Source organism: Helcococcus bovis (assembly GCF_046035835.1).
Taxonomy (GTDB): Bacteria; Bacillota; Clostridia; order Tissierellales; family Peptoniphilaceae; genus Helcococcus; species Helcococcus bovis.
The window spans coordinates 1-91,953 of sequence record NZ_JBFNGB010000005.1; the positions used below are offsets into that span (position 1 = coordinate 1).

General features: G+C 28.2%; 68 protein-coding genes and 1 pseudogene. 49 read left to right on the forward strand and 20 right to left on the reverse strand.

Annotated features, from left to right (window positions below; all coding sequences use genetic code 11):
- Window positions 1-199: LPXTG cell wall anchor domain-containing protein (locus tag ABGF48_RS02380; RefSeq protein WP_408104758.1), on the forward strand; the 199-nt coding region annotated here is incomplete at its 5' end.
- Window positions 200-362: 163 nt separating this feature from the next.
- On the opposite strand, the pseudogene ABGF48_RS02385 reads toward ABGF48_RS02380, so the two are convergent.
- The 3 genes and pseudogenes from ABGF48_RS02385 to ABGF48_RS02395 all read right to left on the reverse strand — a co-directional run.
- Window positions 363-482, reverse strand: a pseudogene (locus tag ABGF48_RS02385) (hypothetical protein); the annotation flags it as partial.
- A gap of 157 nt (window positions 483-639) precedes the next feature.
- Window positions 640-1,578, reverse strand: coding sequence for a glycosyltransferase family 2 protein (locus ABGF48_RS02390; protein ID WP_408104759.1), 939 nt, complete (start codon window positions 1,576-1,578; stop codon window positions 640-642).
- Between the two features lie 9 nt (window positions 1,579-1,587).
- Window positions 1,588-3,144, reverse strand: a complete 1,557-nt coding sequence (locus ABGF48_RS02395) for a glucosyltransferase domain-containing protein (RefSeq protein ID WP_408104760.1) — start codon at window positions 3,142-3,144, stop codon at window positions 1,588-1,590.
- A 171-nt stretch (window positions 3,145-3,315) separates the two neighbouring features.
- Here ABGF48_RS02395 and ABGF48_RS02400 point away from each other — a divergent pair, with 171 nt between their 5' ends.
- The 7 genes from ABGF48_RS02400 (at window position 3,316) to ABGF48_RS02430 (ending at window position 12,308) form a co-directional block, all read left to right on the forward strand.
- Window positions 3,316-4,203, forward strand: a complete 888-nt coding sequence (locus ABGF48_RS02400) for a DnaJ C-terminal domain-containing protein (protein WP_408104761.1) — start codon at window positions 3,316-3,318, stop codon at window positions 4,201-4,203.
- 1 nt (window position 4,204) lies between these two features.
- Window positions 4,205-6,769 carry an ATP-dependent chaperone ClpB gene (gene clpB / locus ABGF48_RS02405; protein ID WP_408104762.1) on the forward strand — a complete coding sequence of 855 codons (2,565 nt, stop codon included), beginning with the start codon at window positions 4,205-4,207 and terminating at the stop codon, window positions 6,767-6,769.
- Between the two features lie 298 nt (window positions 6,770-7,067).
- Window positions 7,068-7,640, forward strand: coding sequence for an IS256 family transposase (locus ABGF48_RS02410; protein ID WP_408104763.1), 573 nt, complete (start codon window positions 7,068-7,070; stop codon window positions 7,638-7,640).
- 436 nt (window positions 7,641-8,076) lie between these two features.
- Window positions 8,077-9,018: an NAD(P)/FAD-dependent oxidoreductase gene (locus ABGF48_RS02415; RefSeq protein ID WP_408104764.1), complete on the forward strand. Its 942-nt coding sequence runs from the start codon at window positions 8,077-8,079 to the stop codon at window positions 9,016-9,018.
- A 19-nt stretch (window positions 9,019-9,037) separates the two neighbouring features.
- A complete protein-coding gene (locus ABGF48_RS02420) occupies window positions 9,038-9,349 on the forward strand; it encodes a thioredoxin family protein (protein WP_408104765.1) in 312 nt (103 codons plus the stop codon).
- On the forward strand, window positions 9,349-11,229 hold the full coding sequence (locus tag ABGF48_RS02425; protein ID WP_408104766.1) for an aryl-sulfate sulfotransferase: 1,881 nt from the start codon (window positions 9,349-9,351) through the stop codon (window positions 11,227-11,229). Before ABGF48_RS02420 ends, ABGF48_RS02425 begins: the two co-directional genes overlap by 1 nt.
- 74 nt (window positions 11,230-11,303) lie before the next feature.
- On the forward strand, window positions 11,304-12,308 hold the full coding sequence (locus ABGF48_RS02430) for a YeiH family protein (RefSeq protein WP_408104767.1): 1,005 nt from the start codon (window positions 11,304-11,306) through the stop codon (window positions 12,306-12,308).
- A gap of 487 nt (window positions 12,309-12,795) precedes the next feature.
- Here the strand turns inward: ABGF48_RS02430 and ABGF48_RS02435 are convergent, their stop codons facing one another.
- On the reverse strand, window positions 12,796-13,809 hold the full coding sequence (locus ABGF48_RS02435; RefSeq protein ID WP_408104768.1) for a YdcF family protein: 1,014 nt from the start codon (window positions 13,807-13,809) through the stop codon (window positions 12,796-12,798).
- A gap of 170 nt (window positions 13,810-13,979) precedes the next feature.
- Here ABGF48_RS02435 and ABGF48_RS02440 point away from each other — a divergent pair, with 170 nt between their 5' ends.
- From ABGF48_RS02440 to ABGF48_RS02495, 12 genes are all read left to right on the forward strand, one after another.
- Window positions 13,980-14,696, forward strand: a complete 717-nt coding sequence (locus ABGF48_RS02440; RefSeq protein ID WP_408104769.1) for a cytochrome c biogenesis CcdA family protein — start codon at window positions 13,980-13,982, stop codon at window positions 14,694-14,696.
- 30 nt (window positions 14,697-14,726) lie between these two features.
- Window positions 14,727-15,353 (forward strand): redoxin family protein, encoded by a 627-nt coding sequence (locus ABGF48_RS02445; RefSeq protein ID WP_408104770.1) that lies wholly within the window; start codon window positions 14,727-14,729, stop codon window positions 15,351-15,353.
- Between the two features lie 15 nt (window positions 15,354-15,368).
- On the forward strand, window positions 15,369-16,508 hold the full coding sequence (gene msrAB, locus ABGF48_RS02450) for a bifunctional peptide-methionine (S)-S-oxide reductase MsrA/peptide-methionine (R)-S-oxide reductase MsrB (RefSeq protein WP_408104771.1): 1,140 nt from the start codon (window positions 15,369-15,371) through the stop codon (window positions 16,506-16,508).
- Window positions 16,509-16,514: 6 nt separating this feature from the next.
- On the forward strand, window positions 16,515-17,279 hold the full coding sequence (locus ABGF48_RS02455) for a response regulator transcription factor (RefSeq protein WP_408104772.1): 765 nt from the start codon (window positions 16,515-16,517) through the stop codon (window positions 17,277-17,279).
- On the forward strand, window positions 17,263-18,936 hold the full coding sequence (locus ABGF48_RS02460) for a sensor histidine kinase (RefSeq protein ID WP_408104773.1): 1,674 nt from the start codon (window positions 17,263-17,265) through the stop codon (window positions 18,934-18,936). The genes ABGF48_RS02455 and ABGF48_RS02460 overlap by 17 nt, the downstream gene beginning before the upstream one ends.
- Before the next feature lie 1,001 nt (window positions 18,937-19,937).
- A complete protein-coding gene (gene pulA / locus ABGF48_RS02465; RefSeq protein ID WP_408104774.1) occupies window positions 19,938-25,895 on the forward strand; it encodes a type I pullulanase in 5,958 nt (1,985 codons plus the stop codon).
- A gap of 305 nt (window positions 25,896-26,200) precedes the next feature.
- Entirely contained in the window at window positions 26,201-27,703 is a 1,503-nt protein-coding gene (locus ABGF48_RS02470; protein ID WP_408104775.1) for a C69 family dipeptidase, read from the forward strand.
- The gene (locus ABGF48_RS02475; RefSeq protein ID WP_408104776.1) at window positions 27,696-28,553 is read left to right on the forward strand and encodes a MurR/RpiR family transcriptional regulator; all 858 of its coding nucleotides are present in this window, start codon (window positions 27,696-27,698) and stop codon (window positions 28,551-28,553) included. Before ABGF48_RS02470 ends, ABGF48_RS02475 begins: the two co-directional genes overlap by 8 nt.
- Window positions 28,554-28,683: 130 nt before the next feature.
- Window positions 28,684-29,745: a DUF871 domain-containing protein gene (locus ABGF48_RS02480; RefSeq protein ID WP_408104777.1), complete on the forward strand. Its 1,062-nt coding sequence runs from the start codon at window positions 28,684-28,686 to the stop codon at window positions 29,743-29,745.
- Window positions 29,746-29,757: 12 nt separating this feature from the next.
- Window positions 29,758-30,666 (forward strand): N-acetylmuramic acid 6-phosphate etherase, encoded by a 909-nt coding sequence (murQ, locus tag ABGF48_RS02485; protein ID WP_408104778.1) that lies wholly within the window; start codon window positions 29,758-29,760, stop codon window positions 30,664-30,666.
- Window positions 30,659-32,083 (forward strand): PTS transporter subunit EIIC, encoded by a 1,425-nt coding sequence (locus tag ABGF48_RS02490; protein WP_408104779.1) that lies wholly within the window; start codon window positions 30,659-30,661, stop codon window positions 32,081-32,083. Before murQ ends, ABGF48_RS02490 begins: the two co-directional genes overlap by 8 nt.
- A gap of 510 nt (window positions 32,084-32,593) precedes the next feature.
- On the forward strand, window positions 32,594-33,370 hold the full coding sequence (locus ABGF48_RS02495) for a hypothetical protein (RefSeq protein WP_408104780.1): 777 nt from the start codon (window positions 32,594-32,596) through the stop codon (window positions 33,368-33,370).
- A 162-nt stretch (window positions 33,371-33,532) separates the two neighbouring features.
- Here ABGF48_RS02495 and ABGF48_RS02500 read toward each other — a convergent pair whose 3' ends face one another.
- The gene (locus ABGF48_RS02500) at window positions 33,533-34,534 is read right to left on the reverse strand and encodes a D-2-hydroxyacid dehydrogenase (protein ID WP_408104781.1); all 1,002 of its coding nucleotides are present in this window, start codon (window positions 34,532-34,534) and stop codon (window positions 33,533-33,535) included.
- 9 nt (window positions 34,535-34,543) lie between these two features.
- Window positions 34,544-35,599, reverse strand: a complete 1,056-nt coding sequence (locus ABGF48_RS02505; protein ID WP_408104782.1) for a PTS transporter subunit IIC — start codon at window positions 35,597-35,599, stop codon at window positions 34,544-34,546.
- Between the two features lie 384 nt (window positions 35,600-35,983).
- Between ABGF48_RS02505 and ABGF48_RS02510 the strand changes: the two genes are divergently transcribed.
- Both ABGF48_RS02510 and ABGF48_RS02515 read left to right on the forward strand, forming a co-directional pair.
- A complete protein-coding gene (locus ABGF48_RS02510; RefSeq protein ID WP_408104783.1) occupies window positions 35,984-39,052 on the forward strand; it encodes an endo-beta-N-acetylglucosaminidase in 3,069 nt (1,022 codons plus the stop codon).
- A gap of 795 nt (window positions 39,053-39,847) precedes the next feature.
- The gene (locus ABGF48_RS02515) at window positions 39,848-43,819 is read left to right on the forward strand and encodes an EndoS/ChiA family endoglycosidase (protein ID WP_408104784.1); all 3,972 of its coding nucleotides are present in this window, start codon (window positions 39,848-39,850) and stop codon (window positions 43,817-43,819) included.
- Between the two features lie 81 nt (window positions 43,820-43,900).
- On the opposite strand, the gene ABGF48_RS02520 is transcribed toward ABGF48_RS02515, so the two are convergent.
- Together ABGF48_RS02520 and ABGF48_RS02525 are read right to left on the reverse strand one after the other, a co-directional pair.
- Window positions 43,901-45,397, reverse strand: coding sequence for a helix-turn-helix domain-containing protein (locus ABGF48_RS02520; protein WP_408104785.1), 1,497 nt, complete (start codon window positions 45,395-45,397; stop codon window positions 43,901-43,903).
- Between the two features lie 500 nt (window positions 45,398-45,897).
- Complete coding sequence (locus tag ABGF48_RS02525; RefSeq protein ID WP_408104786.1) at window positions 45,898-46,098, reverse strand: hypothetical protein; 201 nt, start codon at window positions 46,096-46,098, stop codon at window positions 45,898-45,900.
- Window positions 46,099-46,521: 423 nt separating this feature from the next.
- On the opposite strand from ABGF48_RS02525, the gene ABGF48_RS02530 reads away from it, so the two are divergent.
- The 3 genes from ABGF48_RS02530 (at window position 46,522) to ABGF48_RS02540 (ending at window position 56,343) form a co-directional block, all read left to right on the forward strand.
- Entirely contained in the window at window positions 46,522-52,653 is a 6,132-nt protein-coding gene (locus tag ABGF48_RS02530; protein WP_408104787.1) for a SpaA isopeptide-forming pilin-related protein, read from the forward strand.
- A gap of 164 nt (window positions 52,654-52,817) precedes the next feature.
- Window positions 52,818-55,007, forward strand: a complete 2,190-nt coding sequence (locus ABGF48_RS02535; RefSeq protein WP_408104788.1) for a pilin N-terminal domain-containing protein — start codon at window positions 52,818-52,820, stop codon at window positions 55,005-55,007.
- Between the two features lie 118 nt (window positions 55,008-55,125).
- The gene (locus tag ABGF48_RS02540) at window positions 55,126-56,343 is read left to right on the forward strand and encodes a SpaA isopeptide-forming pilin-related protein (protein WP_408104789.1); all 1,218 of its coding nucleotides are present in this window, start codon (window positions 55,126-55,128) and stop codon (window positions 56,341-56,343) included.
- 39 nt (window positions 56,344-56,382) lie between these two features.
- Here the strand turns inward: ABGF48_RS02540 and ABGF48_RS02545 are convergent, their stop codons facing one another.
- The 5 genes from ABGF48_RS02545 to ABGF48_RS02565 form a co-directional block, all read right to left on the reverse strand.
- Window positions 56,383-57,174: a hypothetical protein gene (locus ABGF48_RS02545; RefSeq protein WP_408104790.1), complete on the reverse strand. Its 792-nt coding sequence runs from the start codon at window positions 57,172-57,174 to the stop codon at window positions 56,383-56,385.
- 747 nt (window positions 57,175-57,921) lie between these two features.
- Window positions 57,922-58,353, reverse strand: coding sequence for a M protein trans-acting positive regulator PRD domain-containing protein (locus ABGF48_RS02550; RefSeq protein WP_408104791.1), 432 nt, complete (start codon window positions 58,351-58,353; stop codon window positions 57,922-57,924).
- Window positions 58,354-58,605, reverse strand: coding sequence for a hypothetical protein (locus ABGF48_RS02555; RefSeq protein WP_408104792.1), 252 nt, complete (start codon window positions 58,603-58,605; stop codon window positions 58,354-58,356). It abuts the gene before it with no gap.
- Window positions 58,606-58,641: 36 nt separating this feature from the next.
- On the reverse strand, window positions 58,642-58,836 hold the full coding sequence (locus ABGF48_RS02560; protein ID WP_408104793.1) for a helix-turn-helix domain-containing protein: 195 nt from the start codon (window positions 58,834-58,836) through the stop codon (window positions 58,642-58,644).
- A 17-nt stretch (window positions 58,837-58,853) separates the two neighbouring features.
- Window positions 58,854-59,015, reverse strand: coding sequence for a hypothetical protein (locus ABGF48_RS02565; protein WP_408104794.1), 162 nt, complete (start codon window positions 59,013-59,015; stop codon window positions 58,854-58,856).
- 189 nt (window positions 59,016-59,204) lie between these two features.
- On the opposite strand from ABGF48_RS02565, the gene ABGF48_RS02570 reads away from it, so the two are divergent.
- The 5 genes from ABGF48_RS02570 to ABGF48_RS02590 all read left to right on the forward strand — a co-directional run bounded on the left by ABGF48_RS02570 (window position 59,205) and on the right by ABGF48_RS02590 (window position 63,450).
- Complete coding sequence (locus ABGF48_RS02570; RefSeq protein WP_408104824.1) at window positions 59,205-60,083, forward strand: class C sortase; 879 nt, start codon at window positions 59,205-59,207, stop codon at window positions 60,081-60,083.
- A complete protein-coding gene (locus ABGF48_RS02575) occupies window positions 60,067-60,924 on the forward strand; it encodes a class C sortase (RefSeq protein ID WP_408104795.1) in 858 nt (285 codons plus the stop codon). The genes ABGF48_RS02570 and ABGF48_RS02575 overlap by 17 nt, the downstream gene beginning before the upstream one ends.
- A gap of 71 nt (window positions 60,925-60,995) precedes the next feature.
- On the forward strand, window positions 60,996-62,495 hold the full coding sequence (locus ABGF48_RS02580; protein WP_408104796.1) for a PTS transporter subunit EIIC: 1,500 nt from the start codon (window positions 60,996-60,998) through the stop codon (window positions 62,493-62,495).
- Window positions 62,496-62,506: 11 nt separating this feature from the next.
- On the forward strand, window positions 62,507-63,172 hold the full coding sequence (locus ABGF48_RS02585; protein WP_408104797.1) for an N-acetylmannosamine-6-phosphate 2-epimerase: 666 nt from the start codon (window positions 62,507-62,509) through the stop codon (window positions 63,170-63,172).
- Window positions 63,172-63,450: a DUF1294 domain-containing protein gene (locus ABGF48_RS02590; protein ID WP_408104798.1), complete on the forward strand. Its 279-nt coding sequence runs from the start codon at window positions 63,172-63,174 to the stop codon at window positions 63,448-63,450. Before ABGF48_RS02585 ends, ABGF48_RS02590 begins: the two co-directional genes overlap by 1 nt.
- A 63-nt stretch (window positions 63,451-63,513) precedes the next feature.
- Here ABGF48_RS02590 and ABGF48_RS02595 read toward each other — a convergent pair whose 3' ends face one another.
- Window positions 63,514-64,791, reverse strand: coding sequence for a ClC family H(+)/Cl(-) exchange transporter (locus tag ABGF48_RS02595; RefSeq protein WP_408104799.1), 1,278 nt, complete (start codon window positions 64,789-64,791; stop codon window positions 63,514-63,516).
- 90 nt (window positions 64,792-64,881) lie between these two features.
- Between ABGF48_RS02595 and ABGF48_RS02600 the strand changes: the two genes are divergently transcribed.
- Window positions 64,882-65,469, forward strand: a complete 588-nt coding sequence (locus ABGF48_RS02600) for an HD domain-containing protein (RefSeq protein ID WP_408104800.1) — start codon at window positions 64,882-64,884, stop codon at window positions 65,467-65,469.
- An 81-nt stretch (window positions 65,470-65,550) separates the two neighbouring features.
- On the opposite strand, the gene ABGF48_RS02605 is transcribed toward ABGF48_RS02600, so the two are convergent.
- The 4 genes from ABGF48_RS02605 to ABGF48_RS02620 form a co-directional block, all read right to left on the reverse strand.
- Window positions 65,551-69,477: a polysaccharide lyase 8 family protein gene (locus ABGF48_RS02605; RefSeq protein ID WP_408104801.1), complete on the reverse strand. Its 3,927-nt coding sequence runs from the start codon at window positions 69,475-69,477 to the stop codon at window positions 65,551-65,553.
- Between the two features lie 629 nt (window positions 69,478-70,106).
- Window positions 70,107-70,586 (reverse strand): Mbeg1-like protein, encoded by a 480-nt coding sequence (locus ABGF48_RS02610; protein ID WP_408104825.1) that lies wholly within the window; start codon window positions 70,584-70,586, stop codon window positions 70,107-70,109.
- 105 nt (window positions 70,587-70,691) lie between these two features.
- Complete coding sequence (locus ABGF48_RS02615) at window positions 70,692-71,330, reverse strand: RpiB/LacA/LacB family sugar-phosphate isomerase (RefSeq protein ID WP_408104802.1); 639 nt, start codon at window positions 71,328-71,330, stop codon at window positions 70,692-70,694.
- 18 nt (window positions 71,331-71,348) lie between these two features.
- Entirely contained in the window at window positions 71,349-72,140 is a 792-nt protein-coding gene (locus tag ABGF48_RS02620; protein WP_408104803.1) for a gluconate 5-dehydrogenase, read from the reverse strand.
- Window positions 72,141-72,441: 301 nt separating this feature from the next.
- On the opposite strand from ABGF48_RS02620, the gene ABGF48_RS02625 reads away from it, so the two are divergent.
- The 8 genes from ABGF48_RS02625 (at window position 72,442) to ABGF48_RS02660 (ending at window position 79,968) form a co-directional block, all read left to right on the forward strand.
- Window positions 72,442-72,873, forward strand: a complete 432-nt coding sequence (locus ABGF48_RS02625; protein ID WP_408104804.1) for a PTS sugar transporter subunit IIA — start codon at window positions 72,442-72,444, stop codon at window positions 72,871-72,873.
- An 8-nt stretch (window positions 72,874-72,881) separates the two neighbouring features.
- Window positions 72,882-74,072, forward strand: a complete 1,191-nt coding sequence (locus ABGF48_RS02630; RefSeq protein ID WP_408104805.1) for a glycoside hydrolase family 88 protein — start codon at window positions 72,882-72,884, stop codon at window positions 74,070-74,072.
- A gap of 8 nt (window positions 74,073-74,080) precedes the next feature.
- Complete coding sequence (locus ABGF48_RS02635) at window positions 74,081-74,572, forward strand: PTS sugar transporter subunit IIB (protein WP_408104806.1); 492 nt, start codon at window positions 74,081-74,083, stop codon at window positions 74,570-74,572.
- Between the two features lie 9 nt (window positions 74,573-74,581).
- Window positions 74,582-75,367, forward strand: a complete 786-nt coding sequence (locus tag ABGF48_RS02640) for a PTS mannose/fructose/sorbose/N-acetylgalactosamine transporter subunit IIC (protein ID WP_408104807.1) — start codon at window positions 74,582-74,584, stop codon at window positions 75,365-75,367.
- A complete protein-coding gene (locus tag ABGF48_RS02645) occupies window positions 75,354-76,169 on the forward strand; it encodes a PTS system mannose/fructose/sorbose family transporter subunit IID (RefSeq protein WP_408104808.1) in 816 nt (271 codons plus the stop codon). Before ABGF48_RS02640 ends, ABGF48_RS02645 begins: the two co-directional genes overlap by 14 nt.
- Before the next feature lie 79 nt (window positions 76,170-76,248).
- On the forward strand, window positions 76,249-78,114 hold the full coding sequence (locus ABGF48_RS02650) for an alginate lyase family protein (protein ID WP_408104809.1): 1,866 nt from the start codon (window positions 76,249-76,251) through the stop codon (window positions 78,112-78,114).
- A 14-nt stretch (window positions 78,115-78,128) separates the two neighbouring features.
- The gene (locus ABGF48_RS02655; protein WP_408104810.1) at window positions 78,129-79,139 is read left to right on the forward strand and encodes a LacI family DNA-binding transcriptional regulator; all 1,011 of its coding nucleotides are present in this window, start codon (window positions 78,129-78,131) and stop codon (window positions 79,137-79,139) included.
- A 13-nt stretch (window positions 79,140-79,152) separates the two neighbouring features.
- Window positions 79,153-79,968 (forward strand): hypothetical protein, encoded by an 816-nt coding sequence (locus ABGF48_RS02660; RefSeq protein WP_408104811.1) that lies wholly within the window; start codon window positions 79,153-79,155, stop codon window positions 79,966-79,968.
- A 596-nt stretch (window positions 79,969-80,564) separates the two neighbouring features.
- Here the strand turns inward: ABGF48_RS02660 and ABGF48_RS02665 are convergent.
- Window positions 80,565-81,200, reverse strand: a complete 636-nt coding sequence (locus ABGF48_RS02665) for a bifunctional 4-hydroxy-2-oxoglutarate aldolase/2-dehydro-3-deoxy-phosphogluconate aldolase (protein WP_408104812.1) — start codon at window positions 81,198-81,200, stop codon at window positions 80,565-80,567.
- A gap of 136 nt (window positions 81,201-81,336) precedes the next feature.
- Between ABGF48_RS02665 and ABGF48_RS02670 the strand changes: the two genes are divergently transcribed.
- The 4 genes from ABGF48_RS02670 (at window position 81,337) to ABGF48_RS02685 (ending at window position 86,905) form a co-directional block, all read left to right on the forward strand.
- A complete protein-coding gene (locus tag ABGF48_RS02670) occupies window positions 81,337-82,329 on the forward strand; it encodes a sugar kinase (RefSeq protein WP_408104813.1) in 993 nt (330 codons plus the stop codon).
- Window positions 82,330-82,415: 86 nt separating this feature from the next.
- Window positions 82,416-82,691, forward strand: a complete 276-nt coding sequence (locus tag ABGF48_RS02675; RefSeq protein ID WP_408104814.1) for a hypothetical protein — start codon at window positions 82,416-82,418, stop codon at window positions 82,689-82,691.
- A gap of 139 nt (window positions 82,692-82,830) precedes the next feature.
- On the forward strand, window positions 82,831-86,055 hold the full coding sequence (locus tag ABGF48_RS02680) for an SIR2 family protein (RefSeq protein ID WP_408104815.1): 3,225 nt from the start codon (window positions 82,831-82,833) through the stop codon (window positions 86,053-86,055).
- A gap of 13 nt (window positions 86,056-86,068) precedes the next feature.
- Window positions 86,069-86,905, forward strand: a complete 837-nt coding sequence (locus tag ABGF48_RS02685) for a tRNA 2-thiocytidine biosynthesis TtcA family protein (protein WP_408104816.1) — start codon at window positions 86,069-86,071, stop codon at window positions 86,903-86,905.
- A 127-nt stretch (window positions 86,906-87,032) separates the two neighbouring features.
- Here ABGF48_RS02685 and ABGF48_RS02690 read toward each other — a convergent pair whose 3' ends face one another.
- On the reverse strand, window positions 87,033-87,467 hold the full coding sequence (locus tag ABGF48_RS02690) for a Dps family protein (RefSeq protein WP_408104817.1): 435 nt from the start codon (window positions 87,465-87,467) through the stop codon (window positions 87,033-87,035).
- Window positions 87,468-87,583: 116 nt separating this feature from the next.
- Between ABGF48_RS02690 and ABGF48_RS02695 the strand changes: the two genes are divergently transcribed.
- The 6 genes from ABGF48_RS02695 to ABGF48_RS02720 all read left to right on the forward strand — a co-directional run bounded on the left by ABGF48_RS02695 (window position 87,584) and on the right by ABGF48_RS02720 (window position 91,812).
- Window positions 87,584-88,024, forward strand: a complete 441-nt coding sequence (locus ABGF48_RS02695; protein WP_408104818.1) for a hypothetical protein — start codon at window positions 87,584-87,586, stop codon at window positions 88,022-88,024.
- An 8-nt stretch (window positions 88,025-88,032) separates the two neighbouring features.
- Window positions 88,033-88,335 (forward strand): hypothetical protein, encoded by a 303-nt coding sequence (locus ABGF48_RS02700; RefSeq protein ID WP_408104819.1) that lies wholly within the window; start codon window positions 88,033-88,035, stop codon window positions 88,333-88,335.
- A gap of 269 nt (window positions 88,336-88,604) precedes the next feature.
- The gene (locus tag ABGF48_RS02705; RefSeq protein ID WP_408104820.1) at window positions 88,605-89,414 is read left to right on the forward strand and encodes a hypothetical protein; all 810 of its coding nucleotides are present in this window, start codon (window positions 88,605-88,607) and stop codon (window positions 89,412-89,414) included.
- Between the two features lie 207 nt (window positions 89,415-89,621).
- A complete protein-coding gene (locus ABGF48_RS02710) occupies window positions 89,622-90,428 on the forward strand; it encodes a Cof-type HAD-IIB family hydrolase (protein WP_408104821.1) in 807 nt (268 codons plus the stop codon).
- Between the two features lie 8 nt (window positions 90,429-90,436).
- Window positions 90,437-91,243 carry a Cof-type HAD-IIB family hydrolase gene (locus tag ABGF48_RS02715; RefSeq protein WP_408104822.1) on the forward strand — a complete coding sequence of 269 codons (807 nt, stop codon included), beginning with the start codon at window positions 90,437-90,439 and terminating at the stop codon, window positions 91,241-91,243.
- Window positions 91,244-91,251: 8 nt separating this feature from the next.
- Complete coding sequence (locus ABGF48_RS02720; protein ID WP_408104823.1) at window positions 91,252-91,812, forward strand: hypothetical protein; 561 nt, start codon at window positions 91,252-91,254, stop codon at window positions 91,810-91,812.
- Window positions 91,813-91,953 lie beyond the last annotated feature (141 nt).

A 91,953-nucleotide genomic window follows, 5' to 3' on the forward strand; every position in this document is an offset into this window, starting at 1 on the left:
AAACTCTATTCCTGGAATGAAACTTGTACCAGCTTATAAGAATAAAGTTAATAAATCAATTACAAATGAATTGAATAACAATTCTCAAAATAAATCAGTTAATCCGAATACTGGTGATGCTGGAATATATTCTACTTTAGCAATATTATTCACGGCTGGTGCACTACTTTTAGTATTAAGAAGAAGAAAAATTAAATAGATTTAATTATTTTCTATTTAATAAATAAATAGGACAATTATAAGATGTATTTACACATTTTATAACGGTTCTTTGCCAAATACCCATAGGGCACAAGTAGTGTTGGTAAAGAATTAAAATAATATATTGAGAGAATTAGAGAGTAAAATTTCTAATTCTCTTTTTAATTTCTTAACACCTTTTTAAATTTTCTAGTAATTAATATTCTGTTTCTAAAGTGAAAGAATGATTTGTATCCAAAAGCTACGCTTTCAAGTGATTTAATAAAATTGTTAATTCCTTCTGAAATCCATTAGAATACCTGTTTTTTTATTTTAAAATAAAAAGCAGTGAAGGTGAAATTTATCCACCAACACTATTTATTGTAGAGCCATAAAAAATTGCATAGCCATCTCCGCAACTCCTTTAGGAGTGAGAAATCATGGCGTAAGCAAATTTTTTTATTTATTATTTTTTAGAATATTTTTAATAATATAATGTGGTCTTTTCTTTACTTCTATATATGTTTTAGCAAGATATTCCCCAAGTATACCAATGCAAATAAGTTGAATACCTGATAAAAGTAGTATCAAACTCACTATTGAAGCATAACCTTCGACATTTATACCTATAAATAATTTTTGTATTATGATCCAAAACATATAAATTAAAGATATAAAAGAAGTTATCATTCCTAAAAAAGTGGCAAATTTTAGAGGAGCTGTACTATAGCCTACAAACCCCTCAATTGCATATTTTGTAAGACTCTTGAATGACCACGTAGTTTTACCAAATTTTCTTTCTTCAACTTCATAAGGAATGTAATGAGCATTAAATCCAACCCATGAAAATATTCCTTTAGAAAATCTGTGATATTCATCTAAATCTATTATTGATTCGGCAACATTTCTCCTAAATGTTCTAAAATCAGAAGCGTTTTTCTCAAATTTTGTATCACTTATCTTATTAATCAAGGAATAAAATAAGCTCTTAAATCCGGTTAAAATTTTTCCTTCTTTTCTCTTTTTTTGATATGCAGAAACTAAATCTAAATCTTCATTATTTTCTAAAATCTCAACCATTTCATTAACATATTTAGGATGTTGTTGCATATCCGCATCAATTAGAGAAATATAATCTCCGGATGCATTTTTTAATCCTGCTAAAATTGCAGATTCTTTACCAAAATTCCTAGAAAAATTTATTGCGATAATTTCATCATTAGGATTATTTGTTACTAATGAAGTAATTTCATCAAAAGTTTTATCTTTGCTTCCATCATTTATATAAATAAATTCATATTTAAAATTAGGATTTAATTTATTTTTGCATAGTTCAAAAAATGGATGTATATTTTTTTCCTCATTAAAACAAGGAATAACTAAAGTAATTTTTTTCATAATTTTCTCCTAATCTAAGTTTTTAAATTTAATATAAATAGTGTCATTAATCATCTGAATAGAATCCTTTGCTGGATAATTAGGTAAAGCATTCATCATATCTTTTAGATGTTTATTTTCTTCATTAATTTCATCATAATCTTTTATAGGATTTTGGAAACCTAAAAATCGTACAGGATAATAAATAAATGAGTAAAGCCTTGTTAGATGATTTGCAATTATAAATGGTTCAACATCTCTAGTATCAATTTTTTCAGTAAACCAAGTTCTTGAGTCTGGATTGCCCCAAAATACTATTTGAGTTTTTTCGGTATATCCATCAACTGCTTCAATTCGTGAAATTATCCTATTTCCATATGCGTTTGAATTTTCGTTTGTAAGACCTACCTTAAAATATGTTTTATTTGTTACATATATATTGTTATAAACTGATAAGAATGACGTTAAAGTCAATACTGCAACAGCGTAGTAAACTAATTGTGGTATCTTGTGAGAAATTTTAAATTCATCACTAATCTTTAATACATAATCAATCAACACCAATGGTAGTATAAACACAACTGTATATCCGTAAAGCATTCTTAACATTACACCTGCCTGCCATGACATTATATAAATTACATTAATTGCAATAGGAAATACTAAAATTAAAAATGTAAGTAATCCCCATTTTTCTTTGCTTATTTTTGAAGTTTTTGCGATATATACAAATAAATAAATCGTTAGTAAGAATGCAAAAACAAACAAATATGGCATGAATACAAAATGATAATTAAATTCTTTTCCAATAAAGAAATTAAACATTCCTTTATATGCACTAAATATAATAGTATGAATTTTATTAATAGGTAAAGACCCCATTGTATCTAAACCTTTGTAATCTACAAGTAAATGTCCAAAAATTCCTCTTGAAATTATCAAATACATAGCTAAAGCTACAATAAAGCTAATAGCTGTTTTGCAAAGCAAAATAATCATTTCCTTAAAATTATCTTTTTTTGTAAATAATTCAATAATTATATACAAAATAATTAAACCGGCAGCATATCCTAAATAAGTTTGGTATATTCCAAGTGAAAGTGTAAGTAATATACTTGAAAATATAAATCCTTTTTCATATTTTACAAGTAGAAATGCTGCTAATCCTGCAAGCATTGCTCCAAACTGATAAGCATCTTGGCTATTCATGAATGGCATTAATGAGCCAAGTGTAGGGAATGTAACTAATATTCCTGAAATTAAAATTGTATTAATTTTAGAATTTATATTAAACATTGAAACAACAAGGCAGGACATAATAGCTGTATAAAAAATTGTTAAAAATCCATTCAACCATGGCATACTAAATTCACTACTTATTGCAGCAGGAAATTGTAAAAACCAACGTCCAGAAGTCGTTCTATCCATATTATCTACTAATTGAACTATATCGTCTAAATTTACCCATTTATTTGTCATCATATATATATGACATATTAGTCCAATTATTATAGTAGAAGTAAAAGCTATTTTTACATTTTTTGATAATCCGTTATAATAATTTTTTATTTTTTCGTGTATAAACATAGTTACTCCTTATTGCTTTATACATATAATTATATAGAATTTTACTTTAATTTTCTATTACATATTATTTTTATTGTAATTATTTATGGATTTGGGTATAATATAATTAAAGTCAAAGATAGTCAAATATTATTTAGACCTTAAAAAAGTTACAGAGATGAAGGAGAATAGATGAAGTATAGAGATTATTATGAAGTTTTGGGCGTTTCAAAGAGTGCTACTCCTCAAGAGATTAAAAAAGCATATAGAAAATTAGCGAAAAAATACCATCCAGATTTAAATGGGGGTAGTGAAGAAGCAGCTGAAAAGTTAAAAGAAGTAAATGAAGCTTACGATGTGCTTTCAGATGAAAATAAAAAACAAAAATATGATCAATTTGGATCGGCATATCAAGACGGAATGAACTTCGATCCATCACAATACGGATATACATACACTAGTGGATCAGGAGGATTCTCAGATTTCTTTGAAACTATTTTTGGAGGGGGAGGATTTTCCGGAGCAAAAAATTTCGGAGGAGGATTTTCAGCATCCGATCTATTTAGTGGATTTGGAGGAAGAGGAAAGCAACATAGAAACAGATATGATTTAGAACAGTATATATCACTTGAAGATGCATATAAAGGTGGACAAAGAGAAGTCTACGCATCCTTAGGAGGAGAAAATAAAAAGATAGAGATTAAATGGCCAGCAGGCATTACAAACGGAAAGAAGATAAAAGTTAAGGGAGATAAGTTTGGTATAGATGGCGATATTTATGTAAAAATAAATATTGATTCAGAAGATGAATTAGAAGGAATAGATATTATAAAAAATGTTGAAATCTATCCTTGGGAAGCATACTTTGGTACAAAAAAGACTGTAGAAACATTAGAAGGAAAAATCAAAGTTAAGATTCCTGCAACCATTCAAACTGACAAAAAGATAAAAATAGCTAAAAAAGGATTTAAGGATATGAAATCAAATATAGGTGACTTGTATTTGAGGATAAAAATTGTAAATCCAACAAATTTAGATAAAGAAAAAGAAGAAATATATAGACAATTAATGGAGGAATAATATGGATATGAACAAATTTTCAAAAAAGACATTAGAATACATTGAAAAATCACAAAATATGGCAATTAAAAATTCAAATCCAGAACTTAATGAAAAACATTTAGTTTTTTCTATGTTCTTTGATTCGGATAGCTTGATTTATAGATTAGTAAATTTAATGACTGAAAAAAGTGATAAAATACGAAATGAATTAAAAGTATTAGTTGACAAAATGCCTCAACAATCAGGAGGAAGTCTAAGTGCAAGCACAGTGTACCAAAGAGTTTTGTTGAAGGCAGAAGATGAAGCTAGTGAATTAAAAGATAGCTATATTGGATTAGAACATATATTTTTAGCATTATTAAAAGAAAAAAATAATGAAGTTGTAGATTTGTTAAACAACTATGGGATTAACTATAAAACATTTAAGGCTAAATTGGAAGAATTTAAGAAAGATAAGCAAAATACAGCAGGACAACCAGAAGAAAGTAGCCTTTCAAAATACACAATTGATTTGACACAAAGTGCTAGAGAGGGGAAAATTGACCCAATAATTGGACGTGATGAAGAGATAAGATCGGCAATAAGAATATTATCAAGAAGAACAAAAAATAATCCTGTTTTAATAGGTGAACCTGGTGTAGGTAAGACAGCAGTTGTAGAAGGAATCGCTCAAAGAATTACAAACAATGACGTGCCTGAAAATCTGAAAAATGTAAAATTACTAACTCTTGATTTGGCAGCTTTAATTGCTGGCGCAAAATACAGAGGTGAATTTGAAGAAAGATTGAAAGAAGTTATAAATGAAGTTGAAAATTCAGATGGAGAAATCATTTTATTTATAGATGAAATTCATATGATAGTTGGAGCTGGTAAAACTGATGGAGCAATGGATGCAGGAAACATAATGAAGCCAGCATTATCAAGAGGTTTGATAAAAGTAATAGGTGCTACAACATTAAATGAATATAGACAATATATTGAAAAAGATGGCGCTTTGGAAAGAAGATTCCAAAAGGTTTTAGTTGATCAACCTTCTGTTGAAGACACAATCTCAATTTTAAGAGGTATCAAAGAAAAATATGAAATTCATCATGGATTAAGAATTTCAGATTCTGCAGTAATTTCAGCAGCTGTTCTTTCAGATAGATACATTACAGATAGATTTTTACCTGATAAGGCAATTGATTTGATGGATGAAGCTGCAGCAATGGTAAAGACTGAAATAGATTCGATGCCTCAAGATATTGATGATTTGAGAAGAGAAATTCTACAATTGCAAATAGAGATAACTGCTCTAAAGAGAGAAACAGATGAATTATCAAAAGAAAGATTAGAATCTTTAGAAAAAGAATTGGCAGAAAAAGATTCTTTATATAATGAAAAATTTGCTAAATGGCAAGATTCTAAAAAAGTATTAGAAAAAGTAAATACTGTTAAGACAGAAATTGATAAGATTAAAATTGAAATTGATGAAGCAGAAAGAAATTATGATTTTGATAAATTATCAAGATTAAAATATGGAAAATTACCAGAATTGCAAAAAGAATTAGAGGAAGCTCAAGAAAAATCTAAAAATGAATCAGAGTTAAAAGAAGAAGTAACTGATGAAGAAATTGCCGAAGTAGTTTCAAAATGGACCGGCGTACCAGTTACTAAACTTGTGGAATCTGAAAGAGATAAATTACTTCATTTAGATGATGACCTTCACTTAAGGGTAATAGGGCAAGATGAAGCAGTTACATCCGTTTCAGAATCAATCATTCGTGCTAGATCAGGGCTAAAAGATGAAAATAAGCCAATAGGGTCATTTATATTCTTAGGACCAACAGGTGTAGGTAAGACAGAACTTGCAAAAGCACTTACTCAATTAATGTTTGATGATGAAAGAAATATCGTAAGAATAGATATGTCAGAATATATGGAAAAATATTCAGTATCAAGATTAATTGGTGCTGCGCCTGGATATGTTGGATATGAAGAAGGTGGACAACTTACAGAAGCCGTAAGAAGAAAACCATACTCTGTAGTTTTATTTGATGAAATTGAAAAAGCACATCCAGATGTATTTAATATTTTACTTCAAGTACTTGATGACGGTAGACTTACAGATAACCAAGGCCGTACAGTAAACTTCAAAAATACAATTATAATAATGACTTCAAACATCGGATCACAATACCTACTAGAAGGAATTGACGAAAATGGAGAAATTAAGCAAGATGCGAAGGATAAGGTAACAAATGAACTAAGACATAATTTCAGACCTGAATTTTTAAACAGAGTTGATGAAATAGTTATGTTTAAGCCTTTATTAAAAGAAGAAATTTCAAAAATTATCGATTTAGAATTAACAAAAATCACAAATAGACTTGCTCATAGAAAGATTACAATTCAAATGCAAGATTCTGCAAAAGAATTTATTATAGAAAATGCATACTCTGCAATTTATGGTGCAAGACCAATTAAGAGATTTTTACAAAAAAATATTGAAACGGAAATTGGTAAAAAGTTAATTTCTGGAGAAATAACAGATAAGCAAGAGATAAGTATCAGTGCAGATGAAAATGTATTAAATATAAAATAAAATTCTCATTGACGCCACTAGTCCTTGCTCCGTGAAATGCCCATAAAGTTGTAAATAAAAATTCAACTCTATGGGCATTTCACCTAAAGGAGCAGCGGAGGGGGCTACATGGGAATTTTATATTATATTTAATTAGTGTTTAATATTAAGAATATATTATCAGAAGTAATTTTCCAAAAATAAAAATATATTTTAATAGTAATAATAGAATTATCTATAAAATTGAGACTGTAATAAATTTTGTGTATGAAAATCTTTCTGATTAAGGTAATATAAACTTAATCATGAGGATTTTTTTATGGGAAGAAAAAAACCAGAAACAGCAAAAAGTAGATTAGAAAAACAATTAATAGAGTCATACGATATAAAAACTGCTCAAGATATACAAGCAGCATTAAAAGACTTGCTAGGAGAAACAATAGAAAGCATGTTAAAAGAAGAACTTGATGAGCATTTGGATTATAAATATGGACAAACACCAATTTCAATAAATATAAGAAATGGAAGTAGTAAAAAAACAGTTAAATCCAGCATTGGAGAACTAGAAATAAATATACCAAGAGATAGAGATGCAAGTTTTGAGCCACAAATATTGAAAAAATACGATAAAGATATTTCAAATATTGAAGTACAAATAATATCAATGTATTCTAAAGGTATGACAACAAGAGATATTTCATCACACATTAAAGATATATATGGTTTTGGAGTATCAGCAGGACTTGTAAGCAGCATTACAAATAAAATATTACCAACTATTGATGAGTGGCAAAATAGACCTTTAGATAAGTTTTATCTTTTTGTATTCATAGATGCAATACACTATTATGTAAGAGAAAATGGTCTAATAGCAAAAAAGCTGTATACATAGCTTTAGGATATAACATAAATGGTTTTAAGGAAATATCATGGATATGTAAAAATTTGGAAGAATAACTGGGCTTAACTCTCAACATATTTTAAATATCCAGAATATATAAGAAGATTAATATAATATCTCAATTATCTATTTATTTTGAAGGTAGAATTTAATTTTCTTTGTTGAAGAATAAAAAAAACCAAATGCAAAGTCAAGGGTTTACTTCGCCAAAAATTCGCCCTTTACTGTGTTTTTGGTTTTGTATACCTAAAATTAGTAAAATTAAATTTGATAAATTTAAAATTTTATGTAACAATCAAATTGAGAAATAAAATATTTGATCAGAATTAATTTTTCAAAAATATCAATATATCTTAATCAGTAATAGACTGATACACAAAATAATTTACATAACCTAAACACAAAATATCTTTAAGGAGGAGGATATATGAAAAAATATGATTTAGTAATCGTTGGTGCAGGACCGGCAGGTATGACTGCAGCAATATATGGGGTTAGGGCAAACCTTTCAGTTTTGCTATTAGATAAATTAGCTCCAGGTGGACAAATAATTAATACCAATGAAATTGAAAATTATCCGGGTGTGGGTAAGTTGGGCGGAGCAGACCTTGCTATGCAAATGTTTGAACATTGTATGGAACTAGGGGTTGAATTTGATTATAAGACAGTAAATAAGATTGAGCTTTTAGAAAATAATAACAAACTTATCTATACAGAAGAAGATGAGGAAGTTATTGAAGCTTTAACTGTAATAGTTGCTACAGGTACAAGATCTAGGACTTTAAATATAAAGGGTGAAGAAGAGTACAAGGGTAGCTCAATATCATGGTGTGCAATTTGTGATGGAGCAAAATACAGAGATAAAGATGTAGTAATCATCGGCGGCGGTAACTCAGCAGTTGATGAGGGTACATACCTTGCAGGCATAACAAACTCTTTAACTATTGTCACAGATTTTGAATTAACAGCAGATCCGGTTTCTTGTGATTATATAAAATCTTTAGATAATGTAAAAGTTTATACAAATAAAAAAGTTACAGAATTTATTGGTGACGGTGAAAAGTTAAGTGGCGTGAAATTTGTCGATAAAGAGGATGAAAGCAAGGAAACAATCATTGAAACAGATGGAGTTTTTGAATATATAGGAGCTATCCCATCAACTGAATTTATCAGATCTTTAGGCATTACTGAAGACCATGGATACATTGAAGCGGATGAAAGAATGAAGACTTCTGTTCCCGGACTTTACGGTGCCGGAGACTGTATTAGTAAACACTTAAGACAGGTAGTAACAGCTACAGCAGATGGTGCTATAGCAGCCCAAGAAGCATCTGCATATATAAAAGATTTAAAACGTAATGAAAATTAATAAAATATAGGAGGAGAAAATGTTAAAAGAAGTAGAAAGAGCAAGTTTTGAGCAAGATGTAAAAAATGGACCGGTATTATTGGACTTTTATTCAAAGACATGTGGCCCATGTAAGATGCTATCATTTATGTTAAATGATATGGAAAAAGAATATGGGGAAAAAGTTTCTATTATAAAAATAGACTTTGAAGAAAATAAAGACTTAGTTGAAGAATATAAGGTAGAAGGATACCCTACACTAATCATGCTTAAAGACGGGGAAGAAGTTTCAAGAAAAGCCGGCTTACAACAAAAACCGGTATTAAAATCAATGATTGAGGAGGTTTTATAATGGCTGTAAAGTATACATATAAAGAGCATTTAATCACAAGACAAGCTAAATCTGAAAAGAAAATGTTAAAAGAATTTAGAGAAGGTACGTACACACTTGAAAAACCTCTAATCAAGTATAACCCTTACCTACTTAATACACTTTCAGCAGTTATTCTTTTTAGAACAGAAGAAGCAACAGCTATCACAGTCAGAGTTAAGGGGAAAACAGAAAAAGCAGACTTTTATCATACATTCCCGGTAAGTAAAGAACACATTTTACCTATTGTTGGTTTGTATTCAGATTATGAAAATAAGATTGAGCTTTACCCTTATCAAAAACCAAATCAAAAGGTAACACATACTATTAAAACACCTCCTGTAAAGGGTGCTGAACTGGTAGAAAGAGTTGAAACTACACCAGAATATATGCAAGATAATGTTATGATGCTAGCTCCTGCTGTATCAGATCTTGCTATAGCTGTTGACTATGCCGGTGATGTTAGATTAGACTTTTCAGAAGCCTTAGTATGGGATATTAAACGTCTACCAAACGGAAACTTCTTAATGGGTTCTGAAAGATTAATGAAGATGCCATATTTTGTATCTGGTATCTACGAACTATCAGCAGTTGGTAAAATTTATAAAGAATATCGTATACCTCATGGTTACCACCATGACCAATATACTTTACCAAATGGAGATATTATCGCCCTTAACTGTGATATTCCAAATGGTACAGTTGAAGATATGGCTGTAGTGATTGATAGGGAAACAGGACACGTTAAAAAATCATATAACTTTAAGAATTTCATTAAACCGGGATCACAAAAATCAGGTTCTTGGTCTGATGAAGACTGGTTCCACTGTAATGCTGTTTGGTATGATGAACATTCAAATTCTCTAACATTCTCTGGTCGTCACATAAATGCTATGGTTAATATTGATTTTGAAACAGGCGACTTAAATTGGATAATTTCTGATCCAGAAGGCTGGCCTGAAGAATATCAAAAATACATGTTTAAACCGGTTGGTCAAGGTGACTTTGAATGGCAATATGAGCAACACGCTAACTTAATTACTCCTCTAGGGGATGTGATGTGCTTCGACAATCACCACTACGGTTCACAAGTAAAAGAAAATTATCTAGCTCCAAATGATTCATATTCAAGAGGAGTTAAATATGCCATCGATACAGAAAAGATGGAAATAAAACAATTGTGGCAATATGGTAAAGAAAGAGGAAAAGAATTCTTCTCACCATATATATGTAATGTAAAATATTACAATGAAGGATACTATCTAACACATTCAGGTGGTATTGCATATGATAGAGATGGCAATGCTTCTGCAGAATTAGGACCATTTGCGAGAATTGACGATCCTGAAGTTAAATTAAAGTCTATAACTGTTGAAACAGTTGGAGACAAGAAAGAATTTGAATTAGAAGTTAACTCTAACTACTATAGAGCTAATAAAAATACTCTATATGCTAAGGAAAGTGGACAAAATAACCTAGCCCTAGGTCAAGGTCAATTGCTTGGTACTCTTGGTGTGACACCAACTATGGATGTAGAAATACCTACAGAAGATGCTGGTGTAGAATTGGATGATTGGCATGATGCTCACATTACTGATGAAGTAGATATGCTTACCTTCCAAGCTAAATTTGAACCGGGTACTATGGTTCTATTAGTACTTGAAAATGAAGAGGAGTCTAGACAATACTTCATCTCTACTTCAAAAGGAAAGAGAGGGGCTATGTGTACAGGTACCTTCCTTCCGGATGATGATAGGGAAACAAGAACAGTTGTTACAAAAGATGGTTTAGACGGAGAATATCAAGTAAAATTGATTATTAATGACAAAAAATATGACTTAGGTGTAAAAGTAAGAGCATAATTGTTATAATTATAATTTAGGGCTGTCAAAGTCTAGACAGCCCTAAACTATTGTAAATTATTTAGGAGAATTAAATGGAAAATAAAGTAGTTAAAAAAATCTTAACATGGCTTTTTTTAATTGTATCTATGTTATTAGCGATACAAATAGGTAAATGGATACCCTTGTTAGGTTCTGCAATTTCAGCGATTTTTATAGGATTTGCAGTTAGACATACCAGCCTATTTGATATGCTTGATAATGGGGTTACAAAGTTTGCGACAAAATATATGTTAAAGGCGGGGATAGTTTTACTTGGATTTACACTTTCCTTGAAAATTATCGGACAAGTAGGTACAGAAGTATTGATAGTATTGGCCGGAGAAATTATAGTTTCAATATTGATAGGTATTATAGCAGGCAAATTATTAGGAGTAGGTAATAAACTATCATTATTATTAGGGATAGGTACTTCAATATGTGGAGGGTCAGCTATAGTGGCATCATCTCCTGTTATTGAAGCGGAAGATGATGAAGTAGCCGTATCTATAACAACTATGTTTATTTACTCAGTAGTTGCATTATTTTTACTACCAGTTATTGGTAGAGCTTTGGGTTATAATGATAACTTATATGGAATTTTAGCAGGAGCTGCAGTAAATGATACAGCATCAGTAGTAGCAACTGCCCAAGCTTGGTCAGACGAAGCTTTAAAAATTGGTACTGTTGTAAAATTAGTTAGAACACTCTTCATAGTTCCTGTAACAGTAGGGGTTATAGCATATAAAGTAAAAAATACTCCATCATCAAAAGAAAATGGGGGTATAGATTTTAAGAAAATAGTATCACTAGTACCACTATTCGTTGTATTATTTGTACTTGCAGTTGTTTTTGCGACCTTTGTAGATATTTCTCAACCTACAATCAAATTAATCAAAACTACTAGTTCTTATCTTATGACACTAGCCTTAGTTACAATCGGTTTAGGTGTACACATAAAAGATATAAAAAATGCAGGTATCAAACCAGTAATCCTTGGTGGTCTATGTTGGTTTGGAGTGCTTGCTGCAACAATCGGACTAATGTTAGTGTTATATTAGAAATAAAAAAGGATAAGTAAATTAAACGGACGAGGGAAAAAGATATAAAAGTTGATGTAAAATCAAATTTTTATATCATATTAAAGTTCCTCGTTTTTTACTTTTAAATGGCTTATGATATGAATATAAACGCATATATATGCATTCCGCTTGAAACTGATGCATAAAAATGAGATTTAAAGACTTGGAATCAGCTTTAAAAATTTCAATCCACTATAAATAAAAGGTAAAAAACCAGGAAAACAGCAAATAATCTGAAAATAAAAAAACCAACATGATAAGTATAATATTAAAATAATATTAATCTTAATAAATAAAAAAATAAAATTTCTTGAAAATCAAAAAAATCTGCTGAAATAAACACACAGGGTTAAGAATGAGGATACCCTTATTATATAAGGCGATATTTTAGATTATATTCTAAAAAATTTCGTATCCATTTTCTCAATTTTCTATAATTCGTGGTAATTGGCATTTTTAAATTTTTTCATTTTAATAAATAATTTATAAAGATATAAACTAAAGTTATCATTGCAACACTCACAAAATGAATATTTTTATACATTACTAAAAATGCAATGATTTCTCTAATAAATGCGTTAATTGTGAAATAAAGTTTTGTTTTTGCACCATATCCAATGCATTTAATTTTTTCTTGTTTAGCTATTATCAAAGCTCTAAACAAGTGATAGTAATTTGTTACAACCGCAATTTTTGGATTTTCCTTCATTAATTCTTTTGAAAAAATTAGATTTTCTCTAGTTGTAGTAGATTTATCTTCAACTATAATATCTTTTTCGGAAATTCCCAGATTTAAAGCGTATTGCTTCATTGCTTCACCTTCAGCAATATTTTCATCTTCTCCTTGTCCACCAGACATTATAATTTTTGAATTAGGGTTTTTCTTGAAAATTTTTATTCCTTTATTTATTCTACTTGCTAGAAGAGGAGTAACTTTGTCATTGATTAATCCCGATCCCAAAACAATTATATAATCCAAATTTTTTCTTTTTACATTAGCAAAATTCAAAAATCCAGATATGGTGTAAGAAATTGCAATCAGTGAAATGTATGAAAAATACATGTTTGATAAGATTATTAAATGCTTAAATATAGCAGGAATATTAAACTTATAAATTAAAATATTGCCAACAGTTGAGATTAGTAAAATGTATAATCCAAGGCTTAAAGAAAGTAGATTATTTAGAGAAAAACCTTCTTTTTGTAATATTTTTATTCCATTATAAATTAGAGCAATAACTAGAAATATTGGGATTAATAATACAAAAAGTGAAAATAATCCTATTAAAGTAAAGACAAATATTCTTACTGGTGAATTAAAAAGTAAATCATATTTTTCTAAGCCAAGTAATACCGTTATTCCTGAAGAAATAAGGAAAATAGAAAATATTATTCCGGAAATGATATTCCTTCTTTCTTTAAATACTGTGATTACCAAAATCAAAAATATAAATAGTGTAATAGCTAATGAAAACTCCATAAATTCCTCCTCCCTCGAATTTAATTTATAACTAAAATTTTATAATTTATTAAACATACAGTCAAATTTAATTTCTAATGATATTCAAGTTTTTAAAAATTATTTTCTATTATCTTATTACGATAATCAACGTATAATTAAACCATAAAGAAAAGATTTAAGGAGAAATTATGATACAAAATGAATTATTAATAAGTTCGGTGTTTATTGCTGGATTTTTATCATTTTTCGCACCATGTACATTTCCGTTGATACCAGTATATGTAGGGTTTATGACGGATAAGGCGGGAGAATACAAAAAATTAAAAATAGGAAATCTTGAGATAAATAAAGGGGCGATTATCAAGACGATGGCATTTGTATTTGGACTTTCAACTAGCTTTGTTATTTTAGGATTTGGAGCAGGAATAATTGGAAAAGTGCTAAACAATAGATGGGTGCTGACAGTTGCGGGATTATTAGTATTCTTACTAGGGATTCATCAAATGGATTTAATTCACTTTGAAAAAATGAGTAAAATCAAAGGAATTAGATTTAAGAATAATAAGAAAAAAGCTTTAGGAACATACTTAATGGGGATATCATTCAGTTTAGGGTGGACACCATGCGTTGGTCCGATTTTAGCTGCAGTTTTAGTAACATCTGCAAGTAGCGGACAACAATTTTACGGAGCATTTTTAATGTTGATTTATTCAATAGGTTTGATGATTCCATTCTTAATAATGGCAATTGCGTCAAGTGCATTGATGAATAAATTCAAATTTTTTGAAAAACACTTACTTACAATTAAGAGAATTGGTGGATTTTTAGTAGCATTAATGGGAATTGTACTAATGAGCAACCAATTATCAAATTTAACAGCATTTTTTAACAATTTATTTAACTAATAAAAATATATAAAAAGAAAGAGGGAAAATATGAAGAAAAGATTATTATCTGGATTAATGGCATTATTACTAGTTTTAACAGCTTGTTCAACAGGAGCAAAAGAAAAGAAGGACATGATGGATTCAGAAGAAACTAAAAAAATGGAAGATAAAATGGATCACGTGAAATCTGATAAAAAGGATGATATGAAATCAGACAAAGTGAAGGATGATATGAATGGCAAGATGATGAATCAAGGTGAAATGGCTACAGATTTTAATTTGCCAGATATTGATGGGAAAATGTACAAATTAAGTGATCAAAAAGGTAAAAAGGTTTATGTTAAGTTTTGGGCTTCATGGTGTCCAATATGTTTAGCAGGATTATCAGAATTAGATGAAATGTCTAAAAATACAAAAGATTATGAGATAGTAACAGTTGTATCACCAGGACATATTGGTGAAAAGAATAAAGATGATTTTATAAAATGGTTTAAGAGCCTAAATTATAAAAATATAAAAGTGTTATTAGATGAATCTGGTAAATTTATTGAAGATTATGGTATTAGATCAACTCCTACAAATGTAATAGTTGGTTCAGATGGGGTTTTAATCAAAGTTGTACCGGGTCAATTAAACAAAGAATCATTAAATAAGGTGTTTGCAGAGGTTAAATAATATAAAGAGGTTAATATGAAAAAGGTATTTTTATCAGTTATTTTATCTATAACTTTTATTATTACAGCATGTACAAATAAAGTAAATACGCCAAATAATGATATGAAAAATAAGGATGAAACAAGTAAAAAAATAGATGAAATTATAAGTGAAGGACAGAAAAAATCTGCCAATGAAAATCCTAATGATAAAATAGATTATTCAAAATCAAAGTTGAAAACAATTTATCTTGCAGGTGGTTGTTTCTGGGGGTTAGAAGCATATATGGAAAAAGTTTATGGTGTAGCAAATGCAGTTAGTGGATATGCTAATGGAAAGACCGAAAATCCAACATATGAAGATATTTCATACAAAAAGACAGGACATGCAGAGACAGTTAAGGTTGATTATGATCCGGAAAGAATTTCATTAGAAAAAATATTAGATTATTATCTATTAGTTGTAGATCCTACAAGTTTGAATAAACAAGGAAATGACAGAGGTACACAATACAGATCAGGTGTTTATTTTACAGATGACAATGAAAAAAAAGTAATTGAAGAAAGATTGAAAAAAGAACAAGAGAAGTACAAAGATAAGATAGTTGTAGAAGTTGGAAAATTAGAAAATTTTTATAAAGCAGAAGAATACCATCAAGATTACTTAAAGAAAAATCCTAAAGGATATTGCCATATAGATATTTCAAAAGCGAATGAAGTGATTATAGATAAATCAAAATATCCAAAGCCTTCAGATGAAGATTTGAAAAAGAAATTGACGGATATACAATATAAAGTAACACAAAAAAATGATACAGAACATGCATTCTCAAATGAATATTGGGATAATAAGGAAAAGGGGATATATGTTGATGTTGCAACAGGAGAACCATTATTTAGTTCAAATGATAAATTTGATTCTGGTTGTGGATGGCCATCATTCTCAAAACCAATATCAAAAGAAGTAGTTACTTATCATAAAGATTTAAGTTATAATATGGAGAGAACGGAAGTTAGAAGTAGAGCGGGAGATTCACATTTAGGACATGTATTTGAAGATGGTCCAAAGGAATTGGGTGGTTTGAGATTTTGTATAAATAGTGCATCAATTAGATTTGTTCCTTTACAAGATATGGAAAAAGAGGGATATGGATATTTAACACATATTATAAAGTAGGTAAAAATGTATAAATTATTAATTGCAGATGATGAATCAATCATTAGAAAAGGTATAAAAAAATTAGTTAATTATGAAAATCTAAATATTACTGAAGTTTTAGAAGCAGAAGATGGAAAAGAAGCCATAGAATTAGCTAAAACTCAAAGTCCAAATATTATTTTGATGGATATAAATATGCCTGAAATAGATGGATTAACAGCGGCAAAATTAATAAAAGAAAATAATCCAAATGTCTATATTGTAATTATTACAGGATATGATTATTTTGAATATACACAAACTGCAATAAGAGCTAAAGTTGACGATTATATATTGAAACCTGTATCCAAAAATGATATAGAGTATATTTTGAAAAATGCTATAGATAAAATTGATTATTTAATAAAAGAAAAATCTATTAAAAATATAATTCAAAATGAAAATGTAGAAATAGATGAGAAAAATAACTTGATTAAAGAATATTTAGAAAAAAATATATATAATATAGATTTATCCTTAAGTAAAATGGCGGAAGATGTAGGATATAACAGGAATTACTTAAGTGTACTGTTTAAGCAAATATATGGATTAAATTTTCAAGATTATATTAATAAAGTAAAAATGGAAAAAGCTAAGATTTTACTTCTTTCAACTGAAATGAAAAATTATGAAATAGCTGAAAATATAGGAATAGAAGATGTAAACTATTTTGTAACAAAATTTAAGAAATATTATAATATAACACCTAAACAATTTAAGCAAGGATTGAAAGATGAAAAAAATTCTTAAAAAATTTAGTGCGAAAATTAGCATCTATTTTTTTATAATTTCAATATTAATAGTAATAATTTTATCTTATAGAAATTACACCTATTCTGTAAATATATTAAAATACAATAAATTACAACAAACTGAGCAACAACTGAAAAATGCTAGCGTATACATTTCCTCATATCTTGAAAAAATAAAAGGAATTTCAAGTTTGTTGGCAATGACACCGGAAATAGAAAATATAAATAATTCAAGTAAAAATTCTATAAAAAATATAATTGATTTGACAGAAAAAAATGATTCCTTGATAAAGCGAATATCTGTAATTTCAAAGAATGGAAATTTGATTTCAACTACTCCTATAGATTTTGAATTATCTGATAATATGAATAATTTAGAATGGTACCAAAATCTTCAAGAATCAAATAATATGGCTGTGGTAACTACTGAAAATCATAAGGGATTTTCCATGAATAAAACAGAAAGAGTAATTTCAATTAGTCATGAAATTGTGAAAAATAAGGAAATTCAGGGATTTGTAGTTATAGACCTATCGTATAAATTTATTGAAGATTATGTATCATCAATAAACTTTGGAGAAAAAGGTTATGCATTTATAACATCTTCTGAAGAAAAATTATTATTTGATTCAAAACAGATGAATACAAATTCACTTGTAGAAAAAGATAAATATTTACAAATAATCAATAATAGAATGAAGTCGTTAGATAAAGGATTTATTGCTTCTAATATTTATATACCTAATACTGATTGGTTATTAGTAGGAGTTGCTTCAACAGAGCAAATAGATCAACTTCAAAACAAACTAATTGGAAATACAGTAACTTGGTCAGTTATAATTTTAATTTCAACTATTGCCTTATCGATATTAATTTCTAAGTGGATAAGCAAACCACTTACAAATTTAGTGGATGAAATGAAAAAAGTTGATGAAAAATTTTCTAAGATAAAAATTGAAAACTCAGATTCAATAGAAATTCATACATTAAAAACAGAATACAATCTATTATTGGACAGGATTAAAATTCTAACAAAAAATATAGAAGAAAAGGAAAATTCAAAGAGAATATATGAATTAAAAGCTTTGCAAAGTCAGATAAATCCACATTTTATTTACAATACCCTAGATACTATTTTATGGCTAATAGAGTTTGAAGAAAATGAAAAAGCTATAGAAGTTACCAAATCACTAGGGATGATTTTGAGAAGTACATTGAGTATAAATCAGGATTTTATATCATTATTCAAAGAATTGGAACACGTTAAAAATTACATGGATATTCAAAAAATTCGTTACGATGATAAATTTGAATATATCTTTGATATAGATAAACACACCCTTGAAATATTGGTGCCAAAATTAATCCTACAGCCTATTGTAGAAAATGCGATATATCATGGAATTAAACCTAAAAAAACAAAATCATTCATCAAGATTTCCTCCAATATAGATGATGAAGATTTAATAATTAAGGTAGAAAATAATGGAGTAGATTTAGAATTTGATAATCAAAATAGGATAAAAACAAAGCTAGGTGGAATAGGAATGAGTAATGTCGAACAAAGGATCAAAATTCTTTGTGGTGAACAATATGGAATTAAAATGTATAGAGAAGATGATATTATTGTAGTTGAATATCGACTTAGCATATAGAACAAAGAGGCTGTTGCAAAATAAATTAGTTATTTGCAACAGTCTCTTAAATTTATATTTTCAATTCATATTTATGTTTTATTAATAAGAATTGGTGTGATTACATTTCTTTTTCATTTCTTTTTATGGTTTTCACTTTTAGAATGGTGTAAAATTTATTACTCAACCAATTCCATTGTAAGTTTAGTTCTTTTGAATGGTATAAAAGCTCTTATTAAAATCCATTCTTTTTTTATTAGTGTTAAATTGAATGGTATAAATCTTATTTTCTTATCAATTCCTTTTTCTATTATTTAGTTTGGAATGGTACTATCATTTTTTTCTAATCTATTCTTTTTTTATTAGTGTTAAATTGAATGGTATAAATCTTATTTTCTTATCAATTCCTTTTTCTATTATTTAGTTTGGAATGGTACTATCATCTTTTTCTAATCTATTCTTTTTTTATTAGTGTTAAATTGAATGGTATAAATCTTATTTTCTTATCAATTCCTTTTTCTATTATTTAGTTTGGAATGGTACTATCATCTTTTTCTAATCCATTCTTTTTTTATTATTATTAAATTGAATGGTATATCTAAAATTCCAATGTAAAAAACTATTACAAAATAATATTTTTAATTATTTTGCAACATTCCCTTTTTTGATTATTTAGTCAAATTAGCTTTTGGTATAAAAAGTCATGTAAAATGAAGGAGTTTTTACCTGTAAATGAGTAATAGTTTATATATACATGATAAGGAAGGAAAATTTTACCTGTAAAGCACACTTTTTATTAATTTACATGAATGGCGTATATAATAAATTTAACAATTATGAAAAAGAATAGCTGTATTTTCTTTTGTTACATTTTGTTAACAATATAAAAAACATAAAAAGTAAATTAAATTTGTAATCTATCGAATAGTATTAATTTACACATAATAACCGTTTTCATGAAAAGTTTTGACAAAATTAAAATATAACATATAATATATACAAGAAATAAAATGGAGGAAACTATGAAAACGGAAACAAAGACTATTTTTAGAAAAACAATAGCCATATTGTTAGCTTTTATGATTTCACTTTCTGGAGTGAACGTTCAAGGTTTTATGACTAAAACCGTTGAAGCACAAGAACAATATATTGATTTTGGGTTTACAAAATCTGGAGAAAAAGAAGATTTTGGGGCTAAGGCTAAAGTAAATTCAAATAAAACTGTAGATTTTGTATTTGATTTTGAACATTGGAAAGATGGATTTCAAAATCAAGCAAAAATAAGAGGTGTTAATGGGGATTGGGATAATGGCAAAGATTTATTAGTAAATAAATCAAAAAATGAATATACAATATCATTATCATTTGAAGAGGTTAAAAGTTTGAAGGATGGTGGATTTAAAATCTTTTTGCCAGATATTGCTCAATGGAGGCCTCAAACTTCAGGTAATGCCAAAATTCCACAATCTGTATTTGATGAAATGGCAAAAATAGAACAGGAAAATACGGAAAATCAATCAGGGGAAACAACACCATCAGAACCGGGAAATACAACTCCTGACAAACCCCAACCACCAATAGAAGATACTACACCTCGAGAAAAACAAGGATACAAATATACAATTCATTTCAAAAAAGAAGATGAAGAAAAAAATCCTTGGAATGAAATTCATGTTTGGGGAAATAATTTAGAAGGAAAGAGATATTATTTTGGAGAACCTGACGCTGAAGGATATAAAACTGTAGATATAGAAAATCTACCAGTTTCTGAATTAAAGCTTATAACAAAACCATTCTTAGGAGAAGATTGGAAAGATCAAGAATCAGATAGAGTTATAAATATTCCTACAGATAAAAAAGAAGTAGAAGTTTGGATTTTACAAGGAAATAATAAAGTATATTATCAAAAACCAAATTTCAATGTTGGAGCGGATTCAAAAGTAAAGTTAAATGCAAGTTTGCATCAAAATGATGTAAAAGCTGGAGATAGTGCTTTATTAAAATTAAATATTAAAAAAGATGATAATGTAGAGATAACTCAATTGTATGTTATTCCTAAAGGATTAGAAATAGGGAAAATAGACATTAGCAAAAACTTACAAGAACAATCTATAGAAATTCCACTTAATGCAATCGGTGTGAAAGATTTGGATGTTTATGCTGTTGATAAAGAAGGGAATATCTATAAAGAAACAGTTAAATTAAATATTTTACCTTCTGATAACAAGACAGCGTGGGATGAAGAAATCATCTATTTCATGGTAACAGATAGATTTTTTGATGGAAACAAATCAAATAGTAAGCTTAATGGTGAAGAAAGCTATGATTTAAATCACCTAGAAGCATATCATGGTGGAGATTTTAAGGGAATTACAGAAAAGGTAGAATACCTAAAGAATTTAGGAGTATCAACAGTTTGGATTACGCCAATAGTTGATAATATTAATGATAATTTAAGAAAAGATAAAAATGATAAACAGTACGGATATCATGGATATTGGGCATATGATTTTACAAAATTGGATCCAACATTAGGGACAGAAGCTGAATTTAAAGAAATGATTGATACATTACACAAAAATGGAATCAAAGTTATGGTGGATATTGTATTGAATCATGCAGGATATGGTGCGGAAAAAAATACTGATTTTAAAGGAATGTTTAGAGAAACTGAGACTGAGGGAGATATTACAACAAAATTATCAGGTTTACCAGATTTCAAGACAGAAGATCCTGATGTAAGTAAAAAACTTGTTGAATGGCAAACAAATTGGATTAAAAATTATGAGATTGACTATTTCAGAATTGATACTGTAAAACATGTTGAACACGAAACATGGAAGGAATTAAAAAATTCTGTAGTAAAAGTAAAACCTGGATTTAAGATGATAGGTGAATTTTACGATGGTAAATTTGATTTTGACGGTGGATATTTAGGAAAAGGTCAAATGGACTCAATCCTAGATTTTGAATTCAAACATATAGCTGATAATTTTGTACATGGAAAATTATTAGATGCTGAAAGAAGATTAGAAGATAGAAATAATTCTCTATCAACTGTCAAAACATTAGGACAATTCTTATCATCTCATGACGAAGATGGTTTCCTTGCAACTAAGGTAAATGGAAATGTAGATTTATTGAAAGTTGCTGCATCACTTCAAATGACAGCAAAAGGGCAACCGGTTATTTATTATGGTGAAGAAATAGGTCTTTCTGGTAAAAATGCAAAAAATATGGATAATGGAGAATATGGTGAAAATAGAAAATCATTTGATTGGGATAAAATCAACAATAATCCATTATTAGAACATTATAAGAAAATAACAAATATTAGAAAGGATCACTCTGCAGTATTTGCAAGAGGTGATAGAAAGAATGTAATTTCTAATGATAAATATTCTGTATTTACAAGAAAATATGATAATAAGACAGCTATAGTTGGATTAAACATTACAGATCAAGAACAAAAAGTTAATTTAACTCTTGAAGGAGTTAGTTCAATAAAAGATTTGTATTCTGAAAAAGAATATGCTGTAAATAATGGAAAAGTAACAGTTACTATTCCTGCAAATAAAGATGGTGGTACAGCAATATTCTTACTAGATCAAAATATTACACCTAAAGCTGAAACAACAAAAGTAGTATTCCATTTTGATAACTATAATAAGGAAAAATGGAGCTTATGGGTTTGGGCTAATGGTGCAAATGGTAAGGAATATTCATTTGATGGTACAGATAATTTTGGACAAACAGTAACCATTGACTTGGGAACTCAAACAGATCAAATTGGATACATTGTGAAATCCCCAAATACATGGGATAGAAAAAATGTAGATGCAAATAGATATGTGAAAATAGACAAGGAAACTACACATGTTTGGATAAGAGATGAAGATCCTCAAACATATTTAGAAGAACCGAAAAATATTGCAGAAGAAAGTCCTGTAATTCAATCATTTACAATTGATAGATACAGAGAGATAAATCTAAGATTAAACAAATATGTAAACTTTGAGGATGTTAAACAAGATTACGAATTAAAATTTGGCAATGAAGATATTAAATCTAAAGTTGAAAAAATTGAATCTGTTGATCAAAAAGGCGATAATACTAGAAAAATAAAAATTATTTTGAAAGAAGATATCAATTTAGATGAAATTATTTCAAAAGGAAAAGATGTTTCAATTGTATTGAAAGTTAAAGATATTGACCAAGTTAAAGAAGAAGAATTAACTGCAAAAGCAACAATCGGAAGAATTGTTTCAGAAAAACAATTTGATGAAAAATATGCTACTGATGAAGAGTTAGGTGCAATATATTCAGAAGGTTTAACAGAATTTAAGGTATGGGCACCAACTGCTAAGAAAGTTGAGCTTGTAACATATCATAAAGATGGAGCTTCTAAAGTATATGATATGACAAGAAATGAAAAAGGTGTATATAGTCATAAACTTGAAGGAAATCAACTTGGATTGGAATATATGTACAAAGTTTATCTATCAGATTCTGAAGGTGTTGAAGTTGTTGACCCGTATGCAAAATCTGTAACTGTAAATGGTGAAAGGGGCGTAGTTGTAAATCCTACACCAAGTGAAGTTTCAAGACCTGTAAATGAAGCAAACATGAAAAATCCAATTATTTACGAATTACATGTAAGAGACTTCTCCATTGCAGAAAATTCAGGAATGACAAACAAAGGAAAATTTCTAGCATTAACTGAAAAAGGAACTAAAGCAGATAATGGACAAATAACAGGATTAGATTACTTGAAATCATTAGGAGTAACACATATTCAATTGTTGCCAATTTATGATTTTAGTAGCCGTTCAGTTGATGAAAATAACATTAAAGCTAAATACAACTGGGGATATGATCCACAAAACTATAATGCCGTTGAAGGATCATATTCAACAGATCCAAAAGATCCATTTAACAGAATTGAAGAATTACAAAAAACTGTAGATACACTTCATGAAAATGGACTTGGTGTAATAATGGACGTTGTTTACAATCACGTATTTGACACACAAGAACAATCATTTAATAAGATAGTTCCGGGATACTATTTCAGAATGAAAGAAGATGGTACATTCCATTCAGGGACAGGAGTAGGTAATGAAACTGCTTCTGAAAGAAAGATGATGCGTAAATTCATGGTTGATTCTACAAAACACTGGGTTAAAACATTCAAACTAGATGGATTGAGATTTGACCTTATGGGAACACATGATTATGAAACAATGAACGCTGTGTATAATGCAGTCAAAGAAATTAATCCAAATATATTCATCCTTGGTGAAGGTTGGAATATGGATATGGGTATACCTAAAGAACAAAGGGCAAGTCAAATAAATGCAGATAAAATGCCTAATATTGCGTTCTTTAGTGATGATATGAGAAATGCATTGAAAGGTGGAAGTGATGATGCTTCTACAGGATTCATTTCAGGCGCTCCAGATAAAGAAGAAGCTATAATTAAAAATATTAAAGGCGGACAAGGTCTAGATAAGCCATATCAATCTGCAAGACAAGTTGTTCAGTATGTAGCAGCTCATGATAATTTGACTTTATGGGATAAATTGCAAAAATCCAGATCTGATGATAATGTTGAAACAAGAGTTAAGAGACAAAATCTTGCAAATGCTATTACAATGTTCTCATTTGGTACACCATTTGTACATGCTGGGCAAGAATTTGGACGTACAAAAGGCGGAAACCACAATTCCTACAATTCACCAGATGAAGTAAATCAATTTGACTGGAATAGGGTAAAAGATTTTTCAAATATGACTGATTACTTTAGAGAACTAGTAAAAATCAGAAAGAATAATGAAATCTTTAATAAAAAAGATTTTAATGAAATAAATAAATTCTTTGAAATAAAACATCAAAAATACGGTGAAGTGGGATATAAGCTAGAACGTGGAGATTCTGATTTATACATTGGACACAATGTTTCAGATAAAGTTGTTCCATTTGAGGTTGAAACAGGAAGATATAGAGTGCTTGTGATGAATAATCAAGCTAAAGCTGAAGGATTGAGAGAAATAGACATTAAGGATTCTATCAAATTGAGTCCATTGTCAACAATTGTACTACAAAAAATTCCTACTAAGGAAAAAACATTTACAATTCACTTTGACAATCCAAAAGCTAAGGAAGAAGGGTACAAAGTACATTTCTTTACAAACAATGATCAAGGAATTACTTTAGAATTTGATGGAGTTGATGAAAATAAGTATTCGACAGCAACTTACAAAACTTCTGATTTAGTAACAAGAGCTGGATTTATCATCTATAAAGGTGATAAACCTATGGATGATAATAAAGTAGGAACGAAAAATGACAGAATTTTAATTGCTGAAAATGGATCAATTGCAGAATTAGATGCTTGGGTAAAAGATAAGGATGAAATAACATACTACAATTTACCAGCTTATCTAATTGAAGATAATGCAATTAAGAAAGAAAATAATCCAACTCCAGACGATGAACAACTAGGAGAAATACCTACTCCAAATAGAGATGGGGAAATAGGAGAAAGACCTGATCCAAATGAAAATGGAGAAGCAGGTAAAACACCGAACAAACAAAAAACAGCTGTCTTAACTTTTGATTTATCAGGTGGCAATTACAACGGAAGGACTGGTGGAATAATTGTTAAAGCTAAAGTTGGCGATACAATAAATCTTCCAGAAGCACCAACAAAAGAAGGTTTTGTATTCGATTATTGGAAAGGATCTAAATATGAAGCAGGAGCAAAATATTTAGTTGAAGGACCACATAAATTTACTGCAATTTGGAAAAAAGTTGAAGAAAAACCAATCAATGCAGGTACGATAACAAAATCAAATAATGGTCAAAACTCTACACAAAATGGAAATCCAGAAACAGGAGATTTTGGAGTATCAAAATTTGCTATAATGATAGTGATATCAATGGGTGTGATTTTGGTTGTTAGAAAGAAAAGAATATAATAAAAAGGCTGTAAGATAACTTTTAACCGCCTTCAAAAAGTTGGACTTAAAATCAACTTTTTGGAGGTGGTTCATTTTTGAGATTATTTTACAGCATTTTATTATGTATAATTTTTTAAATTTTCAACGTAAATCAAATTATCTAAATATTTACATATCCCAAAATAAGTTTTAGAATAATAAATATAGGTGAAATATGATATACACAAACCACAAATCGTAGTTTCAAGTCCTGAATATGAAAAAAAAGCTGTATTTAAGGTAAAAGTAAATTGTTTGTAAAATAAAAATAGAAGGAGGCAAACATGGCATGTACAACAATTTTAGTAGGTAAGAATGCATCGTACGATGGGTCTACATTAGTGGCAAGAAATGAAGATTCGGGCGCAGGCTCATATGACAATAAGAATTTTATAGTAGTAACTCCCGAAGAGCAACCAAGAAAATATACAGCGGTAATTTCAAAGGTTGAGATTGAATTACCAGATAATCCGATGAGATACACAGCTATGCCAAATGCAAATCCAAAGGAAGGAATTTGGGGCGCTTATGGTGTAAATGAAAAAAATATTTCAATGACTGCAACAGAAACGATTACGTCAAATGAGAGAGTTCTTGGTGCAGATCCTATGGTTGAATACATTCCTCAAATTGGTGAAAAGGGAGATGCTTATTATCAAGAAGAAAAATTTGGCGGAATAGGTGAAGAGGACATTGTAACACTTGTGCTTCCATACATTCATACTGCAAGAGAAGGAGTTAAGAGATTAGGCGAGTTTCTAAAAACTTATGGAACTTATGAAAAAAATGCCATTGCATTTCAAGATGAAAATGAAATTTGGTGGCTTGAAACAATTGGTGGACATCACTGGATTGCGAAAAAAGTTCCTGACGACAGCTATGTAGTTATGCCAAATCAACTAGGAATTGACTCATTTGACTTGGACGATGCATTTGGAAATCAGGAAGAATGCATTTGTTCAGAAGACCTTAGAGAATTTATTTCTGAAAATCATTTGAATTTATCATTTGATGGAAAATTAAATCCTAGAGATGCATTTGGTTCGCATTCTGACATGGACCATACTTACAATACACCTAGAGCATGGGTAATTCAAAGATTTTTCAATAAATTGTCATTTAAATGGGATGGTGAAAATGCTGACTTTAAGCCTGATTCAAACAATATCCCATGGGCACAAAAAGCGGACAGAAAAATTACTATAGAAGACATCAAATATGTGTTATCACATCATTTCCAAGAAACACCATATGACCCTTATGGAAAATCAGAAGATAAAGCACTTAAAGGAAAATACAGACCAATAGGAATTAACAGAAATAATGTTATGGGATTGGTGCAAATTAGACCATATATGCCAAAATCATTCCAAGTAATTGAATGGATGTCACTTGGCTCAAATGTATTTAATGCAGTTGTTCCATTTTATGCAAACATCACAAAAACTCCAGCATATCTTTCAAATGGAACGGACAAAGTTTCAACAGATAACTTCTACTGGACAAATAGATTAATTGCAGCACTTTGTGATAATAACTTTAGTGACACAGCTGCATACATTGAAAATTATCAATTAGATATCCAATCTAAAGGACATGAAATGATAATAAAATATGATAAAATGGCTCAAAATCTTAATTCGGAAGAAGAAATTCAAAACTTGCTAGAATCAGCAAATCAAGAAATGGCAGATTACTTGAAAACCAAGACAGATGCGCTTTTGAGCAATGTTTTATATGTTGCAAGTAACAATATGAAAAATGCATTTTCGAGATCAGATGCATAAGATGAAAAAAGTAATTTATAGATTAGAGAGTTATTATACAAGTCAGGCGACAGATGTTGAAAAACCTGTGATTAAATATATTTTGGATAATATTAGAGAAACTACTGAAATGGATATTCATACTTTAGCGAAAAGGGGATATTGTAGTCCTGCAACTATAGTAAGGATATCTAAGAAAATTGGATTTAGGGGATTTAAGGAGTTAAAGATTGCTCTTTTGAATGATATTAATTTTAATGATGAACTTGTGAGAAGTAATCTTTCAAATTTAAAAAATTCTGATGAAGAATCTATTGTTAGAGAAATTTTTAATGAGAATATTAGATCATTGAATAACACTTATAATTTGATAGATTATGATCAGATTTCTAAAATTGTAAAATTAATAGATGAAAGTAAGGTTATTAGACTATTTGGTTTGGGAGCTAGTTTTTTGGTTGCTAAGGATTTTCAACAAAAATTGGAAAGGATAAATAAATTAACTGTACTTTATGAAGATACTCATTTGCAAATGATTAATTCTATGAATACATCTAAAAATGAAGTAGCGATTGTTATTTCTTATTCAGGCCAAACTCATGAAATTTTAGAGATGGCAAGAAATATTAAACTTAATAATGGGATATTGATTTCGATTACAAAATATTCAAATAATAAGTTATTCAGTATGTCAGATTATAGCTTAAATGTTCCAAATATAGAGAAAAATCTGAGAGCTGCAGCAAGTTCTAGTAGAATTTCACAATTGATAATTATAGACATTTTATACAACACTTATTTGGAGATGTACAAAGATGAATTTTTGAAAAGAATAATAAAAACTAATGAGATGTTAGGTAAGGATGAATGATAAAAGGATCAACCATAGTTGGTCTTTTTTATTTTCTAAATTTGAAACTTTATTTCATAATATATTTTGTATATTGTAAATGATTTCGATTTCATATATGATGTAATTAAAGATAGAAAAAGGAGGTAGAATGCTAGGAATATCAATATATTTATCGGAAAATATTGAAGAAATAAAAAAATATATAGATAGATCAGGAAAATATGGAGTAAAGAATATTTTCACGTCAATGCATATAACTGAAGAAAATAGTCAAGAATTTATGAACAAAATTCAAGAAGTTTCTAAATATGCAAATGAAAGAAATATGAGCTTAATGATTGATATTTCAACAAATACTCTTTCAAAATTTAATCTAACTTTTTCAGAAATGATTGAGTTTTATAAAAATATTGGAATCAAAAAACTTAGAATTGATTTTGGTTTTTCGGAAAAGGAAATATATGAAATCAGTAAATATTTTAAAATTATCTTAAATGCAAGCACAATTGATGAAAAATATTGCAATTCACTTGAAAAATTAGGATTGAATCTTAATAAAATCACGGTTTGTCACAATTTTTATCCTAGAATTGAAACTGGTATTTCAGAGGAATTTTTATTAGAAAAAAATAAATTATTTAAGAAAAAAGGATTTAAGGTACAGGCATTCATACCTGGAGATGAAAAGTTAAGAGGACCGATGTTTGAAGGACTTCCAACACTTGAGGACCACAGGAATATTCCTACTTTTTTAGCATACATCGAATTAATGGAAAATTATTTGGTAGATGAAGTTTTGATTGGAGATGTGAGTGCAAAAGAGGAAACTTTTGAGAGAATTTTTGATTACTATAAAAATAAGAGGATTGCATTGAAGTTGGATAATGTCAACATTCCTACTGAAGAGATTGAAAAACATTTTTGGAAAGAACATAAAAACAGAAAAGATTTTTCAAAATATGTCGTGAGAAGTACATCTTCGAGAGTGGAAATAAATACTGAAATTGATCCGTTTAATATGATTGAAAGAAAGGCTGGTTCGATAACGATAGATAATAAACTTTACGGTAGATATAATGGAGAAATCCAAATAACAATGGTTAATTTAAAACAAGATGATAGGGTGAATGTTTTAGGAAAAATAAAATCTGAGGAAGTAGCCCTTTTGAAATACATTAAAGATGATGTGAAATTTGTATTAAAAAAATAGAAAGGGGGAGCATTGATAGATTTAAGTAAGATTAAAACTGAAAAAGAAAATCCTAATTCTGTCAACTTTAGCGAGATGAGTATAGAAGAATCTGTAAAACTTATGAATACAGAAGATATAAATGCAGTAAAATGCATAGAATCTCAATATAGTGAAATTGCTAAGTTGATTGAAAAAACTGGAGAAGCCTTAAAGCAAGGTGGGAGAATAATCTACATGGGTGCAGGCACAAGTGGAAGACTTGGTGTTTTGGATGCAGTAGAATGTCCTCCAACATTTGGAGTTGACTATGAAACTGTTGTCGGTTTAATTGCAGGTGGTGAGAATGCATTTGTAAAAGCTAAAGAGGGTGCCGAAGACAATCCAACATTTGGGGAAGAAGATTTGAAAAAAATCAACTTGAGCCCAAAAGATGTAGTTATTGGAATTGCAGCAAGTGGAAGGACTCCGTATGTAATTGGTGGATTAAAATACGCAAATGAAATAGGAGCGATCACAGGATCCATAGCATGCACAGATGGTAGTGAAATAGGAAAAATAAGCCGATTTCCGATAGAGGTAATCCCTGGACCAGAAGTTTTGACTGGTTCAACCAGATTAAAGGCAGGTACAGCAACAAAGCTAATTCTTAACATGATTAGCACAATAAGTATGAAAATGGTAGGAAAAGTTTACAAAAATTACATGGTTGATTTGAAATTATCAAATAAAAAGCTACAGGTAAGAGGTGTAAATATTGTTAGGGCAGTTACAGGAGTTGGCGAAGAAATTGCAACTGAGAAATTAATCGAAGCTAATGGGCATGTAAAATTGGCGATTGTAATGATTATTCTAAATATCGGAAAAGAAGAAGCGGAACAAATATTAGAAAATGCTAAAGGTAACATTCAAAATATAAAAAGAGGAGAAAAGTATGAATAATTTAGATTTAGCAAAAAGTATTGTCAAATCACTTGGTGGAAAAGATAATATAAATAAGAGTTTTAATTGTATGACAAGGATGAGATCCGAAATCAAGGATACATCAAAAGTTAATGAAGAAGAATTGAAAAATATTGACGGTGTTTTGGGATTAGTTAAAGAGGGTAACAGCTATCAAGTAGTTTTAGGACCTGGAAAGGCTAAAAAAGTTACAGATGAAGCAATCAACTATTTTGGTTTATCAAGAGATAGTAAAGACACAGATTGGGAAGAAAACAAGAAAAATATCAAAGCTGGACAAAAGAATAGTGCTGTAAAAGGTACATTGAAATTAATAGCTGATATATTTATACCAATGATACCAGCTATCATCGCTGCTGGATTATTCTTTGGTTTTGCAAGTTTGATGGAACAATTTGTAAAACAAGGAGTTTTAGTAAATTCTCAAACTGTCAATACAATTGTATTAGTATTGAAACTATTCAGTGGTTCATTTTTAGGATATTTTGCTATTTATACAGGTATAAGATCTGCTGAAGTATTTGGAGCAACACCTGCACTTGGTGGGATGATTGGGGCTATAAGTATTGGTGCAAATATCAATGAAATTTCAAAAATATTTGGACTATTCAATGAAAAAGTTCCTCTAGAATCAATCCTATTTACAGGAAAAGGTGGGATTATTGGCGTAATCTTTGGCGTATGGTTATTATCAAAGGTTGAAAAATCAATTAGAAAAGCTGTTTCAGATGTTTTAGATCTAATCGTTACACCATTTGTATCAATTACAGTTACAGGTTTAATATTTGTATTTGCAATAATGCCAGTAGCAGGATTTATAAGTGATGGGTTGGTTGCAGCACTTTCAGTAATTATCAATTCTAATATTGCTGTAGTTAGAATCTTAAGTGGATTTATTTTATCAGCAGTATTCTTACCAATGGTACTACTTGGATTACACCATGGTTTAATTCCTATTTATGCAGTTCAATTACAACAAATGGGAGGAGTTTCATTATTCCCAGTATTAGCAATGGCAGGTGCAGGACAAGTTGGTGCTGCAATAGCAATTTACACAACAGCTAAAAAAGTTGGAAATCAAAAATTAGTTAAAATCATAAATGGTGCATTACCAGCAGGATTCTTAGGAGTTGGAGAACCTCTAATTTACGGTGTAACTTTACCAATGTTCAAACCATTTATTACAGCTGGACTTGGAGCAGGATTTGGTGGAGCATTTGTAATGTTGATGAATGTTACAGCATCAGCATGGGGACCAAGTGGATTAGTAGCATTGCCATTGATGCAAGGGTACATGGGTATACTTTACTACTTCATAGGATTAGTGATTTCATATATCATGGGATTTATCATCACGAAATTAGTAATTAAAGATAAAGATGTGTTGAATGTTTAATATAAATATTGAAAAGAAGCTGAAATAGCTTCTTTTTTTGTGGGGGAAATTACTTAAAAATATAGATAAATTCCATTCAAATTTTGATTTATAAATAATGAATGGGAATATAAATCAAGATAAAACCATTCAAATTTTAAATTATAAATAAAGAATGGGTGTAAAAATTGACATCAAACCATTCAAATTTTTATTTATAAAAAAAGAATTGGTAAAATTAAATTATTTTTAAATGAATAAAAATTTTTTAGAAAAAAAATATCAATTCTATTTTAAATAAATTAATAAAGAATGGGAAAAAATTTAATTTAAGCACCATTCAAATTCAAAAAAGACTAAAAAGATATGGAATTTATCAAATTTTAATTCCATTCAAATTTTGATTTATAAAAAAAAGAATTGTTATTTGATATTTTGAAAGTTATATTCATAAAGGTTTATTAAATTTTTGAAACAATAATGACAGTTTAGAATTTAAATTTTGTGAGATAATAGATATAGGAGGAATATATGAAATTTAAAAACATGTTAAAAAAAGAAATATTAAAATATGAAAAAATTAGAGACAAACTTAAATATGATAAATTTGAAGATTTGGAAGGTTCGTTAATTATATGTAATAAGGATTATTATCATAAAATTAAAAATAAATCTACAAATGAATTTGAACAAAAATACATTAAAAAGTCAGAAATCAAACTCGCTCAAAGTCTAGCCCAAAAATCATATAATAAAAAAGTTAGAAATATGGTTAAGAAAATTCTTCCATTGATGAAAAAAATGTATAAATACTTTGATGGATATTTGATAGATGATATTTATGATAATTATTCTGATGATAGGAAAAATTTGATTATTCCGGTGTTTGAAACTAAAGGACAATATTTGGAAAGATGGAAAAATACACCATATCAGGAAAAAGGATTTGATTCAAGAAGTAATGAAATTTATACATATAAAGGTAAGAGGGTTAGATCTAAAACTGAAAAAATTTTAGCTGATAAATTTGAAAGTTTAGATATTGCATATAAGTATGAATGTCCACTGAATCTAGGTGGAAGGGTAATTTATCCGGATTTTACATTTTTAGATCCGTATACATGTGAGGAAATTTATTGGGAACATTTTGGGATTATGGATAATCCTGAATATGTTGAAAGTGCCATAAAAAAGATCGAGGCATATAGTGTTAATGGATTTAAATTAATTTGTACATTTGAAACTGCGAATAGAGCTCCAAGTAATCAATATGTCGATTGGTTGATTAATAAATATTTGCTTGATTAAAAATTTATCTAATTAAAAATTCCAACCTATGTGCAAATTTTAATAAATTGATTTAGCTCAATTTATAGACCACACAAAAGGATGGAATTATAATTTTTTATTTAATTATGAAAATTTAGCATATAACCAAATTAATGGTATAATTTTAAATTTCTAAAAATATTAATATTCAACTAAACAAGCATCATTTCCTGATTCTACAACATTCTTTGCAGAATTTAATGCACCTTGTACTAAGTTTTCAACTGCGGTTTCTGAGAAGTAAGCTGTGTGAGGTGTGAATATTACATCATCTCTCTTGATTAATTCTTTCAGTACTTCATCATCAATATCGCCTTCTTTTGAAAAATCTTTTGTGATGAATTTTGATTCATTTTCATAAACATCTAATCCAGCACCTAAAAGCTTTCCGCTATCTAAAGCTCTTAATACAGCTTTAGTATCAACAAGATTTCCTCTACCTGCATTTAAGATAATTGCTCGATCCGGCATTTTTGCGATTAATTCATCATTGATTACATGAGTATATTCTGGTAGTCCAGGTAAGTGCAAGCTTAAAATGTCTGATTGAGAAGCTAATTCTTCGATTGAATCAACATAAGTTAAAACTTCTTTTGCTGCATCATTTGGATATAGGTCATAACCGATAACTTTTGCACCTAAACCTTTGAATAATCTAGCAGCTTGAGTACCGATTCTTCCTGTACCGATTATACCAACTGTTAATGTTCTTATTTCTCTACAAATTAAATCTGAATCCCATGTAAAATTGAATTTTTCAACATTTCTTCTGATTTTTGCTGTATTTCTTGAAATTTGTAAAGCGGCACAAACAGTGTGTTCTGCGATTGCATTTGGAGAATAAGAAGGAACGTTTGTTAATTTGATTCCTAATTCTTTCAACAATGCTTTGTTGTACATATCAAAACCAGCAGATCTAGTTGAAAGAACTTTAACACCTTGTTCTTTAGCAAATTTGTAAACTTCATCATCAATTGCTTTAATTTGAGAAATTAAAATTGCATCTTTTCCGATTAGCATGTCTTTTGTTTCTAAAGATAAGTCTTTTTCAGTAACTTCCAAATTAATTTCTGGATTTTGAGCTTTCCATTCTTCAACTGCTTTTTTTTCTACATCTTTTAAGTTAAAAAATACTAAATTCATACATTCCTCCTATTTATTTGCTTCGTAAATGAATATGTCTCTGCTGTATAATTTTAATACCTTTGTACAAATGATTTCTATTACATATGCTGAAACAAATGTAATTACAAAATAAGATACAAAAATTATTAATGCGTTAACTGCTGCTGATCCAGCTTGCATTAGTGAATATGCGTTGATTGGTCCTACAAGTCCTGAAAAACCAAAACCAGCAGAAGCTGTTGTTCCTTGAATGTTAAATACATATGTTACGATACCGGCAACAATAGCATTTAAGATTAGTGGAATATTCATGATAGGGTGTTTCAACCAGTTAGGCATGTACATTTTCATTGAGCCTAAAAATACTGAGAATGGTATACCAATTTTATTTACATACATTGCACCAACGATTAATGTCATTGCAGCAGATGCGATACCCATGTTTGCAGCACCGGAAGCTAATCCTTGTAAACCAACAGCGTAAGCAATAGCAACTGTTGAAATTGGTGAAACGATAATTATTGCAAATGATATGGAAAGTAAAATACTCATTAATAATGGTTGCAATTCAGTAAAGTTTTTGATAATTGCACCAATACCTGTTGTTATTTGTTTTACATAAGGTAATAATAGAGTTCCTATTGTACCTGCTACTAAAACTACAATTAATGGAGCGATAATCATTGTTAAACTTCCTAATTTACCTCTGATTAAGCTCATTACATAAACTGCTATTGAAGCTGTAACCATTGTATTGATAAGATCACCAATACCCACTGCTACTAATGCACCTTCTTTAACATTTATAATACTTGAACCAATCATTGCAGACATACCTAATAATGCTGTTTCGATTGGATTCATTTTAAATTGAAATGCTATAAATACACCAACCAATGTAGGTGTAGCTGCTTGAGAAATTAATAAAATTGTATGTATCATCTTAAAAATTGGATGAGATGGAGCTAAAGCCTTAAAAATTTCTCCTAAAATAGCATTTGGGATAAGTCCAACAACGATACCCATTGCTGTACCATTTAAGATTTTCATTAGAAAACCTTTAAGTTCGATTTTGTTTTCCATAATTTCCTCCTTTGGATAATCTAAAAGAACATTATATAATCAAATTTAGTGTATTTCAAGAAAATATGATTTTGTTCTGCATTTTTTATTAGTTTCCTAATCAAAATACAAATTTTAGAAAAGTAGGGATGAATTGCTAAATTTAGTTCTAAATTTAGCCGCAGCAAAAGTTTATTGTTCAATAAAGCTGGGAATGCAATGAGTAATGATAATTATTTATAACATAAAAACGGTTGCATAATCGATGAAAATGCGATTCATATAAAAAATATTATTAAATTGTAATAATATTAAAAAATTAAAAGATAATTTGATTGAATTAATAAATTCTAAGTGCTATAATCATACTTGATAACGATATCATAAAAGTGTATGGAGGGGAAAATGCATAAGACAAGAATAAGAACAAATTTAAGAATATTTTGTTTAATTATTGGGGTAATAATGTTTATGGCTGGTAATGTGGTTAAAGCGAAAGAATTTGAAAGACCAACAGCTGGACATTATTTTCCAAATGATATAGTAGATTGGAGTTTAGAAAAATATCCAGATCAAAAGAATAATATTTCTACTGTGCCATTGGCAAAAAGAGCTATATTAGAAGGGGAAGGTACTGATGCAAAAAATAGCGATGGTAAAGTTATGGCATTAATGATAGCTAATAAGAACACATCAGGATCACCAGCTCAAGGAGGAAATGATTATAGATACAGCTATGCTTTTACACACTGGCAATATATAGATACGGCGGTATATTGGGGAGGATCATCCGGAGAAGGGATAATAGTGCCTCCATCAGCAGATTTTACAGATGCTGCACATAGAAATGGTGTTAAAGTTATAGGTACAATATTCTTCCCGCCTGAAGCATATGGTGGAAAATTCGAATGGATAGATGAATTTTTACAAAAAGATAAAGAAGGTAACTATATTTTAGTTGATAAATTAATTAAAATGGCTGATACATTAGGATTTGATGGATGGTTTATAAACGCTGAAACATCAGGAACATGGGATACTCCAAATCAACTACAAGACTTTATGAAAATATATAATGAAAAAACAGATAAAACATTGGTCTGGTATGATTCTATGATACAAAGAGGGTACGTTTCGTGGCAAGGTCAACTTAATGAATTCAATGAGCAATTTTTAAGAAAAGATGGTAAAGATATTTCAGATGAATTTTTTGTAGACTTTAGATGGCAATCTTCATATTTAGATAGTTCGTATGATCAAGCTAAAAAAATAGGGTTTGATCCATCGAATATTTTTTATGGAGTAAATGTTCAAGGTGAAGAAAACTTTAATATGAATATACGTGATGCATATAGTGATATTGTTAAATACATGCAAGAAGGTAACAGTAAAGGATCTACATCTTTAGGATTATATGTTCCAGATGCAGCAATGAGAATAAATTCTGGTAAAGAAGGAATGGATTTCTGGGAAAGTACATGGAAAGATGAACAATTATTGTGGATTAACAGAACTGGTAAACTAGGAGAAAATACTGGAAATGGATGGTCTGGAGTATCAAATTATTATAAAGAAAAAACTCCAATAACTTCACTTCCTTTTACATCAAGCTTTAACCAAGGAGCGGGTGATAATTTCTATATAGATGGAAAACTAGCAAAAAAAGGTGAGTTTATAAATCGCTCAACACAAGATATTATGCCAACATTTAGATGGTTATATGAAAATTATGGTGGAAATAATTTAGTGCCAAGTTTTGATTTAGAAACAGTTTACTATGGTGGATCGTCATTAAAACTTTCTGGTACATTTGAAAAAGATGGAACAACGGAAAATCTGCTATTTGGATCAAAGATTACAATTGGAGAAAATATGAAAGCTTCAATTGTAAAAAAAGGAAATGCTAAAGTTGACTTAGTATTTGTTGAAGAAAATGGAAATAAGATTGTAGTTGAAGGTAAAGAAAATAAAGATGAATGGGATACAGTTGAATATGATTTATCAAAATATAACGATAAGCAAATCAAAAAAATTGGGGTAAAAGTTACAACAACAGATCCAAGTGTTGAAAAAATTAATATAGGAAAAATTAGTATTGGTGAAACTAAAGAAAATATTTCTATAACAAAGTTTGATGTACAACAAAAAGAAGTTAGATCAGGATTTATTGCTAAGATAAATTTTAACATTGAATCAAGTGATGAAAACGGTCAGAAAACAAATGTATATATTGAATCACAAACTGGAGAAAAAATACTTGTTGGTACAACAAATAATAATACTCTTTTTGTAGATAATGTTTATAGACCAGAAGGAGATAAAAGTGTTGTAAAATTTGTTGCGATACCAGTAGATTCTAATAATAAAGAAATAGTAGATGGATCTAAGATGTTAGAATTTGATTTTGGGAATTTAGAAAAACCTACATCAGATTTTATATCAGATAAATCATTTGTAAAAGTAGGAGAAGAAGTTAAATTTACAAGCAAATCTTCACTATCAACATCTTCTGTAGAATGGTACATTCCAGGAGCAAAACAAGAAAAATCAACAGATAAAGAATTTACAACAACATTTGAAAAGTCAGGAAAATACACGGTTCAATTAACGGCGAAAAATAAAGCTGGTGAAAATGTAGTAAAAAAAGAAAATTTTGTAGTCGTATATAAAGATGAATATAAAATTGAAAATGTTGCATTAATGGAAAATAAAAAAGTAGAGGTTTCTGGAGAATGTAATTTATCAGAAGCGGGAGATTTGGCTTTTGATGATAATATAATGACAAAATGGTGTGATAATGGACATGATCATCCTTGGTTAAAACTTACGCTTCCTGAAAAAGTTACAATTACAGGATTTGAATTATATAATGCGTCAGAAGGTGGAGAAGATGTCGCATTCAATACTAGAAATTATACAATTGAAGTTAGTGAAAATGGAGAAGATTGGGAAAAGGTAGTAGATGTAAAAAATAATAAATCAGGGATATCATCTAGTGCGGTTTTAACCTCAGGTAAATATATAAGATTAAATATTGAAACTGGGGAACAATCTGGACGAGTAGCAAGAATATACGAATTTAAGATTTTAGGATTTAAAGGTGATATAAAAGGTATTGAAGAATATAAACCAGAAGAAACTCTACCACAAGAAGATACAAAATTAAAAGATGCTAAAGTTGATGGGCAAAAAGTAATGTTCAAGTCAGCTTCATTCTCTCCATTCGTATTTGTTAAAGGGGATAAAGTTGTAGAATTGTCATCAGATGATAAACAAAAAGATGAGAATACTCAAAATGGCTCTAAAGGAAATAATTCTCAAGAGCAAGGATCTAAAGGATTAATGCAAAATAATTCACAAAATACAAACCCTATAACTGGAGACTCGGGTATATTACTATTCGTAATATTAGGGGGAGCAGCAGTATTACTTTTTGCAGCAATCTTAATATTTAGAAAATCTAATAAAAAATAGCATCTAAATTAGTTAAACAGGGCTGTTGCAAAATCAAATATAGCCATTAAATTACAAAAATTTAATAAAAATATAAAACTAAGGGGTTGTTGCGAAAATAATTAGTTATTTGTAACAGCCTCTGTTTTTTTTTTATAATATTATAATTATTAAAATTTGATTTATATAGAGAGGGTTATCTCAATTTTTAACTAATAAATTTTGCGTGTACTATTTTTCGCTAAAAAATTATCTCAATTTTTAGAAATTAAATTTTGATGTTATTTTTTAGAACTAATTTTCATCTCATTTTTTATAATTTTCAATTTGGTGGTACTTTTTATGAATAAATTTTGATGATTTTAAGCAATTCTATCATCTCATTTTTTTGAATCTGATATTTGAGATAATTTTAATATTAATTTTTATCATCTCATTTTATTAAATCTAATTTATGCGATAATTTTGATACTAATTTTTATTATCTCATTTTACTCAATCTGATTTTTGAGATAATTTTCTTATTAAAATTACTATCTATAATCTGAACTCAAAAATGACATTTTGCAACAATACCATCTATTTTAAAATTATATTTATATAAAATGTGATAAACACTAAATAAAACCGTTTTCACAATAGTTAAAATATAATTCTTTTATTATATGAATATCAATATAATCTATGAACCTGCGTTCTAAAAGCGACTAAAAATTTACATGAAATTAAAAAAGCAACCAATTGTATGAAATTGTTTGCAATAAAAATATTTAAATTATATTATACATGTGAAATATATTATAAATTGGAGGAGTTATGAAAAAAATTTCAAAAAGAGTAATAAGTTTTGTATTAGCGTTTGTAATGGTGCTAGGGCTATTGCCAATAAGTAAGACATCAGTTGCAAAGGCTGAGGGAGAAGAAAATAAAACGGCTCAAAAACAACCAAGTAATGAGTTACATCCTTTACTAAAGGATAAATTGCCATTATTTGCTGGTTACTACAGAACTTGGCATGATGTTACTTCTGAAGGTAAAGATAAAAGTGGAAATAAAGTATCTAATGAAGGTAAAATAATTATGTCACAAATTCCAAAAGAAGTAGGCTTAGTTTTTGTTTTTGATGATTGGCAACATGAAAAGAGTGATTTTTATAGAGCTCTTAAAGAAGATTATGTACCTGCTATGCACAAAAAAGGACAATTAGTTGTTAGAACTATAGGAACAGAATACTTGTTTGGAAAGAATGGTCCTTCTAGAGAAAATCAAGATGAATATTTTAATAAGGGTGAAGACGGATATAAAAAATTAGCTGAAAAAATAGTTAAAGAATATGTTTTAGATTATGGATTAGATGGATTAGACCTTGACGTTGAAAAACACAATTATTCATATGTTGCTGATAAGACTTATGGTTCAGCAAAAGGTATGAATTTAACTCAAGAAGAAATATTAAATAGAATTCATGGTGTTTATAAATATATAATTAAAGAATTAAAAGCTCATGACAAATTAGTTATTTACGATACAACTATTGGACCAGAATGGCCAGTATTTAAGGAAAATGCTAAAGATATTGATTTAGTGTTAGTTCAAAGGTATGGTTTTGTTGGAGAAGTTGGAGGTTGGGATTTTGCCGCAAAAAAACGAGACAATACATTAGAAGAATTGTTTGAAAATTTTGGAAAATATATTACACCTAATAAAATGATGATAGGTGCATCATTTTATGAAGAAGGATCTTGGTCTGATAATAGATGGTACGATGTTCCACAAATTAATGGAATGGTTGAAAATGATAAATATAAGGATGTGCAAGGAAATTTATTAACATCTAGAATAGGTAGATATATTAATAAACAATATCCTGGTGGGGTTAAAGCTGGTGTTTTTGCATATGCAATTGAAAGAGATGGAGTAAAACATCCAACGAAAGATAGTGTTATTACTAGTCAAGGACAAAAAATAACACTTCCAACAGAATCTGATGTAAAATTACCTTCTGAATTTAACTGGTCTAAAGAGTTATATAATGCTCAAAAAAATCATCCATATTATCAAAAATTCACAGTAGCTGATTTTGGAGACGATGAAGCGTTATTTAATGAAATTGTAGAAAAAGTTGGTCCATTTAAGGGGGACTTACAACTATTTAATAAAGATTTAGAGTTAACTAGTTCAAAAATAGAAAAATTGACTGGGCTAAAACAGTTAGAAAAAGTAAATAAAATAACATTAAATGGACTAACTTCTTTGAAAGAAGTTAATAAATCTGATTTACCAGAACATATAAAAGGTGATGATAAATTAGAAATTAAAGGATTAACAAATCTTGAAAAATTAGATTTATCTGAATTTGATTTGGAAATTTTACCATTTAGTGCAGATGAATCAAAAACTTGGAGTAAATTAAAATATTTTGATATTTCAAATAATAATATTGATTTTACTCCAGGAACTAAAAATAGAGATGTCTTAAATTCATTGAACTATGCCTCATTAAATGAAGAAAATTTTAAAATTAATCTACAAAGACCAAAATCATATGCTCAAGAAAGTTTTGGGGAAACGATTGTAAAGAAAAATCTTAAAGAAAAATATGATTTAAGAGAAAAATTAACAGGTTGGATAACAAAATCAGGATATTTAGTATTAGATGAATCGGGATTTGAGGAATTTAAATCATATAAATTTAAACATCCTAAATCAGAAAAAAATATTCAATTTGTTGATGAAAAGTTTAATTTTGAAAATTTTAAATCAAGTGTAAATTACAACGAATATAGTGTGGAAGTATATGATCATGCTCAAACTAAAGTTGAAAAAATTGAAGAAAATCATATTAGTTCAGATAAAGATGAAACATTTACAATTAATTATATAAATCAAGAAGGGAAAAAAATATATACATTTAATGTGGTTTATGGGAACGGATTAGAAACATTAACATTAATAAAACCAGATAATAATAAAATTTATTCTGATAATTATAGGAATCATGAGGTTAATGTAAGAGCTTTTGATGATAAAGTTTCAACTGATAATGATTTTGTAGCTAATAAACCTAGTGAAAAATATCCTGTTTATTTAGCTTTTGAATTAGAAGATGGAGTATCTTTATCTTCTTGGACACTAATACAACAATCTACACATAACATTTTAGGAAAAGATTCAAATGTTATAGCTGAACTTCAATATTTAGCTGATGATTCATTTAATTTAAATGACAAAGATACATTGGAACAAAAATATGATAAAATATATAAAATACCTAAAGAAAAATGGATAACAGTAAGTACGGTTGATGATCCAAATAAAGATAAGTTTATAGGTAATTTTAAATCTCAAACTCATAAATATTGGAGAGTTAATATAACGGATGTAGTGGGTAAAGAAAGTTATATTTATTCTAGAATTTCCGAAATTAAATTATTCGGTACAAAACTAGATAAATCTTCATTACAAAAAGCTATTGATGATGCAAATACGTATATAAATGATGTAAAAGTAAAAGAACAATATTCACAAGAATCTATTAAAAAATTAACAGAAGCAAGAGATAAAGCGGAAGAATTATTGAATGGTTCAGGATTAACAAAAGAAAAATTAGATGAAAAATTAGAGGATTTAAATGCAGCTATTTTAGAAGTAGCATCATCTAACCTTGAAGCTAAAGTAGTAGAAGAAAAAGATTTAGAAGATCTTTATACTAAAGCTCTTGAAGAATTCAATAAAAAAGAAGCCGAGGAAAAGAAAATAAAAGAAGAAGCAGAAGCTGAAGAGAAAAAAATTAAAGCTGAAAAAGAAGCGGAAGAAAAAAGATTTAAAGAAGAAAGAGAAGCTTTAGATAAAAAAGTTAAAGAACTAGAAGCTGAAAAACAAGCACAAGACCAAAAAGTTAAAGAGCTAGAAGCTGAAAAAGAAGCTAATGCTAAAGCAATCTCAGATTTAAAATCTGAAATTGAAAAATTAAAAGCAGAAGCTAAAAAAGTTAAAGAAGAATTGGCTGCTAAAGAAAAAGAAGCCGAAGAAAAATCTAAAGAATTAGAAGCACAAATTCAAAAATTAGCTAAAGAAAAACAAGATGCAGAAAAAGCTAAACAAGATGCAGAAGAAACATTAAATGGAAAACTCAAAGAGTTAGAAGAAAAACTAAAAGATAATTCAAATAAAAAATCAGTTGTAATTCCATGGGTTTCATTAACACCTGCTATAAAAACTGAATTAAATTCAGAAGCTAAAAAGTATACTTTAGGAGTAGAAGACATCAACAAGAAACTAGAAGAAGTTTCAAAAGACTTATTTGATTTATTATCTGAAGAATACAAAGGTGGATTTGAAACTGAAATTAAAGAAATTAACTTTGTAAACAATGATGGACAAAGGGTAACTAAATTCGATTCACCAATCGATGTATCTTTAGAATTAAAATCATTAAAATTAGCAGATAAAGATACATTAAGAGTATTCCACATTGGGGAAAATGGTGTTGACGAAGTTAAAGATGTTAAAGTTGATGGGCAAAAAGTAATGTTCAAGTCAGCTACATTCTCACCATTCGTATTTGTTAAAGGCGAGAAAATAGCTGAAGTAGGAAATACAGGAAGTGCAATAGGTACACCTGCACAAGGGTCACAACAAAATACAGATACTCAAGTACAAAGTACAGGTACAACAAATCCGGAAACAGGAGATAGCGGCATCATGACATATGCAATTATGGCTGTTGTAGCGGTAGTTGCATTAGGCGGAATGGTTGTTGTTAAGAAAAGAACTAAAAATAATTAATTTTTAGAAAATAAGATATTTAGAGAATTAGATAGCAAAATTTCTAATTCTCTATTTTTATGTTTATGTGAAATTAAAAATTTATACATCAAATCCTTTACTGTCTAAGATTTCTGCTATCATTTTTGTTAATTCTAAATAATTTTTGGCAGAAGGGATTTCCTGTATGTAAATCCACTTTTTATTTTGCTTATTTTTTGGTATGAAGTCTGCGATTATAAAGTCATATTTTTGGTTGTATATGCTGTCATTTTGCAGAACGTTATTTTCTAATAAAGTTGTATCTAAAAAATATGAAAAGAATAAATCTAGTTGATTTTTTATATTGTATGCATGCAGTGAATTGAACCTACTGATAATCAAAGCGTTTAATTTTGTTGATTTACTATGGAGTTGAGGGATTAGGCTATCCCAAGTTGATAGTAAAATGTAGGTTAAATGTTCGACTTCATTTTCATTGATTATACCCTTAAATGTAGTTAGATAATTTCTTAAATAAATTTGAACATCATTTACAAGGTATGGATAAAGGCTTGAAAATTTGTCGATGTACATTTTGTAGCGATTATATAAAATACAGTTAGATTTTATATTGCTGTTATACATTACAGCGCTATTGTGAACTCGTATAATCAATTTTTCGATATTATTTATTTTAAGATTGTATTTATTTTTTATAGAATATATATCGGAAAATCCTCTGTGAAGAGATATTGATATTGCTTTATTATAATTTGCTTTATCGGTAAACTCTTCAAAAGTATGGACGAAATTTACGTTTACATTTTTGTAAAATACCTCAATAATATTTTCTTCAGTAAAATCTAATTCAAAAAGGTTGAATGCGCTTCTTAAAATATTTGATTTTAGTAATTTTGTTGTTGAAGAATTATTTATCTTGTCTATATTTAAATAAGGAAGTAGTGAAAAATGTTTATTTGCTCTATATATATTAACGGCACAATTCCATGCCATAACTTCAAGATAACTATATTCATATTTGGAATTAAACACGTTAAAATATTCGATAATAGACTTTGTTATTAAATGACGATTTAAGGTTTCAAATGGCCATTCATTAAATGGATATTTTTCTTTGAAAAATTGTATAAAAAATGATCTTATATTATCTTCCATTCCGCTAAAAGTTAAAGATTTTTTATCAATTTTAAAATTATATTTATTTATTGATGAAATGTTAAATTTATTAATCATCCTATAAATAGTAGATGGACTTGTAAAAAGTGCTGAAGCTAAATCATCTACTGAATTAAAATTGTTGAAAAATATGGACTCGACCATGTTTAATATAGCTGAGTTATTAATTATGTTTCTAAAAAATGACTCTATACTTGAATTATTAATGTAATGTATGCTCATGGTAGAGCTGCTAGTCGTCTTGATTCTAAGTATATCGGAATAATTTGCATTTAAATATTCTATATCGGATTTCAAAACTGATTCTTTAACATTTAATATATCACGTAGTTTAGCTATGCTTATCGTGTCCTGGTTGGCATGTAAAAAGTTGATTATATCAATATGTCTGCAAGTTTTTTTGTTGAATAATCTAATCATAAAATCTCCTTGTTCAAAAAAGTAGTGTTACACATAAAAAAATGATTACAAGAGAGGAAATTTCGTATTAGAATATTATTAGGAGTATGTAAAATAGAAATTTCACCTCTTGTACAAAATGATTATATACTATTAAATTAAAAATTTAAATAGTAAAAATGTGATTATTTAGACTTTTTAAAGAGATTAATCAAAAATTTAGTTTTAAAATGAAAAAAATGATGAAAAAATGTATGCAGTTCTACTAGAAATAACAAAAAAATATTTTCTAGAAAAAATAAATTTTAATATAATAAAAAAGGATATGTTGCAAAGTGCAACAAACCCTATATTTTACAGTGGTTGTCTATTTTGAATATAAAAATTAGAAAGTTTATAGAATTGTTTCAATATAACTTGAAAATCTTGATAGAAATTATTTCCGTTTAATTAAATCCATTTTTTTGAACAATTTTTTGGTTTTTGAAAATTTACTACTATTAGATCGTAACCAGAAATTTCTATTTCATCAAAATCAAGTATGTCTCATTCATATACATATGTTTCCATAAATTTATACAATTTATGTCAATTTTTAGTTTTTGGTCATTAATTTTTAATTTATCCAGTAAAAACTTTTTATCTGCCAAATTGGCATTATAACTAAGATATTCTAATATTTTAATTTGACGTTTTACTGTTTTAGTAAATATATTAATCATTTTCTTCTCCTTGTATTTTTAATTTTTGGTAAAAATATTTAAAAGTTGATTTTTATTAAATATTATGTTATGCTATTAAAGTTATGAAAAAAAATACGCATAAATAAAGTGTGTAACGAATATTTATAAAAAAAAAAAAAATAAACATATTACGTTCTATAATTTAACTTTATTTAAATTTAAAATATGAAACCGGTTTCTTAAGGGTTGTCAGATTAATTTATCTAAATTATTATTTGATTAACCTTTAAACTATTACCCATGTTAAGCACGTAATGTATGATAATAGTTTTAATTATGATAAAGATTTATTTAATGTAACACATATAATTTTATAGATAACCTTTCTATTCAATAAAGATTTTTAAATTATTTTAGTTAAAAATCTTTTTAAAAATTGAACAAATAACTCAAGGAGGAAAAATGCGGATAGCAAAAAAAACTATAGCTCTTTTCTTAGCCAGTCTTATTTTTATGCTTAGCATACCATTAAATATTTTTGCAAATGAACAAAAAATTAGTATATGGGATAGTGCTGTACCAATAGTAATAGGTCGTGGGCAAGTTGAAGCAAAAGGTGAGCTTCAAGGAGATACAATTACATGGACTATCAAGGCATCTAATGTTTCAATTAGAAATACTAAAATTGATGTTAGGCTAAGCAATAATCAAACAGTAGAAAAACAGGAAACGAAATTTGGGCCAAAATTAAATGGTAGGAATTTATATTATAATTTCACCTTGTCAAGTAGAGTACCAAGTGGGGAGTACAAAATTATCACAAGCACAAGTAAAAAGAATAATGACTATACAATGACATTAACATATAATTCACCTATTGGTCAAACACTAAAGAGGACAATTTCTTTGAAACCGCAAAGTGGTCAAGAAGCAAAATATAGAGGACTTATCTCTGTAGATGGATATTTAACTATTGAAGATAAAGATGGTCAAGCTGAAAAAGCTCTTTGTATAAATACTGACAAAACATTCCCTACTTTTAGTACGAAATATCCATTTGAAGAAACTACTTTGGACAAACTTAGTTCTTTAATAAAAAGTAAAAATCATAATAATGTAGAATTAATAAAAAAAATTAAGCAGGCTATTTACTATGCTGAAACAAATAAAGAAAGCTTACTGAAAGGTAGAACAATAACTGGAGCAAAAGCAGAAAAAACTCTTTACTATATGATTCAAGGTGTGATTTGGAGATATACAGATAACGACACTTATTATAGTACAGTAAATAAACGTATAGCTAATTCATACGATCAACAAAAACTTAAAGTTGCTATGGATGAGATATATAGTGAATCTCAAAATGTTAAACCACAAGATTATGAAAGAGTAAATATTCGTGTTTTTAGTCCTGTTAATAACGAAAGATTCCAAAATTTTATAAGTTATAAAATTAATGATAAACCTATTACCGCTAGCTTAGAAATTATTAAACGTGAACAAGGAAGTAGTATTAAATTACCGAAGGCTAAATTTATCTTAAAAAATGAATCTGGGACTTTTAATCAAGAAAAAGAAACAGATAGTAATGGTAAGGCAAATTTTACAGATATCCCTCAAGGCACATACACTCTAAGTGAAACAAAAGCACCTAATAGCTATCAAAAAACAGATAAAACTGCAAAAGTTGTAGTTGATAATAAAGGTAATTTATCGATAGATGGAGATTTAGTAAAAAAAGAATCTGAAAAAATCTTTATAGATAATCCGAAAAAACCGTCACCAGTCTTAGGTAAATTTAGTATTAACAAGTTTGATAAAGATAATAAAATAAAACTTTCTAATGCAGAATTTACATTAAAGAGTAAAAATTCAGAGTGGACACAAACAAAAAAATCACAAGATGGTCATCTTGAATTTACAGATATCCCTCAAGGGGAATACACTCTTACAGAAACTAAAGCTCCTGATGGATATAAAAAATCAAATCGACAATGGCAAGTATATGTAAATTCAGCAGGTAGAACATTTATAAGTGAATTAGGATTTGTCATAGATAAAAATGAAAATTATTTAGGTGATGATTTAAGTGAAAATATAAATTTAACAGGTAGTATGACAACTGATGAAAATATTTTGAATATAGGGTCAGGAAAAGATTTTATAAATATAAATATGAATCTGAAATTAAATGGTAAGGCGAATCCTGGAGATTATTTTATACTAGAAGAGTCAGATACACTTCACTATAACTTTGCTCAACCAGATAAGATGAATTATCCATCTATCTATTCATCAGATGGTAGAGTAATAGCTAAGCCTAGATTTGACATTAATATAGATAAAGGAACAAACAAAAAAATATATTATGTATTCACTGATTATGTGACAGGCGCAGATAATTTAGAAATGAGATTGACACTAAATCATGCAGTAAATCAAAATGTTGCTAAAAATAATGGGAATTATAATTTTGATGTAAAAATTGGACAAAAATCAATTTTACAAAATTATCAAGTTAAATATCCAGACAGAAATAGATCCAAAGATGGATATTTAAATATGGATACTTCGTATTCATATACAAATGACCAAAATGGTAAATATACACAACTTATATATGTGAATCCTGATAGACGCAATTTATCAAATAATACGATTGTTTCTGTTTTTCCTTATGCTGAAGCAAAATATGGTTTTAACATGGCTGATATACAATCTGGAAAAACTAAAATATCTATCTATAAATACATAGATAGTTCTAAACTTTCAGACGCAGTCATATTTGAGAAAGATAGACTTGAAAAGATTGATAGAGGATATATAACTACTTTCAAAGAAAAAGGTAGTTGGTCTTATCCTAATGCTGGAGTTGAAATTAATTTAGGAACTATAGGAAATACTCCATATCTAATAAAAGTAGAAAGTGATATGAAATTTTTGGAAAATAATCGAGAGCAATCAGTATTATTCCAATTTTCCGCTCTTTCCAACTCTAGTCTAAGAGATTACATATCTAAGGGAGTTGGTATAGTAACAAGTTCTTCTTCTGGCCAAGGATCAGGTACTTACACTCCACCGGAATTAAATGTTGAAAATGAAAAAAAAGAAGTAAAAGCTAGGTTTGAGATATTGAAAACTGATAATGAAAATAAAAAATTAAAAGATGCAGTATTTAGCATAAAATCAGTCTCAAAACCACAAATTACAGTTGAAAAAACTTCCGATAATGAAGGAAAAGTTATATTTGATAACTTAAAACCAGACACATATATAATAGAAGAAACAAAAGCACCATTTGGATATAAAAAATCAAATAAAAAATGGAAGATTGTTGTTGATGAAAAAGGAAATAAAAAAGTTTTTGAAACGATTAGTTCTGATGACAATGTAAGAACTAATTTATTCTTCATAATGGAAGATTCTTCAAAACCTATATCTTTTAAGGAATATAATGATAATGCAAAAGACATATATGATCAAATAAAATCAATAGAAGGCCTTAAAGGTAAAGTTTTTACTATTAATTCTGGCCATGGTTTTAATAAAAAATCAACTAAATATTCTGAAGTTGAAATTGGAATAGATTTTAATCGACCGGAAAAACATACTTTTGGACTATATAATTCATGGTTAGATGAAGGTTTTGAAAAAGCAACTGAAATTATAAATTCAAACAACTTAAATGAAGATAGAAATATTATTTTCTTAATTTGGGATGGTAAAGTTGATGGAAGTAATTTTAATAAAAGATTTAAAGAATTAAATGATAAAAATATTAGTAGCATATATAACTTATATAGTAAAGAAGAAGCGAAAAATTTAAGAAGTTCTTTAGACGAAATTTACAATGGTCAAACAGAAAAACGAGATGAAATACTTGATAAACTAGTAGAGTTTAAACTTCAATCCCCTTTTAATTTTGTAGAAAAAATTAAAGAAGATCTTTCATATATTTTAGTAGATATAAAAACTAATGAACCTTTAAAAGTTAAAAATGAAAAAGAAGATATTAAATATGGAAAGTTCACAATAAATAAAACAGATGAAAGTGATAAACCACTAGATAATGCTGAATTTAAGCTTACTAAAAAGATGACTTATGGCAATAATGAAAATCTTCCAGAAGGTAATAAGGTCAAGGAAAACTTCCGGGATCAAATTAAAAAGTCGATAGGTGGAAAAGTTGAATTTAGTAATCTTCCACCTGGAACTTATGACCTTATAGAAACAAAGTCACCAGACGGTTACATTAAAGATCAAAGAAAATTTGTTGTGGTGGTACAAAAAGATGGAAATACTTTCATTGTAGATGCTGATAAATACACACCAGACAAATATCAAATAGAAGGAAATATCACAAAACCAAATATTGACATAGATGAATCTAAGTCAAGGACAAGTCCTATGAATCTTGATGGACGAATTGATGTGAGCAGATATAAGTTATATAAAAAGAACCAACCATTCACAATAGTTGATCCTTCTTTAGGTCAAGTATTGTTTATGGATGCTATTTTATCATTTCCACAAGATGTGATTGAAGGGGATACATTCACAGTAAAACTTGACAAAAATTTAGATATGAAAGGTATAGCTTTAGCTGACAAAACTCAAAAACCTTTTGTATATAATGGTACAGAAATAGCATCACATATTAAAACAACAATAGAAAACGGTCAATATGTATTTACTTATAAAATGACTGATGCTGTTAAAAATATTAAAAATATATTTGCATATATGGAAAGACCGGTATTTATAAACGCAGATAAAGTATCCGAAGATACAAATCTTACATTTACAAATACTATTGCCGGAAAAGAGCAATCAAGATCAAGTGAATTTGCAATTAGATATACTAAATATAAATCTGGAGAATATAACGCTGTAGGAAATAAGTTTTACTTTGATAAAGAAAATAATAAACTTGTCCTATATGTATACGCAAGTAAATATGGCATTAGTAACCCTGTAATAGGAATAAATTCAGAACAAATTGATTTTTCTAATGCTAAAATTAAAGTGTTTAAAACATCAGGTCCGTTAGGAGGAGAAGGAATGCCATCTTCTTATGGTCCAGATTTGATGGATCTAAAAAATGCAGTTCAAAGTAGGATTAATAATAACTACGATGGAAGCATAGATGTTATTCCATTAGAGGATTCAACGGCGTATATTGTAAAAGTAACAGATATAAGTTTGTTTGATATAAATTATCTTTCAATGAAAGTAACATCTTCACTAAAAGTCTCAACAAATAATCCAAATCCAATAGTTAGTTATTGGAGACAAGCACAACTATATAGTGGTAATAGTGTAGCTGAAGGACAAAATTTAGGTCACATAAGACTATTGAAAGTAAATGAAAAAAATATATCCTTAGAGGGAGCGACATTTATTTTAAGTAAAGATGATTCAAGTTACAGTAAAACACAAACTACACTGAGTGATGGAAGTATAGTGTTCGCTGGTCTTACAAATGGATATTATACTTTAACAGAAAAACGAGCACCTAAAGGATATGAAAAAACAAATAATACATGGAAATTGTATTTAACAAAAAATTCAGATGGAACTATGCATATACAAAACACTTCTTCCAAGCTTGATAATACAGAGATAATAGAAAACAATACGAAGATAAAAGTTATAAATAAAAAGAATCAAGAAAAGATTTATCCAGAAATAACTTTCAAAAACTTCAAAAATGAAATTACTTTCTATAAAGTAGATGAGCAAGGAAATTCTTTAGAAGGAGCAAGTTTTAAATTATTTAATAATGATAAGGAAGTTTCAGGTTCTGAAAAATCTGGTAGCATGATAAAATATGAAAAATTATTACCTGGGTCATATACTGTAAAAGAAATAAAATCACCTCAAGGATATACTTCACCAGATAATAAAATTGTAGCGACCTTTATGGTTAATGATAATGGTCAAATAGTAGACGTGAAAACTTATAATGGTACTAGTCTAAAAGAATCTAAAGATTATATTTATAGAATTGTAAATAAAAAAGAAAAGAAAGTCTTTGGAAAGTTCGAAATTTTGAAGAAATCAGAAAGCTTTGACGGTAATACTTTAGAAAATGCAGAGTTTACACTTTACAAGGATAAAGATGCAAAAATACCAGTAAAGATAGTAAAGGATGAAAGTGAAAATATAATAGTCGTAGAAAATACTATGGGAAAAAATGAAGATTATACTGTTAAAACTGATAAGCAAGGTAAAGCTCATTTTGTAAATCTTCCAGAAGGATCTTACTATCTAAAGGAAACAAAAGCTCCAAAGGGATATATCTTAAATTCTAATTTTGTATGGAAAGTTGAAGTAAATTCTGATGGAACTGTAACCATAAGCAATGAGGGTACAATAAATAATAAAGAAAATGAACTATTTAAGATTGTAAACAGCAAACAAGCTGGAAATCTTCAACTTATTGTTGTTAACAAAAAAACAGTATATCCTTCAACAGGATCCTATGGCAGTCTTCCATACATGATGACTGGTATAGTTTTAATGTCGATAGCATATATCGAACTAAAAAGAAATAAAAAAATATATAACTTCAAAGGGGGTGAGGCTGACTAGGAATTTGCTAACTTTGAAAAATGAGAACAATCTCAAAAAGTAGAAGAAAATAGCATGGGCTTCCTAGGAGGCCCACCAACTAACACTTAGCTTAACAGCTAAAATAAAGTTGAAATCAAAATCAACTTAAAAGAAAAAAAATATATAAAACAAGGAGAAAAATAATGAAGAAAAATAATATCATGGCAATATTACTTGCTTTTGTAATGGTGTTTGCTTTTGTGGCACCTGTAACAAAAGCTGAAGAAGAAAAAACAAACAAAGTAATTTTACACAAGATTTTACAAACAAAAACAAATTTTGACAACGCTAAGTTTCCAGGAAAAGAAGGACTTGATGGAACTAAGTATACAGGTAACCAAATTAAAGGTATTGAAAGCTACTTTGGTACTGGTTCAAAAGCTATAGCTGGCGTATACTTCGCATTCCAAAACAAAGGTGGTCAATGGATTGATCAAAGAGGTAGTGTTGTTGAATCAGTTGAGCAAGCTCTAGGAGGATTAACAAATATAGATGGTTTAACATTAGATACAACAAACTTACCTCAAGACAAAGCGACTGAATACAGAATCGTTGAGGTTACTGAAAAATCAACTTATAAGAATCAAGATGGATCTGTATTAGCTGACTCTAAAGCTGTACCAGTAGTTATCACTTTACCATTAGTAAATGACAAGGGTGTAGTAAAAGAAGCTCACGTTTATCCTAAAAACACTGAAGAAAAACCAGAAATTGATAAGAACTTCCAAAAAACACATGGATTACCTGTAACATTAGATAATCAAAATAATGATGATGCAGGTGCTCAATACGCTAACTATCAAGTAGAAAAAGCAACTGTAAACGCAACTTTAGGAACTAAAGTACCTTACGAAGTAAAAACTAAAGTTGACGCTGGCTCAAGATATAAAACTTTAAATTGGAAAGATACTATGTCAAATGGTTTAACTTTTAATAAGGATTTAACAATTTCCACAACTTATGGAGATGATAAAACATTAGTACTATCTTCTGAAGGACATACTCCTGACTATGTAATTACTCAAGATGACAGAGGTTTCACATTAAAACTAACAGATGCTGGACTTACAAAAGTTTCTAACATCACAAACCCTGCAGACCAAACTGCAGCAGGTCAAGCAGTTGAATTTACATTATTATATTCAGCAACTGTAAATGGTAATGCTGTAGTAGAAAAACCAGAAAAGAATAATATTGAATTAGAATATTCAAATAATAAATCAGAAGAAAAAACTCCAACACCTGTAACTCCACAAAATGGGGAATTAAACGTTTCTAAAACTTGGTCAGATGGTATTGGAAAAGGTGTTAATGTAACCTATACATTAAGTAATAAAACAATTTCAGCTGCTGTAGCTTTAAATGGTACAGAAACTAATGGTACAGTTTATGACCTTGGAAATGGAATAACATTTAAAGTAACTGGACCTTATGCAGGTACATTCAAAGGTGAAGCATTAAAAGAAGGTAACTGGACTATCGCAGAACGTGTGGCTGGTTATGATGAAACAATCAACGCAGATACTGCAGGATCAGCAGCAATCACAAATACTAAAGATAACGAAAACCCAACACCATTAAACCCAACTGAACCAAAAGTTGAAACTTATGGTAAAAAATTCGTAAAAGCTGACGCTTCAACAGGCGAAAGATTACAAGGTGCTGAATTCGTAGTTAAAAACGGAGCAGGTAAATACTTAGCTTACAAATCAACTACAACTGAAGATGCAGCTGCAGTTAAAAAAGCAAAAGCTAACTACGATGCAGTAGTTAACGCTTGGAACGAGGCTGTAAAATCAAATCCAGAAACTGCTGATTCTGAATTATCAATCACTCCAACAATTGATGGAACACAAACTAAGCTAACAGGAAAAATAGCTGTAGAAGAAAAGGTTAAAGAATTACAAGAAAAATATGAAGCAGCTGTAATAGCAGCATCTGATTTATATGAATGGGTTAATTCTAAAGACGAAGCAAATGTTGTTAAACTTGTATCTGATGAACAAGGTAAATTTGAAATCACTGGTTTAGCAGCTGGAACTTATAACTTAGAAGAAATTAAAGCTCCTGCAGGATATGCTTTGACAGATGGACAATCATTCCAATTCAATGTTCAAAAGGGCACATACAGCGCTGCTGAAGGTGGAGTTGCTTATGAAGGAAGTGAATCTGTTACAGGAACAACAGGTGGAGCTCAAAGAGTAAACAACAAGAAAGTTTCAATCCCACAAACAGGTGGTATTGGTACAATCATCTTTACAGTAGCTGGTTTAATCATCATGGGTGGAGCAATCTACGCATTGAAGAAAAATAACCAAGAAGTAGAAGCTTAATAAAAATTAGATAAGATACCGAGCCATACATGGTATGGCTCAGTACGTATCTTATATTTGATATTTGGTAAAAGATATTTTAATGAATATCAAATATAAGATAAGTATAGGAGAAAAAATGTTTAAAAATAAAATCAAATTTATACGTAGCATAGTAGCATTCATACTGATTTTAGTATTAACTTTTAATGCTAATAATTCATTTGCTGAAAGCGTACTATTAGAAATACATGTTGGAAATGATAATGAAGTAAAAAACATTCTTACTGAAAATGAAAAAGCTCGAACATATAAATATTGGGATTTATCAAGAAAATATAGTGTTTCTGATGATAGGGTAAAGTTAGGCGACGAGTTGTACAAGATGAGTGATGTACAACTTGATAGTACGTTTCCATCATATGAGGCGGTTGGAAAATATGAAGATGGTAAAATCTCAATAAGTGGAATTAAGGATGGATTATACTACTTTAGAAGTGTGGCGGAAACAAGGAAATTTAAGTATTTTTCTAGTTTTGTTGCTGAACTTTCATCAAGAAAAAGTGAGAAAGTAGAGGTATTTAATAAACATAAAATAATTCCTTTTGAAAATGGAAGGGTAAGACTAATAAAGTCCGATCAATACGGAAACAAATTGTCACATGTTGGATTTAAGCTATACGAAATAAAAGATGGTAAAGAAATAGGCGTTCCATTGATTGCTGGATATCAATATGATGAAAATGGAAAAAAGGATCTAACACTTTATACTGATAAAAAAGGGGAAATCAATGTAATTAATTTACCTTTTGGAAAATATATTTTTAGGGAGGTTGAAGCCTTAAAAGGATATTTAGTTAAAAATCCAAATGTTGAATTTACAATTAATTCTGATTCATTGGTTGAAATTAATGTTGAAAATATAAAACCTGAAATAGGAAGATATGAATTCTTAAAGATTTCTGACGATGCAGAGCAAACAAGACTATCCGGTGCAAAGTTTGAAATTTATAAGCTAGAAAATGGTATTTATGTGCCATTCTTACAAAATGGACACAATGTTGTGTTAGAATCAGGTGCTGATGGCAAATTTGTACTAGAAAACGCTCCTTATGGAAAATATCAAATTAAGGAAGTTAAAGCACCATCTGGATACATTTTATCTACAAATCCAATTGATTTCGAGGTTAACAAGGATTCAGGCAATAAGGTATTGGTAATAAAAAACAAAAAAGATGTTCCACCTACACCACCATTGACAGGAGATAGGGGAATTATGATTTATATAATCTTAGGTATCTTAGCTCTTGGTTCATTTGTGATATTGTATGTAGTTAAGAGGAAGAATGGTAAATAGTAAATAGGAGAGTTACAGATTTTGTAACTCTCCTATTTTTTATATTAAATATTTATTTACAAGCAATTTTACTATTTCATTGTCGATATAGGAATTAGTATTTTCAAAAGTAACAAGTAAATTTTGTCCAAGAATAATCCCATTTTTATAATAGATGTTTATTTTGTCAACAAAATTTTTTACATAGTCTGGATTATCCATCATGCCAAAATGCTCCCAATAAATTTCTCTGTTATTTACCGGATTCAAAAATGTAAAATCCGGATTAAAGTTAATTTCTCCGATTTTAATGGGGCATTCATATTTGTAAGGAATATTCATTCTATCAAAATAGTCTGCCAAGATCTTTTCTGACTTTGAACGCACTCGCTCCTTTCTGTTTGTTAAAATTAATGGGGTATTGTTGGTAAAAGGCTTTTTGGTATATGGTTTGTTTAACCATTCATCTTTAAATTGTTTATATGGTGTAACTATTGGAGTTATCAATTTTTTCTTTTCTTTGGATAGTTGGTTATAGATGTGGTCGATATTGGTGTTGGATATAAAACTGTAAGTGCTAGATAATTTTTCGAGTAATTGCTCAAGATAGTTTTGTATTTCTTGAATATATTCTTGCTGGGCTAATTTAGGGATTAATTTATCATTTTTCTTCAGATACTTTCTAACCTTCTTTTTAATATTTTTATCAAAGTATTCATGATAAAATTGAATCCTGCCATGAGAAGAGGATTCAACTAATCGACCCTGTAAATGCTTGTAATTTTTGACATAGTTGTAATATATAAGATGCTTTTCAATTTCTTTTTGAAGCAAAATTTGTAGTTCTTTCATAATTCCTCCTTTATAAAATTATGCCAGAAATGGAAGAAAATGTTAATGTCAATTTTGTTACATTTTTTTAATATTTAAAAGCAGACAAATATCTGAAATTTGGGGATTCTGTCCGTAAAATTTTGAAGTTTTTTTCGGAATGAGCAGACAAAAAGCTTGTATTCGCTATTTTTGTCCGTAAATTTTAAGTAGGAATGTAAATTAGATTGCTAAAAGCAGATGAAATCAATGAAATTGGACATTTTGTCCGTAAAATTAGCTGAGAAGAGCAGATAAAAGTCTTAAAAATTGGGATTTCATCCGTAAAATATTCGTAAATAGGGGCAAAACTTTTCGCATTAAAAGTTGCTGAATTTGCAGATATATAAAAATTCCGAGCAAAGTTGTTCCTAAGGGCAACTTTGCTCGGATTTTATTTAACTAAATTACAATAAGCTAGAACTGACCTTCTCAAAAATTTAATAATCCTTATTATTATTATCAATTAGCGATCTTTTATTTATCATTAGTGATATAGTTTCTGATATTGAAAGGTAATCTTTTATGGTTGGATTTTCATGAATGTAAATCCAAGGTTTTGTTATATTTTCTGGTGGATTGAAATCAGCTATAATAAGTTCGTAGTCGATATTTTCAACATGTTCCAGATTTAGTACGTTTTCTGTGTAAAGATGATTGTCTAATATTAATTTGAAATATAGGTCAAGTTGACTTTTTATACTATTTGCATGATAAGCGTTAAAGCGGCTAAGTATTAAGGTTTTTAATCTGCTTTTTTTTTGCAAATAACTTAGGAATTAAATCATTCCAAGTAGGTATTAGTATATATGTCAAATGGTTTATTTCAAAAGGTTTGGCCACTCCATTTATTTGAAGGAGTAGATTTTGAGTGTATTCCTCAACTTCTTTACTAAACTTTGGAAATACTTGTTTTATTTGTGTTACGTAAAAATCATTTCTATTATATACGATATAGTTTATGTTTATATTGCTATTATATAAAATTGCTCCGTTGTGAATACGAATGATTAATTCATCTAAATTTTCAAGATTTAGATGGAATTTTTTTCTTATTCTATCTGTTTTTGTTAAACTTTTTAGTAATGAAGTAGAAATTGATTGTACATGCTTAGATTTCTCAATTATTTCCTTAAAAGTGAAGACTAAGTCTTTACCCAATTAATTGTAAAATAGTTCAATCAAGTTATCTTCATTTAATTCTGTATTAAATTTATTAAAAAAGTCATTAAAAGGTTTAGAGTTTATGTACCTTTGCAATGAGTCTGAATCAATATTATCTTTATTTAGATTTTTTATTACAAATCCCTTGTTTTTTATTCTTGTGAAATTTACAGCGCAGACAAGAGACATAACTTCCAATAAAAAATATACAAATTCTGCATTGTTAATATTGTAAAATTCTACAATCATATCTTGAAAACTGGATCTTTCAATTTTCTTAAATGGTCATTTTCTATAGGCGTATTTTTCCTTAAATAATTGAACAAAAAAGTTTCTTATATTTCTTTCATCACCCTTGAAATCAAGATTTTTTGTATCAACTTCAAATCCGTAATATTTTTTAGAAATTGTATTGAATTTATTTATAATTCTATAAGTGGTTGAAACACTCAAGTAAGAATGATTTGCCAATTCTTCCAATGAATAGTAAGAATGTCTTAATATATCTGATTCATAGTTACAATATCTTTTTTTATTGTAGAGTCTTTGATATCCAATTCAATTAATATTTTGTTTTTATTTACAGTGTTTGAATACATATGTAGCAATTTTATAATTTCAACGTGTCTAAGTGTTGATTTGCTAAATAAATTATTCATAGTTTTCTCCCTAATTTATTCTTGTACAATTATTATAAATTAAAAAAAATGTGAATAGAAAATGATTACATTATTGTAATATAGTCATTGCCTATGTTTTATGGTATAATATATAAATATGTAAATTTATAAAAAAGGGAAAATATAGTGAAAAAAAAGAAAAAAAAATTAGTGTCAAATTTGATAATCATGTTTATATTTTTGGTAGGATTATTAGTTTTATCGTATCCAATAATTTCAAGAATATATTATCGAATAGAAGCGAATGAACAGATTAAAGATTTTGACAATGAAAAGAAAAACTTATCAAACGAAGAAGTTGATAGACGAATGAAATTAGCTAGAGCATTCAATGATTCTCTTATAAATAATGTTGATCATGACCCTTATGACAAAAAGTTGAAAAGGGAAGGTCGTCAAGAATATGCGAGAATGTTAGAAATCCATGAGAGAATGGGTCACGTAGAAATTCCTAAAATAGATACTGATATTCCTATTTATGCAGGTACTACAGAAACTGTGCTTCAGATTGGAGCGGGTCATTTAGAAGGGACATCACTTCCAATTGGAGGAAATAGTACACATGCTGTTATTACTGCACATAGTGGATTACCAACAGCAAGATTATTTTCAGATTTGAAGAGTCTTGAAATTGGTGATAAATTCTACATTCATAATATTAAGGAAACATTGGCTTATCAAGTAGATCAGATTAAAGTTATAGATCCATCTAATTTTTCTGATTTATTGATTTCTCCGGGGCATGATTATGCTACATTATTGACATGCACACCAATTATGATAAATACTCATAGATTGTTGGTTAGAGGCCACAGAGTACCATATGTGCCAGCGGTAGAAGAAAAGGTTATTGCAGAGCAGGCAGCAAGCCACATGTATAGATATTTATTCTATGGATCATTGTTATTAATATTTATATTGATTATATTAATATTCTTATTAAGAAAAAAGAAAAAACAAGCTGAAAAGAAATTAAAATTATTAAATGAAAATATTGAAAAATTAGAAAATTCCAATGAGGTAGTATCAAATGAAGAAAGCGAATAAAAGAAAGATAATATTTTATTTCTTATTTGTATTGGGCTTGATGATTTCAAGTTATCCTTTTATTTCTCAGTGGTATTACAGAATAGAAGCGAATGAGGAAATTAGAAAATTTAATCGAAAAATTAGTGAAATGGACGCTAAAGATATAGAAAAGCGTTTGGAGTTGGCGAGGGCATATAACTCAACATTGAAGACTTCAACATTAGTTGACCCTTATTCTAAAAAACAAAAAGAGGAAGGGGTTAAAGCTTATGCAAATATGTTGAAAGTTCAAGAGAAAATAGGTTATATTGATATACCAAAAATAGGGGAAAGTTTACCTATTTATGCAGGTACTTCAGAAAGTATTTTACAAAAAGGAGCAGGTCATTTGGAAGGTACATCTCTTCCTGTAGGGGGAGAAAATACTCATTCAGTAATAACTGCGCATTGTGGGCTTCCTACGGCAAAGTTATTTACTGATTTGGATAAGATGAAAAAGGGGGATAAATTTTACATTCATGTACTAAATCAAGTATTAGCTTATGAAGTAGATCAAATTTTAACTGTAGAGCCTACAAATTTTGAACCTGTTTTAGTTCAACCAAATAAGGATTATGTTACATTACTAACTTGTACACCATATATGATAAATTCACATAGATTGTTAGTTAGAGGGCATCGTGTTCCATATGTTGCTGCAATTGATGATGGTATTATTAATGATGCAAAACCAAAGGATAATTACAAGATATATTTGATTATTTCTGTATTATTTATATTAATTTTACTTTGGTATATTTATAAAAAGAGAAAAGAAATAAGAAAAATTAATAGTGAATTAAAAGAGAAGAATCTGTAGTAGAAATATTACAGATTTTTTATTTTTGAGATGATATAATATAATTAACAAAAATATAGAAGGAGGAAATTATGTTTAAGTATTTACAAAAAATAGGTAAAGCATTTATGTTGCCGATAGCGTTGCTACCAGCTGCTGGGTTGTTACTAGGTATTGGTGGGGCATTTACAGCCGAAGCAACAGTAAAGGCTTATCCTATTTTACAAAATCAGGCGTTGCAAGCAATATTTAAAGTTATGAATGCTGCGGGTGCTGTAGTATTTAGCAATCTAGCATTATTACTATGTATAGGTTTAATGGTTGGATTGGCTAAGAGAGAAAAGGGTGTTGCCGCATTGGCAGGGGCAGTTGGTTTCTTAATCATGAATGGTACAATTGCTGTACTTATTTCAATTTTTAATCCAGAAATCAAGAGCATAGATACAGGTGTTGTAGGAGCTATATTTGTGGGGTTAGTCGCAGTTTATTTACATAATAAATATCACAATATCCAATTACCACAAATTTTAGGGTTCTTTGGTGGGTCAAGATTTGTGCCAATTGCTACATCATTCGTTTCAATATTTATTGGGGTATTTTTCTATTTAGCATGGCCACCACTACAAGGATTGCTAATATCTTCAGGACATAGCATTGCGAAATTAGGACCAATTGGAACATTCTTCTATGGTTTCTTAATGAGACTTTGTGGAGCTGTAGGGTTACACCACATGATTTATCCATTGTTTTGGTATACAGAACTAGGTGGTGTTGAAATGGTTCAAGGGGCACAAATTGCTGGTGCTCAAAAGATATTCTTTGCACAATTAGCAGATCCAAATCATATTGGATTATTTACAGAAGGTACAAGATTCTTTGCAGGAAGATTTTCAACAATGATGTTTGGTTTGCCGGCAGCATGTTTGGCAATGTATCACTGTGTTGCGCCTTCAAAGAGAAAGAAATATACAGGTGTATTTTTAGGTGTTGCTTTAACATCATTCATCACAGGTATTACAGAACCAATTGAATTTATGTTCTTATTTGTTCAACCTTTATTATATGTATTCCACGCATTCTTGGATGGGGTATCATTCTTAATAGCTGATTTAATCAATATTAACATTGGTAACACATTCTCAGGTGGGGTAATCGACTTTACCTTATTTGGTATTTTACAAGGAAATGCAAAGACAAATTGGTTATTACAAATTCCATTTGGTTTAATTTGGGCGGCATTGTATTATTTATCATTTAGATTTGCTATTACAAAATTCAATATTATGACACCTGGTAGAGGTGAAGAATCAGACGATGAAGAAATTACAGTTCAAAGTAAATCTTCAATTCATGATGAAGCTGTTAAAGTTTTAGAAGCGTTGGGTGGGGCTGAAAATATAGAGGATATTGATGCATGTATTACAAGACTTAGAGTAAGTATAAAAGATTCTGAAAAAGTTGATAAGGAATCCTTGAAGAAAATAGGTGCTACAGCTGTTTTAGATGTTAAAGGTGGTTTGCAAGCAATTTATGGTGCTAAGGCAATTTTATATAAAAATGAAATCAGCAACATGATGGGCTTGGAAGACTAATAGGAGTAAAAATGTTAGAAAAATTAAGAGGAAAGTTAATTGTTTCATGTCAGGCACTTCCTGAAGAGCCATTACATTCTAGCTTTATTATGGGGAGAATGGCACTAGCTGCAAAGCAAGGTGGTGCAGCAGGAATAAGAGCTCAATCAGTTGAAGATATTAATGAAATTTCAAAAGTTATAGATTTGCCAATCATAGGGATTATCAAAAAAGTATATCCCGATTCACCAATTCACATTACTGCAAGTAGAAAAGAAGTGGAAGATTTGCTTACAACAAAATGTGAAATTATCGCACTTGATGCAACTCCAAGACCTCGTCCAAATGGTGACAAACTAGAAGATTTACTAAAAATAATTCATGATAATGGCAGACTTGCAATGGCAGACTGCTCAACTTATGAAGAATGTATCGAAGCTGATAAAATGGGATTCGATATTGTATCCACCACACTTTTTGGATATACTCCATATTCGGTAAAATTGGTTGGTCCAGACTTTGAAACTACAAAGAAAATTGTTGAAAATGTTAATGCTTTCGTAATTGCAGAGGGTAAAATCAACACTCCTGAAGACTTGAAAAAAGTCTATGAATATTGCAAAGTAGATAGTGCTGTTGTAGGTACTGCAATTACAAGACCTCAAGACATTACTAAGACATTCACAAGAGTTTTATAATGCACCCCTACATTTTATATTATCTATTTGTCATAAATTTACTTGCAATTTTAGTCACAGCTTATGACAAGACTGCAAGTAAGTATTTCACTAGAAATAGAGTTAGGGAAAGTGTACTTTTATTGATTTCAGCTCTTGGAGGATCAATAATTATGTACGTTACAATGAAATTAATTAGACACAAGACTAAAAATAAAAAATTTATTTTAGGGATACCGATGATTATAATATTTCAGATTTTAGTAGGAATATTTTTGATTACACAAAAAGTCCTATGACTTTTGCAACTTTTACTGCAAAAGTCATAGGACTTTTGTTTTGAAATATTTTTATAATTTATTTTAGTTATTAATTTTTGCGTACATTTTTTTTAAAAGACCTGAGTAAATAGGTTTTAAATTCATTAATTCTACAACCATGTATGAGGTTAAAACTACTACTGAAATTGGAAGGAAGAATGTGAATGATCCAGTTAATTCCAATAATAGTATAATACCGGTTAATGGCGAACGTACTATAGCTGCAAAGTTTGCTGCCATAGCAATTGAAGAAAATAGGACAATGTAATTGCTTTCTATTATCCCAAGCATTACTAAGGATTGTCCAAATGCATTTCCAATTAATGATCCTAATACAAGCATTGGTAGGAATATTCCTCCTGGCATTCCTGATGAAAATGCAATAATTAGAAGTATGAATTTCGCAAATAAAATTTCAAAAATTCTAAATTCATCAGCATTGTGTTCTATTGGTAAAAATATAAAATGCTCTCCCGAACCAAATGCGTGAGGGAATAGTATGATTGCAATCCCGGTCAATACAAATGGAATAATAACTTGTATATATTTTGGTAAAGGCATGCTATCATATAAATCTTTTAATTTGTAAATGGATAGAGTGAATATCGGTGCTAATAGTCCGATTATCAAACCCATTAATATTAAATATGTATATAATGATGGACTAAGCCTACTCATTTTTCCTAAATTAATTACAGGTTCAACACCTAATATAAGTCCGGATATATAGTTAGCGAATATTGAAGAAGAAGTAACTGCAATAAATACATATTTATTAAAACTATGATGTAGTTCTTCTAAAGCAAATAATATTCCTGATATTGGTGCGTTGAATGCGGCTGATAATCCTGCTGCAGCTCCTGCTGAAATTAAAATTTTTGAATCTTCATCTTTACTTTTCCCTAATTCTGCGTATGCTTGCCCAATACTTGCACCCATTTGTACTGAAGGACCTTCTCTACCTAAAGTAAGGCCACTAGCCAAACCTATTACCCCTCCAAGAAATTTGAAAGGTAAAACTTTTTGCCACTTAATAGTCAATAATCCCTTAATTTGCCCCATAACTTGTGGGATACCGGATCCACCAATCATAGGCTCTTTATATGTAAGCATTCCTACTAAAAATCCAAGAAATGCTAAAAATAGTAAAATAATTATTGAGTTTAATAAATTTTCTCTAGCAAATGTATACAAAATTTGCATCTTTCCTTGTAATAAAACAACAAGTAATCTATAAATTGTTAGCATAAATCCGCATATCATACCTATTATTGATCCGGCAATAAGAAAGCGAATTTTGTCATTTTCCTTAAAAATCATAACTTCCTCCACTAAATAATTTTATCACAATAAAGTTTCTATGTTAAGAAAAAATGATATAATTTTATTAAGTGATTATTAGGAGGAGAAATGGCGTTTGAACAAGATTTGAAATTCATACTTTTATTAGAAAATATGAAGAAAATATATAGAAGAACTAAAATTATCGGTGAAGATAGACGAGAAAATGATGCTGAACATTCATGGCATATCGCTACAATGGCAATGTTTTTAGAAAAATATTCTAAGAATAAAATTGATGTAAATCATGTAATAAAAATGCTTTTGATTCATGATTTAGTGGAAATATTTGCTGGAGATACATTTGCTTTTGATGTAAATGCAAATAAAGATAAAAAGAACAGAGAATTGGAAGCAATGTCTAAATTGAAATCTCATTTAGATATTTCTGAAGCAAAAATGCTTGAAAATTTATGGCTAGAATTTGAAGAAAAGACTACATCAGAAGCAATATATGCTAATGCTATGGATAGATTGCAGCCTTTAATCAGCAATATTTTTTCAGAAAATGGAGGAACATGGAAAGAAGGAAATGTTAAACTTTCTCAAGTTTTAGCCAGAGCTTCACTGATAAAAGAAGTAAGTGAAGAAATTTACGAATTTATTTATGCAAAAATAATGGAAAATATTGAAAAAGGGAATATTGTAAAAGACTGAATCTCGGTAAGAATTCCTTAATGATTTTTATAAAAAGAATTGCCACAAAGTAACCTAATACTTTATGGCAATTTTTATAAATTATTTAATTAAATTTTTCTTTTTATTAATAACAAATAATGCTATCATACCAGAAATTCCAATTACTAAAATATTTAATTTACCATCATCTCCGGTTTCTGGATTTGCATTGTTGGAATTGTTTATATTTTGATTATTTTTAATTATATTAGCTGATTTATTGTCATTATTTCCAACAGAACCATTATTTCCATTAGAAATATTTTTATTTGAATTTGATGATTTTTTATTTAATTTAAGTTCTAATATTGTACTATAATCTACAGGACTTAATTTTTTAATGTATGTTTTACTTAAGTTTGAGATTATACTATTTTCATTAAATTCTTTTGTTTCAGGATTGAATGCTGAAATAGTGTATTTATCATTTAAGAGTCTTACAGTATAAACGCCTTTTCCTTTTAGACTTAGATTATCATCAATCTTAAATTTTGTATTGTCATCATAAATTACAACACCCCATACATTATTTTTAACATCTTTTACAGCTTGAATTTTACTATCATTTTGTAAAACTTTTATATTATTTTCTGAAACTTTATCAAATTCAGATTTTGAAATGTTTGGATACATTACATAAGCATAGTCTTTGTTGCTATCATTGTGATTAGTTGTGACTGTAACGAAATTATTTGTAAATTCGGTATTAGCAGAATCTTTTCTTAAATCAGACCATTTACCTGTTCTTTGTGCTTTAAATGCATTTATTGTTTCACCATTTAAGAAGATATATCCAATATTTCTATTTTTTTCACTATTTTCAAGTAGTAATTTATTTATCTTTTGATTTTTTAATGATTCTACATTTTTACCATCGGCTATTAAATTGTATGATTCACCAGATTTAACTTTTCTGTTTTCAACTGTTGTAATTGCTTCATCGGAAGAATTATTTTGTAAATCAGATCCTAAAAATACAACTTTATCATTCATTACAAACCATGCTTTTTTTATTTTTAATTGATCGTTAAAGTTATTAAATTGCATAGCTGCAGTTGCAAATCTTTCATCTAATTTTGTTGCACCAGAGAATTTGCTCTTTAGTAAAACTTCATAAGATTTTGGATCATTATTTTTTCTATCAGGACTTTCATCAAGTTTTGTAGTAAGTTCTGTTGTGCCGGGTAATCTGTAACTATCAACTGTTGGCCAGTAGTTATCGCTATAATGAGAAATATCTCCATTATATAGGTAAATTGTACCGTCTGATGTGAACCAACCTTTAGCATTTTCATTGTTCATGTATTCATAATTTTTAATTGTGTCAGAATGCATGCTTAATCCGATAGCGAAGTCTTTTTCAATATTTTTGAAAATTATTTTATTCATATTTGTAAATACGTCTAGACTTGTTTTTTCTGTTCCATCAATTGAGTTATTTGCTTTTAGATCATTCATTAATGCTATATCTTTATATGTTGCAAGTGCATTTTCAATATCGAAGAAATCGTCTTTTTCAACCCAAGATTTTACAAGTGACAGAAGTTCTTGTTTTTTAGATGAATCAGTAGTAGCATCAGCTATTCTTAATACACCTCTTACAACTTCTCCAGCTGCAACGTGAGATTGTCCGGTTTCACGACTAATTGATCTACCTCTTAACATATCCATTAAATCTCCTCTAAAGATTATAGGACTAAATGATTTATCAATTATGTCATATAGGATGTTTAGGTCTGATTTTTCAGTTTTATCTTGAATTGTAGGGAATAATTGTGAAATAGCATCTAATACAACATTTCCATAAGCCCCAGTATAAGCTACATTTGTATGGTCAACATATGATCCATCTTTATAAAATCCTTCACAGCTACCAGGAACACAAGGAACAACTTCTTTATTTTCTCTTTGGACATAAAGTTTTTTTAGTGCGTTGATAGTGTCATTCAAAGATTTTTCATCTTCTCGTAAGAATGCAGCTATAATTTTTGCTCTTCCCATATCGGTTAAGTTTCCGCCTAAAGCATCAAAAGGATTACCTGTTGTAATTCTAAATCTTGTAGGATCTGGAACTAACAAATTAATAGGTTTTGTGTATTTATTTATTAATTCTTGAGGGAAGTAGTCCCACATTAGTGTAAGTGTATTATTAATAGCTCTTGGAACACCTATTTCATAATCCCACCAGTTACCATTTACATTTGTATCGTCATTATATTGTGTTTTGTACAACCATTCCATACCTTCAAGTACCATTTTTATTGCTTCAGGTTTTTGATAATATGGTGAATTTGGTTGATTAATTTGTTTTGCTAAGCTTTCAAGTCTTCTATATGATTTTGTTAAAGCGCTTGAAACTTTATAGTTATCAATATCATTCCAGAATGTTCTATAGTCAGTATCATCTGATTTTTTAGATAATATATCTTCAACTTCTTTATCCAATTTTTCTTTTAATGCTTTCATATATTTATCTGAATCATTATATTTTTTATTTGCGACTACAGATTCTTCCCATAAATCGAGTTTATCCTTAAATTTATTATTTTCTGGATCTGTAATAGTTAATTTTATTGTTTTTGATGATCCATTTTTTGTAACTGTAATATCTGTATAACCTGGCTTTAATGCAATAATAACTTTATTACTATATTTTGCAATGCTTTCATCAGTTATTTTATAGTCTGCATTAAAATCTCTTACAAGATACTTTTTATTAGCTGGAAGTTTAATTTCAGATTCTTCTTTAAGTGTTTTTCCTAAATCAGGTTTATCAATTTCTTTTAGATAAACATCATCGAATGTTGCTGTTCCTGTTTTTGGTTCATACCAGATTTCAAAGTCTATTTTTGTTGCGGTTTTAGATGGAATGTATTGCTTAGAAAATGCATTTTCAGAATTAGTTCCAAAGTGGTCTTTGGAATATATCATATTTTTTGCTTCTTCATTTTTATCGTTTTTATAATATTCAATAATCCTAATCCTTACAGATCCATCCTTATCCTTTGTAGCAACTTTATATCCAAACTCATAGAATTTACTTGGATCAATTGTAATGCCTTTTTGAACTACAGCCATTCTAAAATCTTCAGGACTTGAAAGTTCAAGTTTATTATCAGTAGTTACTTTTGCTGTATATTTTTTTGATTTATATGTATCTTTTTCTTTTAAATCATTAGGAATGTAAACTTGCCAGTCATTAGCTTGAATTCCAGTCCAATCCTTTTGAGCGTTATCATTAGAAGTTTTTTCAAAATCACAATTTTTTATCAGTCCACATTTTGAATTTTCTTGAGTAGCTACGACAGGATCTTTTTTAGTTTCATTATTTTCTGTTTTTGTTTCGGTATTAGCAGGTTGGTCAGCTGGTGTGCTAGGTATGTTTGTTTCTGGTGTGATTGGAGTATCTTTAACTTCTTTCACAGAAACATTATCTACTAGCATTGTGCCTGTGCCTTTACCAAATTCTAATTCAAGTTTAACTTGACCTGTATTTTTTGCTGTATAGATGTATTTTACATTTTTTTGTTGGGTATTTACAAGCTTAAATTCTTCAAATACTAATTTAGTATTGTTCTCATTTATGTCTGCTTGAGCATAACCTTTTTTATCTATTGTTTGAAAATTAAATTTAATTTCATATTTTTTATCTTTTTCAACATTGAATTTTTGAAATGCTATTGCTCTAAAATCTGATTGGCTTGAAACTTCAAGTTGACTTTCATTATTAACTTCAGCTTTATATCCTTGAACATTTTTATGGCTATTTGGTATCCACAAATTCCAATTACTAGGAGCTTTACTTGTCCAGTTTCCAAATTTATCATTTGTCTGACTAAAATCTCCATTTTGTATTAATTCATCATTTTGCGAACTAACTTCAGCAGCTGTGCTTATATTTCCAACATTAAATATCATGGTAAATAGCATAATAAATGCCATGAGAGAGGCGATAGTTCTATTTTTTACAAGTGTTTTTGAATTCATTTATATTCTCCTTCCATTATAGTAAACTAGTTTATTAACAACATTATATATATTAATTTTGCTGATGTCAACGTATTCATAAAAAATAAATATCAGAGGAACTGTTGTAAAATAAATTTTTTATTTATTTTGAAACAGCTTCTCTAATAATAAAATCAACTCTTAAATTAATTTAATTTTCGGTAAATATTTAATTCTGTTATAAAACTTAAAATATTAATATTGCATTTTTTAATAATATTATCAAAATTATCTCAAAACTGATATTGCTCAAAATGAGATAATGAAAATTAACACGTAAGTTATCGCAAAAATTTGACTATTAAAAATGAGATAATGAAATTTATGATTAAAATCATCTCAAATATCATTTTGAAAAAATGAGATGATAAAATAGATGAAAATCATCATAATTAATCCATCAAAAATCCCCACAAAATAAAAAATATTGATAATGAGATAAAAATTTTGCTTAAAAAAATACCCACAAAATAGAGTTTCTAAAAATTGAGATAATTTTTTAGTCAAAAATAGAACCCACAAAATTTATAAGTTAAAAATTGAGATAACGATACTATATAAATTAAAATTTTTAATAGTTAAAATTTATTATTTATTTTGCGACAACTTCATCTTTTCCAAAATAGTAATTTATCCCAAATTGTTTTTTTTATTTCATCTTCCATTAATGTTACAAAATGATTTAAGCCTTGAGATAAAAGGGTATATTCTTCAGAGTTTTCATCTATTTTTCTTTTAAGAGAAATGATTGATTTTAATCTATTTTTGTTCATTTCCTGCATGTTTGTATATCCGCATTCTTCAATTAAATTAAAAAGTTGATTTATTATTAAATTCCTTTCATCTTCGGAAAATTCTTGCATCCACTTATTAATAGCAATGTTTGTATGTTTTGATAATGAATCAACTTCTCTAATAGTTTTTAGTTGCGTGTCATTTGTATGCCAATAATATATAAAATGTTGGTCGGCAAAAAATGAAGAACTTTCTATAACTTGTATTTTACAGATACTTTCAAGCATCATCCCAAAAATTGATCTCTTAGGAATAACTAATTTAATTGTAATTTTAGTGAAATGGGTGTTTATCCATCATAGATAAATTCATAGATAAATTTTTCAATTAAAATACCCGAAAAATTGAATTTTCAGATTCAACTTTTCGGGATTATATTGGTTATTCAAAATTATTAATTATTTTAATACTTCTTTAATGTAGTCAGCTATTTCTTGTACTTGACAATTTTTGAAAAATAGTTCTTGGAAATGAGCTCCACTAACTGTTTCTTTTAAGAAATCTTGATCTATATTTTTTAATACATACATAATATCTTGATGTGTAACTTTTTTTACTTCATCTAAGATTTTTTTATTTCTTTGTTCAGGGATTACTCTTTCTTTTGGATATCCATTTCCACCTTCTTCAGCGAAAAGTCTTTCAAAAATTAATTTTAGATTTAATTCTGCTCCCCATCCAAATCCTTTTGCGTAAGGGATTGATAGGGCGTTACCGTTGTTTATTTGAGCAAATAGATATGCATCTGTTGGTTCTGCTGCAAATCCACATAATACATTTGGGAAAGAGTTTAATGCTAACATTGCTCCAACACCAGTTCCGCAACCTGTAATAACAAAATCAGCTGCCTTTGAATTTAGTAAAATGGCAGCTAATAGACCATTTTGAACATAAGTTAGTTGTGATTCGTCTTCTGCAGAATACATACCATAGTTATCTAATTCAAATCCTTTTTCATCAGTTACTGATTTTAATGTGTTATAAATTAATTCATTTTTAGCTGCTTGGCTATTTTCGTTTATTAAAGCTACTCTCATTTATTTTCTCCTTATTAATTATTTTGGTTGTTTACCTATATATGCTAATATACCACCATCAACATATAAAACATGACCATTTACAAAGTTTGAAGCATCAGATGCTAAAAATATAGCTGGTCCCATTAAATCTTCGGGTGTACCCCATCTTTCGGCTGGAGTTTTACTGATTATAAAATTATTGAATGGGTGACCATCTTCTCTTAATGGTGCTGTTTGAGGTGTTGCTATATATCCTGGTCCTATACCATTACATTGAATATTATATTTTCCGTATTCAGATGCGATATTTCTTGTTAACATTTTTAATCCACCTTTAGCAGCAGCATAAGCGCTAACGGTTTCTCTACCTAATTCTGACATCATTGAACAAATGTTGATAATTTTTCCTGATCTTCTTTCAATCATGCTAGGTAATACTGCTTTTGCCATAATGAATGGACCATTTAAGTCAATATCAACTACTTGTCTAAATTCATCGGCTGTCATTTCAATCATAGGTATTCTTTTAATTATACCTGCGTTATTTACTAAAATATCAATCGGACCAACTTCTGACTCTATTTTTTTTATATTTTCTTCTACAGCTTTTTCATCTGTTACATCAAATAGATATCCATGAGCATCTATTCCTTCTTTTTTGTATGATTCAAGTCCTTGATCAAGAGATTCTTGAGTTCTATTGTTGAATACAATAGTTGCACCTGCTTTGTGAAATGCTTTTGCGATAGCAAAACCAATTCCGTATGTTGCTCCTGTAACTAGAGCTACTTTTCCTTCTAAAGAGAAGGATTTATTTAGATAATCCATATTTAACCTCCATAAATTTTTTAGTAAACTTAGTGGTAAACTAGTTAAATATATTATATTAAATAAAAATATAATTGTCAATTTTCTATAAAAAATATTGATAACATTTATAAAATAAAAATATATTAATTTATAAATATTGCAATTTCAATGTTTTAAGTCGTTTTTTTATGAAAAATTAAAAAAAATTAATATTTTAGAGCAAGTGTTTTCAAAAATGTTTAAATTATATTGACATTTATAAAATTAATGAATATACTAAATACAAGTAAACTAGTTTGAAAAAAGTTATGGAGGGTATATGGATATATTACTAGTAGCACATGGCAGATATGCAGAAGGGCTATTAAGTTCGGCGGAATTAATTGCTGGCAAACAAGAAAATGTTGGAGTAATTAATTTTCTTGAAGGTATGTCACAGGAAGATGTAAAAGAAAAGATAGAAATATACATAAAAGATAGAGAAAATGTTTTAATTTTATCTGACCTTTTAGGAGGTACACCATTTAAGATGGCAAGTATGGTTATTAATGAAACATCAGATAAAAAATTAAATGTTGTAACTGGTATGAATTTGAATATGCTTTTGGAAGCAGTATTTAATTCAACAGAAGAAGATATAGACATATTAACTAGTTCCGTTAAATCGGCTGCAATATCAGGAGTAGATGATTTGAGAAATATCTTAAATCCAAGTATTGATGAAGACGATTCATTTGAAGATGGAATTTAGAGGGGATTATGATAAAAAATATAAAAATAGAAGATATAAAAAAAGATAAAGAATTTTTATCTTCTGATTTATTGAATAAAGAGGATGTAAAAAAAGCTTTAGATTTAGCTTTAGAAAAGACTAAAATTAATTTAAAGTATTTTGGTGAAAATTACCCAACACCTGCTACAAAAGAAAACATTTATCCAATAATGGATAATACCGAATGGACAAATGGTTTTTGGACAGGTGTTTTGTGGATGCTTTATGAATATTCTAAAGATGAAACTATTAAAGAAATTGCTCATAAAAATGTTTTGTCATTTTTAGATAGAGTAAATAAGAGAATTGAGCTTGATCATCATGATTTAGGATTTTTATATACTCCGTCTTGTATGGCGGAATATAGAATAAATAAAAATGAGGAAGCTTTAGAAGCATCTATAAAGGCGGCGGATAAACTTATCGAAAGATATCAAGAAAAAGGACAGTTTATTCAAGCTTGGGGTGAATTAGGAAAAAAAGATAATTACAGATTAATAATTGATTGTTTATTGAATATACAATTGTTATTTTTTGCTTCTGAAAAAACAGGAGATGAAAAATATTATGATATTGCAAAAAAACATTTTTATTCTTCAGTTAATAATGTAATTAGAGATGATGCTTCAACATTTCATACATTTTATTTTGATCCGGAAACAGGACAACCATTAAAAGGAGTTACTAGACAAGGATTTAGTGATGATTCTAGCTGGGCTAGAGGACAAGCTTGGGGAATTTATGGAAGTTCATTGAGTTATAGAAAATTAAAAGATGAAAAGATTTTTAATGTATTTAAGGCTGTTACAAATTATTTTTTAAACAGGTTACCAGAAGACAATGTATCTTATTGGGATTTAATTTTTTCAGATGGAAGTGGACATAGTAGAGATTCATCTGCTACCGCTATTGCTGTATGTGGAATACATGAGATGTTAAAATATATGCCTGAAGTATATGCTGAAAAAGAAGTGTACAAAAAAGCAATGCATGTAATGTTAAGATCTTTGATTGAAAAATATGCAAATATAGATAAAGTTGAAGGGGCACCTTTACTAGATCATGGAGTATATTCATGGCATAGTGGAAAAGGAGTAGATGAAGGAAATATTTGGGGTGATTACTACTACGTAGAAGCTCTAATAAGATTTTATAAAGATTGGGAAATTTATTGGTAGGAGGAAATATGACACAACCTAACATAGTAATGACAAGAATAGATGAAAGATTGATTCATGGACAAGGTCAAATGTGGTTGAAATCATTAGGATGCAACACAGTAATAGTTGCTAATGATGAAGTTTGCAATGATAAATTGCAACAAACACTTATGACAACAGTAGTCCCAAAATCAGTTTTTGTTAGATTTTATGATGTTCAGAAAGTAATTGACATCATAGGAAAGGCAAATCCTAAGCAAAGTATTTTTATAATCATTAAAGATGTTAAAGATGCTTATAGATTAGTAAAAGGTGGAGTTCCAATTAAAGAATTAAATATTGGTAATATTCATGCTGCACCAAATAGAGAATGTATCTCAAGATTTATTAATCTAAGTGATGAAGAAAAGAAAATGCTTAGAGAATTGCATGATGAATTTGGATTAACCTTCAATACTAAGACAACACCAAATGGTGATGATGGTGGTAAAGAAGTTAATATATTAAATTACATATAGGAGGGAAGAATGGAATTATCATTAATTCAAGCAATTTTAATTGGTTTATGGACAGCATTCTGTTTATCAGGTATGCTTCTAGGTATTTATTCCAATAGATGTATTGTATTATCATTCGGTGTAGGTGTTATCACTGGTGATATGCAAACAGCTCTTTCAGTAGGCGCTATTTCTGAATTAGCATATATGGGATTCGGGGTTGGACCAGGGGGATCAGTTCCACCAAACCCAATTGGACCGGGGATATTTGGTACTTTGATGGCAATAACAAGTAAAGGAGCAATTACTCCAGAAGCTGCTTTAGCACTATCTACACCAATCGCTGTTGCAATTCAATTTTTACAAACAGCAGCATATACAGTAAGATCAGGAGCTCAAGGAGCAGCTATTAAAGCTTTAGAAGAAAGAAATTTATCAAGATTTAAATTTGAAGCTAACGCAACAATTTGGTTATTTGCACTAATAGGTTTAGCTTTAGGTATTTTAGGTGCTGTATCAATGAGCACATTAACATCATTAGTAGATTACATTCCAAAATGGTTAATGAAAGGTTTGACAATAGCAGGTAAGATGTTACCAGCGATAGGTTTTGCTATGATATTAGCTACAATGGTAAAGAAAGAAGTTATACCATTTGTAATTTTAGGGTATGTATTAGCAGCATATTTCCAATTACCAGTAATTGGTATAGCTTTAGTTGGTACAATCTTTGCATTGAATGAATTATACAATAAACCAAAAGTTGTTGTTGAAACAACAGAAACAAATGAAGGAGGAACAGATGACTGGATCTAAATGGACATTAAAAGATTATATTAAAACCGGTTTAAGAGGTTTCTTCTTACAAAATGGTTTTAACTACAGTAATTTCCAAGGTTTAGGATATGCAAATATGTTATATCCTGCATTAAAGAAAAAATACGGAAATGATAAAGATAAATTATGTGAAGTATTAAAAGATAACTGTGAATTTTACAATACAAATCCACATTTTGTACCATTTATTACAAGTATGCATATGGTAATGTTGGAAAATAACAGAACAGATGATGAAATTCGTGGTATTAAGATGGCTTTAATGGGACCTTTAGCAGGTATTGGTGATTCATTATCACAATTTATGATTGCACCATTAATGTCAACAATAGCAGCTTCATTAGCTGGACAAGGTTTAATTTTAGGACCAATCTTATTCTTTGTAGTAATTAATGCTATTTTAACAATTATTAAAGTATTAAATGCTTCTTATGGATATAAAGTTGGTACAAGCATTATTGATAAGATGAGTGATAAGATGGCTACAGTTTCAAGAGTAGCAAATATTATCGGGGTTACAGTAATCGCTGGTTTAGCAGCAACATTTGTAAAAATAAATATTCCAATTCAATTAGCTGCTGGAAAAGTTGAAGAAGGTGTTAAACAACAAATACTTTCTATTCAAGGTATGATGGATAAAATTGCACCAGCATTATTACCAATATTATTTACATTCTTTATCTATTGGTTAATTAAAAATAAAAAGTGGAGCACATATAAACTTGTATTACTTATTGTTGCAATAGGTATTTTAGGTAGTGTAACAGGAATTTTAGCATAATAAAATAAACTTAAAATATGGTGTTGAGAGTGTGATACATTTTCAACACCATTTATTTTTTTAGAAATGAGGGTAAATTTTGAAAAAGCAAGATATTATAAATAGAATAAAAAAATATAATATAAATGAATATGCGTTTATTAAAGAGAATTCTGATTTATTTCTTAAAGACAAGATAAGATTTGTAAATAACTGGGCTATGGAAAGATGTGAAGATATAGTTGATTTTTCAGACTTTAATTGGAATAAAGTTCATAATAATGATCCAGAATGGGCTTTTATGCTTAATAGACAAGAATATCTAATTGATTTGTTTATAAGTTACGTAGTTGAAAATGATGTTAAATATTTAGAAAAAATAAAACAACATATATTTGAAAAAATAACAGATTTAGATGAAATGCAGAAGTATAAAAATTCCTCTAGAACTCTAGATACTGGAATAAGGATTTATCAGTGGACGTTTTTATTAAGAAATAGTTCTAAATATAATTTATTTACCAATCATGAAGAGGAAATTATTAAAGAAAGTATAGTAAAGCAAATTAATTTTTTATATGAAAATTTTGAAGATAGATATTATTTGAGTAATTGGGGAAGTATACAGATAGCGGCGGTTTTAATATTTAACTCTTTATATGATAAAATTTTAGATAAAAAAATAATAGATTTTTTTGAAAAAGCACTGGAAATAAATGTTAATATATCGATATATGATGATGGAACTCAATGGGAACAATCTAGCATGTATCATGTAGATGTTATGGTTTATTATTTTAATTTGTTAATTAGTAGTGATAATTATTTTAATATTTTGAGTGATAAATTGTATAAAATGGCTGAATATGTATATTATGTGACTGGACCAGATAATTTACAATTTTCTATAGGTGATTCAGATGTTATTGATACGAGGGATATCATGACATGGATGTCTATATTTTGGAAGGATGATAGATTTAAGGAAAAATCATTTGTTCATCCAGATATTTTAAGTTATTTTATGTTTACAGAGAATATGATAGCTGATTTTGAAAATATAAAATCTAAACTAGTTGAAAAATCTAGTAAAGTATATAAAGATAGTGGACAAATATTTTTGAAAGACAAAAATTTTTATTTATATTTCAAGAATGGTGTAATGGGAAGCTCTCATACTCACAGTGATTTGAATAGTTTGTGTTTTTATTATAAAGGAGAACCTATTGTAATTGATTCTGGAAGATTTACATATGTTGATGGTCTTTACAGAAATTATTTTAAGAGTATGAATGCACATTCCTCATTGATTATTGATGATGAATGTCCTGAAATAGTTACTGGATCTTGGGACTATAGTAGATATCCTGAACCAATATCATTAGAATTTAAAGAAAATGATATTGCACAATATATAGAATCATCAATTCGTGGAGAGATAAAAGGGGGAAGCTACATTCACACTAGATATGTAATAAAGTTTAAAGATAAATGTCTATTCATTGTGGATAAAGTTAAAATGAAAGGTAAGCATAAATCAAATATTAGATTTATTTTGGATGATAATATTAAAGAATTGAGTGAAAATGGATTGAAAATATTAAATGAAGAAAGATATAGTTATAAAGATACTATTATTTCAAAAAAATATAATAAGATTGATAAATCAAAAATGATATATCGAGAAGACTTTTTTGAAGATGAATTATATATTTCTACAGTGTTCTATGATGAAAGTATAACCATAAATGCTATGAAAATTAGACAAACTAATAAAAAGGATAATTTAAAAGGATCTTTTATTTGGAAAATTAATGACGAAAAAGAGTATAGTTTAAATATCAATACAGAACCCATAATTACGGGGAGTAAAATATTAAAAATTGATCAAAATGATATATTAACTAGGGGAAAATGTGTTATTATAGATAATATAGATAATAAATTTTATAGAATAAAATCGTAAAATATGAGGAAGAAATGACACGGAAATTAACTATTAAAGATATTGCTGAAATGGCAAATACTTCTAAGACGACAGTTTCTTTTTATTTAAATGGAAGAACGGATAAAATGTCAAAAGAAACTTATGATAGGATAAAAAAAGTAATTGATATTACAAATTTTGTCCCTAATAGATTAGCAAGATCTTTAAATTTGAAAAAATCAAACTTAATAGGTGTATTGATAGGAGATATTACAAATGTATTTTCTAATCAGATTGTTAAGGGTATAGAAGAGATGGCTAGCAAAAATGGCTATCAAATTATAGTAGGTAATAGTAATTATTCTCCAGCAACAGAAGAAAAATACATTGATAGAATGTTGCAAATGGGGGTTGATGGTTTTATTATTCAACCTACAACTAATTTTGTAAAGATTTCATCAAAAATAACAAGATTGAATAAACCTATGGTTTTCTTTGATTCTAAATTGTATGATAAGGAAAATAATTGGGTTAAGACAAACAATATTGATGCGGTTTATAATGCTATAAATAGTTGCGTTGATAGGGGATATGAAGATTTTTATTTAATAGCGGCAGATCCATCCATGTTAAGTACTAGATTGGAAAGATCTCAAGGTTTTATAGATGCCTTAAACAATAGAGGATTGACATATAAAAATCTTGTTATAGAAGATAATGTAACAGATGTTGAAGAAATAAGAAAATTTTTAAATTCAAATATTGATTTAAATAAAAATTCTTTAATTTTTGTTCCTAATTGTTGGGCTTTACAGAAGGTAAGAACTGCTTTACAAGATTACATGAAATATTCTCCTAAGGTTGGACTTTTAGGTTTTGATAATACTGAATGGACTAATTTTACAAATCCAAGTATTTCTACAATTGTTCAGCCTGCTTATGATGAGGGTAAAGAAACTGCAAGAATTTTAATTGATTTAATTAAAAATGATGATGAAAAACTGCATCAACACACTTTAGATTGTCACGTAAATTGGAATGAGAGTACAAATCTAAAAATATAGAAATGAGAAATTTATGATTACAGTAGGGATTTTTGATATTAATGATGAGATAAGACATGCCGTTTCTAGCACGAAAAATAAAAAAATGTTAGTTACTGGAGAAAATGAAATTATACTTGCCACTAGGACTCTAGAATATAATACTGGAGATTACATAAAAGTTTCCGTTTCAGAAAAAAATACTTTTTTATGTGTTAAATTGGATGAAACTTTTGATGAATCAATGATATATTTTGGTGATACAACGGAGTTTATATATAAAATTCCTTTCGGGACAGAAAAAGAAGCTATGAAAGATACAGCTTTCTTAGGAAAATCGGTTTTAATAAGTGCAAGATATCCTAATGAGTCGGAAATAAAATCTTATCAAAATTTAAGTAAAAATAGACACGCATTAGATTTTGATCAAAATATTTATCCTTTTGCTTCTACAAATTCTGGAACTTCAAGGCCGGCGTTTATGGCGAAAAATGCAATAGATGGAATTTATGCAAATGATGACCATGGTGTATATCCATATCAATCATGGGGTACAAACCAAAAAGATGATGCAGAATTAAAAATTGAATTTGGTAGAGATATAAAAGTAAATAAATTAGGAATTACATTAAGAGCGGATTTTCCTCATGATATTTATTGGAAAAATTTAACGGTATATTTTTCTGATGATACTGAGATTAAAATTAATTTAGAAAAAACGTCGAAAACTCAATATTTTGATATTGAACAAAAAGAAATTTCATGGGTCGTAGTGAAAAATCTGATTAAAGGAGAAGAAGGAGATTTTGCCGCATTAACCCAATTTGAGTTATGGGGATATAATTTGTAAATATATTTTAATTAAAAAAAGGAGATTGTTGCAAAATGTCATTTTATGTGTTCGGATTATAGGTATTTTTCAGTTATCCTAATAAGAAAATAATCTCAAAAATAAGATTGAACAAAATGAGATAATAAAAATTAGTATCAAAATTATCGCATAAATAAGATTAAGTAAAATGAGATAATGAAAATTAATATTAAAGTTATCGCAAATAATAGATAAAAAAATGAGACGATGAAATGGCATAAAAACATCAAAATTTATTAATGAAAATTACCAACAAATTGAAAATTATCAAAAATGAGATAAAAATTGGATTAAAAAAATACCATCAAAATTTAATTTCTAAAAATTGAGATAATTTTTTAATAAAAAATAATACCCACAAATTTTATATGTTAAAAATTGAGATAACACTCACTATATGAATCAAAAATTAAACATTATATATTACTAAAAAAGGGGGGGGGAGTTGCAAAAATAATTATTTTTTCAACTACCTCCTAGTTTTATGTTTTTATTAAATTTTTTAATTTAATGACTATATTTTATTTTGCAACAGCTCCTTTTTATCATTTTATAAAAAATTTATAAATTAGTTGTTATTTTCTAACTTCTTTTAGTATTTTTTTTGCTTCTAAACATAATCTTGTGATTTCATCCCAATTTTTTTCTTCGATAAGCTTTTTATCACATATCCAAGATCCTCCAACAGAAATAATTTTATCGAATTCTAAATACTCTCTTAAATTATTTATATTAACAGATCCTGTTGGCATGAATAGAAGATTTCCAAATGGTGCGGATAATGATTTAATAGTTTTTAATCCTCCATAATTTCCTGCTGGGAAAAATTTTACAACTGTTAAATCTGAATTTATTGCCTGCATTACTTCTGAAGGAGTAACAGTACCGGGAATAACGGTGACATTATTTTTTTTAGAAGTTTCTACTACGTTTTTGTCAAAACCTGGAGAAACAATAAATTTTGCTCCAGCATTAATAGCGTCTATTGCTTGTTTGGAATTTAATATTGTACCTGCACCAACAAGCATTTCAGGAACTTTTGTTGAAATTTCTTTAATACTATCAATAGCAGCTTTAGTTCTAAATGTGATTTCTGCAACGTTAATTCCTCCTTTTAATAAAGCTTTAGCAAGAGGTACAGCATCTTCTATATTTTTTAGTACTACTACGGGGATTATTCCACAATTTTTAAATCTTTCTAGTATATCCATATTTTTCTCCTTGTATGATTTATTTAATTAAATTATATCATTTTAATAAATTTTAGTAAACTAGTTAATTATATTGAAAAATCAACATTTTAATAATATAATAATATATAGAAAAAAGTATTTTTGGAGGTGAAAATTGAAAAATGTAGTGACTTTAGGGGAAATAATGATGAGACTATCCACGACAGGATTTGATAGATTTGTAGGAGCGAATAATTTAGAAATTCACTATGGTGGTGGAGAAGCGAATGTTGCAATAGGATTATCTAATTTTGGACACAACGCAAAATTTGTAACAAAATTGCCTTTGAATGATTGGGGAAAATCAGCGATTAATATTTTGAAGTATTATGGAGTTGATACTTCAAATATTATTAGAGGTGGAGATAGAATAGGTGTGTATTATGTTGAACCTGGGGTTTCTATGAGATCTTCAAAAGTTATATATGATAGAAAAAATTCTTCATTTTCAAAATCGAATTTAGAAGAATATGATTTTAATTATATCTTTAAAAATTGTGACTTATTTAATATATCAGGAATAACAGCTGCTATTTCAAAAGAATGTCAAGAATTGACAAAATTTGCTATAAAGAAAGCGAAAGAAAATGGTTGTTTAGTAAGTTATGATTACAATTATAGAAAAATGCTTTGGGAGAGAGAAGAAAGTATTAAATTTTTAGAAGATATATTACCAGATGTTGATATTTTAATTGGTTATATTCCTAAAGGTGTTGATTGGGAAACTAACGAAGTGGACTTAGATGAAGTAAAGAAAGGATTTGAGGAGCTTAAACAATCATATGGTATTAAATTAATTACAAGCACGATAAGAGAGTCAGAATCAGCTTCAGACAATAAGTTGTACGCACTTTTATATGATGGAAATGATTTATTAGTTTCAAAAAAACATAATATCAGGATTGCAAATAGGATTGGTGCGGGTGATGCCTATACAGCAGGATTTTTATCAGAATATTTACATAATTCATCAAGTAGAGATATATTAGAATTTGCAATAGCGTGTTCTTCGTTTAAGCATACAGTAATGGAAGATTATAATATTTGTACAAGAGATGAAATATTAAAAATTTCAAAAGGGGATGCTTCTGGAAAAGTTGAAAGATAATAAAATAGATTTAGTCGTAACTGGCTAAATCTATTTTTTGTTGTGTTATAATAATATAAAATCATACTTTTTATAAAGGAGAAATTATGTTTAAGAATAAAGTACAAAAGTTATTTTTGATATTTTTTGGAATGACATTAATAACAGGTATCATATTGTATATATCAAAAACTAAATATCCAGAAACGCTTTTTAGTATTTTAGGAAGTTTATTAATTTTATTTCTTGCAGTAGCACTAATTTTTCTTGCGATATACTCATTTATTGATATTAAGGAAAAGATAAATAATAAAGATTACATTGGTATAATTATTTGGATTGTTTTTATAATTGTTATTGTGCTATATAAGATATTTTTGTAAAGTGTAATTTATAAAAAATGCAATATGATAATTTTTGTAAAGTGTAATTAACAAAAAACAATTTTTAATAAATTTTGTAAAATATACTTTACAAAAACATTATCTACTGTCTACTTGAAGAATAGGAAATGGAGAATATATGAATTTACATGGCATAGAAATCCCTAATAAAATAATAGATGCATTGAGAGATGATAAGCTTGTAATATTTGCTGGAGCTGGAGTGTCGGTTGATGCTCCTACAAATTTACCAAGTTTTAATAATTTAGTTGCATTTTTTTCAAAGGGAAGGTTTAAAAATTTTATAACTTATGATGATAGTTTTAATCAAAATGATCAATATTTGGGAAAAATTGAAAATGAAAATGCCCTTGTTCATACAAGTGTCGCAGATATGTTTTCAAGGGATGATCTACAATTTAATAATTGGCATAAAGCCTTAGTTGACCTATTTGGAAGACGTAAGAAAATTAAGATTGTAACTACAAATTATGATAAAATGTTTGAAAAAGTTTGTGAAGAAAAAGGGCTTAATGTTAATGTTTATTCAAATCCTGCATTGCCATATGGAGATGATTTTAGTGGAATCGTGCATATACACGGAATTGTAGATGATCCTAAAAATATTGTAATTACGGATAAGGATTTTGGAAAAGTATATATGTATCATTCAAATGTGACAAAATTTTTATCAGATTTATTTAATTCGGAATATGTAGTATTATTTGTTGGATATAGCTATAATGATTTGATTATGCGATATTTTACAAGAGCAATCCCTGATTTAGATGAATCAAAGAGATTCATATTTATTGAGGAAAGTCTTGTAGGTACAGTATCTTCATTAGGAGTTACACCAATTTTACATAAAGATGGTGATTATGAAACTGTGTATAAAGCTATAAGTAAGATTATAGAGTTTATAAACAGAGATGCATTTTCTTGGGAAAGTAGAATTACAGAAATTTCAAGCTCGAATCCAAGTTTTTTGGATCTTCAAACTGATGAGGAATTAAAACATATTTTAAATGATATTCATTTAATGGATAAGTTTTTGAAAAATGTAAATAATTTGGGGTGGTTAATTTATTTTAACTATAAGGGTTATTTATCTAATTTATTTAAGAATGAAGAATTTACAGATTTTGATTATATTTTTGGTAAATGGATTTTGAGAAATTTCATGGGGAAAGATTTTGACGAATTTAAGTATCTATGTGTTAAAAATAATTTTAAACTAAATCTACATTTTCAAAAGATGATTATTGATGAATTTGAAAATATAAGTGAAGATAAAATTGAACAACTTTTATCTTTTACTAAATTGGAAAAAATGGATATTTCAATTATTGAAAAAATAGCAGAAAGATTATCGAAAACAAAATTAGAATATTATAAATTAAAGGTATTTAAAAATCTGATCAAATTTAACTATGATTATAGAAAACTTTCTAACTTTTTAGAAATAGATGGTGGAAATAAGCAAATAGAGATAAATGCAACTACTTTTGCTGGTAAAAATACGATCCTTAAATATTGGAAATTATTTTCAGATTTTTCAGATGAATATTTGATAGACTTGTTGTATTTTATGACAAATCAAATAGTTAATTTATACAATAAAAAGCCTTTAGGCAGCATAGATCTTACTTTTTCAATTTTTGACGTATTTAAAAATGAAGATGTTAATACTGAAATTGATGCGTATATAAATGTTATGAAGCAAATTGCTACTAAGTTGAAAGATATTTGTGAGTTAAATATTTGGATTAAAAGATATGAAAAATCATATATAACGATTCTTAGAAGAATGAGTTCATATGCTTATATACTTAGAAATAAAGAAGATCTATTTAGTTTATTTGATGATAGTAGGAAATTGTATGATTGGGAAAAAGAGGAAATTGCTTATTTAATTAAGAAATTTAATCCAAACGGTGACCATGAATATTTAAGTAAATATGAAAATAATACAAGAGGGATAAGAAATATTACAAAAATTGATTTAGAATCTAATATTGCTGAAAATATCAAATATATCCTAAATTATGAAGGAACAAATAAATCCAGAATGTCAATATTAAAAGATATATCAGAAATTTCTATTAAAAATTATGATTTTGCAATGAATGTTATAGATGTTCTAATATCTGAAGATAAGTTAAATTCTGATATTTGGGACTATTTAATTAAGGGATTGAGTGAAAATGAGAATGTATTAACTAAGCTTGACGATGTTTTGAAAAAGTTTGATGATGCTAAAATTCTTAAAGAACAAACATATATTTTATCTTTATTTGTAAAAAGAATTATTGAAAAAAATGATTTTGAAAAATATAAGGATAAAATTTATATTTTGGTAGAATTTTTAATAAAGTTGATACAAAATGCTAAAAACTACAATCCTAATAAACTATTGGCATGGTCTGATATTACATTTAATTCTTCTTATGGGGTAATTGCACATTGTTATATAAGAATTACTCAAAAAAATTATGAATTTAATCTAAATAATGAAGAAGTAAAATTATTTATGGAGAAAAATATTCTTTCTTTACTTAATAATATTGAAGCTAAGGATTCAAAATTTGTGATAATTGGTAATTTGTCAATTCTTTATACAATAGATAAAGATTGGACTTGTGAGAATTTGGTTGATATATTTAGCAGTAAAAATTCTATGGAATTTGAAATTGCATGGAAGGGATTTTTGACATTTTCACGTATATATCCTGAAATTTCAATTTTGATGGATGAAAATTTTCAATCTGCTATCAGAAGAATTAGTGAATTAAAGGATTTGAAATATTATCGAGAATTTGTAAAATCTTATTCTAAACATATGTTAAATATAACTGATAATCCACTAGATAATTATATTCCAAATATATTTTTATTAAAAAAAGATGATGTAACTGTATTTTATAATGTTTTAGTAAATTATTTACGTGAAAATAGTGAAGAAAATAAATTGATTATGTGGGAAGTTTGGATTAGAGAGTTTATTTTTAATAGATTAAATAATCTGCCTACAAAATTGAAATCGGACGAATTGGAATTTATTATTCAAATATTGATAAATATTTCTGATAAATCTGATGCTTATCAATTATTTAATACTTTACCAAAATATGAAAAACAAAAATTTGATTTCATATTGGATATGGATCTTTATGATTATGTAAAAAGTTATCCTAAATCAATGAATTACTTGATAACTTTTATTACAGATGTTTTTGTAATTCAAAAGAAAAAAACACCTGACAGAAGAGTTTTAGATAAAGTTAAGGAAATTTCTTTAATGTATGAAAAACTAGATTTACAAGATAATTTTGTTTATAATAGTAAAATATTAGGAATTTAGTAAAGGGAGAATTATGGATAAATCACACTTAGAAAATGCGATTTCCTTAAAAGAAATTGAAAGATCTATTCAAAAAAAATACAAGATAGAGACTTTTTCAAAGTTTTTGAAAGCGCTAGATGAATATAAATTAATAGAAGATGGTGATAAAATAGCAGTAGGAATGAGTGGTGGAAAAGATTCACTTCTTTTAGCAAAAATGCTTCAAATGCTTCAAAGATTTTCAAGAGTTAAATTTGAAGTTGAATATATTGCGATGGATCCTGGATTTAGACCAAATGATAGGAAAAAATTAAAAGAAATTTGTGAATATTTGGAAATTCCGGTTAAAGTTTTTGAAACTAATATATTTGATGTGGTTTCAGAGGTTGCGAAGGACAGTCCTTGTTATCTGTGTGCTAGGATGAGGAGGGGAAGTTTATATAGTAAGGCTAAAGAATTAGGTTGTAATAAACTTGCATTGGGACATCACTTTAATGATGTGATTGAAACAATCATGCTAAATGTTTTATGGGCTGGAGCATATAGATCAATGCTTCCTAAAATAAAAAGTCAAAATTTTGAAGGACTTGAGCTTATTAGACCGTTATATCTTGTTGAAGAAAGAGATATCATTAGATGGATTAATAATGCAGGAATTGTGCCGATGGATGAAGCTTGTCCTATTACAAAAAAAGAAAAAGATAGCCAAAGGGCAAATATCAAAGACCTTATAGAAAATATGAAAAAGACAAATCCAAATGTTGAAAAATCAATTTTTAAATCTGCTGAAAATGTCGGTATCAAAGCGATTTTGGGCTATATAGATGATGGGGAAAGACATTCATTCTTAGATGAATATGAAAAATAGATATAAAAAACTGCGATGAAATAAGGTGACCCCATAAAGTTAGACCAAAAAACTAACTAAAGGAGGTCAGTTCAAAATTACTTATAGTTATTTCTTCGCAGTTTTTGTTTATTTAATTATTTAACTATTATTTTAAGTTTTTTAACATGCTTGATAAGAACCATTCATGTTTTAAGTAAGCTGTTGAATGATCTTCCATCATGTTTGCTACGTAGAAGTTACCTTCTTCGTCAGCTGATTCTCTTACTTCTAAAGCGAATTTATTCATTTCTTCTACATATTCTAATGCTAATTCAATAGCTTCTCTATCTGTAAATGATCTTTGTTCTAAATCTTCTAATGTTGTTTCTTCAACATATTCTTTCATTGATGATAGAGGAGTTGTACCTTGCATTTTTAATAGTTCTGCAACTTCATCTATATATTCAAATCCTTCATCGTAAAGTACTTCTAAATATTCATGTACTTGTTTGAATTGGCTACCTTCTAGGTTCCAGTGTAAGTTGTGTAATTTTACGTTTCCAAATGCTAAATTTGCTAAATATGTGTTTAATTTTTTCATAATTTATACCTCTTTCATAAAATTTTATTTAGGAATATTACTTACATTTTAATTATACCCAAATTAAAAATATTAAACAAATTTATGTTATAATAAATAAAAATATAGGAGTTAATATGATTATTATAATTTTGATAATATTTTTATCGATAGGAATTGTTTATAATTTAGTAAAATACGTAGATATTCAATATAAAACTGCAATAACAAAATCTAATTATATTTCATTTTTAATAATGGCGATATTATTATTTGTGGCTATAAGTTTTACAAGTTATAATTTTTATAATTATATTTTGGGAATATTGTTATTATTATTTGCAATTTCGGGTATTATAAGTAAGGGATTTAATAGGAGAGGAATCATTACAACGGGAAATATAACTTTTTTAGCTAAATTTATAAGCTGGGATAAGGTTAAGACAATGGAATTAACTTATTTAAGTGATAATTATGTTGATCTGATTTTATCTACTGATACATTAGCTTTGAAACATAGATATCCTGAAGAATATGAGGAACTTTTATTAAAAATAAAGAAGGAATTAAAACTATAGGAGGAATTATGAAATTTTATGGAACAATGATTTGTGGAGATACAATTCATGCTGATAAAGTGTTAAGAAAAAATAAAATAGAGGTAGAATACATCGACATTACTGCTAAAACAAGATTTATGAAAGAATTTTTAGCATTAAGAGATTCAAGAAGTGAATTTGATCAAGCTAAAGCTGATGGTAAAATTGGGATACCAGCATTCTTACTTGATGATGGTACAATTGAATTTGATGTATACAATTTAGAAGGTGTTACAGAAAAACTTGATGAAGATAAGGAAGATGAAGCACCTCAAATGTGTGGATTTTAAATTAAGCGGAGCTCCTCAAAGTTGGGTTTTAAGTGCCAACTTTGAGGAGCTCCATTCATATTGTTACAAATTTTAGATTTTATGTGAAAAAACTAGATCTGAGCCTAACAAAAGAGAGAATACTGAAAAAGTTGGGGTAAATTTTGTTCTTTCTAAAGAAATCAATAGATTATTCCATAAATATCATATTGACAATTTTCCTGAATCAGAATATAGTTAAATGGTAATGATTATCATTTTAAAATATAAATGATGAGACAGGGGGAATGATGAAAAAAATAAAATATATTTCTTTTTTAATATTTACTCTTATATTAATAGTAGGATGCTCTAATGATTCTCATAAATTATCAGAAAATAAAACTAATAATCAAGAAGAGATTAAAGAACAAGAGCTATACATTAATGGCAAAAAGGAAAAAGTTAAAGTATTTAAAAATGTAAAAAAATATAATATAGAATATAGAGATAAATTATTTACTTTGGATGAGAAACAATATGAAGAATTAAATAAAGAAGGAAATAAATTACTTCTAACATTTGATAAAAAAATTATTGAAAATTTTGATCAAAATAATATAGATACATATAGAAAATATGGTGCATTTTATCAAGTGTTATTAAAAGATGGAAATAGTTTACAATTTTTTGATAAGCCAAGTGTCGGTAAAGAGGCAATAGGTGATGATATAAATTCAAGAATTGTCGGCGTTTATAAGCATGGGGATCACTGGCATGTAAAATTAGATGATGGTAGTGAATATATTACAAATGACGATCCTACACAAATTCTTCCTGACGTAAAAGTGGGAAAATATGAAGGAAGTCACGATGGTGAAGAAAAAAGTATTGATTTAAATAAAAAAGAAGATAAAAAAGATGCTTCTAAAAAAGGATTGAGTCTCATGAGATTCTATAAAATTGATGAATTAAAGGATAAGGGAATTGTTAAGGCATCAGTTCATGGGGATCATTGGCATTTATTTGACGCTAATGGTAAAGAGTATGTTACTCATGAAGATCCTAGAGGTAAATTAGAAGGGGTTAAAATAGAGGAATACTCCGGAAAAGATGAATAATTTGGAATAAAATGTAAAATATCCTGTTGCGTAATATTAAACTAAACAGATTGTTAAAAAGATGGGTTAGCTCAGATTTTTAATATCATTATTAATAATATTATTAGCAATAGGATTTTTAAATTTTCAATTCTTATTTTGATTTAATTAATAAGATTTGTATTTTGTGTTAAAATAAAAGTATTAAAAGAAATATGGGAGTTAGAATTGAGAAAATTAATAGCGTTAGATTTGGATGGAACACTACTAAATTGGAGAAAAAAAATAACTAAAAGAACAATTGATGCTTTGGAAAAGGCTCAACAACAAGGACATGTAGTTATGATTGCAACAGGACGTCCTTTTGAATCTTCATTAAAGCACGCTGTAACGGTTAAAGTTGATAAATATGGAGGATTCATATCTAATTTCAATGGAGGATTAATTACAAATATAAAAACTAATGAAATAATCTTAGATACAAAGTTTGAGATTGATTTGCTTAAAGAAATTATTGAATTTATAGATGAACTTGGTGTAGATTATTCAATTTTACATGATAAAAATCTTTATACGAATTATCATAGCAAATGGCTGTTTAGGCTTTATCGAAAGGCAATAGGACAAAATGTCATTAAAGATGATAGACACTTTGATAAAATCAATTTTTCGGTAAATAAAATTTTATTAAACGATTCAATGAAAAATTTGAAAGTAACGAGAAAATTAATAGAAGCTAAATTTAACAATAAGCTAGAAATTAGTTTTTCATCTCCAGTTTCTATAGAAATAACTCCAGCAAATACTTCTAAAGGGCAAAGTGTCTTAAAGGTTGCTGAAACGTTGGGTATACCGAGAGAAGATACTATTGCATTTGGTAATTATGGAAATGATATTTCGATGATTACCTTATGTGGAACAGGTGTTGCTATGAAAAATTCTTCAAAAGAATTACTTGAAAAGGCAGACTATGTTACTGATACAAATAATAGAGATGGGATTGTTAAATATTTGGAAAAATATGTATTAAAATAGGAGAAAAAATGAAAAAATTAATATCTATAGATATTGATGGCACACTTATAAACAGTAAACATGAAATATCTGAAAGAACTAAAAAAACTTTAATTGAAGCTCAAAAGCAAGGCTATAAAATTATGATTTCATCCGGTCGTTCACCAAAAGGTGTTGAAAAATACTATAAAGAATTAGAGTTAGACAAATATGAAGGGTATATTTGTAATTACAATGGCGCCGTTGTAACAGACGTTAAAACAAATGAAGTTATTATAAATCATACATTAAATTTCGACAAAATGAAGGAAATGCTTAAATTTTCTAAAACACAGGATATTTATTTTGTTATTTATTTTAATAATATAGTTTATACAGATAATTTATCTACATATAATTTAGATGATGTATTAATTAAGAATGATACATTACTAAAATATGTACCTAACCTTGTAGATTCAATAGACTTTAAGCCAAATAATATTTTGTTTACACAAGATGCTTCAAAAATGACGGAACCATCTAAAAATATTTTTGATAAATTTAAGGATGATTTTGAATTTGTATATTCTGAGCCATTTTATTTTGAAGCTATGCCTAAAAATGTTTCAAAGGGGGAAACGTTAGTAGAGGTAGCTGAAAAATTGGGATATAGCATTGAAGATACAATTGCATTTGGTGATCAAGGAAATGATTTTACTATGATAAAATTGGCAGGTACTGGAGTTGCTATGGGAAATGCTATTGATGAATTAAAAGAAAATGCAGATTTTATAACAAAAACTAATGATGAAGATGGGGTAGCATATTATATTGAAAAATATATTTTAGATTAGAGGAAAGTATGAAATATAAAATATTATCAATTATTTTTTTAGTGTTTTTGATGGTTGGATGTATGCCCCAAAATAAACCTAAAAAAGAAGTGAAAAAAATAGATTTTTCTAAGGCGATGACTTTTGATGATTCTAATGTAAGCAAAGATTTTAAATCAATAGTTGATGCTGATTTTGCTAAAGATAAAGAGTATATCATTCCTAAAAAAGATGAAAAACTATATTCCCTTAAAGTTTCCAGAGATGCTAAAGTTTCACATGAAGAGGGAGATAGCAATATAGCTGTTACATTCAAACATTCACAAAATGAGTATGTTGTAACTATTATTCCTGTTGCTGAAGAATTTGAGCCAAATGCATTTTATAGTATGTATTCAGAGTTTGGAGGATCTCAGCTTTATAAAATGGATGGTTTAGATTTATTGATGTATTCAAGTGAAACTAGAGAAATGGTTGGAGAGTTCAAAGCTAAAAATAATGGATATTATGTAATAACGATAAAAAGTAATTTTAATGTTGACGAAAATGGATATATTATGAAAAAAATAATTGAAAATTTGGATAAGTAAAATATAGATAAAGGGGCAGTTGCAAATAACTAGTTTTTTCAACAGCCCTTTTTTGTAATATATAATGTTTAATTTTTGATTCAGATAGTGATTGTTATCTTAATTTTTAACATGTAAAATTTGTGGGTATTATTTTTTGTT

What these genes read in the sequence shown, in the direction of transcription:
- ABGF48_RS02585 (WP_408104797.1), top strand. Translation starts at nt 62,507, where the DNA reads ATGTTAGAAAAATTAAGAGGAAAGTTAATTGTTTCATGTCAGGCACTT.
- ABGF48_RS02410 (WP_408104763.1), top strand. Translation starts at nt 7,068, where the DNA reads ATGGGAAGAAAAAAACCAGAAACAGCAAAAAGTAGATTAGAAAAACAA.
- ABGF48_RS02665 (WP_408104812.1), bottom strand. Translation starts at nt 81,200, where the DNA reads ATGGATATACTAGAAAGATTTAAAAATTGTGGAATAATCCCCGTAGTA.
- ABGF48_RS02480 (WP_408104777.1), top strand. Translation starts at nt 28,684, where the DNA reads ATGCTAGGAATATCAATATATTTATCGGAAAATATTGAAGAAATAAAA.
- ABGF48_RS02690 (WP_408104817.1), bottom strand. Translation starts at nt 87,467, where the DNA reads ATGAAAAAATTAAACACATATTTAGCAAATTTAGCATTTGGAAACGTA.
- ABGF48_RS02460 (WP_408104773.1), top strand. Translation starts at nt 17,263, where the DNA reads ATGAAAAAAATTCTTAAAAAATTTAGTGCGAAAATTAGCATCTATTTT.
- ABGF48_RS02395 (WP_408104760.1), bottom strand. Translation starts at nt 3,144, where the DNA reads ATGTTTATACACGAAAAAATAAAAAATTATTATAACGGATTATCAAAA.
- ABGF48_RS02540 (WP_408104789.1), top strand. Translation starts at nt 55,126, where the DNA reads ATGTTTAAAAATAAAATCAAATTTATACGTAGCATAGTAGCATTCATA.
- ABGF48_RS02415 (WP_408104764.1), top strand. Translation starts at nt 8,077, where the DNA reads ATGAAAAAATATGATTTAGTAATCGTTGGTGCAGGACCGGCAGGTATG.
- clpB (WP_408104762.1), top strand. Translation starts at nt 4,205, where the DNA reads ATGGATATGAACAAATTTTCAAAAAAGACATTAGAATACATTGAAAAA.
- ABGF48_RS02505 (WP_408104782.1), bottom strand. Translation starts at nt 35,599, where the DNA reads ATGGAAAACAAAATCGAACTTAAAGGTTTTCTAATGAAAATCTTAAAT.
- ABGF48_RS02605 (WP_408104801.1), bottom strand. Translation starts at nt 69,477, where the DNA reads ATGAATTCAAAAACACTTGTAAAAAATAGAACTATCGCCTCTCTCATG.
- ABGF48_RS02400 (WP_408104761.1), top strand. Translation starts at nt 3,316, where the DNA reads ATGAAGTATAGAGATTATTATGAAGTTTTGGGCGTTTCAAAGAGTGCT.
- ABGF48_RS02545 (WP_408104790.1), bottom strand. Translation starts at nt 57,174, where the DNA reads ATGAAAGAACTACAAATTTTGCTTCAAAAAGAAATTGAAAAGCATCTT.
- ABGF48_RS02720 (WP_408104823.1), top strand. Translation starts at nt 91,252, where the DNA reads ATGAAATATAAAATATTATCAATTATTTTTTTAGTGTTTTTGATGGTT.
- ABGF48_RS02455 (WP_408104772.1), top strand. Translation starts at nt 16,515, where the DNA reads ATGTATAAATTATTAATTGCAGATGATGAATCAATCATTAGAAAAGGT.
- ABGF48_RS02495 (WP_408104780.1), top strand. Translation starts at nt 32,594, where the DNA reads ATGAAATTTAAAAACATGTTAAAAAAAGAAATATTAAAATATGAAAAA.
- ABGF48_RS02580 (WP_408104796.1), top strand. Translation starts at nt 60,996, where the DNA reads ATGTTTAAGTATTTACAAAAAATAGGTAAAGCATTTATGTTGCCGATA.
- ABGF48_RS02715 (WP_408104822.1), top strand. Translation starts at nt 90,437, where the DNA reads ATGAAAAAATTAATATCTATAGATATTGATGGCACACTTATAAACAGT.
- ABGF48_RS02435 (WP_408104768.1), bottom strand. Translation starts at nt 13,809, where the DNA reads ATGGAGTTTTCATTAGCTATTACACTATTTATATTTTTGATTTTGGTA.
- ABGF48_RS02600 (WP_408104800.1), top strand. Translation starts at nt 64,882, where the DNA reads ATGGCGTTTGAACAAGATTTGAAATTCATACTTTTATTAGAAAATATG.
- ABGF48_RS02630 (WP_408104805.1), top strand. Translation starts at nt 72,882, where the DNA reads ATGATAAAAAATATAAAAATAGAAGATATAAAAAAAGATAAAGAATTT.
- ABGF48_RS02490 (WP_408104779.1), top strand. Translation starts at nt 30,659, where the DNA reads ATGAATAATTTAGATTTAGCAAAAAGTATTGTCAAATCACTTGGTGGA.
- ABGF48_RS02565 (WP_408104794.1), bottom strand. Translation starts at nt 59,015, where the DNA reads ATGAATAATTTATTTAGCAAATCAACACTTAGACACGTTGAAATTATA.
- ABGF48_RS02675 (WP_408104814.1), top strand. Translation starts at nt 82,416, where the DNA reads ATGTTTAAGAATAAAGTACAAAAGTTATTTTTGATATTTTTTGGAATG.
- pulA (WP_408104774.1), top strand. Translation starts at nt 19,938, where the DNA reads ATGAAAACGGAAACAAAGACTATTTTTAGAAAAACAATAGCCATATTG.
- ABGF48_RS02695 (WP_408104818.1), top strand. Translation starts at nt 87,584, where the DNA reads ATGATTATTATAATTTTGATAATATTTTTATCGATAGGAATTGTTTAT.
- ABGF48_RS02570 (WP_408104824.1), top strand. Translation starts at nt 59,205, where the DNA reads ATGTTTATATTTTTGGTAGGATTATTAGTTTTATCGTATCCAATAATT.
- ABGF48_RS02390 (WP_408104759.1), bottom strand. Translation starts at nt 1,578, where the DNA reads ATGAAAAAAATTACTTTAGTTATTCCTTGTTTTAATGAGGAAAAAAAT.
- ABGF48_RS02430 (WP_408104767.1), top strand. Translation starts at nt 11,304, where the DNA reads ATGGAAAATAAAGTAGTTAAAAAAATCTTAACATGGCTTTTTTTAATT.
- ABGF48_RS02425 (WP_408104766.1), top strand. Translation starts at nt 9,349, where the DNA reads ATGGCTGTAAAGTATACATATAAAGAGCATTTAATCACAAGACAAGCT.
- ABGF48_RS02645 (WP_408104808.1), top strand. Translation starts at nt 75,354, where the DNA reads ATGACTGGATCTAAATGGACATTAAAAGATTATATTAAAACCGGTTTA.
- ABGF48_RS02470 (WP_408104775.1), top strand. Translation starts at nt 26,201, where the DNA reads ATGGCATGTACAACAATTTTAGTAGGTAAGAATGCATCGTACGATGGG.
- ABGF48_RS02520 (WP_408104785.1), bottom strand. Translation starts at nt 45,397, where the DNA reads ATGATTAGATTATTCAACAAAAAAACTTGCAGACATATTGATATAATC.
- ABGF48_RS02615 (WP_408104802.1), bottom strand. Translation starts at nt 71,330, where the DNA reads ATGAGAGTAGCTTTAATAAACGAAAATAGCCAAGCAGCTAAAAATGAA.
- msrAB (WP_408104771.1), top strand. Translation starts at nt 15,369, where the DNA reads ATGAAAAAGGTATTTTTATCAGTTATTTTATCTATAACTTTTATTATT.
- ABGF48_RS02510 (WP_408104783.1), top strand. Translation starts at nt 35,984, where the DNA reads ATGCATAAGACAAGAATAAGAACAAATTTAAGAATATTTTGTTTAATT.
- ABGF48_RS02530 (WP_408104787.1), top strand. Translation starts at nt 46,522, where the DNA reads ATGCGGATAGCAAAAAAAACTATAGCTCTTTTCTTAGCCAGTCTTATT.
- ABGF48_RS02575 (WP_408104795.1), top strand. Translation starts at nt 60,067, where the DNA reads ATGAAGAAAGCGAATAAAAGAAAGATAATATTTTATTTCTTATTTGTA.
- ABGF48_RS02685 (WP_408104816.1), top strand. Translation starts at nt 86,069, where the DNA reads ATGGATAAATCACACTTAGAAAATGCGATTTCCTTAAAAGAAATTGAA.
- ABGF48_RS02535 (WP_408104788.1), top strand. Translation starts at nt 52,818, where the DNA reads ATGAAGAAAAATAATATCATGGCAATATTACTTGCTTTTGTAATGGTG.
- ABGF48_RS02440 (WP_408104769.1), top strand. Translation starts at nt 13,980, where the DNA reads ATGATACAAAATGAATTATTAATAAGTTCGGTGTTTATTGCTGGATTT.
- ABGF48_RS02590 (WP_408104798.1), top strand. Translation starts at nt 63,172, where the DNA reads ATGCACCCCTACATTTTATATTATCTATTTGTCATAAATTTACTTGCA.
- ABGF48_RS02680 (WP_408104815.1), top strand. Translation starts at nt 82,831, where the DNA reads ATGAATTTACATGGCATAGAAATCCCTAATAAAATAATAGATGCATTG.
- ABGF48_RS02635 (WP_408104806.1), top strand. Translation starts at nt 74,081, where the DNA reads ATGACACAACCTAACATAGTAATGACAAGAATAGATGAAAGATTGATT.
- ABGF48_RS02660 (WP_408104811.1), top strand. Translation starts at nt 79,153, where the DNA reads ATGATTACAGTAGGGATTTTTGATATTAATGATGAGATAAGACATGCC.
- ABGF48_RS02555 (WP_408104792.1), bottom strand. Translation starts at nt 58,605, where the DNA reads ATGATTGTAGAATTTTACAATATTAACAATGCAGAATTTGTATATTTT.
- ABGF48_RS02625 (WP_408104804.1), top strand. Translation starts at nt 72,442, where the DNA reads ATGGATATATTACTAGTAGCACATGGCAGATATGCAGAAGGGCTATTA.
- ABGF48_RS02655 (WP_408104810.1), top strand. Translation starts at nt 78,129, where the DNA reads ATGACACGGAAATTAACTATTAAAGATATTGCTGAAATGGCAAATACT.
- ABGF48_RS02700 (WP_408104819.1), top strand. Translation starts at nt 88,033, where the DNA reads ATGAAATTTTATGGAACAATGATTTGTGGAGATACAATTCATGCTGAT.
- ABGF48_RS02705 (WP_408104820.1), top strand. Translation starts at nt 88,605, where the DNA reads ATGAAAAAAATAAAATATATTTCTTTTTTAATATTTACTCTTATATTA.
- ABGF48_RS02525 (WP_408104786.1), bottom strand. Translation starts at nt 46,098, where the DNA reads ATGATTAATATATTTACTAAAACAGTAAAACGTCAAATTAAAATATTA.
- ABGF48_RS02515 (WP_408104784.1), top strand. Translation starts at nt 39,848, where the DNA reads ATGAAAAAAATTTCAAAAAGAGTAATAAGTTTTGTATTAGCGTTTGTA.
- ABGF48_RS02620 (WP_408104803.1), bottom strand. Translation starts at nt 72,140, where the DNA reads ATGGATTATCTAAATAAATCCTTCTCTTTAGAAGGAAAAGTAGCTCTA.
- ABGF48_RS02595 (WP_408104799.1), bottom strand. Translation starts at nt 64,791, where the DNA reads ATGATTTTTAAGGAAAATGACAAAATTCGCTTTCTTATTGCCGGATCA.
- ABGF48_RS02640 (WP_408104807.1), top strand. Translation starts at nt 74,582, where the DNA reads ATGGAATTATCATTAATTCAAGCAATTTTAATTGGTTTATGGACAGCA.
- ABGF48_RS02475 (WP_408104776.1), top strand. Translation starts at nt 27,696, where the DNA reads ATGCATAAGATGAAAAAAGTAATTTATAGATTAGAGAGTTATTATACA.
- ABGF48_RS02500 (WP_408104781.1), bottom strand. Translation starts at nt 34,534, where the DNA reads ATGAATTTAGTATTTTTTAACTTAAAAGATGTAGAAAAAAAAGCAGTT.
- ABGF48_RS02445 (WP_408104770.1), top strand. Translation starts at nt 14,727, where the DNA reads ATGAAGAAAAGATTATTATCTGGATTAATGGCATTATTACTAGTTTTA.
- ABGF48_RS02420 (WP_408104765.1), top strand. Translation starts at nt 9,038, where the DNA reads ATGTTAAAAGAAGTAGAAAGAGCAAGTTTTGAGCAAGATGTAAAAAAT.